This is a genomic window from Acinetobacter faecalis (genome assembly GCF_034187745.1).
GTDB lineage: Bacteria > Pseudomonadota > Gammaproteobacteria > Pseudomonadales > Moraxellaceae > Acinetobacter > Acinetobacter faecalis.
Genome location: NZ_JAXHPF010000011.1, coordinates 1 through 86,314, shown reverse-complemented (window position 1 = coordinate 86,314; position 86,314 = coordinate 1). Strand labels below are relative to the sequence as shown.

The window sequence follows — 86,314 nt, the reverse complement described above, 5'->3', positions numbered from 1 at the left end:
CATAATCCAATACAACCCCCTTTTTAAACAAAAAAATACTGTCTGTCTTTTTTTTAATCAAAATGATGCTTTTTTTATTGTATTTGCTTATTTTGAAAGCATTACGAACATCAAAAATGCTGTTATTATTGTTTTTACTATTTTCTTCATTTGCTTTTTATATAGAAAGCACTGGAATTACTTATGCAAGATAAAAAAATTATTTGGTTAGCCCTGTGCTCAATTGGTTTATTTTCAGGCCTTAGCCATGCATCGGATAGCAATATAAATACAGCTAGTGAAACCCAAGCTATAAATAAAGACGAACTCTCTCCTACATCAAGCTCAATTAAAGATTTAAAAAATATAAAAGCGAAAAATTTTAAAGTTGATGCAAATGCGGCACAACCTGATGAAGTAAAAGATCCTCTTCAACCACTAAACCGTAAAGTATTTGCATTTAATGATGTAATTGATAGAACTATTGTTCGTCCTATTGCTGTTCAATATCAAACTAAAATTCCAAGCGAAGTTCGCGGATCTCACCAACAGTTCCGTTCGAATTTAGGTGAACCTTGGAATGCAGTAAATCAAACTATTCAAGGTCGTCCTTTACGTGCACTAAAAACTTTAGGTCGTTTTACTTTTAATACGATTACCACTTTAGGTCTTGCCGATCCAGCTCGTAGAATAGGATTAGATAACGAGAATGAAAGCTTTGGTACAACCTTAGGTTATTACGGTGTTTCATCTGGTCCTTATGTTGTTTTACCTATTTTTGGTCCAAGCACTATTCGTGATGGTTTTGGCTTAGCTGTCGATGCTTTTGGTCGCCCACAAAACTATTTAGATAAAAACAGCGCTTATTGGGCAGATCAAACATTACGTGCTGTAGATGCTCGTTCACAACTCCTCGATTTAGAAAGTGTTTTACAAGGTGATAAATATTCCGCAATGAGAGATATTTATTTACAGCGAAAGAACTTTGTTATTGCAGAGAAAAAAGGCTTAGATGCTGGTGGTGTTAGCTTTATTGATGATGTTCCAGAAGATGATCATGATGATTCATCAAATAACCAATAACTAAATCAATCATGATGGAGATTATTAACAATCTCTAGTAATTCTCCATCTTATTGTTATAGTACTTTTATCTTTTCAATCATTGGCTAATACGCACTTTATATGTATTTCATTCAACCCACCCGTGACATTCCTCAATTAGATTACGTACTTGAGACGCTTCCGAGTGTGCAAATGATTCGTATAGAAGATATTGATTTGTATGATCCAACGATTATAGCAATTGCAGATGTGCAAGATTATTTAACACATAAATGGTCTTTACCCACCATTGTTTTAGCTTTTGATTCCGAAGGTATTGCATTAGCACAAGCTTGGGAAATGGGTGCTTTAGCAGGATGGTTATGGAATAACTTACCAAGCAATCCACATAAAGCGCTTTCTAAAATTGATGCGCAATATAAACGTAATCAAGATAGCCGCGACCTACCTTCAGCAGCAGAATTACAAAAACGTTTACTGCCAAATCCTATTGAATTAACTAACTATAAAGTTGAAACCTTATTTAAACCTTCAGCTTATTTATCTGGCGATTGGTTTGATTATTGGAAAATCAGTGATAAAGAACTGATGTTTTACTTAGCGGACGTTTCTGGACATGGCGTAACAAGTAGCTTATTAACCTCTTGGATGGCGGCATTTCATGGTCGTTCAAAATCTCCAAGAGAATTAATTAAAAAATTAAATGGCATGCTTGTTCAAGAAAACATTGAAAAGCATATCACCATGATTAGTGGTGTTTTGAATTTAGAAACACATTCCCTTCGCTGGTCTAGTGCAGGACATTATCCACCTGCTATTATTTTTGAACCAAACCAAGCGCCTAAAGTTTTAAATACCAGTAGCTTTCCATTAGGTTTAACAGCAGACCTTGAAGTGGAAGAGTTTGAATGTACATTAAACAAACAAGCTCGATTCATTATTTGTTCAGATGGCGCACTTGAGCCTTTTGATGGTGGACTAAGCGAACAATTCGAACAGTTAGTCCATCATTTAAAAAATCAATCATTTCAAGCACCTGAGCATGTTGCCGACGATATTGCTATTCTGAGTTTAAAGCGAATAAATTAATATTATTTTCAACAACTTATAATTCAACTTTGTTATATACGACTGTTTAATACTTGAGTCTAGAGATTGGCTATGGGATAATTTTCTATCCTTTTCTGCAAATGGCATTTATATGTCAACAGGTCATGTTGAATACGCAAGCTTGAATGGTACGCATATATTTAAGCTTATTGGCGAAGTGCGTGCCCAATCTTGCATCAGTTTAGACAAACTTCTTAGTAAAATTGAACAGCAAAAAAACGTTGTTGGCGCTATCGTAGATATGACGCAAACAACGTTTATAGATAGTACAGTTTTAGGTATTTTGGCAAAATTAGGTTTAAAACTTAAACAAGTTCACCAAATTCAAGCCATCATGCTCTCTACAAATCCTGATATTACAACGCTAGCAAACAGCATGGGCCTAGGTCAGGTTTTTGTTATTTTGAATTATTGCGGTGATCCATCTGTATGCACGCTTGCATTAATGGAAGAACACATTACTCATAGTGCAATGCTCACTACAGTATTAGATGCTCACAAAACTTTAATGGAGCTTAACAAAAGCAACGAAAACATGTTCGAGCCTTTGGTTAAGCAGCTTCAGAAAGAACAAGACAACCTAGAACAAGCGTCAAATCAAAACGTTTAATCTCATTCTTAGGTATCTCCTGCCATGACTTTACTTTCCGTTGTACAAATGAACTCCCAAAACGACATTGAAGCAAACTTCAGTGTTGTTGAATCATTAATTCAACAAAGTAAAGCAGATGGCGCAGAACTCATCGTATTTCCAGAAAACTTTATTTGCTTTGCCGCAGGTAAACAGCGAGATACTGCCGAGCAGTTTTTAAGTATTCAAAAACATCTTGAAGATTTAGCACATCAATATCAAATTTGGATTATTGCAGGCACTCTCCCATGCCCATTTCGTCCAAACGGTAGCATAATTTCAGATGGTCGAGTTAGAACATCTAGCTTATGTATTAGCCCTGAAAAAACTGAAGCTCGTTACGATAAAATTCATTTATTTGATGTTCAAGTTGGCGATACTGTTGGTGGATATCAGGAATCTAAACATTTTGAACCAGGAACAGAAGTTGTTGTGGCAAAAACACCTTTTGGCAATATTGGTTTAATGGTTTGTTATGACCTTAGATTTCCTGAACTTGCTTTAACACTTCGCAATAAAGGTGCAAATATATTAACCGCACCTTCCGCTTTTACTTACACAACAGGCGAAATGCATTGGCAACTATTATTGCAAGCACGTGCGATGGATAGCCAATGTCAAGTTTTAGGCGCAGCTCAACAAGGTTGGCACGGCGAAAAACGTCAAACTTGGGGACATACGGCGGCAACAAACTCACGTGGAAAAGTTCTAGCAAGTATTGAAAATGAAGGTGCTCAGCTTATTACGGTTCCTTTTGACATAGCAGAACAACAACTCATTCGTAATTCTATGCCTTTAATGAACCATCGCGTATTAGTTGAATATTAACTTTTAGAATCCTAGTTAAAACTATATTTACGTTTTAATTCATCCTTACTGTATATATAATAATGATTATCATTTATATGTGTATCTTATATTATGTTTAAAACTACAATCATTAGCTCATTACTTATTTGTATTTCTTCAGCAACATTTGCAGAACTTTCAGTTTCCGAAAAAGTTCGACCGCAAATTTCATCTTTAGTAAATCCAAATATTCAACGATTAGACATTCCACCTACACCAAATAACATGAGCCTTCCTTCTTTTGGACAGGCCGTAATTGGATGGGGAACAGGTCCTGATGGTGCAGAAAAGAGATTAAACAATATTACAAAAGATGATATCGAAAAATTAAAAACTCAAAACGTAACCTTGGAAATGATTCAAACTTGGCAAAAATTTTATGAAAATGAAACTAATCGAAATGCAGGAAACCCTACTGCTCCACTTCGCGCAAAACTGATGAAAAAAATTATTGAATTATGGTAAAACCCCATCAATAAAATAAAGAATCAGTAGCATCGGCTGCTGATTTTTTATGCCTAGAAATCAGTACTTTTAAAAAATTGTGTTATATATTGATATTTACTGATTTGTTATTGTTTAACTTGCGTTTTCTTGCTTCCATAATAATAGTGAAATAATTGAATTTACGTATACTTTAAGAGTTGTAGCAGCAATAAGTTTGTTTGAGCTCTAAAAATGAAAGGGATATTGAATTGTCAGAAAATAATACTTTTTTAAAGTCTAATCTTCACGATATTCATTGGTGGGGAGAAAAAGAATTCGAGCTCAATATTCCTCAAGCATGGCAATTTGGTTCTTTATTATTTCGCATCACACGTGGTATGCAAGAATGGCGTTTGGAATATCATCGTCCGCAAGTTCAATACGATTATGAGCAAACGTGGCATAAAATTGAAGATCCTAACTTTGGATTTCCACTACCTGTTGAAATTGAACGCTACATGTTCAAAAAAACAGAAAGTAAATTACGCCTCTTGCCTCGCCTCGCAAATCGCTCTGTGGTAATTAAACCTGTAGATCCTATTTATATTCCTGCAGGACAGCGTGGAACTTTATATATCAGCACGCCTTTATGGTTATCTGGCTTTATTGAAGGCTATAAAGAACCTATTTTTGATTTACCTATTATTTTACCGAAAGACACTTGGTTTGGTCCCAATCCACGTACAGGTGAAATTTGTTATGCCACTGCAATTGATGGTAGAACAGAATTAAAAAATCTGACACGTCGTGCTTTTCGCGCTGTAACACCTATTGAATTTCACAATACGAGCAATCAACAACTTCGCTTTGACCGTATGAATGTTCCTGTACCCGCTTTACCTTTATTTTATAGCGAAACGACAGGCCGCTTATGGACATCACAAATTAAGGTCTTACATGAAGGCTTAGATAAACCACCACGAATTCGCTTAGAAAATAGAACCCCTCCTCTTGCTGGTGAAGTAACTTATTTACATCCGCCACGTGAGCCAGCAGGTATGTTATTTAATATGTTTGAATCATTTTTCTAGGGGGTAACATGGCTGAATCTCAAATTACAAAAGACGTTACCCAAACAATTACAGGTTTATTTACCAATATTAATACAGACCGCTTAACTGAAATTTTAGTTGCTGTCATATTGTGTTTAATTGGTTTTTTAATCGCACGATTTATTTCAAACACCTTTATTCGTACCATTGGTTCCCGCTTTAACGCACACCAACGCCTAATTTGGCGACGAGGAATTTTCTACTTTATTTTCTTGTTATTCTTTATGACAAGTTTAAAAGAGGCAGGATTTAAACTTAGCGTATTTTTAGGTGCTGCAGGTATTTTAACGGTTGCATTGGGTTTTGCCTCGCAAACATCTGCATCTAACTTAATTAGCGGTATTTTCCTTATTGGTGAAGGTTCATTTGAAATTGGCGATACCATTCAAATTACCCTTATTCGTGGACACACCATTGAAGGTGAAGTGATTTCGATTGATTTACTTTCAGTCAAACTCCTTACTCAAGATAATATTTATGTGCGTTTACCGAATGAACAACTTATTCGAGCCCCCGTACAAAACTTATCGAAGTTCCCCATACGGCGAATTCCAATTACGCTTGCAATTAACTTCCATGAAGACATTATTAAAGTTCGTGAAGTTTTATTGGATGTTGCCAATAAATACCCGCTTGTGCTGACCGATCCAAAACCAGCTGTTACGGTAACGGCATTCCGTGAGTCTTCTATTGAGTTATTGTTTGCCGTTTGGTGCCAACAACAAAACTTCTTAAAAGTTCGTGATGAAATGCAGGAGCGAATTCGAAATGGTTTCCTTGAAAATCAAATTGAAATTCCTGTACCTAAAATGGGTTTTGTTGATCATCCACTTAGACCATTATCACAAGAAGATATCGATCAATACGCAAATGCTAAAGAAATTAAGCGTGAACCTGATCTAAAATAAAAGTACCCCTCTTCGGAGGGATTTTTCATGTCATTTAGCTCAATTCAAATATTTTATCTACCGTAAATATTCGATAATCTAACGTTAAAATCATGTTTCTGCGATAACTTCAAAAATCACGTACAATAACGCTGTTATTTGAATAAGGACTTTATCAATGCCACCATTTGTCTTGGTCGATGGCTCATACTTTTTATTTCGTGCATTTCACGCTGTGCCCCCATTAACCACGTCAACAGGTTTGCAAACCAATGCAGTCCGTGGTGCAATTTCCGCTATTCAAAAATTAATGCGTCGAATTCAGCCTACACATATGGCTGTTATTTTCGATACACCAGAACCAACGTTCAGACATGAACTCTCACCTATTTATAAGGGTGATCGTCCAAGTATGCCTGATGAATTATCTCAACAAATTCCATACTTGCACGCACTTATTCGTGCTTTAGGTATTCCATTGCACACCCTCCCAGGTGCAGAAGCCGATGATGTGATTGGTACTTTAGCAAAACATGCAGAAGCTTTAGGTCATCAAGTTCTTATCTCTACAGGAGATAAAGACATGGCTCAGCTTGTAACAGATAAAGTAACTTTAGAAGATAGCTTTAAAGAACGTCCTTTAGATGTAAATGGCGTATTTGAAAAATTTGGCGTTTGGCCAAATCAAATTATCGACTATTTAACCCTAATGGGCGATGCATCTGACGGTATTATGGGTGTTCCGGGTGTTGGTGCAAAAACTGCAGCTAAACTATTAACTGAATATGGCTCTATTGGTGGCATTTTAGAAAATGTCGATAAAATTAAAGGCAAAGTTGGTCAAAATATTAAAGACAGCGTTGAAGGTATTGCCTTAGACCATCAACTTGCAAGTATTGTGATTGATTTAGACCTAAACTTTGGCTATGAAGATTTAAAACTTCAAGATCCAAATGTCGATGCACTTCGTAATTTATACACAGAGCTAGAGTTCCGTACACAGTTACAGTCGCTGGATCATCCAAACAATCCAAATAATGCAGCATATAAGCAAACAACTAAAGCCATTGAAAAAAATACAACTGAAGAAGTACCCACTCAAAATGAAGATCATGCTTCTACTACAAGTGTGGATGATCAATTGGGCGAAGCGACATATCACACTGTTTTAACTCAAGCAGATTGGGATAAATTATTCCAACGCTTAAGCACAGAAAAACGTTTTGCTTTTGATACTGAAACCACAAGTTTAGATTATCGAATTGCACAAATTGTCGGTTTCTCTGTTGCCTTTGATGCTAAAGATGCATATTACGTTCCGCTTGCACACGATTATGAAGGTGCGCCTGAGCAATTAAACCGTGAAACAATTTTAGCTCAAATTAAGCCCATTCTAGAAAATCCTGAAATTCAAAAAATTGGTCATCATTTAAAATATGATGCACACGTTTTAGAAAATCATGGCATTCATCTACAAGGTTGGTATTTCGATACCATGCTTGCATCTTATGTCTTAAATTCGGTTGCAACACGTCATGGTATGGATGATGTTTCACGTTTATATTTAAGTCACTTAACTACAACTTACGAACAAGTTGCAGGTAAAGGTGTTAAGCAAAAAACATTTAATCAAATTGAAATTGAAATTGCAGCGCATTATGCCGCTGAAGATGCTCATGTGACTTATCGTCTTTATGAAGTTTTAGATGAGAAATTACGCAAGCATCCTGAGCTGTTAAATCTTCTTCATAACATTGAAATGCCTGTTGCTCGTGTTCTTACTATTATGGAAGAAAACGGCATTGAACTAGATTTAAGTTTCTTAGATCAGTTAGGTGTAGATTTTGCCAATACAATTCAAGATTTAGAAAATCAAATTATCGAAATTGCAGGCGAAAGCTTCAATGTCAGCTCACCAAAACAAGTAGGTGAAGTTTTATTTGATAAGCTAGGCTTAAAAGGCGGTAAAAAAACCTCTACAGGGCAATATAGTACAAGTGAAAGTGTTTTAGAAAAAATTGATCACCCTATTACCAGTTTAATTTTGGAATATCGTGGTTTATCAAAACTTAAAAGCACATATACAGATGGTTTGCTAAAACAGGCGAATGATGAATCTCATCGTGTGCACACAAGCTACCATCAAGCTTTAACTGCTACGGGGCGTTTATCTTCTACAGATCCAAACCTACAAAACATTCCTGTACGTGAAACTATTGGACGTCAAATTCGTAAAGCATTTGTTGCACCAAAAGGTCGTATTTTACTTGCAGCCGATTACTCGCAAATTGAATTACGCTTAATGGCACATTTTTCACAAGATGCAGCCCTAGTAGATGCCTTCAATAACGGACAAGACGTTCACCGTCGTACAGCCTCAGAAGTTTTAGGCATTGCACTTGAAGATGTGACCAATGATCAACGTCGTCAAGCCAAAGCAGTAAACTTCGGTTTACTTTATGGCATGTCTGAATTTGGTTTAATTCGTCAGCTTGGTTTTACACGTCAAGAATCGCAAGACTATATTAAGCAGTATTTCCATCGCTACCCAGGCATTTACGAATATATGCAACGTACGCGTCAAGTTGCATTGGAACAAGGTTTTGTCGAAACCATTTTAGGTCGTCGTTTATATACACCAGATATTGATGCTCGAAATATGATGGTACGTAAAGCAGCAGAACGTGCAGCTATTAATGCTCCACTTCAAGGTTCAGCAGCAGATATCATTAAAATGGCAATGATTGAAGTTGAAAAAATGTTGCCAAAAGACCAAGCCAAAATGCTTTTACAAGTACACGATGAATTGGTATTTGAAGTTGATGAAAACATTGCCGATGAGCTTGCACCAAAACTTGCTGAAGTCATGCAATCTGTTTTACAAATCTCAGTACCGCTTATTGTAGAAGTAGGTAAAGGCAAAAACTGGGATGAAGCGCATTAATGTAAAGCTCCTTCCTCCTACAAGGAGGAAGGTTGGGATGGAGGTATTCACCTAAGACCTCTCCCTAACCCTCTCCTAAAAGAGAGGGAATTTCGCTTTAACAAAAAAAGGACGCCTCAGCGTCCTTTTTTATTCGGTCAGATTAAAGACCAGTAAGCAATACAATTGCAACTTGATTCATAATAATTTCAATTACGAACAAAGCCAAGAAAGCAACAATTGGAGATAAATCAATCATTCCCATATTCGGTAAAATACGACGAAATGGTGCAAGTAAAGGTTCAGCCAATTCTTGAATAACTTCAATATAAGGTGAGCGTGACTGTGTAAACATCACCACCCAACTTAAAATAATTGTTGCAAAAATAAGGTAACGACAGAAGCGAATTAAGTCTTGAATCATCGTTACAAATGTCAAAATAACCAAATGAATTGGACTATTTGGCATTGCACCCGACAAATACATTACACCAAAAATTTTCAGTAAATATAGCAGAACAACTAATGCTAGTGCTGCTAAATTTACACGACCATTTGCAACCGTTGGAAAAATACGACTAAAAACATCTACAATTTTAGTCGCTTTAACAGTTGAAAGCACCACTGGGTTGTAAGGACTCACCGCTGCTAATTGCATTAAAAAGCGGAAAAATACGAGCAAAATCGCTACGTTAATGATGATGCCAAAAATTAGCGCAGAATTTGCACCCATATCTAAACTTTCCTAATTAAATCAATCTTATTTAACGCTATCACTTAAATCTTGTGCAAGTACTTGGCTACGTTTTTGTGCAGCAGCCAACGCAGCTTGAATCGTTTGTGAAACTTGACCATGATCAAACACTTCAATTGCAGCTTGTGTTGTACCATTTGGCGAAGTCACATTTTTACGCAATTGAGCGGGCGTATTTGAACTTGTAATTGCCATTTGCGCTGCACCTAATGCAGTTTGCAAAGTAAGTTCTGTTGCTACTTTTTCATCTAAACCTAAATTTTTACCTGCACGAATCATACTTTCCATTAAATAGAAAAAGTATGCAGGACCTGAGCCTGAAACTGCTGTTACAGCATCAATTTGAGCTTCGGTATTTACCCAAATGGTTAAACCTGTCGCTGCCAAAACTTGACTTGCTAAGTTACGATCTTTTTCAGCGACTGCATCTGTTGCATATAAACCATGTGCACCTGTTTGAACCAATGCAGGTGTGTTTGGCATTACACGTACAACTTGGTCTGTGCCAAGTAATTCTGAAATTGTTGAAATTTCTGCGCCAGCAACAATTGAAATAACCAACTTACCAGCAAATAAGCCATTTAAAGGCTTTAAAACTTGCGCCAAAACTTGTGGTTTTACTGCAAATACAACAACGTCTGCTGTTTGAATTGCTGCCACATTATCTTCAGTAACTTGCACATCCTTTTCTTGCAATAACTGACGTACTTGTTCTACTGGATCTGAAACTGTAATACGTGTTGCAGGTAATCCTCTTGCGATCAAGCCACCAATTAAGGCTTGAGCCATGTTACCGCCACCAATAAAACTAATATTACAATCTAAAACTGCCGTCATTTTTTCACGCTCATCTATGAGTTTGATCTTTGTTCATTAACTTTGGTTGCCAACCACCCACTTCACAATACACAGATTGTGCCAACCAAAAACCTTTCGGTGTAAACACACCTAGCATAACATTATCTATGCTTAATATTTGAATTGTATGACGTTGCCACGGAAAAATATGTGCTTCTTGTATTGCTTTCTTTAACGACCAAGAACCAATACGCCCATACAAATGAATTTTCTCGCCACCTTTACGTTGCTCAATGATCAAATTTTTTTTTAATAATGCAGATGATAGTCCAATATTTTCTGATTGAATTTCATAAGCACCAGATAATAAAGAAATTTCACAATTTAGTTGAAATTGGATATCTTCCAAATCACCACTTACTGTTTTTTCAGCTAAATAATCTTCTTTGGCAATTCGATACAATTTTTCTTGATAGCGTACATAGTAAAAGCCATTCCAATGCAATGATGCTTGAGCATCTTTTTTAGAATGAATAACTTCATTTTGAATACGCTCAACCATATCAAATGATGGACGATATTGACCTTCACCTTTCATCCATGAAGATAACAATTGACGTTGTCTTGGAGCATTAAGCTGATCAAAAATTTTAAGATCTAATTCAATGTCATTTCCACACGCAGATAAATCTTGCTGTAAAACTTCATGAAGAATATCTTCAGCATCTTGCATTAAATAGCTTGTGCGACTTAAAGCTTGCTGCATTTTTGGAAAGCGGGATTGCAAAATATGCCACAACTCTTCACGGCACCATGCTCGATCATAATGTGTATCGTTATTTGTTGGGTCTTGAATATTTTGCACATTCAATTGAGTTGCCCATTGGCAAATTTGCTCATGTGAAATATTTAAAAGCGGTCGCCATATGGTTAAATTTTCACGACAATCTATTTCACGCATGGCAGATAAACCATGAATTCCTGCACCAGACAATAAGCGAAGCATGAGCGTTTCTGCTTGATCTTGCTGATGATGTGCAAGCAATAGAATTTCGTTGGGTTGTATATGTTGTGAATAGGCTTGATATCGAGCTGATCTGGCTTGGCTTTCTAAGTTGCCTTCAGCCACATTTACGGCTTGAACGATGCATGGAATATTAAGTTGTTGGCATTGCGCCAAAACAAACTCTCCCCATTGTTCACTTGAAGACTGCAATTGATGATCGACATAAATTGCACGAACTTTTTCAGGGCATAAAAATGACATTAGATGCAGAAGCAACATGGAATCCATGCCACCGCTACATCCAATTAAAAACGAAGAATTTTCTGGAAAATTCTGAAGCTTTTTTAAGAAGTTAGACCTAAATTGTTGCTGCCAAACTTCATTAAACGCTGGTAACGCGCTTCGCATCGTTCATTCGCATCCATTGCTTGCAATTCTTCAAGTGCTTGTTTTAACACAGACTTAAGGCTTTGCATAACTTGTTCTGGATTTAAGTGAGCACCCTCACCTTCATCCACAACATATTCAACAATGCCAATTTTTTTCAATTTTTCAGCTGTAAGTGCTAGTGCTTCACTTGCTTGTTCAGCTTTTTCAGCAGTTTTCCACAAAATAGATGCACAGCCTTCAGGTGAAATCACTGAATAGATACTGTGTGAAAGCATAACCACACGGTCTGCAACACCAATACCTAAAGCACCGCCCGAACCACCTTCACCAAGTACAGTTGCAATAACAGGTACTTTCAAGTTAGACAATTGAGCAAGACTTGTTGCAATTGCTTCAGCTTGACCACGCTCTTCTGCACCAACACCTGGGTATGCGCCCATTGTGTCAATAAAAGTAAGAACAGGAATATTAAAACGCTCTGCCATGTCTAAAAGACGCTGAGATTTACGGTAACCTTCAGGGTTACTCATACCAAAATTATGCTGTAATTTTTCACGTGTGCTACGACCACGATGCTGACCAACAATCATCACTGGTTGACCATCAAAGCGAGCTAAACCACCAACCATTGCACCATCATCACCAAATAAGCGATCACCATGCAAGGCATCAAATTCTGTAAAAATTTCACCAACGTAATCTAAGAATTGCGGACGTTCAGGATGACGTGCAATTTGAACTGTTGCCCATGCCTTAGATGGGGCTGTTTTATTTTTCATAGGTCGACCTTATCCTTAAATTAACCGTACGTTAATGAATGAATTGTTCCGCCTGAATATTCAATTCAATGTCACAATGCTTAAATTGCACTTGCTCATCATGCAAGTCTGCAACAAGTAAAGGCCACTGTTTTGCATCGCCAGAAACACTTAGTTGCCATTGTTGCGCATTATGTACCACCAATTCAATGGCAGGAAGCATCTCATCGCTACGACTGTGATTTAATAAAACAGATAATCGAAGCAATAGACATAAGTGCAGTAATTTGCTACCACCCACCTTCATAATGTCAAATTTAGCATCACTTCGTAGCTTTCGACGATGATGTGCAACTAAATGTGAAAGATGGTTTTGGTCAATTTGCGAAAAGCCCGCTATGTCAGAATGTTGCAATAAATATGCACCATGGCGATGATAACCAGCATGACTAATTGCCAAACCAATTTCATGCAAATACGCAGCACGACGAAGTAAATCACTATCATCACTTGTTAAATTTAATTTTTGAGCGACATTATCAAATAATTGCTGTGCTGTTTGAACCACTCGCTCTGCTTGTTTCGGATCTGAATTGTAGCGCCCCATTAAAGCCTGAACACTTCGATCACGTACATCTTCATGTTGGAAACGACCTAATAGGTCATACATTACGCCTTCACGCAATGCACCATCAGAGTATAAAAGTGAGTCAATTTCTAATACGTCAAATACAGCATATAAAATGGCAATGCCCGCAGGTAAAACCGCTCGACGATCTTCTTTAAGACCATCAAATTCCATATCTGAAACATGCTTATATTTAAATAATTTATCTTTTAATTTATCTAGACCTTCACGAGTAAGACTTTCTTTCTCATCGCTCCAGCCCATATTTACAATAATTTGACGGCACGCTTTAATTGTTCCGCTTGAACCAACAACAGTATCCCAACCTTCATTTTTATATGTATTAGCAATACCTGATAATTCTTTACGCGCAGCCACCAATGCTTTTTCAAAAGCTTTCGGGCTAATTTCACCATCTTGGAAAAATTTTTTGGTGAATGCTACACAACCCATTTGTAAAGATTCTGTATGGATAGGTTCAAATTCTTCGCCAATAATGAGCTCTGTAGAACCACCACCAATATCGACAACTAAACGACGCCCACTATTTTCCATAGTGTGAGATACGCCCAAATAAATAAGACGGGCTTCTTCACGACCTGCAATAATTTCAATAGGTTTTGGTAAAATTTCAGCCGCTTTTTGAATAAATTCATGACCGTTTTTCGCTTGACGCAAAGCATTTGTTGCAACAATACGCAAACGATTTGGTTGAACCGACCCTAAGCGACCAACAAAACGTGCTAAACATGCTAAACCACGCTGCTGAGCTGCTTCTGTTAAGTTTTTATTTTCGTCTAAACCTGCTGCCAATTGTACCTTTTCTGACATTGACGCAACTTTTTTTACTTCTCCGTGATCAACACGAGCAATAGCTAAATGAAAGCTATTTGACCCCATATCAATAGCTGCAAGTAACTCTTCATCAATTAAAAAATCAGACATTCTACAAATTAACCTATCCAGAACTGTGCCTAGAGTAATTCACATACATACAATTTAAAAGCCATTTATAGTGAGTTTTTTGAACATCTTGAAGTTTTTACTGTTTATGACAATTGTGTTACACGATAATCATCATCGTGAGCATCAATTAGACAAAATATGCAGAAAAGTTGAAAATTTACCTATACCCCTACATTGTTAAAGATGGCTATGTAATACTAATAACATTAACACCATCTTTAAAAAGATTATATCGGAGCAAAACCCATGTCTGGCAACATTGTAAACACAACAGATGCAAACTTCACAGCAGACGTATTAGAATCTGATACACCTGTACTTGTTGACTTTTGGGCGGGCTGGTGCGCGCCATGTAAAGCAATTGCACCAGTATTAGAAGTTCTTGCAACTGAATACGAAGGCAAAGTTAAAATTGTTAAAGTTGATGTAACTTCATGCGAACAAACTGCTGTGAACTACAACATTCGCAACATCCCTGCTTTGTTAATGTTCAAAAATGGTGAAGTTGTAGCTCAACAAGTTGGTGCTGCACCAAAATCTAAATTGACTGCTTTTATCGATGAAAATATCTAAATCATTAAATTTAGTTATTTAAATGAAAAAAATACGCTATGAAATATAGCGTATTTTTTTCGACTATAAATTGACAAATGTTCTATTCTCTCTTATATTACATATTCAAGAAATGTAGGGTTTCTCGTCCCTTAGTTCTTACAAGACACAACACATAAGATGCCGCTCGGCAACAGAAATTGTTTTTCACACTTCTTTTTTAATAAAATTTCAGTTCTCTGAATTGTTATTGTGCGAATCAATTACTTTCGTTTTTTGCATGTCTGCGGCCTATTTGTGCTTCCTATCTAACCTGTACCTCAGAATTTCACATTCTATCTGACCACATATGAATTTAACAGAACTCAAGAAAAAACCGATTGGCGAACTCATTAAAATTGCAGAGTTTATGGGTCTCGAAGGAATGGCTCGTAACCGTAAGCAAGACATCATTTTTGCCATCTTAAAGCGTCATGCAATGAATGGCGAAGAGATCTTTGGTGATGGCGTTCTCGAAATTCTAGCAGATGGCTTTGGTTTCTTGCGCACGGCTGCAGGTTCATATTTAGCTGGCCCTGATGACATTTATATCAGCCCATCTCAAATTCGTCGCTTCAACCTTCGCACAGGTGATACTATTAACGGTACTATTCGCCCTCCTAAAGAAGGCGAACGTTATTTTGCTTTATTAAAAGTAAACCAAATTAACTACGACACACCTGAAAATGCGCGCAATAAAATCTTATTTGAAAACTTAACACCTTTATTCCCAACTGAACAATTGGTTATGGAATTAGGTAACGGTACAACGGAAGATTTAACCGCACGTGTTGTCGACTTAGTTGCTCCTATTGGTAAAGGTCAACGTTCAATTATTGTTGCTCCGCCAAAAGCGGGTAAAACAATGTTGCTTCAAAACATTGCGCAATCAATTGTTCGTAACAATCCAGAATGCTTCCTTATTGTTTTACTTATTGACGAACGTCCGGAAGAAGTAACTGAAATGGAGCGTACGGTTCGTGGTGAAGTTATTGCTTCCACCTTCGATGAATCACCTGCTCGTCACGTTCAAGTTGCGGAAATGGTCATTGAAAAAGCCAAACGTCTTGTTGAGCATAAAAAAGATGTTGTTATCCTACTTGACTCTATTACTCGTTTAGCTCGTGCTTACAACACAGTAATTCCTTCATCAGGCAAAGTATTAACAGGTGGTGTAGATGCTCACGCATTAGAACGTCCTAAGCGTTTCTTTGGTGCTGCACGTAATATTGAAGAAGGTGGCTCACTTACAATCATTTCTACTGCATTAATTGAAACAGGCAGTAAAATGGATGAGGTAATTTACGAAGAGTTCAAAGGTACAGGTAACCAAGAAATTACACTTGATCGCCGTATTGCTGAAAAACGCGTATTCCCTGCTATGAATATCAAGAAATCAGGTACTCGTCGTGAAGAGCGATTAATGAGCGAAGATAACCTTCGTAAAGTATGGATTTTACGTAAGCTTCTTCATACTCAGGATGAATTAGCAGCAATGGAATTCTTACTTGATCGTATGAAAGAAACAAAAACAAATGATGATTTCTTCGATCAAATGAAACGTAAAGCTTCAAACTAAGATTCACTTAATTTTTTCCATAAAAAAGCTATCAAAATGATGGCTTTTTTATTTGGTTGACACTATTTACATAAAGAAACATTACTTGTTAATTTAGGTAATTTCATTATCAAGTTAATGATTATTATAATTAATTTAAATAAAACCCCAGTGATTTTAAAAGCTTATCGAGTACTTATCCTATCTATATTTAATTATTAATAGTTATTTTCTGTTAAAAAATCAAAAAAATACTCATTATTTAAGCATTTTTTTTTATTCTCTAGTAGTAATTCACAATACTCAATGATAGGATACCCGCAGACCAGTTAGACTGCTCATGCATTGTTACTGCCTAACAAATTTAGGATAATAAAAGCAAACTACAGGCTAACGCAGGTTATTTTTAATCTAATTCTTTTTAGAGAGTGATGCCATGTTATTCAAAAAAATCGCTATTGCTGCTGCAGTTGCTACTACTTTAGCTTTCGTTGGTTGTGCTAAAAAAACTGAAGAAGCTCCTGCTGCTGCATCTGAAGTTGCTACTTCTGAAGTTGCTGCTGCATCTGACGCTGCTGTTCAAGCTGAAGCTGCTGCTTCTGAAGCTACTGTTGCTGCATCTGAAGCTATCGATGCTGCTTCTGAAGTTGCTGCTTCTGAAGCTAAATAATCTAACGATTATTTACTCAAAAAAAGAGAACCTTACGGTTCTCTTTTTTTATGCCTGTAATTTATAAAACATATAACAAGTCAAACTTATACTACGTGCTCTTTATATACCCTATTAAATTCTAGGCATTAAAAAAGCAGATCAATCGATCTGCTCATTCCCAACGCGTTGGCGGAATTTTTGTCCCGCACGGAAGGTAACTACACGGCGAGCGGAAATCGGAATTTCCTCACCAGTTTTAGGGTTACGACCTGGACGCTGACGCTTGTCACGTAGCTCAAAGTTCCCAAAACCTGAAAGTTTAACTTGTTCCCCAGAGATTAGCGCTTGGCTAATCTCATCGAAGAATAACTCGACCATTTGTTTTGCTTCACGTCGATTTAAACTCGTGAGCTCACTTAAATGATCAGCCATTTCTGCTTTTGTTAGTGCTGTCATGAGGCCCTCAATGTTGCTTGGTAAGTTTGTTCTAAAATTTGAAGTATGTTATCCATACCAGATTTAATTTCAGCATCTTCTAATGTACGTGATGGATGTTGCCATAACAATGCAAATGCCAATGAGCGTTTGCCTTCTTCAACACCTTGACCAGTGTACACATCGAATAACCAAGTAGAGTCTAATAACTCTCCGCCTGTTTTTTCGATAAGCTTCTGAATTTCGCTAACATTTATCTTATCATTAATTAAAAGCGCAATATCACGTCTAACCGATGGAAATCGTGATAATTCTGTAAAATTAGATACATAAGTTTGCAAAACAGCCTTTTGATCGAGTTCAGCAACCCAAGTTGTGCCCAAATCTAGTGCACTTTCTAAAGATGGATGTAAACGACCTAAATAGCCAATTGATTGACCATCTACTAAAATTTCAGCAGATTGACCTGGATGTAACCAAGATTTTTCTGAACGTACATATTCAACGTTCAAACGTCCCGCAGCTAAAACTTCTTCAATTTCACCTTTAAAATCAAAGAAGTCCATAGTTTGTGGTTTACCATGCCAAGATTCAACAGTTTTTGAACCTACAGCAATTAAAGCCAAAGTTGGAATTTGCTTTAAGTCATGAATTGATGCTGCATCTTGATAATCAAAACGCAAACCTAATTCAAAGAAACGTACACGACTTTGCTGACGGTTAATATTATGTTGAACACAAGGAATTAAACTAGAAAGCAATGTAGAACGCATGACTGCTAAATCACTTGAAATTGGGTTCGCCAACGCTAATGGGTTTACAGCAGGGTTCAATTGTTTTTCAAGTTTCAAGTCAGCAAAGCTAAAACTAATTGCTTCTTGGTAGCCAAGTGCAACAACAGTTTGACGTAATTGAGCAAGTTCAAATTGATCTTGATATTTCGCAAGCTTCACATCAATCACAGGCAGGCTAATTTGAATATTGTCGTATCCATGAATACGTGCAACTTCTTCAATTAAGTCTTGGTAAATGACCATATCAAAACGGTGTGATGGCGGAACAACTGTCCACTCACCTTCCGCGTTAACAGTTACAACACAACCTAAACGAGTTAATGCATCTGTAATAAAGTCAGATTCAACTTTATAGCCAAGCAATTGATCTACTTGCGCTTGGTTTAATTCAATTGCATCACGTTTTGGTAAAAATTCAGTTTTTTCTGCAACAGTGATTGGACCAAATTCACCACCAGCAAGTTCCGCAATTAATTGAGACGCACGGTGCATTGCAATCATTGGTAGCTCAAAATCTACACCACGTTCATAACGCTGAGATGCATCTGTGTGTAAACCAAAGCTACGCGCACGACCTGCAATATGAAGTTGATCGAAGAATGCAGATTCTAAGAAAATTTCTGTTGTTGTATCTGAAACAGCTGAAGATAAACCACCCATAATACCTGCAATTGCCAATGCTTTATTATCATCTGCAATAACCATTACCTTTTCTGAAAGCTCAACTTCTTGTTCATTTAACAAAGTTAATTTTTCAGCAGCAGTTGCTTGACGAACATGCACCGCACCTTCAACTTTACCACCATCAAATGCATGTAAAGGCTGACCAAGTTCCATCAACACATAGTTGGTAATATCAACAAGAATACTGTGCTGACGAATACCCGAACGAGCAAGTGCACGCTCCATCCACACAGGTGTTGGTGCTTTAGTATTTACGTTTTTGATCACACGACCTAAATAACGCGGGCAACCATCTGTTTCAATAATTACTTTTTTCTCATCAGTAATTGTTGCAGGAACTTCTTTAACTTCAGGTACTGTTACAGGAAGTTGGTTAATTACACCAATTTCACGCGCAATACCACGAATACTGAAACAGTCACCACGGTTTGGCGTAATGCTGATATCAATAACGTTATCATCAAGATCTAAATATTCGCGAACATTTACACCTACAGGCGCATTAGCAGGAAGCTCTAAAAGACCATCAATTTTGTCTTCTAAGTCAATTTCAGACGCACCGCAAAGCATACCTTGTGATTCAATACCACGAAGTTTACCTTTTTTAATTTTAAAATCGCCTGGTAATACAGCACCAATCGTTGCTACAGGGGCTTTCATACCTACATGTACGTTTGGCGCACCACATACGATTTGTAAAGGCTCACCTGTACCAATATTTACAGTTGTTACACGTAAACGATCTGCATCAGGATGTTGTTCAACAGTTAAAACCTCTCCAACCACAACACCTGTAAATAGTTTTGCCGCAGGAGATAAATCATCAACTTCTAAACCAAGCATAGTAAGCTGGTCTGATAGTGTGTTGCTATCAATTGCAGGGTTTACCCATGTGCGCAACCAATTTTCGCTAATTTTCATTTATAAAAACCTATATATCTAAATTCTTAATCCCTCTCTAACTCCCTCTCAATGAAGATGGAGAACCTCTCTACTTTTAATTTATTTCGAGAAGTTCCTCTCCTTTTATAAAGGAGAGGTTAGGAGAGGATTTACAAAAAATCTGTTTAAGCAAATTGGCGTAAGAAACGCACATCATTTTGGTAGAACATACGCAAATCGTTAATGCCATAACGAAGCATTGCAAAACGCTCTACACCTAAACCAAATGCAAAACCTTTATATTTGTCAGGATCGATACCCGCAGAACGTAATACGTTAGGATGCACCATACCGCAACCTAAAACTTCTAACCATTTACCGCGCTCATCCATAATATCCACTTCAGCACTTGGCTCTGTGAATGGGAAGTACGATGGACGGAAGCGTACTTTCAAATCTTTTTCGAAGAATTCATTAAGCAAATTAACCAACAAGCCTTTTAACTCTGCAAAGCTTGTATTTTCTGCTACGTATAAACCTTCAATTTGATGGAACATTGGTGAATGCGTTTGATCTGAGTCACAACGATATACACGACCCGGGCACACAATACGAATTGGTGGCTGTTGAGTTTCCATCGTACGGATTTGCACACCAGAAGTATGCGTACGTAAAAGATGGTTTACATCAAAATAGAATGTATCGTGCATTGCGCGTGCAGGGTGATGACCTGGGATATTCAATGCTTCAAAGTTGTGATAATCATCTTCAACTTCTGGGCCTGTCGCAACAGTAAAACCTGCTTTAGTAAAGAATTGGCAAATGCGCTCTTGTACTTGAGTAACAGGGTGAATACTACCAATAGCTTGACCGCGACCTGGCAATGTAATATCTACAGTTTCGCTTGCAAGTTTTTGTTCTAGGACTGCTTTTTGCAATTCAGTTTGACGTTCAGTTAATGCGCCTGTAATTGCTTCACGCACAGCATGAATTTGGGCACCAAAAACTTTACGTTCTTCAGGATCCATCTTACCAAGCGACTTCGATTGTTCAGCAAGCTGGCTTTTTTTCCCTGTAAATTGCACTCGTACTTGATCGAGTGTAGCAAGGTCCTCTGCTGCTGCAATCGCAGCAAGCGCTTCAGTGGTCAGGGCTTCCAGTGACATAGTAACTCTCAAAGCAACAATTTAAAAAATATTATAAAACCATACATTCTAACAGTTTTTAGTCACTTTTATGAAGCTATGCTGTAAGTAAAATTTGATTAGCATATAGATTTATAAAAAGTATAAGATAAAGACAATAACTACGAGATCACTCACGATGGCACTAGATCAAATTTGGAAGCGACAACTTGCCTTAGTTACCTACGGAAATGAGTTTTTAAATCAAGATTTAAACTTTAATCGCTGGATTAACCACGCTATTTTCGATCAACATATTTTTCTATTTCGTGATTTAATTTCTCAGCATTTATTGGCTCAACATTTTCATATTTGGCTAGAAGGTCTAAAAAAACAAGGCATTCAACGCTTAAGCTTGCACAACTCAAGTATATTAAGTGATGAAAAAAATCCAAATGTGAATGTAGAACTTCTCGCCTTTCCTCATTTTATTGTGAGTCATGCGAATAATAAAAAAACTGCATGGATTTTTGGTAAAGAACTACCAGAATGGTATTTGTCTGAAGATGAATATCAAGCACCTAAAGCACAAACAAGCACTTTACGTCAGGAAACTTTATGGCGCTATGAACTCAACTCAAAACTTATAAAACAACTTGATGTAGATTTTAAACAACCGAATTGGGATGACATCCAAGCATTTATGACAAGTGAGCTATTTAATCACCCTTATGCTGAAGGTTTTCAAAACTCATTAAACGTAAATATGCCCTACACAGGACTAAATCAATCCAATAAAACTTCTTTTGATGAAATTCAACCATTAATAGAAAATCAACTTTCTTTATTGCCTACAGATTACCAAGCAGATTATGCACACAGCAACCTACACAACATTGAGGCTCTTTCTGAATTTATTCAGCAAAAAATCCAACATCCATATCACCATGATGGCAGTTTAATTACTCCAGATGAGCAATTAAATATCCGCAATTTTGCACAACATATTGATGATTTACATGCCAAATTCATTACTAAAGTTGCCAATCATTATCAAACAGCGCAACTTACACCTGTAGTTATAAAAGAAAATCCTTTAGAAGAACCACCAACAAGCAATATTTTAAATTTCAAAAAAGAAAGTAAACCTAATAAAGAAGAAGCTTCTGGAAAATCAGGAGTTGTTACACTTATTTGCATTACTATTATTATTTGCTTAATTGGCTATTATTTTGGTCTTTAAATAAAGCCGAAAAAATTCATACTTTACCCACTAAATTTTAAGCAATAAAAAAGACCGCTAAAAGCGGTCTTTTTTTAAATCATCTAAGACGATTAAGCAGCTAATGCGCTTTTCGCTTTTTCAGCGATAGCAGCAAATGCAACTGAATCATGCATAGCGATGTCAGCAAGTACGCGACGGTCGATGATGATCTGAGCTTTTTTCAAGCCAGAAATCATACGGCTGTACGACAAACCGTTTTGACGTGCGCCAGCATTGATACGCGCAATCCATAAAGCACGGAATTGACGTTTCTTTTGACGACGGTCACGGTAAGCGTATTGACCAGCTTTGATTACTGCTTGGAACGCTACGCGATATACACGTGAGCGAGCGCCGTAGTAACCTTTAGCACGAGCAAGAATTTTTTTATGACGACGATGCGCCTGAACACCACGTTTTACACGAGCCATTTATAAATCTCCTTAGATGTATGGACACATACGACGAACTGAAGCAACATCACTTACGTGAACCATTACACAGCCGCGCAATTGACGGATACGTTTAGCAGATTTTTTGGTCAAAATGTGGCGTTTGAACGCTTGTTTACGCTTGAAACCGTTTGCAGTTGCTTTAAAGCGTTTAGCTGCACCACGGCGAGTTTTCATCTTAGGCATAACAACCTCTTTTGAACACCTGTTCGGAACGTTTGCACCATTGCAAAAACGACCTGCAGGTAAGGGAGCGCATATTCTAATATATCCCCGCTCAAAACAAAAGCACTTCTTTCTATTCAAGTAAGTTTTACAAATGCCAAATGCTTTCAGCGATACAATTAAAGATGATATAAATTAAGAAATCACACTAAAAATCATTTAATACTTGCGAGTATTTTTAATTCAGGAAATACTTATAAAGTTTAATTCACTATTTTCGACATACAACTCGATTAAGATACTCAAATTATGAAAAATGTCCTATGTGCTACTTTACTGCTTGTATTACCTTTTTCTACAGCATATAGCCAAGAAAATAATACATCTAAAAAATTGAGTACTCAAAAAAGTGCTGCACTTCCCGCACATTTAACGACTCGTATTCAATGGGAACAATTTCCACAACCCAAATATAAAAATGAAGATTTAAAAGAAAAAAATCGTGCAGCTATTTTACGCGTTTATGCAGATGAAACTGGTAATGTCACGAAAGCAAATGTACAAGAAAGTACAGGTTTAAAACATTTAGATGACATTCTAATTCAAGCTGTTCGTGCATCTAAAGTAAAACCACATATCGAACAAGATAATGCAGTTGCAACTATTGGTTTTCAAACATTCAATTTACGTTTTATTGAAGAAGATGAAGTTCAATGTGCCTATGCTTTCAATTCTAAAAATTGGCTTGCACAAAAATCTGAAAATAAAACATCTTTTCAATATCGCACTCAACCACAGATTTCACTTAATGCTTCAGACCTAAAAGGTCATAACCGTAGTGTCACTTTTAGCTTTAAAGTAGACAAACATGGCGATGTGAAAAAAGTTAAAATTAAAAAAGGTTCTGGCGTTTACGACTTAGACCAAAAAGTGATTCAAGCAATTTCCACAGCTCAAGTTGATGTACCGCGTAAATATTGGATTTATAAAAAATCAAATTTAAAAGATGAAATGCAATTTAAACAAGATGGCTGTGTTTAAATTTATAGCCTAGAAGTATATATTTCTAGGCTAATTTAACACTATTAAAAGATACCCATAATGAAAAAACTATTTATTCCTTTTATTCTCCTTAGTCTATGCTCTTTGACATATGCTAACGATACCCACCTAAAATCTAAATCAAACAAAAGCACTCCATCAACACCCCCTAATTTACTCAAGCTTAATAAAAAACCTCATTGGATCCGAGTTCCCAAACCTATTTACCTTGACGGTGATTTAGAGGGTAAAGCTCGAAAAGCAGACATTAGTATTGACGTTGATACAACAGGGAAAATCATTGATGCGAAAGTTATAAGAAGTACAGGTCTGCAAAATTTAGATAATATTCTTCTCCGTGCAATTTATAATGCTCGAATGACAGTCTATACAGAAAATAATGTCGCATATCCTTTTCGTGCAATACTCCCTTTTGAAATAACATCTAATGATTACTCATCAACAAAAAAATCTAAATTAGTTACAGTAAAACCTCCTCAAAAAACATGTAAATTTAATTTAAATACCGAAATTTACAAATTACATAAAAATCAAGAAAAAACACCTTTTTATTATAAAAACCCACCTGTTCTTTATATTTATGAGCATGAAATTAAAAGTGAAAATTCAAGTATTGAGTTTTCTTTTCATCTCTCACGTAACGATATCCTTTCTAATTTAAGAATCACAAAAAGTTCTGGTTCTGATGATATTGATTCAAGATTTCTTTTTGCAATGAGAAATGTAAAGATTCAGGCTCCTAGGAAGCTTTTTCAATTACATACTTTTCAATTTAAAGATGAAATTAAGCTTAACCCTGAAGAACACGAGTGTATTACTACCTATGTAAATTGATACCACATCAAATAAATACATAAATAACGACCAACTTTAGCTATTGTTACAATTACTAAAAATCGGACAAAATTTTCTTTTAAAAGCCCCGCTATTAATGTAATTGGATCGCCAATAATAGGCACCCAACTCAGTAATAAAGACCAAAACCCATATTTTTGATAAATATTTTGCGCTTGACGCATTTTACTTTCAGAAATAGGAAACCATTTTTTATTTTTATATTGTTCTATCTTTAACCCTAAATACCAATTCACACACGAGCCTAAAACATTCCCTAAACTCGCGATAACAATTAACCAAAAAGCAGATTGGCTTCCTTCTGCAAGCAATGCTAGAAGTACGGCTTCGGACTGTAAAGGCAATAAAGTTGCAGCCCCAAAAGCCGATACAAACAACAGAAAGTAAGCCCACATTGGGTTTTATTTTAAGCCTAGTTGTTTTTTCGTTTTAAGATATTCTAAATTTGACCAAATAATCATAATGAAAAGCAAAGCTATTCGCACCCAAAAGTAGATCGTCGCTATAGGATCAATTGTAACTTTCATCAACGCTTGGTCTTTGGTATTTAACGCTGCCAAAATATTTTGTACATGGAATGCTTCCACTACAAATAAAGCTAAACACCCAACAATACCAATAATAATACTCCAATATATTTTAGGGTTTTTTTCTAAAATTCGTGTGAAGTTTAAAATGAAATCTTTCATACAATTTATCCAATAAAAAACCACCGCTTTGGGGTGGTCTTTTATCTTAGCACAAATGAAAAGCTAAACTTGTATTGCCAATGCTCTCTGTACCGCAGGACGAGCTTCTATACGCTGCATATAAGCTTTTACATTTGGGTAATCTTCTAAATTAATTTTTTGCCATTCACAACGTCTAACCCAAGGGTAAATTGCAATATCAGCAATTGAATACGTCCCTGCTACAAATTGCTGTCCAATAAGTTGCTTTTCTAAAACAGAATATAAGCGCTTTGTTTCTTTCATGAAACGCTCAACGGCATAAGGAACGTCTTCAGATGCAAACTTATTAAAGTGATGATTCTGTCCCAGCATTGGACCAAATCCACCTATTTGCCACATTAGCCATTGCTCCACTTCAACACGTGCTTGTTCCTCTTGAGGATAAAATAATCCTGTTTTACGACCTAAATACTGCAAAATTGCACCAGACTCAAAAACAGAAATTGCCTGATGATTTGGACCATCTTGGTCAACAATTGCTGGAATTTTATTATTTGGAGAGATTCTCAAAAAGTCAGGTTGAAACTGATCATCTTCTAAAATATTGATTGGAGTGACTTGATAATCTAAACCCATTTCCTCTAAAGCAATCGAAATTTTCAGGCCATTGGGTGTTCCCCAATAATATAGATCTATCATTTTCTATCCTTTTCATTCTTTCTATATTTTCAACATAAAAAAGTTATAGCACAGTTTATAAGCTTTATTTGTAGCTAAAACTTTAAATTTAACTCGTTAATAAAGATGATTCTTCATCTTTTACCTTTATAAAAAAACATCTAACACAGCAAAATATAAGATATGAATTTCTAATATTTTCTATTTATATAATTAAACCCATACCAACACAATGCATTTTTATGCATAAAAAAAGCACTGCAAGTGCAGTGCTTTTTTATCAAGAGATGCTTACTTTTTCTTTTTAGGACCAAGAAGCATACCCATTTGACGACCTTCCATTTTTGGCGTTTGCTCAACAATACCAACATCAACTACGTCTGCTTCAATTTTTTGTAATTGAGCCAAACCAAGCTGCTGGTGAGCCATCTCACGACCACGGAAACGTAAAGTGATTTTTACCTTGTTACCTTCTTCAAGGAACTTGATAATTGAACGTAATTTTACGTTGTAATCACCTACATCAGTACCAGGGCGTAGCTTGATTTCTTTCACCTGTACTTGATGTTGTTTTTTCTTCGCTTCTTTCTGCTTTTGCTTAAGATCAAACAAATGCTTGTTAAAGTCCATGATTTTGCATACAGGTGGCTCTGCATTTGCAACAATCTCAACAAGGTCTAGTTCGACTGCTTCTGCAGCACGAACTGCTTCTGCAAGACTAACAATACCTTTTTGCTCACCATTTTCGTCTACAAGACGGACTTCTTTTGCACGAATTTCATCATTCAAAGCAGGACGGTTTGATTTTCCGCCCTGTTGATTACGGTCAGGCTGTTTAATCGCTGTTACTCCACAATGTACCGGCCGCGTTCGGCTACGGCTGCTTTTACTAAGTCAACGAAAGCATCGATAGACATAGTACCCAAATTTGTTCCCGAGCGAGTACGGACGTTTACTGTACCTTCCTCTACTTCGCGGTCACCTAGAACCAATAAGTAAGGAATACGCTCTAATGTACGTTCACGAATCTTAAAGCCGATTTTCTCATTTCTCAAGTCTGAAATAGCTCGAATACCGTTTTCTTTAAGTTTTGCGACGACTGACTCACTCGCAACTGCTTGTGAATCTGTAATATTCATCACACACGCTTGAACTGGTGCCAACCATGGTGGCATAAATCCTGCGTAGTGTTCAATTAGTATACCAATAAAACGTTCAAAACTACCAAGAATTGCACGATGCAACATAACTGGTTGATCTCGATCGTTATCTTCAGTCACATAAGATGCATCTAAACGTTCTGGTAAGTTAAAATCACATTGTATTGTACCGCATTGCCAGATACGACCTAAGCAATCTTTTAATGAGAATTCAATTTTCGGACCGTAGAATGCACCTTCACCTGGTTGAAGATCCCATTCAAGACCTGCTGCATCTAAAGCATCTGCTAAAGATTTTTCAGCCATATCCCAAAGTTTGTCATCACCTACACGTTTTTCAGGACGTGTTGAAAGTTTCATTTGTACTTCTTCGAAGCCAAAATCTTTATAGACATCTAAAGTGAGTTTAATAAAGTCTGCAACTTCAGTACCAATTTGTTCTTTAGTACAGAAAATGTGTGCGTCATCTTGTGTGAAACCACGTACACGCATAATACCGTGTAATGAACCTGATGGTTCGTTACGGTGACATGAACCAAATTCTGCTAAACGCACTGGTAAATCACGGTACGATTTTAAACCTTGATTGAACACTTGTACATGACAAGGACAGTTCATTGGTTTAATTGCATAGTTACGGTTTTCAGAATGCGTTGTAAACATGCCATCAGCATAGTTTGCAGCATGCCCCGATTTTTCCCAAAGCGTGAAATCAACAACTTGTGGTGTACGAATTTCTTCATAACCGTTGTCTTGTTGAACTTTACGCATGTACTGTTCTAATACTTGGTAAATTGTCCAACCATTTGGATGCCAGAACACCATACCCGGTGCTTCTTCTTGCATATGGAATAAATCTAAAGCTTTACCAATTCTACGATGATCGCGTTTTTCTGCTTCTTCAATACGTTTTACATAAGCTGCAAGCTGTTTTTTATCTGCCCAAGCTGTACCGTAAATACGTTGTAATTGTTCATTTTTTGCATCACCACGCCAGTATGCACCTGACATTTTAGTAAGCTTGAATGATTTTAAAAATTTTGTATTTGGTACATGCGGACCACGGCACATATCCAAATAATCTTGATGGTAGTACAAGCCCATTTCTGTTTCTTCAGGCATGTCTGCAATCAAGCGTAATTTATAGTCTTCACCACGTTTAGTGAACTCTGCAATGACTTCATCACGCGGTGTCATTTTTTTAACAACATCGTAATCTTGATCGATGAGCTTTTTCATACGCTCTTCGATTGCAGCTAAGTCATCTAAAGTAAATGGTTTTGCACTGAAGATATCGTAGTAGAAACCGTCTTCAATAACAGGGCCAATAACCATTTTAGCTTCTGGGAAAAGTTGCTTAACAGCATGACCTACTAAATGTGCGCAAGAATGGCGAATAATTTCTACACCAGCTTCATCTTTAGGCGTAATAATTTGTAGTGTTGCATCTTCTGTAATTAAGTCGCTTGCATCTACAAGACGGTCATTTACACGGCCAGCAACTGTATTTTTTGCCAAACCGGGACCAATACTTAATGCAACATCCATAACAGAAACAGCATGATCAAATTGTTTTTGATCGCCATTTGGCAAAGTAATAATAGGCATAAAAAATCCTTAAGGAGTGATGCCCCGCACAATGGAGCATATCACCGCGAGATTATGATCGAGGGAAACCCTCAAAATATAAAAACGGTGGATAAATAAAAATCAGCTAGAATTTTACACCTCTTAGCCATTTTAATAAACCGTTAATGCCTTTTTAAGTCAATGAATCCTGTATCAACATAATTTTGACTGACTGTATTTATTCAAGTTTCACTATAAAAATTTATTCGCCTAAATTTTTCCAAGATTGTGCTCGGCAAGCATATTGATCCCAAAGCGCTAAAAACTCATCACTAAGTAGCCATTCATATTCAATACAGCGTGCTGCGTATATCTCATCTGTCCAGTTTCGGTCTATTCGAGCAGAATGGCACATAATCACACTATTATTGGAGGCCTGTTTAAGCCAACCTTCCCATAATGTTTTTAAGCCTGTTAAATCTGTATTAAAACTATAAATTCCTGCAAATGATGGATTATGTGACCACTGCTGTTGAATCAGCTTTTGTCTTAACTTATAACCACCTAAAAAATAAATAATTTTCGCTTTTAAATCTGTTTGATAGGTTTTCGTTCTAATAGGAATTTTATGATCGTAGCGTTGTACTAAGCAATCAAGCAAAGTATCGCGAACTTGTGGAAATTGATGCACATGTTGATGACCATCGATAAAATCGGGCTGTTGTCCTATTTTTTGCTCAAAGCAATCGAGTTGTTGTTGAATAATACTTTGTAATTCATTCGGTTGAAACTTCCCCAAATATACTTTCAACAAAATATCTTTTAAAGCACCAACACCAGATAAACCTGTTAAATCAAAATGCAAACCAATATCTATATGATAGCTTTACAACGCTTTAACTTCGTCTTGATGAATTTCACCTAAGCTCATAAAACTTGTTGCTTGAATTCTTTTCTGCAAGATCAATGATAGCTTGATTTACAGCATGTGAAAAACCTAAATCATCCACATTAATAATGATGTTTTTCATGAATGATCTTTTCCCTTAAATGCCCAAAATTTAGCAAGAAGAAATGTGCAAACCGTGACTAAGAATGTCACAATAATCCAAATAAAAATATAGTAAGGCTTACCAAAAATATAAATTCCTGTCACAAAAATGGCTTGATTTAAGGCAAAACAAAAAACTGAACTCACAAACCATTTTGCAAGCTTGGATTTCTATTCACTTTTTTGCCCATTTGAGTTGAATGTAAAATTGAAATGACCTGTAAACCCAAAAGCAAATGCTATTAAGAATGCAAATAAAACAATTGAAAATACCAAAATTGCGACTGAGTATTTAGTTAACATACGAATGCCCGTCACAAGCCCAAATAACAACCAAGTTGTCCAAGTATTCTTATTCAGCGCCAAATAAAATAGGTAAATGAGCCCAGCCCAAATTGGCATTTGGGCAATATTATGGTTGAAGTCAAGTGATGACCATGTGTAATAAAAAATAGCGAAAATAAAGATTCCCAAATAAAAAGCTTTCTCTTCAGAAACAATATTTTTTCCGATTAAAAAATCCAAAAAATGCCGTAAGCGCAATACAAATTTGACTAAGAAGATAAGGACCAAAGGAACCAAATACAGTATAAAAACCGTACAGCACCCATGACGAAAATGGAGGAAGTTTATAATAACCAAGCTGTAATTCTTTTCCCCAATAAATACCCTCTGGAACATCCAACGGGAAACTTGATGATAATAGCGGTGGAACAATCGCCCAAAATATAAAATACCCCACCAAAATCAAAATGAACTTTTTTTCAACATCATATAATATTGCTACTATTTTTTTAGCGCGTATTACACAAGCTCATGAACACAAAACAGACAAATATAAATAAACTTTACATAATTATCTGATCTTATTTCTTTTTAATCCTATTATTTTATTACTTGTTAAATTTATTGTGTTTAATTTTCATACTCGACCAAAGAATAAAGGACAAAATATCTAAAAATACAGATCTTCAAGAAAAGGAAAAATAAATAAATTACATGGAGTAAAAAATGGTTAGCACATACGATCAATTGCCTCGAACACCTGCAAATTTTGTTGCACTTTCACCTTTACGTTATTTAGAACGCGTTACTTATATTTACCCTAAAATGAATAGGATATAATCAACAAAAATAGACATTTGGCATAACAGAAAATCCTAAAAAATCCTTACCAAAACACCTAAAACTTCGACAGGTAAACTACAAAAATTTGTATTACGTGAGTGGGCAAAAGAACGTTCGGTTGCAGAATTTAATTAAATTAAAACCTTATAGATAACCAATAAAAAAGCGACCCAATCAGGTCGCTTTTTTACATAGAAAACAACTAAATAATTAGTTATCCGAAATAAGCGCTACTTGTTGAATGTAGTTAAATAATTTCAACTTAGATGCAGCAATTTCATCTTCAGACGCTTTTTTTGTAATATCACGATTGATACGTAAAACATGCTGACGAATAGGATGATGTTCCGCCGCATTATGCGCTTTCATAAACTCTTTGATTGCTGGATCGCCCTGAACAACCATACGATCTACCCAACGATTTAACTGTGCAGTTTTTTTAGCACCTTGTTTTGGCGTTAAGTAAGAAAGAATAACTGTTTCATCTTCATTACGTAGTAATTTACCAATACGTAGAAATTGACGACGACGGGCCTCACCAGAAGTAATGAGCTTTACATCTTCCAATGCTTCAATTAAACGTTCTTCCACAGGAAGGTTTTTAATTTGTTTAGCACTTAACTCTGCTAATTGTTCACCTAAAGCAGCCATACGTTGAACTGCTTTCTTTTGTTCGGTTTTACTTGCACGCCCTTCTAAAGAATCAAAATCTTCTTCAGTAAAACGTTGTGTGCGACGTGCCACGATTAATCTGCCTCGTAAAATTTTGCTGCAAATAGTGCCTGAATTTCAGATAAAGCTTTTTCTTCATCTGCTCCTTCAATCACCAAGCGTAGAGTTGTGCCCTTACCTGCACCAAGCATAAGTAAGGACATAATATTTTTTGCGTCTACTAGTTTATCACCTTTTCCTATTTGGATAGATGAACGAAATTTAGTAGTAACTTCGATGAGTTTTCCAGACGCACGCGCATGTAACCCTAGTTTATTAATTACGTCAACAGTTGTGTCAATCATGACCAGTGCTTCATTTCTCTATGTAAAACCTGAATAGACCATTTTGCCTCAAGAGCTTTTTTGAGTCTATCCACAATATAAACTGAACGATGCTGCCCACCCGTACAACCAATTGAAATCGTGATGTAATGACGATGACCTTCGGCAAAAGCAGGCAACCATTTTTCTAAAAATTTATAAACATCTTGAAACATTTCAATCGTTTGACTACTAGCTTCCAAGAAATTTTGGACTGGTTCATCTAGACCCGAATATTTCCGCAACTCTAATTCCCAATGTGGATTGGGCAAATGTCGCATGTCAAAAATATAGTCCGCATCTAGAGGTATACCATGCTTATAACCAAAAGATTGTAAAATTACAATTAAGTTATCAGTTTGCCCAAGTCTAGACAACAGCATATGTTTTAAATCGTGTACGCTTTTATCTGTCGTGTCTATTTGAATAGTTGCACGGAACTGAATAGGAATAAGTAATGTTTTTTCTTGTTCAATACATTCAGTCAAACTATTAAAACGATTCGACAACGGATGCGGACGACGTGAAGAGCTAAATCTTGCAATAAGTTGTTGATCTTGCGTTGTTAAGAAAATGACATCTACTGAGCCATGTTTTTGCAGTTGCTCAAACACCAAATCAAACTCTTGCAAATCTGCACGAGTACTTCGAACATCTACACCTAAAGCAAGCTGTTCTAAATTATTTTCACTATCTAATTTCGCAACAATTTCAGGAAGCAATGCCAGCGGTAAGTTGTCTATACAGTAATAACCTAAATCTTCAAGCACCTGTAATGCAGATGACTTTCCTGAACCCGATTGTCCTGTAACGATCAATATACGCTTCATGGCATGCTGTCCTTTAAAAGCAAGTTATGCGTTATGCTGAACCTGTAAATTATCAATTAAACGTGTTGTACCAATTTTTGCCGCAATAAAAAGCACGATATTTTGATTAAATTCTTCAATTTTCTGAAGTTCTGGCGTACGAGCCTCAACATAATCTACAACAAAACCTGCTTGCATTAATGTAGATGCAATATTTGCCAAAACATCAGCCAGTTTTTTACCTTGTTGTAAATCTTGCTCTGCAATTTTTAAACTTTGATGAATAATTGGTGCAGTTTTACGGTGTTCTTCAGATAAATAACCATTACGTGAACTTAACGCCAAACCATCTTCCGCACGTGCAATTGGCACACCCGTAATTTCAATTGGCATATTTAAATCACGTACAAACTGACGAATAACAGCAAGTTGTTGGAAATCTTTTTCACCAAAGAACGCAATTTCAGGACGTACAATGTTGAATAGTTTCGTTACAACGACAGCTACACCATCGAAATGGCCTGGACGTTGTAAACCGCATAAATCTGCTGTAATTCCGCTTACAGAAATATTGGTTAAACGTGGTTGATTGCCATACATTTGCTCAACAGTTGGGGCGAAAATATAATCACAACCCACTTCTTCCAAAAGTTTACTATCTTGCTCTAAAGTACGTGGATAGCTATCGTAATCTTCGTTTGGTCCAAATTGAATTGGATTCACAAAAATACTAACAACAACGATATCGCATTTTTTACGTGCTTCACGAACAAGATTTAAATGTCCTTGGTGTAAGTTCCCCATTGTAGGAACTAAACCAATTATTTTCTGATTCGTTCGAGCTGTTTTAAGCGATTCAGATAGACCTTGGATAGTGGATTCAATTTTCATATTTACAGCTCTACTTGGAAAGTTTGTTCAGGTGCTGGGAACGAACCATCTTTTACCGCAGCGTGATACGCTTTAAAAGCATCTAAAATGGCAGTTTCACCTGACTGTTCTTTCATAAAATTACGAACAAATTTTGCAACACGACCGAACGTTAAACCCAACATGTCTTGCACAACAAGAACTTGTCCATCGGTTTCATGACCTGCCCCAATTCCAATGACAGGAATTTCTGGGAACAGTTCAGTAATTTCTTTACCTAATTGTGCGGGAACACATTCAAGCAACAGCAATGCAGCACCAGCTTCAACAACAGCACGACAATCTGCAATCAGCTTATCTGCTGCTTCTCGTGTACGTGCTTGTAGCTTATAACCACCAAATACATGAACTGATTGTGGTGTTAAACCTAAATGCACACATACAGGAATACCATTACGTGTAAGCACTTCAACTGTTTCGCTTAACCACGCACCGCCTTCAACTTTTACCATTTGTGCGCCAGCTTGCATCACTGTTTTTGCATTGACTAAGGCATCATTTAAAGTGGCATAAGTCATAAAAGGTAAATCAGTCATAATAAATGAATGATTATTTCCACGACGTACAGCAGCCGTGTGGTATGCCATATCTTCAATTGTCACAGGAAGCGTAGAATCGCGCCCTTGAACAGTCATTCCTAAAGAATCACCAATTAAAATACTATCAATTTCAGCAATTTCCATAGCTTTCGCCATGCTTGCATCGTAACAAGTTAGGCAAGAAAACTTACGTCCTTCGGCTTTAATTTTTTTTAAGTCGCTGAGACTAATCATGAAGATATTCCTCTAAAAAATGCATAGATCATGTGTTAAATGATCAATGTGCCCAGGCTTCATTATCCAAAACTGTAACAGTTGGATGTTCTAAAATAGGCAGACTCTTTAAGACTTGTCCCTTTAGTTGCATTTCTGCATCTAAATCTAACAATGGTATTACCACAAAATCACGCTCAAGTATGCCTATATGAGGCACAGTTAAACGCTCATTTTGAATGCTTTCTTGACCATAAATAAGTAAATCTAAATCGAGTGTACGTTCACCCCAACGGCGTAAACGCACACGACCAGACTCATTTTCAAAGCGTTGCAATTCATCTAATAAAGCCAAAGGCTCCAAATCTGTTTCTAAACGCACTACAGCATTTAAATAATTTGGCTGATCTTGAGGGCCCATTGGTGGACTTTCATACAGCTTAGATGTTTTCACTTGCCCTAAAGTCGCAAGATTTTGCACAGCTTCTGTCAAAATTTGACGAGAATCACCTAAATTGCTACCCAAACCAATATAAGTCACTACACTCATTGAGTTGGTCCAAATACAACTTCTGCTAAATCACGTTTTACACGACGGCGTTTTAAAATTGGATGATCTGCACCAATTTCACCTTTTACTGTAGAAGCAACTGAAGTTCTATTTTCTTGATGCTGTCTAGGCTTACGTGTTCTACGATTGCGTGTCTCAGGCTCATTCACTAAAGGTTCAATTTCAGCTTGAACCTGCGCACGTGTATCAACAACATCATCTTGTGTAACAGCTTTACGACGATTTTTCGCACGTTGACGGTTATATTGACCAATCGCACGTTCTTTTTCATCAGACGTCATGTTTTGGTAGCTATCCCACCACATGCCCATACCTTGAGTATTGGTATCGCCTGATTTTTCACGTAAAAGCAAAAAGTCGAAACCTGCACGGAAACGTGCATGATTAGACAATGCTGCAATTTGCTGTGGTTTTGGATTTAACAACCGTGTTTGCATTTCCCAAACTTCACGAATAAATGTTTCAGCAAAACGCGGAATAATAGTACGTGTACCTTGACGTTTAAGTACATCTAAACCCGCTTGTGCACGCGCCTCAGCAGGCGTTACACCTTTTGCCAAATAACCTTCGCTACGCTTTAAGAATAGTTCCCACAACAACACCGCATAGAAAAATGCAGGGTTGATGGTTTTACCAATAGAAATACGTTGATCTGTATTTTTAGCAGCTCTTTCAATAAACGTGGTTACTTTCGGATTAATTTCCGCAAACAACTGCTGCCAAATTCCAAAATCAATCAACATTGGAAGCACACGATTTAAGTGCCCCATAGTGAATAATTTTTGAGATTCATCATATAAACGATGCGGAGAAACATCACGTAATAAGTTTGTTAACTCAGGCGTGAATACTTCTAAAATTTCATTGGCAATCTTGAAGTTTAATTTGGCTGCAAAACGCAATGTACGTAACATACGTACAGGATCTTCTTCAAATCGAGTTTTCGGATCGCCCAATAAACGTAATGTTTTATTATTTATATCTTCAACTGCATTACAAAAATCGAGAACAATGCCCTTACGTGGCTGATAGTACATTGCATTAATTGAAAAATCTCGACGAGCAAAATCTTCTTCGATGGTTCCCCAATTATTATCACGTAAAATCATGCCTGCCGCAGAAGTGACTTCTTTTTTAGGCGGAGCACGGAAAGTCGCAACTTCGACCAATTCACGACCAGAATACACATGAGCAAGCTCAAAGCGTCGACCAATAATACGGCAACGACGACCAAAAACTTCTTTAACTTGTGCTGGTGTCGCGTTGGTAACGGCATCAAAATCTTTCGGATTTAGCCCCAACATTAAGTCACGTACACCACCACCTACGATATAGGCTTCATAACCTGCTTTTGTTAAAGCATCAATAACATCTAAAATGTAAGCAGGCAATTGAGCGGTTGATAAACCACATTTTGACGCGCGCAAAGTTTGCAAAAGACGCTGTCTCCTACGTCTGAACGTAAAATATATAAGATGTCGCTAATGATATCTCTTACACCATCAAAGGGCAATTTGATTATCAATTTCTTGATATACCATTCAGACATCATTTCATATATTTATATTTGTTTATAAAGCCAATTTAGCTTTGTTTTTATTGAATAATGCAGGACCAATCCCTTTAATTTTCATAAAATCATCTACAGAATTGAACTTACCATTTTTATTACGATACTCAATAATTGCTTCCGCTTTCTTTTTTCCTACGCCATTTAGCTGCATAAGCTGCTCAATATTTGCAGAATTTAACCGAACTTTAGAACTACTATTTGATCCACTTGATGTGGATGAGCTTGCTGTAGATGTACTTGGTCTTGATAAATAATGATTGGAATTCGTATCTGCTCTATTCTTTAAACGCTGATCTTGTTGTGCTTGCTCAGCTTTCCATTGCGAATATTTTTGTTCATAGGCACTTTGTGCAAGTGCCAAATTTGAAACAGAACCAAAAAACAAAACCATACATAACGTTTTAAAAATTTTACTCTTCTTTTTTATTGTCATTTTGAACCTGATGTTTTAAATAAACTTTCGCTTGCTCCCAAAGTTCATCCATTTCTTCTAAAGACATATTTTCTATGTTCTTATTTTGAATAGCAGCTTGATCTTCAATAAAAGCAAAACGAGATCTAAATTTATGAATGGTACTTAGTAGTGCCATTTCACTCGAAACACCAAGTTTACGTCCAACATTGACCAATGAGAACAAGCAATCACCAAATTCATCGAGTATTTCATCGGAATTATTTGCTCGCATCGCTTGTTTAAACTCTTCAAGCTCTTCTTCTAACTTTCCATAAGCATCTTGCACATTTGAAAAATCAAAACCTATTTGTGCCGCATTTTTTTGAATTTCATGTGCTTGTTGTAATGCTGGACCATGTTTCAAATTGTCTAAACGATGCTTAGGTTTATCTTTCTTTTCTTCTTGTTTAATTTGCTTCCACAACTCAGAAACATCTTCAGGACTTAAATTGGCAAATTTCTCTTTTTGAAATACATGAGGATGTCTACGAATTAGCTTTTGACTAATTGCTTCAACAACATCATTAAAATCAAACAATCCTTTCTCGCTGTACATTTGAGATTGAAAAACCACTTGAAGTAGTAAATCACCTAGTTCATCTTTTACATCATTTACCTGACCTGAACGTATAGCAGCTTCAACCTCATAAGCTTCTTCAATCGCATATTTTGTAAGAGTTTCAGGTGTTTGTGCTTGATCCCAAGGGCATTCAGCACGTAACTGTTGCATGATTTTCAATAATTGTTCCATAAAAACACTCTGACTATACGATTTTGCTTATTTTTTGATATGCTCAAGTTAAATGAAAATTCAAATAATTAAAGCAATACAAGGAGAAGTAAATGAACAGTATCTTTATTAGTGGTGCAGCACAAGGAATTGGTGCAGCCGTTGCAACTTTATTCTACAAGCAAGGTTATAAGGTTGGCATCTATGATTTAAACACTGAAAAAGCACAACAACTTGCAAATAATTTAGGTGAACATGCAAAAGCAGGATTACTAGATGTTTCTAATTATGCTCAATGGCAAAGTGCTTTAGCTGAGTTTAATGCTTGGGCAGGTCAAATTAATATTCTTGTGAATAATGCAGGTATTTTGTATTCAGGAACTTTTGAAGATACAGATATTGAAGCTCATCATCGCACGATTAATATTAATGTAAATGGTGTTATTAATGGCTGCCATGCTGCACTTCCCTACCTAAAAAAAGCATCATTTGCTCGTGTTATTAATTTGTCTTCGGCTTCTGCTATTTATGGTCAACCCGATTTAATTTCATATTCTGCAAGTAAATTTGCAGTTCGTGGTATTACCGAAGGTTTAGACATTGAATGGCAAAAATATGGAATTCGCGTTTTAGATGTAATGCCTTTATTTGTACAAACTGCAATGGTTAAAGATATGGATGCAGGCACTATTCAAAATATGGGTGTTCATTTAACAGCGGAAGATGTAGCACAAGAAATTTATAGACGATCGCAAGTTAAAGATTCTATTTTCACCTCTACGCACCAAGGCGTAGGTTTTAAATCTAAACTTTTATTTAAGCTTTCTGGTTTAACACCTCAATTTATTAATCGTCTTTCTAATGCATATTTAGCTAAGCGAAAATAACTATTTAAGCTAAAAAAGCCGACATCATGTCGGCTTTTTTATACGTTTAGCCTGCAGAAATTAACGTTTAAATTTCTTCTCTGCTTTCTTAAACTTCTGAACATAACGACGCTTACGCGCTGCAACACGTTCATCCATAACAGTCTTACGACCTTCAAATGGGTTTTCTGAAGTTTTAAATTCAATACGTACTGGCGTACCTTCAAGCTTGTACACTTTACGGAATACGTTTTCTAAGTAACGACGATAATCCGCAGGTGTTTTATCAACTTTGTTACCATGCACAACAATTGTAGGTGGGTTTTGACCACCAATATGTGCATAACGCATTTTGATACGACGACCTTGAACCATTGGTGGCGCATGAGCTTCTGTCGCATCTTGCAAAATTTGTGTGATTTTTGCAGGTGATACTTTCAAGTGTGATGAATCATATGCACGGTGGATTGAAGGATATAAGTCACCCACACCAGTACCATGTAACGCAGAAATTAAATGAATTTTAGCCCAAGGAATGAAGTCAAAGCGACGATCAACATCTAATTTACATTGCTTACGATCATAATCAGACATGTTGTCCCATTTATTAATCGCAATAACCATGGCACGACCCGCTTCTAAAGCATAGCCAATTAAATGTAAATCTTGCTCAACAATACCGTCACGCGCATCAACAACAACCACAACAACATGAGCGTCTTTCATCGCTTGAAGTGTTTTTACAATTGAGAATTTCTCAATCATTTCATCCACTTTACCTTTACGACGTACGCCTGCTGTGTCAATTAATGTGTATTTACGACCATCACGTTCAAAAGGAATGTAAATCGAGTCACGCGTTGTACCTGGTTGGTCAAATGCAACAACACGTTCTTCACCTAATAAGCGATTTACTAGTGTAGATTTACCTACGTTAGGACGGCCAATAATTGCTAAACGTAGACCTGTATTTTTGTCGTGTTCTTCAACAGACTCATCTTCAGGAACTTCTGCAAGTACATCTTCAAGCATTTGCTGAACACCACGCCCGTGACTTGCTGCCACTTGCATTGGTTCGCCCATGCCTAACTTAAAGAATTCAACTAAAGCAGCTTCGGCATGTACGCCATCTACTTTGTTTGCAACTAAATAAACTTTTTTACCTAAAGTACGAAGTTCACGTGCAATTTGCTCATCAGAAGCAAGTAAACCTGCGCGAGCATCTACAACAAATACAATAATATCGGCTTCATTAATTGCAGTCTTTGACTGTTCTGCCATGTATGAATCAATACCGCCTTCATTCTCGCCAATACCCCCAGTATCAACAACAATGAAAGATTTATTTTGGAACACAGCATCGCCATATTTGCGGTCACGTGTAAGACCTGCAAAGTCTGCAACTAATGCGTCACGACTCTTGGTTATCTGATTAAACAGCGTTGATTTTCCGACGTTCGGACGACCAATGAGCGCAATTACGGGTTTCATAGATTAACCTTTAAAACAAGATCAGCCAGTTTGAGTGGCCTGAACATCAGAAACTTGGAAGAAAAATAGATGAATAATCTAAATAAAAACACGGGGCATTGAATTTTCAATCACCCCGCGTTAAAAAATACGGATATTCGCTTAGTTTAGCATAAGCGAAGAAAAAATTAACGATTCTGCCAAACTGTCAACGCACCCTTTTGAGTAGATGCATAAAGTTGGTTGTCAATTACGCGTAATGAACGTACTTCACCACTTGTTTTTGAGCGACCAATTAACTGTCCAGATTGTGGATCAATGATATGTAAATAACCGTCTAGATCACCTACAACCAATTGAGAACCTAGAATTACAGGATTACTGAGTTTACGATTCAGTAAACTAGCATTCTCCCATAATTTATGACCTGTTGTAATTTCGTAAGCTGTCAATTTACCATCGGTAGATGCAACAAATACGCCATTACCTACAACTTCAGGACGCTTTGTACTACTTGAATCTTCACTCCAAACAACTTGTTGTGAAGCTAAATCTAATACTGTTACTTGACCTTGATAGCTTGTCGTTACAACAAATTGACCTACAACAACAGGATCACCATCAATGTCATTTAATTTTTCAATATCTGAACGACCATCGCTTACAGCAACACGGCGTTGCAAACGTGGTGTACCCGTTAAAACATCTAATGCATAAATATAAGCATTTGAAGATGCAATTAAAACTGTACGTGGATCAATTTCAACTGGAGATGCTGTACCGCGTAAGCTTAACTGCTGGCTTGGTAAGTCATAAGTCCAAAATTGTTGACCATTTTCTACACTATGCGCGTAAACAGTACCATCGTTTGCAACAGTAATCACACGATTAGAAATAACCAAAGATGGCGCTAAAATAGCACTTGAAATATTTACAGCCCACTTTTGCTCGCCAGTTGCCTGATCTAAAGCAAAAAGCTCACCTTTTTCATTACCAACAACAACAATGCCTTCACCAGCTTCAACACCAGCAGTTAAGCCTTGTTTAGTGACTTGTTTTTGCCAAACTTTCTGTTTGCCACGATAAGCAGTTACACTACCCTTAGGATCAACAGCAAAAATAACACCATCAGCTACATCAAGTTGTAAACGTAATGGATCTTTTTCAGAAGTTGCAGAAACGCTTTGCGAAAACACAGGAACAAGACTTGTTGTTTGTGTAATTTTCGGAAGAGGATTTGGTTTTACTTCTTCAACTTTTACTTTATTGCCAGAACATCCAGCCAACGCAAGTGCTAAAACTGTCAGTACTAAAGGTATTTTATTATTTCTGCTCATTAAGTCTCATCCACTTGAGTGTCTAATATTGGGCGTTCTATATCTGCATCTTCTACTAAAACGCCAACGCTTTCGAGTTTAATTTGTAAAATTTGACGATCTTGTTTCTGTTCTAATAACTCATTCCACGCACTTTGATATGATTTTTTCGCATTTTCAATATCTTTTTTAGCAACATATACGTCGCCACGCGCTTCTTCTACAACCGCTTTAAATGTTGGCTCTGTTACCAAATTAAATGTTTTTAAAGCTTCATCATATTTGTTTTGTGCAAGTTGAGCATAACCCAAACGAAGTTTCAAAATTGAAACTAAACCTTCGTCTTTTACTTTTGAATTTTCAACTTTCTTTAATGCTTTTTCAGCACCTGCATAATCAGACTTGTCATATGCAAGTTTAGCCATAAGCAATTGAACTTGAATTGCTTGAGCTGAATCTGGTGCATCTTTTACAATTTTGTCAGCCGTAGCAACTAAATCATTAAATGCATTTGGATTAGATTCTGCATTTGCAGCATCATCCATTAATTGTTGAACTTTGGCTGTATTCATTTGATTTTCAGCCAAAGTCTTTTTTTGCCACCATTGCCAACCGAAAAAGGCAATCAACGCAATTAAAACCCCACTAATCATGGCAGAACCATATTTCTTAGTAAAAGATTTTAAACTATCAAGTTGTTCTTCTTCACTTAATGCGCTCATGTGATTACCTTATTCCTCGTATTTTTTGGCTTATTTTGAAGAAAGTTTTTCAATAATGAAAGGGACGATTTCATTAATTGCAACTTCAGTCTGTTCTGCTGTTGCTAACTCTTTAACATTAACGATCTGAGCATCCCATTCACGTTCACCTAAAATTAACGCGAAAATAGCACCAGACTGATCGGCTTTTTTCATTTGGCTCTTCATAGAACCTTGTGAACCCACCTTGAAACGAATAGGACTTGCTAAGCTTTCCAATTGGTTGCGAATGCTTTCTGCAAGTACAAGTGCTTTACCTTGATATGCAGGATCTGCCAATAAGAATACTTCACAATCACGTACAGGTGTATTGTCTTCTATTTGCTCAAGAAGAAGCAATAAACGCTCCATACCCATCGCAAAACCAACTGCAGGTACAGTTTGATCCGCTTTACCTTTGAGTTGACCAACTAAACCATCATAACGACCACCAGCACATACAGTTCCTTGTGAACCTAAATGTGTTGTTGTCCATTCAAATACAGTTTTGTTGTAATAGTCTAAACCACGTACCAATTTTTGATTGATAACAAAGCTTACGCCAGCTTCTGTCAAATATTGTTGTAATTGGTTGAAATGAGCCAAAGTTTCTTCACCCATAAAGTCGTGAAGTTTTGGTGCATTTTCTAAAATTGCTTGTGTTTTTGCATCCTTAGAATCAAGAATACGTAACGGGTTTGTAAGCAAGCGACGTTGTGAATCTTCATCTAAATCTGTTTTATGAGATTCTAAGAATTCAACCAATGCTGCACGATATGCAGCACGTTCGTCAGACTCACCTAACGTATTCAGTTCAAGTTGAACCTTATCTGCCACGCCCATTCGTTTCCACAAACGTGCAGTCATTAAAATAAGTTCAGCATCTTGATCTGGTGTTGCAACACCAAAAGTTTCCACACCAAATTGATGGAACTGACGATAACGACCTTTTTGTGGTTTTTCGTAACGGAACATCGGTCCGACATACCAAACACGCGGTGTAGCACCACGAAGTAAGTTATGTTCAAGCATTGCACGTACACAACCTGCTGTACCTTCAGGACGTAAAGTCAAAGACTCAGGTGGATTGCCTTTATCAAAAAAGGTGTACATTTCTTTTTCTACGATATCAGTCGCATCACCAATTGAGCGCTTGAACAAATTTGTTTGCTCAACAATAGGCAAACGGATTTGTTGATAACCGTAAGCATCCATCAAAGCTGACAAATGTTGCTCTAGACGTCTCCAAGCAGGTGTTTGCGTTGGCAGAATATCATTAAAACCTTTAATTGCTACAATTGAACTCATGATCTACTCAGAAAAACTTGTGCGAATAATCTCTTTAGATTTTGCTTCTTCAAGCTCGACAACACGTTGACGAACCATACTTTCGATTTCATCAACCAATTGGTTGGTATCGATTAAATGACTCTTTTCACCATTACGATAAACCAAAGAACGAGGTGCTGCACCTACAATACCAATATCGGCTTCTTTAGCTTCGCCTGGGCCATTCACTTTACATCCAATGACCGAAACATCCATTGGTGTACGAATATCTTCTAAACGCTCTTCAAGCGATTGCATCACTTTAATAACATTAAATTCTTGGCGCGAACAACTTGGACAAGCAATAAAGTTAATCCCGTTTGAACGAAGCCCTAAAGATTTTAAAATATCAAAACCAATTTTAATTTCTTCTTCAGGTTCAGCAGCCAAGGAAATACGCATCGTATCGCCTATACCGTCCATCAACAAACCACCTAAGGCAATTGCCGACTTCACTGAACCCGTACGATAAATCCCTGCCTCAGTTACACCTAAGTGCATAGGATTATCAATTTGAGCTGACAATAAACGGTAAGCATCCATGGTTAAAAACACATTCGATGCTTTTACTGATACTTTAAATTCGTGAAAATCTAAACGATCTAAAATATCAATATGACGCATTGCAGATTCAAGCAACGCTTCACCTGTTGGCTCGCCATATTTCTTTTGAATATCTTTTTCGAGTGAACCAGCATTCACACCAATACGCATAGAAATATCGTTATGACGTGCAGCAGCAACCACTTCACGAATTTTGGCTTCAGAACCAATATTCCCTGGGTTAATACGTAAGCAATCTGCGCCATAATCGGCTACAGCAAGTGCAATTTTATAATCGAAATGAATATCCGCAACCAAAGGTACAGTTACACGTTTGCGAATTTCACCAAATGCTGCCGCTGCTTCCATAGATGGAACAGATACGCGCATAATATCTGCACCAACATCAACACAACGTTGAATTTGTGCAACTGTTGCATCTACATCACATGTTTCTGTATTGGTCATACTTTGGATGCTAATTGGTGCATCACCACCAACATACACAGAACCCACTCTAATTTTACGAGTTGGACGGCGTTTAATTGGGTTTACAATCATTATTTCGCTCTACTCTCAATCCATTAACGTGATAAACGGAATTCTGCTTTGCCGTTTACGGTATATGGAGACAATGAAATATCTTCATTATTAAGACTTAAAGATACTGCCGATGCATCATCCAAGCGAATTTGGAATGGTGTTTCACCATGAAGTGTAAGTTCTGATGATTGACGACCTGTCGCAAGTACTTTGTTCGTTGAATCAACAATATGTACCGATGTAGGACGGCTAAATTTTAATACCAGTTGATCACCTGAAATAACAGCAGAATCATTCATTGTTAAAACTTGAACATCTGACTGTTGCGATGAACTTAATTCTGCTTTTTCTGAATCATTAGATTTTGTGAAATTCTGAATTGTTGCTATTAAACCCCAAATAACAACAACAATCACAACAAGCAATGCAAAACGTTTTAACCATTTACGATTGCGTTCGCTATTAGAACCAGGCAATTTACCCATAAATTTAATAGGTGAATTATTTAAAGCGTGGTTTGGAAGTAAGCCCGTATCATTGGTATAAATTTCATCAAAACGTTGAATAACTGCGGTTGCATCAACATTCAAAAATTTTGCATACGTACGGTAATAGCCTTTAATAAACGTCGCTTCAGGTAAAGACGTATATTCATCTTTTTCTAAAGCCGTTAAAGTTTTTACTGAGATCTTTAGTTCAGCCGCAACATCTGAAAGTTCTTTTTTTTGATTCAGACGAATTTGACGTAGGTACTCACCTGGACGCTGTACATTTCCTAATGCATTTGTTGTGGCAGTTGAACCTGTCGGTTGCTGTGAATTAGGATTTACTTCCATACGACCTCAGTACTGTACTGTAATTGCAAATAGCGTTGGTATTCTGGACTATCCGGATACAAAGCACGTAATTGATTCACAAGAACCTGTGTTTGCATAGGATTACCATTTGCGCGTGCAAGTCGAATACCCACCCACAAAGCACGTGCATTTTGATTATTTTGTCCAGCTAAACTGACAGAATTTTCATAAAGTCTAGTCGCAGCAGGAATATCTTGTCTTAAATAATATATCTCAGCCAATTCGACCATTGAGATATATGAGTTACGGCTAATTTTTAAAGCTTGATTAAAGCTATTTTCAGCCTTATTAACATCATTTAGCTTTAAATAAATACGTCCCGCACTTTCAAATGCAGTATAACGCTGATCATAACCTAATGTTGCACCTGCAATCTCTAAGTGCGTTAATGCTTCATTATAACGACCAGCTTGATACAAATAAGTACCATAGTTGTTACGAGCTTGTGCATTTTTAGGATCTGCTGAAATGGCTGCTTTAAAGTAGCGATCAGCTTTTTCCATATTGAGCTGACTACCTTCCCGTTGCAACAACACACCCATCATCATATTTACAAGTGCATTACGTGGATTAACCTGCATGGCTTGGTCTAATTCACGTTTTGCTGCATCAAAGTCGCCAGTTCGAATATATTCAGCAGCCAACTGCGTTCTTGCTTGAACTGCTTTTTCAGGATCAACCTTGCGATCAGATACTGTCTGACAACCCACAACTAAAAAAGTAGCACCCACAATAAATGATGAGATGAATATTTTCAGATTAGGTTTACGCAATTGTTTTCCCCTGTTTCGTTATCCTTGCGAGCGTATAATTTCGTTTTGCGCTGCAACTTTCTTTTTCCACTGTTCTGCACGGCGTGTTCGGTCTGCAACTTGCCCAACCAATTGACCACATGCCGCATCAATGTCATCACCACGTGTCTGACGAATCGTACACACAAATCCTGCATCAGACAAAGCTTTTTGGAAAGAAATAATTTTATTTCTGCTTGAACGGCCATAAGGCGCATGCGGGAATGGATTAAATGGAATTAAGTTAATTTTACTTGGTAAGTTTTTCAATAACTTAATCATTTCTTGCGCGTGCGTCAAACTATCATTCACGCCATCTAACATAACATATTCAATCGTAACGTGCTTACGTGAACTTTCATTGCCATCTTTAGCAATATAACGCTGACATGCAGCAATAAGTTGCTCTAATGGATATTTTTTATTAATTGGTACAAGTTCGTTACGTAATTCGTCATTTGGAGCATGAAGTGAAATTGCGAGCGCAACATCAATATCTTTCACCATTTGATCAATTTTTGGCACCACACCCGAAGTAGACAAAGTCACGCGACGCTTAGACATGCCGTATGCAAAATCATCAAGCATAATACGCATTGAATTTAGTACAGCATCGTAGTTAAGGAGTGGTTCGCCCATGCCCATCATTACGACATTTGTCACAGAACGTTCACGCTCAAGAACTGGCACATCTTCCATATAAGAATAGTTTGCCATCCAAAGCTGACCAATAATTTCTGCTTGGTTTAAGTCACGCTGAAAACCTTGTTTGCCTGTAGAACAGAATGAACAATCTAGCGCACATCCCACTTGAGATGAAATACACAATGTTTTACGTGCACCTGTTTTATCATCTGCAGGAATAAGCACGGTTTCAACTAAAGAACCTTCGCCATCACCTACACGAAAAACCCATTTACGCGTGCCATCTTTAGAATAGTTTTTATGAACAACTTCTGGCGCTTCAATCACACAAATTTTTTCCAATTTCTCACGCAATTTTCCAGAAATATTGGTCATTTCTGCAAAATCTGTAACAAAAAATTGGTGAATCCACTTCATCACCTGTCCTGCACGGAATTTCTTTTCTCCAATTTCTTCGAAGAATTTTTCCATTTGCGGACGTGATAAGCCTAGTAAATTCACTTTCTCCACAGACTTCTGTGTTGGAGCGGATGGAGATTGTGGCTGTGCATCAGAAATTGCTGATGTAGCGACTACTTCAGTACTCATGTGTTTTACCTAAGCTATATCTAAAGATGAAAGGAGAAGCTCAATATGCGAGCAAATTGTTTTCTTAAAGGAATAAAAAAACCAGATAAGTATAATAACACTTATCTGGTTTGAATACTGCGAATTAACGAGTACGTGGAGCAATCTCAGTTTGAGCGAAGAAGTAGTTAACTTCACGATCAGCAGATGCTACAGAGTCAGAACCGTGAGCAGCATTTTCGTCGATGCTTACAGCGAAGTCTGCACGGATAGTACCAGCAGCAGCTTCTTTAGGGTTAGTCGCGCCAAGGATGTCACGGTGAGCAAGAACAGCGTTTTCGCCTTCAAGAACTGAAACAACAACTGGACCAGAAGTCATGAAAGCAACTAAGTCAGCAAAGAAACCACGTTCTTTGTGCTCAGCGTAGAAGCCTTCAGCTTCAGCTTGAGTCAAATGTTTCATTTTAGTTGCAACGATTTGAAGACCAGCTTTCTCGAAACGAGCAAAGATGTCACCAATGTGGTTTTTAGCAACTGCATCTGGTTTAACGATAGATAATGTACGTTCAATAGCCATGATAGGCTCCTTAGGTCAATGTAGACACGAAATTTTGCGCATTATACCGAATAATGCGCTTTTTTCCGCTTTTGATATGTAAATAATTTGATTTTTAATGTGAAAATCAGCTCGCTTCGTCAATCCAAGCCATTTGAATAGCTTCTAACAAACCTTCTGTAGATTTTGTCGGGTCATCACTAAATTCTGGTAATGCACATACCCAAGCATGTAAATCTGTAAAACGTATCCATTGTGGATCGACATCTGGATGCGCTTCGTAAAGCTCAATAGCGATGTCTATGGTATCTGTCCAACGTAAACCCATGGGTTTTCCTAATGCGCAAAATATTCTTTATTTTATCAAAAAAACTAAATATCAGTAGATGCTTTCATCACTTTATTCTTCTTTAGCAACATTTTTACCCTTTATATTGAAGATAAATAATCTTTACCAATATATTATTTATTAAATTATTAATCCTACAAATGGTGCCAATGAAATAATTACACTTGCAACCGTAGCACCTATTAATGCTCCAACCGCAACATCACTCGGATAATGCAAACCTAAAACCATTCTTGAAAGTGCAACCAAAACTGTAAATGGCAACATCAGCATAAGTAAAACAGGTTGAATATATCCAAAAATTGTGGTTGCCATAACTGCATGTAAGGTATGACCCGATGGAAAACTAAAATGATCGAGCGGTCTTTCACCTAAACGAATCACCTGATGAACTTGATACGGTCTAGGACGCACTGTTTTACTTTTTAGAACTTTATAAATACCTGTTCCAACAGATCCACCAAGCATCAAATACAACATTTGAACACTGTATTGAATACCTTGCAAAATCCATACAGCAAAAAGCATGACATACCAAAAAACACCATCGCCAAGTTTGCTAATTATTTTAAAAAAATATGCGATATTTTGTTCATGGGAAAATTGATTAAGATACAAACAACCTTTTAAATCTAAATCTAACATTCTAATTTTTACGTTTTTAAAATTCATTTTATTTCTCCATTAAGCTTGTGCTTAAAAGTTTAGGACGTCATTTGCGTCTCCTTAACTACTGCATACAAAGCCTGCTCAAACTGTTGAACAGGATGATTCCAACCAATATTTTTCACATTATTTCTTGCACATTTCCCCATTTCTTCTAGCTCTTTTCTAGAAGGAAGGTCTTGTAGGTATTTAAAGAAGTCGACCGATTTTCCTAGTGTAGGCAACCAACCCATTGATCCATGTGTAACGTGTAAATGTGCACAAGCATAATCGTATGCAACTACAGGTAAACCACTTGCAAGCGCCTCAAGCACAACATTTCCAAAGGTTTCCATTTGGCTTGGAAAAACAAATACATCTGCACTTGCATAAGCTTCTGAAAGTCGTCTTCCGCTTAAACTCCCCATGAAAATCACATCATTACAATTACAAAGAGTTTCGAGCCTTAATCTATCTGGTCCATCGCCTACAATCACCAATTTAGATGGATATTTCTCGGTCTTTTTCATGCTTTGAAATGCATGAATAGCAACTTCAGTTTCTTTTTCAGGAGATAAACGTCCCACACAAAGTAATACTCGTGTTTTATTATCTGCGCCCCATTTTGCACGAAGCACTTCCGATCTAAACTCAGGTGAGAATCGAATGGTATCTACGCCACGCCCTACAATAACCAAAGGGCATTTCACACCAAATTCTCTTAAGGCTTTTTCCGTGTCTAAACTTGGTACACACGTGACATTAGTATTGTTATGAAACCAACGTAAATAATGCTGAATTGGTTTGAGTAAAAATGCTAAATCAAAAAATCGACTGAAGTCTTGAAATGATGAATGAAAGCCGCTTGAAATAGGAAGCTTCTTGGCTTTTGCTACGCGTAATGCACTAAAACCCAAAGGACCTTCCGTCACAATATGCACCACGTTTGGCGCAAAACTATCTATTGCTTGAGACACTTTATTGAGTTGCGGCCAACCAAATTGCAAATGTGGATATTTAGGAATACTTTGTGCTTTTACCAAGCATTCTTTATTTGGTTGAAAGTCTTCGCATGATTTTTTTTGTTCAGGTCTAATGAGTAGTATTTTATGGCCTTGCTTTTGTAAGCCTTTACACAGTTGTAAAAGTGACAGCGCTACACCGTTTATTTCTGGTGGCCATGTTTCTGTGACAATTGCGATTCTTAAGCGTGGACGAACCAAGTCTTCCAAAAATGAATGCGTAATAGAAATGTGTTCTTTCTTTTTAAACTGGAAGTGATTTTTTTCAAAATTTATGGATTGTTTTAATAAGGCTGCATCTATTGTTGTCATTGCCTCACCTATCTATGCTTTATGTCGTTTTTATGAGCATAGATAAAATGTGTGACAGTTTGATGATGGCTTAAAGTTCAAAGCCTAATTTCCACTTAAATCAATTTGCTTACTTTTTAGTGACCAACTTTCTAAATCAACGCTGACCACATTTAGTGGAATATTTCTACCAGAGCAAATCTCTTTCAATTTTTCAAAATTATCAACCTGATGGTTCACAACTATTCCATTTAGCTCCTGCTTCCTTTTTTGATCAATATATGCATTCTTACCAACATATACTTCTACAAATGACTCTTTTGGCAGTTCCAATGTATAAATTGGGCGAGTAGGTAACTGTACCCTTTTCCAAGATTGATTATCGATTACTGCATCAGTAATCCTTGAAAAGTGATAACCAAAAGGAGCTACACTTATATTTTTTACTATGCGAACTTCCTCTTCATATGACCAACATAATGATTTATACAAGAAAGCATGTTTTAAAAATTCCTCAAAATTATTCCAATTAAATATCGAGTAATCCCCAATAGACATCAAAGTTTCTGCATCGATACTATGCGACTGCCTAGGAGGCGTATTAAGATAAATAACCTCCCCTCTACTTGATGGAATTACAAAGTTTTTAGAATCATCTAAGCCTGCTAATTTTGTATCTATACCAATGACAATTCCCTTATAGCTATCAGCGTAATGAGACCACATGAGTGGATTTAAAGGTGCACGAGTTAAAGATAAAACAGCATATTTTCTCGACAACCTATTTCTGATAGCTCCTGTTTGTACAGAAATAGGAATATTATCTTCAACTAAAGCCAAAGCTGTTGCTTCAAAAGGATCATTAAAGTCTTCTAAATGCGAAAAACCTAAAGTATTTGTTTTTAATATTTTTAATCCTGCTTCAAAACCTACGTATTTATACAAAACCATAATTCTTATCCATAAAAAAACCCCGCTTACGCAGGGCTTTTTATAGCATAAAAATCAGCTAAATAAAGAACTTAGTTCTTTTCTTTATCAACAATTTTGTTTGCTTGAATCCAAGGCATCATCGCACGTAACTTGTTACCAGTTACTTCAATACCGTGAGCAGCATTTTGACGACGACGAGCAGTCATAGAAGGATAGTTTAAAGCACCTTCGTTAATGAACATTTTCGCGTATTCGCCAGATTGAATACGTTTAAGCGCATTGCGCATAGCTTCACGAGATTGTTCGTTAATTACTTCAGTACCAGTTACATATTCGCCATATTCAGCGTTGTTAGAAACTGAGTAGTTCATGTCCGCAATACCGCCTTCGAACATTAAGTCAACAATCAATTTAAGCTCATGTAAGCATTCGAAGTAAGCCATTTCTGGTGCATAACCAGCTTCAACAAGAGTTTCGAAGCCCATTTTAACCAATTCAACAGCACCACCACAAAGAACCGCTTGCTCACCAAAAAGGTCAGTTTCAGTTTCTTCACGGAAAGAAGTTTCGATGATACCAGTACGACCACCACCAACACCTGAAGCGTAAGAAAGTGCAACGTTACGTGCATTACCAGAAGCATCTTGGTGAATCGCGATTAAGTCAGGAACACCTGAACCACGTTGGTATTCTGAACGTACTGTGTGACCTGGTGCTTTTGGAGCAACCATGATTACGTCAAGGTCTTTACGTGGAACAACTTGGTTGTAAAGAACAGAGAAACCGTGAGCAAATGCTAAAGTAGCACCTTGCTTGATGTTTGGCTCAATTTCGTCACGATAAAGTGAAGATTGGAATTCATCTGGAGTTAAAATCATAACTACGTCAGCTTGCGCTACAGCAGCAGCAACTTCAGCAACTTTAAGACCTGAATTTTCAGCTTTTTTCCAAGAAGTAGAGTTCGCACGTAGACCAACAGTTACGTCAACGCCAGAATCTTTAAGGTTAAGCGCGTGAGCGTGACCTTGTGAACCGTAACCAATGATCGCTACTTTTTTAGATTGGATAATAGATAAATCACAGTCTTTATCGTAAAAAATTTGCATTGCTGTCTCCGCTAAAATGCTTGTGTTTCCTTTAACTAAACCTTGCGATTTTTTGTATTCACTGGGTTTAGTTCTCTCCCTTTCAGGAGAGAGAATTTGTTAAATAAAATATTAAATGCTTAAAACTTTTTCGCCGCGCGCAATACCAGACACGCCCGAACGTACAACTTCTAAAATGGTGTTTTCCGCAAGTGCATCAATAAATGCATCTACCTTTTCAGTTGTACCTACAACTTGAATGGTATAAGTCGTTGGTGTTACATCAACAACTTGTGCACGGAAAATATCTGCTGTGCGTTTAATTTCGTCACGTGCTGCTCCTAAAGCTTTCACTTTAATAAGCATAAGTTCACGCTCAATATGTGCACCTTCAGATAAATCTACAACTTTTACAACTTCAACTAATTTGTTGAGCTGCTTGGTAATTTGTTCGATCTTGTGATCATCACCATAAGTTGTTAGCGTTAAACGTGAAAGTGTTGGATCTTCCGTTGGTGCTACGTTTAAAGTCTCAATGTTGTATCCACGTTGAGAAAATAAACCAACCAAACGAGAAAGCGCACCAGATTCGTTTTCAACGAGTACTGAAATTATATGTCTCATTTCGTACGCTCCCCTTTACCTAACCACATATCTTCTAAAGACTGACCTGCAATTAACATTGGATATACGTGCTCTGTACGGTTAACCATTACGTTAATGAATACGCACTTATCGTTAATTGCCATTGCTTCAGCAAGTTTAGATTCAAGTTCATCTGCATGGTCAATTTGAATACCAACATGACCATAAGCTTCCATTAATTTAGGGAAGTCAGGTAAAGATTCAACATACGAACTTGAGTGACGACCTTCGTAGTTCATATCTTGCCATTGTTTAACCATACCTAATGCACGGTTATTCAAGCATAGAATTTTCACATTTAAGCCATATTGCTTACATGTAGAAAGTTCTTGAATACACATCTGAATAGATGCTTCACCTGTAATACAAACCACTTGTTGATCTGGGAATGCAAGTTTCGCAGCCATTGCATACGGCAAGCCCACACCCATTGTGCCCAAACCACCAGAGTTGATCCATTGACGTGGACGCTTATAACGGTAGTAAAGTGCACCAAACATTTGGTGTTGACCAACATCCGAAGTAATAATTGCTTCGCCATTGGTAATTTTATCTAATGCAGCTACAACTTGTTGCGGACGCATTTCACCATTTGGAAGATCTGTATATCTTAAACCGTGAACTTTACGCCATTCATCAATTCTTGCCCACCAAGCCGCAATATCTTCTGGATTTGGTTTTGAAACATTAAGTTGTTTCAATTGAGCCAACATTTCTGTAAGAACAGGCTCTACCGCACCCACAATTGGAATGTGCGCCATAATGGTTTTTGAAATCGCTGCAGGGTCGATATCAATATGAATGATTTTTGCATTTGGGCAGAATTTAGCAGGATTATTGGTTACACGGTCATCAAAACGCGCACCAATTGCTAAAATTACATCTGCATTATGCATGGTCATGTTTGCTTCATATGTACCATGCATACCCAACATGCCCACAAACTGTGGATCATCGCCAGGGAATGCACCCAAGCCCATTAAGGTATTAGTTACAGGGAAGCCAAGAACATGAGCAAGCTCTGTTAATTGTGCAGATGCATTACCTTGTACAACACCGCCACCAGAGTAAATCACTGGGCGCTTAGCGTGTAAAAGCTCATCAATTGCTTTACGAATTTGACCTGAATGACCACGATACGGCGGTTGATACGAACGCATCTTCACTTTTTCAGGGTATTCGTAAGCGAATTTTTCAGCAGGATTCGTCACGTCTTTAGGAATGTCTACAACAACTGGACCTGGACGACCTGAAGATGCGATATAAAATGCTTTTTTAATAATCGCAGGAATTTCACTTGCATGACGCACTTGGAAACTATGTTTTACGATTGGGCGTGAAATACCAACCATATCTGTTTCTTGGAATGCATCTTCGCCAATAAGATGTGATGCAACTTGACCAGACAAAATCACCATTGGGATTGAGTCCATGTAAGCAGTTGCAATTGGGGTTACAGTATTTGTTGCGCCGGGGCCTGAAGTCACAAGAACCACACCAGTTTTACCTGTAACACGCGAGTATGCATCTGCCATATGGCCAGCAGCTTGCTCGTGGCGTACTAAGTAATGGTTAATTTTTTCTTGCTGAAAGAACGCGTCATAAATATGTAAAACCGCGCCGCCTGGGTATCCAAATACATGCTCAACGCCTTCGTCCGCTAATGCGCGAACAAGCATTTCACCACCAGATAAAAGTTCCAACGTATTCACCCTAATCTTTTTTCATTGCACAATGGAAGGCATTTGCAATGTTTAATTCATTGATTGTCTGCACTGTTATAGCACACATATTTCACAGTTTTCATAGCAATAGGAAAAATTTATGGTCTGTTTACTGTTTGAGTAATATGAGACCTAAAATATGTTGGGATAAACACATTTTATTCATTTTGTTCAGCTTCTCGGCTAGAGAAGTTGTCCATTGCATGACATGACACTTATTCGAAGGGTGATCGATTTAAGGCATATAAAACTAGACTGCATTTTTGTTGTTTCAAGCACCCTTGTCAAGTTTAAAAATTGGCTTTTTATTGAATATTCCTAAAGAATCTATTTTTTTGACATCAGAAACTCAATCTCACTTGCACACATATAAATATTATCAATCTAAACATCTGATATTGAAATAGTTTACTTTTACTACTTATAATTTTTTCGCATTTAAAACATAAAAATAAAGAATGAATAAATTTAATTAAAAGAAAGATTTTTATGTAATTTGTGTAAAAATAAATCAATAATTCCTTTTGAAAGACATTTATCACAGTTAATTTCCAAAACATTTAGAACATTAATCTGAATAAAAAACACCCTAAAATATTTCAATTTTTTTCAGCTTTGTTAGAATATAAAAAGATATTATTTTTTATCTTTGGGGAACACGTTGTGAAAAAAAATACGATTCATATTTGCTTATTAAGTTCAGTACTTTGTCTTAGTTTAAGTTCAACGTCTGCAATGGCACGTGAATATTACAAATGGGTAGATGCTAACGGCTCTACACATTATTCAAAAACTCCTCCGCCTAAAAATGCTAAAAAACAAGGCCGTGTGGAAACTTTTGGTACAAAATCATCAACTGTAGCAACAACTCAAACACCTCAAAACGAACCAACGCCTGCTGCAAACAATCAGGCACCAACAACACAAAACTCACAGGTTGAATCTCCAACGCCTGCAGCGAATTCACAGCAACAACCACAATAAAATGCGAAGTAATAAAAGAATCTGATTAGATTTTTTTACATTCTGTCATTTATAAGTAAATTTTTCCTCAAGAATCACATAGCCAAAATTCACTTTTAGGTGTGTTTTGCGCTATGCTGTGCAACAAACTTTTTAACCGTTGTTTTTATAGTATACGTTTATGACTACTCACATTGACCCAGAATATCAAGCCAGTGCGATTGAACCTACTGTCCAACAGGACTGGGAAACTCGCAAAGCCTTTAAAGTTGCCGACACAGTAGAAGGTCCACGTCGTTATATCCTCTCGATGTTCCCTTACCCAAGTGGCAAACTGCACATGGGTCACGTGCGTAACTATACCATTGGCGATGTAATTAGCCGTTTCCACCGCCTTAAAGGTGAAACTGTACTTCAACCTATGGGTTGGGATGCTTTTGGTTTACCTGCGGAAAATGCTGCAATTGCACATCAAGTTGCGCCTGCAAAATGGACATTTGAAAACATTGCCTACATGCGTGACCAACTTAAAAAATTAGGTCTTGCTGTAGATTGGGATCGTGAATTTGCAACGTGCACACCAGAATACTATCGCTGGGAACAATGGTTATTTGTTCAACTTTATAAAAAAGGTCTGATCTACCGTAAACTTTCAACAGTAAACTGGGATCCTGTAGACCAAACAGTTTTAGCAAACGAACAAGTTGAAAATGGTCGTGGTTGGCGTTCAGGTGCATTGGTAGAAAAACGTGATATTCCAATGTATTACTTCCGCATTACAGACTATGCACAAGAATTATTAGACGATTTAGACACGCTTAAAGATGGTTGGCCTCAACAAGTTCTGACCATGCAACGCAACTGGATTGGTCGCTCACAAGGGATGGAGATCACCTTCCCTTCAGCGAATCCAGACGTTTATGCAGATGGTTTAACTGTATTTACAACGCGTGCTGATACCTTAATGGGTGTGACTTATGTTGCGGTTGCAGCAGAACATCCAATGGCGCTGAAAGCGGCTGAAAGCAATCCTGAATTAGCTGCATTCATTGAAGAATGCCGTATGGGTTCTGTTGCTGAAGCTGACCTTGCAACTGCCGAGAAAAAAGGCATGGCAACAGGTTTGTCTGTTAAACATCCTGTAACTGGCGAAGAATTACCAGTTTGGATTGCAAACTACGTATTGATGTCTTACGGCTCTGGCGCTGTAATGGCTGTTCCTGCTCATGACGAACGTGACTTCGAATTTGCAAATAAATTCGACTTAACCATCAAACAAGTCATTGATGCTAAAGGCGCAGATGATGCAGACTTTGATGCGACAGAGTGGCAAGAATGGTACGGCTCGAAAGATGGTAAGTTAGTCAATTCAGGCGAATTTGATGGTTTAGATTTACAAGGTGCATACGATGCTTTCCTTGCGAAATTAGAACCAAGAGAACTAGCGAACACTAAAGTTCAATTCCGTTTACGTGATTGGGGTGTTTCTCGTCAGCGTTATTGGGGTTGCCCAATTCCAATGATTAACTGCCCAACGTGTGGTCAAGTGCCAGTACCAGAAGATCAACTTCCTGTTGTACTTCCAACTGATGTTGTACCAGATGGTTCAGGTAACCCACTCAACAAAATGCCTGAATTCTACGAAACATCTTGCCCAAGCTGTGGTGGCGATGCACGTCGTGAAACAGATACATTAGATACTTTTGTAGAGTCTTCTTGGTATTACGCGCGTTATGCATCACCGGAATTTACAGGCGGAATGGTTGATCCTGTTGCAGGTCAAACTTGGTTACCTGTAAACCAATATATTGGTGGTGTTGAACACGCAATTCTACATTTACTTTATGCACGCTTCTTCCACAAATTAATGCGTGATGAAGGCGTAGTACAAGGCAATGAGCCATTCACTAACTTGTTAACTCAAGGCATGGTGCTTGCAGATACATTCTACCGCGAAGCAGATTCAGGTAAGAAAACTTGGTTTAACCCTGCCGACATCGAACTTGAAAAAGACGAAAAAGGTCGTGTTCTTTCTGCTAAATACAAAGAAGATGGTCAAGAAGTTGTGGTTGGCGGTCAAGAAAAAATGTCGAAATCTAAAAATAACGGTATCGACCCGCAATCTATTATTGACCAATACGGCGCAGATACTGCACGTGTATTCATGATGTTTGCCGCACCACCAGATCAATCTTTAGAATGGTCTGATGCTGGTGTTGAAGGCTCTAACCGTTTCTTAAAACGTGTATGGCGTTTGGCAACAGGTTTCCTTGAAAAAGGCAACAATGCATCAAATATCGACAAAGCTACACTTTCAACTACTGCACAAGATTTACGTCGTAAAACACATGAAACCATCCAAAAAGTGGGTGATGACATTGAACGTCGTCATGCATTTAACACTGCAATTGCAGCAATGATGGAATTATTAAATGCGAATAACAAGTTTGAAGCGCAAGATGACAATGACATTGCTGTTGCACGCGAATCTATCATCACACTTTTAACTTTACTTGCACCTTTTGCACCGCATTTAAGCCAAACTTTATTGGCTGAATTTGGTCTCGAGTTAACAACTACTTTATTCCCTCAAGTGGATGAGTCTGCGTTAACACGTAATACGCAAACAATTGTAGTTCAAGTAAACGGTAAGCTTCGTGGTAAGTTAGAAGTATCGGTTGATGCATCTAAAGATGACATTCTTGCACAAGCAAAAGCATTGCCTGAAGTTCAACAGTTCTTAACTGGCCCAACCAAAAAAGAAATTGTTGTTCCGAATAAATTAGTGAACTTGGTGGTTTAATATCTCCATATGAAGCCTCCCTTTATCAAAGGGAGGTTTGGAGGGATTTAATCTCCCCTACTCCCTCTTTGAAAAAGAGGGGGACATAAGGATTTCACAATTCACAAACAAAGCCCGTTGCCAGCCAACGGGCTTTGACTTTACAATCAATAACGCTTAAAAAAATTCTTCCTTAAATGGAATATAAATGAGAGGACATCGCATGTATTTAGGACAACGTGTTGCAGCAATTGTATTAACTTTGGGTCTAAGTGCAGGCTTAGTTGGTTGTGGCTTTCATTTAAAAGGTACAAACCCATCAAGTGTTCCTGTGGCATATTCAAAAATGAATATCGTTTTACCTGCAAATACAGATACTTTAGAAGAAAAATTATCGCTTTACTTAACATCTGCAGGTGTAAAACTAAGTAATGAAAGCGATGCATATACATTACATGTACTAGACTACTCTCCGCGTAAATTAGAGCTTTCAGGCAAACTACGTGAAAACATTATTCGTTTAAATATCACATTCCGTATTGATGATGCTCAAGGCAATCCACTAACTGAACCTCGTACTATTACGGCTACTCGCAGCTATCAATATAATGAAGAAACGGTAAATACAGAGGATCAAGAATTCAATTATTTATCTGAAGTTCTTGTTGATGATGTTGCACAACAAATTGTTCGCCAAATTTCATCTAACCGCTTAAAACCGCTTACTCCTGCACAATAAAAACTAGGCTAAAGTAATGAAACTTGACTATCTTCAAGCACTAAAACGTATCGATGAAGCTCGTGGCGCTTGGGTGTTACATGGTCAAGAACCTTTACTTGAGCAAAACTTAATAGATGCATTTCGTAGCAGTTGGCAAAAGCAAGAAATTGAACGTCAACGCTACGACATTACAAGTGTGAGCGATTGGAAAACCGTCTTTAATGCTTTAAATAGCTTATCTTTATTTTCTAATCAGCTTGCCATTGAAGTTCATGGCAACATTAAGCCCGATGCGAGCGGTCTTAAAGAACTCAAAAACTATTTGCAACACAATGAGCAAAACCTACTTTTAGTGGTAATGCCAAAACAAGATAGTAGTAGTCTCAAAACAAGCTTTTTCCAAGTGATTGATGCCAATGGTGTAAACGTTGCATTAACTGCAAACTATCCAAAAGATCGTCAGCAAATATTAGCAGTTGAAGCTCAAAAGCTAGGAATTCAACTCGCAAATGATGCTTGGCAATGGCTAGAACAACATCATGAACATAACTTGCTTGCTGCAAAAAATAGTTTAATGCGTGTTCGAGATACTTTTGCAGATGCTGAAGTTATTCAAATTGATCATTTATATGCATGTTTGCAAGATCAATCTCGTTATAGCACGTTCGATTTAAGCGATGCCCTACTGGCTGGAAATTTAGCTCAATCTATAAAAATATTTCAATATTTAATTGCTTCAGGCGAACCATCTAGCCTTATTTTATGGAGCATTAGCAAAGAAATGCGTTTGCTTATGCAGCTTTTTGAACAGCCTCATAATGCATTACAGTTAGGTATTTGGAAAACTAAGGTTAGTGCTTATCAGCAAGCACTACGCAGACTCAATCCACAAGCATTTTTGAACTGGCCAACGTTATTATTAAGAATTGATTCCTCTATTAAAGGTTCAGGATCCGAAAATCCTGAACATCTTATATTGCAAGCCATTTCAAGTATGTGTGGTAAAGAGCTATTTCAACCCTTTTCAGCTTAACTGAAAAAACGAGCGAACCAGCCTTTTCCCTTCTTCTCTTCTTGTGTACGTAAATAACGCAACATATTGTCACGAACAGCATCAACATAATCTTGATCATCGTGACGAATATGGTTAATCAACCACTTCGACAACAAGCGATGTAAATCACCTTCAACTGAAATCCCCATATCAAATTTTTGACGATAACCAATTAATTTTTTTACAAATAATTCATGTATACCACGGTGCGATGGCAAAAACTGATAATTCACTTGCTCTAAAAGGTTTTCCTCGAAAGTAAAATGTGACTGTGTATAATCAATTAAATCGTCTAAAACTTCTTTAATTTTAGACTTGTCTCCAGTCACTCGAATTTGCTCTAAAATATTAATATAGTCCAATATTTGACGATGTTGTTGATCAATCACGTCAATCCCTATATTAAATGTATCATTCCATTCCATTTGTTATCCCCAATTCACGTATTCCAATACGCTAATTTTTATATGAACCATTCAAAAAAATGCCATAAGTCTAAATTGGCAATTAGATCATATAAATACAATTGATTATTTCCTATACAAAATGTTACTTTATTACGATATTTTTCATTATACTTTTGGAGTATAAATATATGAAAATGTTAACTTATTATTAATATATTCCAACTTTTTTTCAAAAAAATACCGTTACTTATCAAGTTATACTTAAATATATTATAAATTTCAAATAATTCTTATTTGCATGAATATACAAATATAAATTCACGATTTATCCGCAATTAACTTTTATACTTAGAACATTATATTTAATGCTCCTCATGACCATGCCAAAAATAAAACCGACTAAAATCTTTATTATCGCTGTTTGTGCATTAGCAATTGCTCTTACTGCTTGGTATTTTTTAAAACCAAAACAAGAAACGCCTCAATTTATTACAGCCGAAGTTAGCCGTGGTGATATTGAAAACGCTGTTTTAGCAACTGGCGTACTTGAAGCAACCAAAATGGTAAGCGTTGGCGCTCAGGTTTCAGGTCAAGTTAAAAAAATGTATGTGGAATTGGGCGATCAAGTAAAACAAGGTCAACTTATTGCTCAAATTGATTCTGTACGCCAAGAAAATGATTTAAAAACGGCAGAAGCAAGCATTAAAAATCAACAAGCTCAACTTGCAGTTAGACAAGCAAATTTGGCAAAAGTAGAATCTGAATATAATCGCCAAAAAGCAATGTATGCACAAGATGCAACCTCTCGTGCAGAATTAGAAAGTGCTTTGGCAAGCTATAAAACAGCACAAGCAGATATCACTGCTATTAGTGCTCAAATTGAGCAATCTCGCTTAACACTTGCAACCGCTAAAGAAGATTTAGGCTATACACAAATTCTTGCACCTATGGATGGCACTATTGTTGCGATTGTGACTGAAGAAGGCCAAACGGTGAATGCAAACCAAAGCGCACCAACCATTGTGAAATTAGCAAAACTAGACACAATGACCATTAAAGCTGAAATTTCTGAAGCAGATGTTATGAAAGTTGAGGAAGGTCAATCTGTTTATTTCACAACTTTAGGGAATAGCGAAAAGAAAATTTACGCAAAACTTCGTCAAGTAGAACCTGCACCAAAATCTATTAATTCAGACAGCAATACATCTTCATCATCTACAAGTACTGCTGTTTATTACAACGCATTATTTGACGTGCCAAATGAAGATGGCAAATTGCGTATTGATATGACAGCGCAGGTTTATATTATTTTAGATGAAGCAAAAAATGCGCTCACTGTTCCTGCTGCTGCTATTCAGGCATCAAATCGTCCACAACGCAGAGCACCAAATAATACCAATAACACTCAAACTGAACGACCTACTAGTAAGGGCGAAAATCCAGATCGTCCAAAACGCTTAGAATTAACAGAAGCAGAAAAACAATTGGTACAAAATGGTAAAGCCACTGTAAGCATGGTTCGTGTTGTTCAAGCTGATGGTACTGCAAAACCACAACCTGTATTAATTGGTTTAAATAACCGTGTTACAGCACAAGTTTTACGTGGCTTAAAGCAAGGTGACAAAGTTGTTATTGCTGATGGCTCGGATACATCAAATAATGCTGCTAAACGCAGTGGTGGTCCAGGGATGAGAATGTAATTATGAGTCAAAATTTAACGCCTCTACTCGAGGTCAAGAATCTGACTCGTGAATTTCCCGCAGGTGAAACAACCGTTCAGATTCTGAAAGGGGTAAATTTAGAAATTTACCCTGGCGAACTTGTTGCCATTGTAGGTCAGTCAGGTTCTGGTAAATCTACACTCATGAATATTCTTGGGTGTTTAGATCAGCCAACCGAAGGTAGCTACAAAGTTAGTGGACGTGAAACACGCGAACTAGAACCCGATGAACTTGCACAATTACGTCGTGAATATTTTGGCTTTATTTTTCAGCGCTATCACCTACTTGGCGATTTGAATGCAACAGGAAATGTGGAAGTTCCTGCAATTTACGCAGGTGCAGATGCACACGAACGCCAAGAACGTGCAAAACAATTATTATCAGATTTAGGTTTAGCCGATAAAACTCAAAATAGACCTAGCCAACTTTCAGGTGGTCAGCAACAACGTGTTTCTATTGCCCGTGCACTAATGAACGGTGGCGATGTTATTCTTGCAGATGAACCAACAGGTGCACTCGATAAGAATAGTGGTATTGAAGTGATGCGTATTTTACGTGAACTTAATGCCAAAGGTCACACCATCATTTTAGTTACACATGACCACAATGTTGCTAAAAATGCCACACGTATTATTGAAATTAGTGACGGAAATATTATTTCCGATCAAGCTAATACACCTGAAATTTCTGAAGATGAGGTACTAGAGAAACAAACTTTAGTTCGCGCACCACAAAAGAAAATTCCTGCATGGCGTTCTGTTGTAGATCGTTTGGGTGAAGCATTCCGTATGGCACTTTTAGCCATGAATGCACATCGCATGCGAACGTTCCTGACTATGCTCGGAATTATTATTGGTATTGCATCGGTGGTGTCTGTTGTTGCTTTAGGCAACGGCTCACAAAAGCAAATTTTACAAAACATTAGTAGCTTAGGTACCAACACCATCACCATTTATCAAGGTCGTGGTTTTGGTGATAACTCACGAGCCTCACAGGTTAAAACGCTTATTCCTGCAGATGGTGATGCGCTTTCAGAACAACCTTATGTAGATGGTGTGAGTCCATCTGTAAACTCGAGTGTAACAGCTCGCTTTAAAGATATTGAAGCTGCAACAACTGTAAATGGAGTAAGCGAAGACTTCTTTTATGTAAAAGGTTTAAGCTTTAAATCGGGTCAGGCTTTCGATAAAAACAGTGTTATTCAACAAGCACAAGATGTTGTAATTGATACCAATACTCAAAACAAGTTTTTTAGCGATGGTACCAATCCTGTCGGACAAGTTGTACTTTTAGGTAGCGTACCAAGCCGTATTATTGGTGTGGTAGATGCTCAAACAGGCATGATGGGAAATGCTGACAGCCTTAATGTATATCTTCCCTATTCAACTGTAATGAGTCGAATGTTAGGTCAATCTAACGTACGAAGCATTATTGTCCGAATTAAAGATGAATACCCAAGTCATGTCGCAGAAAATGCTATTTTAAGCTTACTTGAGCAACGTCACGGTGCTCAGGATGTATTTACGCAAAACTCTGACAGTATTCGTGAAACTATTCAGCAAACTACACAAACAATGACTTTGCTCATTTCAGCAATTGCGGTTATTTCGCTTATTGTTGGTGGTATTGGCGTAATGAATATTATGCTTGTTTCCGTAACAGAACGTACCCAAGAAATTGGGGTACGCATGGCTGTTGGCGCACGCCAAAGCGACATTTTGCAGCAATTCCTTATTGAAGCCATTTTGGTCTGTATTTTAGGCGGTATTTTAGGTGTTCTTTTATCTTTAGGGATTGGTCAACTTATTACGCATTTTGCAGGCGGATCATTCCAAATGGCATATTCAACAACGTCAATTGTTGCAGCCTTTGTATGCTCAAGCTTAATTGGTATTGTGTTTGGCTTTATTCCTGCACGCAACGCTGCTCAACTTAACCCTGTCGATGCACTCTCAAGAGAATAAGGAAATAATCATGCAAACACATTTAACTAAGCTTGCAAGTGCTTTAATTCTGAGTAGTTCATTGGTAGGTTGTGCTGCTTTGGTGAAATCACCTTATGAGCAACCGAATATTGCTACGCCATCTAGCTTTCAAAACTCAAAAAATGTAAGCAAACAAATTCATGCCGATACCTATGCAGATCAATGGTGGACTTTATTTAATGATGTTCAGCTAAACCAGTTGGTTGATAAAGTTCTTGCTGCAAATACTGATTTAGCGGTTGCAGGAATTAACTTACAACAAGCGCGAATTCAAGCAAAACAATCTCAAAGCCAACAAGGTATTCGCGTTGGTAATGCAGGCGCAAATATTGGACATCGCTTTAGTCTAGATGGTGATGGCGATTCTTCAAATGGTATTTCGCTGAGCTATCCTGGCTTAAGTTATGAGTTAGATTTATTTGGAAAACTTGCCAATCAAACTCAAGCTTCACGTTGGGAAGCTTTGGCTTCTGAACAAGACTTACAAGCGACAGCGCAAAGTTTAATTGCAACAACAGCTCAACTTTATTGGCAATTGGGCTATTTAAATGAGCGTCTTTCTGTTGCTAATCAAAACCTAGCAAGTACGCAAAAAACCTATGAATTGGTTCAAACCCAATACCGCGCAGGTGCAGTTTCAGGTTTAGATTTAACTTCCGCTGAACAAGCTGTTCAAAGTCAAAAAGCAAGTTTAAGCCAAATTGAACAGCAAAAAGTAGAAGCACGTACCGCTTTAGCTGTGCTTTTAAATATACCTGTTCAACAATTAAATATTAATGAACCTGCAAAATTACCTCAGTCTAAATTACCTGAAATTTCTTCCGGCTTGCCTGCTGAACTTTTATCACGTCGCCCTGACTTAAAAGCAACAGAATTACGTTTACGTAAAGCTTTAGCCAATAAAGATGCCAATAAAGCAAAATATTATCCATCTATTAGCTTAACAGGTAGCTTTTCAACTGGCGGCACAACCAATACATCACTTGCCCAAATTCTTTCAAATCCTACTGCTCTTTTAGGTGCAGGATTATCGCTTCCATTTTTACAATGGAATGATATGAAACGTGATTTAAAAGTAAATGAACTTGAATATGAAAAGTCGATTATTCAATATCGTCAAACAATGTATAAAGCATTTGCTGATGTTGAAAATGCTTTATCTGCACGTAATGAGTTAGATAAACAGGTTTCTTTGCAAGAACGTAATGTTCAACTTGCAGAAAAAACAGAACGTCTAACGCAAGTTCGTTATAACAACGGTGCAATTGCGTTGAAAAATTTATTGGATGCTCAAAAGACTGCACGTGAAGCACGATTGAATTTAGTTTCGACTAAGCAGAGCCAATACAATGCATATGTAACGTTAATGCAAGCTTTAGGTGGTAGCCCAATTAAGCAATTACCATAAAATTAAAGCCATAAAAAACGGTGCTTATGCACCGTTTTTTATACGTCATTTATAGTGAAATAGACTTATTCGCTATCCATCATTAACGATGCGCTCATACCTACAGTATTGTAGCCAGCATCTACGTATAAAATTTCGCCTGTAATACCATTTGCCCAAGGTGAACATAAGAATAATGCAGCATTACCAACATCTTCAATGGTTACGTTACGTTTAAGCGGTGCAACTTTTTCGTTAACATCTAACATTTTACGGAAAGATTTAATACCTGAAGCCGCAAGTGTACGAATAGGACCCGCAGAAATCGCGTTTACACGAATACCTTCTTCACCCAAGCTAGAAGCTAAATAACGTACGCCAGCTTCTAAAGATGCTTTTGCCATACCCATTACGTTGTAGTTAGGCATAACACGCTCAGAACCTTGGTAAGTAAGCGTTAATAAGCAACCTTGACGAGCAGCCAATAAAGGCTTAGCAGCACGCGCCATCGCAATGAAGCTATATGCACTAATGTCATGCGCAACTTTAAAACCGTCACGGTCAGTTACGTCTGTAAAGTCGCCATCTAAAGTATGTGCAGGTGCAAAACCAATTGAATGCACAAGACCATCTAAACCGTCCCAATGTTTTGCAAGTTCTGCAAAAGCACTGTCAATTTCAGCGTCAACGCCTACATCACAAGGAAATACTAAAGTTGAACCAAAGTGTGCAGCAAAATCATCTACACGTTTTTTTAGTTTTTCATTTGGGTAAGTAAAAGCTAACTCTGCGCCTTCACGATGAAGCGCTTCTGCAATACCAAATGCAATTGATAATTTGCTTGCAATACCTGCGATGAGGAAGCGTTTACCTGCTAATAATCCTTGTGCCATGAGACTCTCACTTAATATAATCTGTTCACATAATGCCTAAAATTTAGAAATTACTAAATTGCATAATGCATCTTTTTTCATTTCCCTTCATTTAAATATAAAAAACGCCCCTAATGTGGAGCGTTTTGTTTCTAATTTTTAAATTAGTCGTCGCTATTGAGCATGCCCAACAAGCGTAAGAATGAATAATACATCCAAACCAATGTTGCCAATAACGCAATTGCAGACAACCATTCCATTGCTTTAGGTGCACCTTGTGCTGCACCATTTTCAATTAAATCGAAATCTAAAATTAAATTTAAAGATGCAATTACTGCAACAAATGCAGCAAAACCAATACCTAATGGGCTAGTTTCGAATAAGAATGGAATACTTGAACCAAAAGCCATACGCATAACAAATTGCACAACAAATACAATGGCAATAGCAATTGATGCAGACATTACAACTGACTTGAATTTTTCAGTCGCACGCACAATTCGATATTTATACAAGCCAAACATAACAAAAGTGGTTACGAATGTTGCCAATAACGCTTGCAAAGGAACACCTGGATATTTCAATTGAAAAACAACCGAAATACCGCCTAAAAATGCACCTTCAAATAACGCATATGGAATAGCTAAAGTACGTGCTGTATTGGGTTTAAATGTTGCAATTAAGGCAAGAATTAAACCACCAATTGCACCAACCATTGCACCTGTATATGCAAGTGACAAATTAGCCGTCATAAAAACATAAAAGAAAAATGACACACCAACCACTGCCGAAATTACAGTAAGAAGTGTTGCTTTTTGAATAGCGCCTTGAATAGTCATCGGCTGAGAATAATCGTGTTGGATTTCAACACGCGTTAAAATAGGGTTATTACTTTGCATAAGAAAGCTCGTTTTTATAATTCATTATTCAATTTTATACCTAATCATCTTCATCAAAATGAACGACGTAAATATTTTTTGTAACATGTATAAATTATATCCATTTTTTAAACATCAGCCAATAAAAAAGAGGCCTTCGCCCCTTCCCTATTAAATCGATCAACAAATTAGTCTTTATTCATAATAAAGAAATATTGACGGTAGTATTTAAGCTCTGCAATTGAATCACGAATATCATCCATTGCTAAGTGTGATGCATTCTTTTTCAAACCACCCATAATTTCTGGGCGCCAGCGTTTTGCTAGTTCTTTCACAGAAGATACATCTAAATTACGATAATGGAAAAATTGTTCCAATTCAGGCATTAAACGGTGCATAAAACGACGGTCTTGGCAAATCGAGTTACCGCACATTGGAGATGTTTTTGGATCTACCCATTTCTTTAAGAATTCAAGCGTTTGTAGCTCTGCATCTCGTGCAGTCAGTTTACTACGACGCACACGCTCAATGAGACCAGATTGCCCATGTTGACGCGTATTCCATTCATCCATTGCATTCAGCTTAATTGGAGACTGATGAATAGCAAGCACAGGACCTTCTGCCAAAATATTTAAATTATCGTCTGTCACAATCGTCGCAATTTCAATAATTTCGTCGTTATCTGTATCTAGACCTGTCATTTCTAGGTCAATCCAAATGAGGCGTGTATCAGGCGTGCTGCTCATAAATGTGCAATCTTATTAGGCTTAAAAACAATATAGTAGCAAATTTCTCGAATGATAGCTGTAATTGCCCCCCTTCTTCGTGGTATTTTTGCCATATTAGATTCATGGTTTTTTAGGATATGAATGGCTTTAATTCGTAAACGACGCTTAACCGAGCAACAGCAACGTCGTATAGATAAACAACACAAAACACGTCAAGAAGATTTAGATACTTCAAATGATTTAGAAGGTCTAGTTGTTCAACATTATGGTCGACAACTTGAAGTACAAACGCTTTCGACTCCTGACGTACATCCTGAAAAACCAATTGTAAAAGATGGCGAACCTGAACCTTTTTGGAAAGCTATTGAGTTAGGTAGTGTTTGGCGTTGTCATACACGTACCAATTTAGAATTATTGGTAACTGGCGACCGCGTAAAATGGCAAGCCGACCCAATTACAGGTTTAGGCATTATTACTGCCATCCATCCTCGTCAATCTTTACTGACACGACCAGATCGTTACCATAAAGTGAAGCCTGTCGCGGCAAACATTAGTTTAATTGTGATTGTTTTTGCACCACTTCCTGAACCTGCTCCGGGTTTAATCGATCGTTATTTAGTAGCCTGTGCAGATGCCAAAATTCCTGCATTATTGGTACTTAATAAAACCGATTTACTCAAAGAAAATGATCCTATTCTAGACTTGGTAAAAGAATATCAAGATTTAGGCTATGAAATCATGCTCACTCAGTCTATGGACAATGTGTCTAAACTTGCAGAAAGATTAGCAGGTGAAACAGTTGCCTTTGTTGGTCAATCGGGTGTGGGTAAAAGCTCAATTATTAACACCATTGTTCCCGATGCAACGCAAAAGACCAATATCATTTCTGAAAACTCGGCACTTGGTCAGCACACAACAACATCTACCCGCCTCATTGGCTTTGGTGATGGTGCTGCGCTCATTGACTCACCGGGAATTCGTGAATTTGGTTTATGGCATTTAAATGCAGATAAAGTTCAAGAAGGCTTCCCTGAAATTGACAAACTTTTGGGTTATTGCCAATTCAGAAATTGCACACATAAACATGAAAAACAATGTGCGCTTCGTTTAGCTGTACAAAATGGTGAAATTCTGCCGCGTCGTTTAGACAGTTTTTTACGCTTAATTGATGAAATTGCTGAGGCTCAGCAAAAAAATTAATTTTAATTCAACAATAGCCCTTGAAGATGCGATTTTGATCGCCATATTTATAGGCTATACTCTTTGACAATATTAAATTGTAATTAGGTGATTTGTGGAACGTTGGTTCGAGTTTATGGGGAATCATCCCCTCTTATTTGGAACACTTGCTGTACTTGTAGTGTTGTTCTTTATTTTAGAAGGCCAACGTAATGGTCGTAAGATCTCTCCTCAATCTTTAGGCATTTTAGTTAAAGCTAAAAATGCAATGCTTGTAGATTTACGTGACGCTAAAGATTTCCGTGAAGGTCATATTAGTGGCAGCCGTAATATTCCTTACAGCAAAATTACAAGTCATGTTGAAGAGCTAAAAACAGCTGAACGCCCTATCGTGTTTATCTGTAATTTAGGTCAAGTTGCTGGTACTGCATTACAACAAGTAGGTCATGCAGATGCTTACCGTTTAGATGGCGGTATTAGCAATTGGAAAGCTCAAGGCTTACCACTGATTAAAGCAAAATAATTTACGACTCAGGAGCAAAATAGAATGGCTAAAGTGACTATTTATTCAACAAATTCATGTCCTTATTGCGTTCGTGCAAAACAACTTCTTGAGCGTAAAGGCATCGAATACAAAGAAATTAATTTATCACAAGAACCTGCTGAAGCACGTATTGAGTTGATGCAACGCACCAACCACCGCACTGTTCCACAGATTTTTATTGAAGATCAATTTATTGGTGGCTTTGACCAACTTTATGCTTTAGATCGTGAAGCGAAGTTAGACCACTTAGTCGCATAATTTTTTATAATTAACTTTGAAATATCAAGGATCCAATAATGAGTGAACAAGAAACTCAACCACAATTAGCATTAGAACGTATTTACACTAAAGATATTTCTTTTGAAGTACCTGGCGCTCATGTTTTCACAAAAGCATGGGAACCTGAATTAAGCATCAACCTTTCATCTTCTGCTGAAAAAATTGATGACACACATTTTGAAGTTGGTTTAAAAGTAATTGTTCAAGCAACAAATGCTGGCGAAACAGCTTTTATTGTTGATGTGACTCAATCTGGTATTTTCTTAGTAGATTCGGTTGAAGAAGAACGTCTTCCATATATTCTTGGTGCATACTGCCCGAACATTTTGTTCCCATTCTTACGCGAAGCTGTAAATGACATGGTAACAAAGGGTAGCTTCCCTCAATTACTTCTTACTCCAATCAACTTTGATGCAGAGTTTGAAGAAAATATGAAACGTGCTCAAGCTGCTGCTGCCGAAGGCAATGCATAAGCTTAAAGCTAAAAAAGACCGCTAAATGCGGTCTTTTTTTTGAAATAATGAAATGTTAAAACCGATACGCCTTATGTCCTTGTTTCTTAATTTCATCAAATTTTCTTGAAACCTGTTTCGCTTCATCTAATTTATTTTCTTGTACAAGCTTTTGTGCATGCTGAATTTCATTGAGTAAAAGATTAAATTGCGCTTCATAAGCAATAATCTTCGTATCTGTTTCTGCCAATTTTTTTAATTTTTTAGGCTTATTTTGCTTTGCCAATTGCGTTGCTTTTACCATTTCATCTAATGCTGTTTGTGCAAGCTCAACTGTTTGTGCTTTTTCAAATGCTTTTGAGTTTTTTGCTAAAGATTTCATTGCATCTTCAAGTGGTACAGCGTGTGCCACACCTATGAATAAAAATGTAGCACTAAATAATCCTACTTTTAAAAATTTGTTCATTCCTTTTCCTTTTGAGTTTGCACAAAAAATGCAGCCTAGGCTGCATTTAATATGGAATAAAATTTTAGAACTGTAATTTAAATACTAAAGATTAAAAATCTTCTTCTGTTTCAGGTTCACGATTTAAAGCATCATGAATTGCATCAACCAATTGCTGTGAAATTTCCTGTTTAGAGGCTTTTTCTAAATCACGTTTTTGCATTTGATAATGTTCTGCAAAAAATACGGTCATTGCATTTTCATCCGATGCAAAACCAATATCTACACGTGAAACATCATTGCATGCAATCATATCGAGTTTTTTAGCAACCAATTTTCCTGCTGCATATTCCTCAACATTACGTGTTTCAGCTGCAAAGCCGACCATAAATGGACGCTTTTCTTGCTGTGCAATGGTTGCCACAATATCAGGGTTTTTAATGAGTGAAATGTTCAGCTCATCGCCTGATTTTTTAATTTTATGTTCTGCAACTTCAGCCACACGGTAATCTGCAACGGCTGCTGTCGCAATAAAGATATCGCAACCTTCATCAAGCAACTGCATACTTGTATCTAACATTTTTACCGCAGATTGCACATTAATACGGCGCACGCCATTTGGTGTATCTAAACTCACAGGCCCTGCAATAAGCGTGACTTTTGCACCTGCCGCATAACATGCAGCAGCCAAAGAAAAGCCCATTTTCCCTGTACTATGATTTGAAATATAGCGAACAGGATCTATTGATTCTCGTGTAGGCCCTGCGGTAATCACCACATGCTTACCTGCCAACTGTCCGAATTTTTCAGCAATGGTGCGCTGTGCTTGATGAAAGTACTTAATCACTTGATAAGCAAGATCTTCAGGTTCAGGCATACGACCTAAACCAACATCACCACAAGCTTGAGCACCTGCATCAGGTATAATTACGTGTACGCCATCTTCAACAAGTGTGTTCAAATTTCTTTGTGTCGCTTTTGCAGCCCACATTTGCTGATTCATTGCAGGAGCAACCCAAACAGGCGCTTTAGTTGCTAAATATAATGTGGAAAGTAAATCATCTGCTAAACCTGCGGCAAATTTTGCTAAAGTGTCACAAGATGCAGGCGCAACAAGAATTAAATCTGCCCAACGTGCAAGTTCAATATGCCCCATTCCCGCTTCTGCTTCAGGGTTTAATAATTCGGTATGAACAGAATTACCTGACAAAGCTTGAAATGTGAGTGGCGTAACAAAAGCTTGTGCACCTTTGGTCATAACAACGCGAATATTAAAGCCCGCATCTTTTAAACGACGAACTAAAATTGCGCTTTTATACGCTGCAATACCGCCTGTTACAGCGACAATAATATTTTTATTTGGAATTACACTGAGGTCAAAACTCACGAACAGTTTACCTTTCTGTTGCAGTGGCGCTCACAATATCATTAAATATTAGCTTTCCCAAGTATGTGACTTGGAAAAATTACACACATTTATAATAAATAAGACTTAAAACAATGAATTTTTCTATTAAAAATTGGCCTGAACAAGAGCGCCCTCGTGAACGTTTAATCCAACAAGGTGCAGCAAGCTTATCTGATGCAGAATTACTCGCTATTTTTTTACGTTCAGGCTCACAGCAACACTCTGCGGTTGAATTGGCAAGAATATTAATTCAACATTTTGGTGATATTACGTCGTTATTAGATGCAACTTTGGAAGATGTTAAACATTTTCATGGAATAGGAAATACCAAATACGCACAGTTAATGGCAGTTAAAGAATTAGGTCGTCGTTATATTTCACAACACTTAAAACAAGAAAAATTAGAGCTCAGTAATTCTAAATTATTACTCGATTTTTTAAAATTTGAGCTTTTAGGCGAGGTTCAAGAAGTTTTTGCTGTTTTATGTTTAGATGCAAACCTACGTAAAATTGCATTTAAAAAGTTATTTTATGGATCGATTAATTCCTGTGAAATATCAATTAATCAGTTACTACGTTTCGCAATTAGCCATCACACCACATCTATAGTCATTGCACATAATCATCCATTTGGTTTAGCTCAACCATCAAATGCAGATTTATCACTTACACAACAAATAAGAAAAGCCTGTGAAATGGTCGAAATACAACTTATTGATCATTGTATTATTTCACCTAATGGTACATTTTCATTTGCAGAGCAAAAGCTTTTAACATTTGATTAAGCTTTTGTTAATAAGATTGACAATTCACTCTTTAACTACGAATATCAACTCAAAATAGTGATGATTCTAATAAATGATTGTTCGAGAACAAACGAGTATATTTAAGCTTTTATTTTCATGGAAAGGTACAATTTTACCTAAAGTTTTGCCACCTTTAGGCTTCGTAGTTTTACTTTCTACCATTATTGGTGGTCTATCTTATATTGGCTTTTTGAACTTTCCAGAATTACCACTTGTTGGTTTTACCTTAATTGGTGTTGTTCTTTCTATTTTCTTAGGCTTTAAAAACTCCGCATGTTATGACCGTTGGTGGGAAGCACGCAAACTTTGGGGCTTACTCATTGCAAATGCGCGCCACTTTGACCGAGATTGTCGTATGCTCAGCCAAGGTCGTCGTGAACGTGTTATTCATCATGTAATTGTCTTTGCAAATGTACTGCGCGATCGACTGCGCCATCAAACAGCCAACCCAACTGAACTTGTGGAAACGAGTGGTATGAGTCAGCAGGCTTTAACGCAACTCTATCAACAGGTGAATGCACCGCAATACACGTTAAGCCTGATTCAATGGGAGCTTATGCAAGCCCTAAAAGAAGGTGAAATTTCCGATATTATTTACACACAAATGAATGCGCATGTAACGGAACTCAGCTTAGTTCAAACAGGTTGTGACCGTATTGCAACCACGCCTTTACCTTTTGCTTATTCTGTTTTGTTAAACCGTACCGTTTATTTTTTCTGCTTTATGTTGCCATTTAGCTTGGGTTCAACATTAGGTTTAGCAACGCCACTTTTGGTGGGTATTTTGGCATATACATTTTTAGGTTTAGATGCTTTAAGTTCAGAAATTGAAGAACCTTTTGGCACACAAAGCAATGACTTACCTTTAGATGCAATGGTGAGAACTATTGAAATTGAACTTTTAGGAACCTTAGGTAAACCAACACCACCACCTATTCAGGCTCAAGATCACAATTTACTCTAAGTTGTTGATACTCCCCCTTATGAAACAATGTTTCTTATTTCCTATAAGAAGAAGATGTGCCTTCTCTTGCGCTATATATAGCTCAGGGAGAAGGTTGGGATGAGGGAAAGATAAATTAAGAAAAACTTTCCCAAATACCAACTTGCCCTTCTTTTAGACGAGGAATATTGCCTAATCTAATCCATGGCATATTGTCACCATGAAAGTCACTTCCTACAGAAACTTTCAAATTATATTCAGCAATCATTCTATCTACCATTTGGCGTGTTGATGCATGCTCAACTGCAGGCGGAAGCTCCACAGCATCACCACCAAATTTAGAAAATATTTCAATTAAATAACGAATATTCGTTGCAGATAAATCGTAACGTGTAGGATGTGCAAGTACAGCAAATCCACCACTTTGATGAATGACTTCAATGGTTTCTTGCAAGCCTAAACCATCAAATTTTACGTAGGCTTTTTTGCCTTCTTTAATATATTTATCGAACGCTTGTTGCGGACGGCTAACGTAACCTTTTTCAACTAATGTTTTTGCAATGTGAGTTCTTGTAATGCGGTCTGGGATGCTATCGACTTTTGCAATCACATCTAAATAAATATCTTCACCAATTAAAGGCGTAAGCAAATCGCAAATTTGTTTTGCTCGTTCTGCACGAATTATTTTTTGTTGTTCAAGTAGTTTATTTAAAGGTGCTGGATTTTGCATATTTAATGCAACCACATGAACACCATAAGATTTTTTAGTTGAAGGACGAGACCATTGGCTTGAAATTTCTACACCAGAAATAATTTTAAGTGCATTATTTTCTGCGGCTTTTTGTGCAAGAACCAAACCATCCATTGTATCGTGATCTGTTAAAGCCAATGTATGTATGCCTTTTTCTATGGCAGCATGCACAAGTTGCTCTGGAGACAAAGTTCCATCAGAAATATTACTATGTGTATGTAAATCTATGCCTTCCATCACTTATACTATGTCAATTATTTAATCAGATTCAGATACTTTAACATGAAAGCACTTTTAGACTTTGTGCCACTCATTATTTTCTTTTATTTATATAAAACTGTAGATCCTAAGAATACTGAGCATCCTCTTTTACAATTTATTGGATCTGCGGGTGGTGTAGATAACAATAATATTTTGGTTGCAACAACGGGTCTAATTATTTCAATGCTTGTTGTATACGGCGCTTTATTTGTTGCTCAAAAATTCCGTTTAGATAAACAACAATGGCTTGTTTTATTTATGACGGTTATTTTTGGTGGTATTACCTTAATACTTTCAGATGACTTTTATATTAAATTAAAAGCAGCATTACTTAATTTAGTATTCGCTGGTGTTTTCTTGCTTTCTCCATTTTTTACAAAAGACAAGAAACCACTTATCCAACGTTTATTTGGTTCTGTCTTAAATTTGAATGAAAAAGGCTGGAAAAATTTAAACTACGCTTGGACTGCAATGTTTGCAGTAATGTCATTTTTGCATGTATTTTTTGCTTTTATTTTCGCAAATGGAAAATATTGGGGTGAATTCACTGCATTTGGTGACATGATTGTGATGTTTTCCTTTATCATTATTCAGTTTATTGTATTAAGAAAATACTTTAAGACATCTGAGTAAGAATTTTATAAAAAAATTGGATTAAAAATATGCCATTATTCGTCCTAAGCTGTACAGATAACGAAGGTACAGTAGAAAAGCGTATAGCTACTCGTCCTGCGCATGTAGCGCGATTAGAACAATTAAATGATGAAGGTCGCTTAATTGTTGCAGGTGCATTACCTAAAGATCCAAACAATCCTCAAGCAGGTTTTTACGGCAGCACAATTATTGTCGATTTCGAAAGCCGTGAAGCAGTTGAAGCATGGGTGGCTGAAGAACCATTCTTAAAAGAAGGTATTTATAGTCATATTGACATTAAATCTTTCAATAAAGCATTTCCTAAAGGATAAGGTATATGCGTATCGTTGTTTCTAGTGCATTAAGTTTCACACTATTGTGTTCAACTGCTTGGGCGGTGGAACCAACTACCGAAGCAGCTCCATCTCAAAATGCTGCTGTTGTAGTCGCACAAAATCCTTTGCAGCCAATTCCTGCAAATAAACCAACGACTACGCGTAATCCTATTTCAGCAAATTCTCCGCAAGATATCGAAAATAGAAAGCTTACTGCTGAACAAATTGCAAAAAACAAAATGCTTCAAGAAGCGAAAGTAAAAGCTTTAGTGCATGATCAAACAACACGTTTACAGCAACTTGAAAAAGCCAATTTAGATGCTTTAACCCAAAACCAAGAATTACAGTTAAAAAATGATAATTTAGGTGTTCAGGTTCAAGTTCTACAAAGTGAACGCAGCGCACAAATGTTTTTATATGGCGCTACAACACTTGCAGTTGGTGTATTACTTGGCTTCTTAATTGCCAGCTATGTATATGCTAAACGTCGTCGTCAGTGGTAATTTAACTTTTAATATTCGATAAAAGGTTGTGTGGTTTTGTCTAACGCAATTCAAACTGCTGATCTCGATTGGCAACTTGTAGATGGAATTAATGTTCCTGTATCTAAACAATTTGGCGATATTTACTTCTCAAAAGATAATGGTCTTTTAGAAACTCGCCATGTGTTTTTAAACGGTAATGATTTACCAACACGCTTAGAAAATTTAAAAGATTTTGAATATTTTTGCGTAGGTGAAACAGGTTTTGGTACAGGTTTAAATATTCTTGCTTTATGGCAATTGTGGCAACAAGTCCGACCTAACAATCATAGTCATCTTCATGTTATTTCTGTAGAAAAATTCCCTCTAAAAAAAGAAGATTTAATTCAAGCTTTAAATGTTTGGCCCGAATTAAGAGATCTATCTTCTCAACTCATTGAGCAATATCCACTACCTATTGCAGGTTGTCATAGACTTTCATTTGCTAAAGAGCGTTTTTCTATAGATTTATGGCTAGGTGATGCATACGATATTTTTCCTATTATAGAAAAAACTTGTTCTGTAAATGCCTGGTTTTTAGATGGATTTGCACCCTCTTGCAACCCAGATATTTGGGAGCAACAAATTTTAAATAATATTGTTCGTCTTTCAGATGTTGGAACAACTTTTTCATCTTTCAGTGTTGCTGGTGTTCTTAAACGCGGTTTAAAACAAAATGGCATTAGTATTTCGCGCCCTCGTGGTTTTAAACATAAACGTGAAATGTTAAAAGGCATTTGGGAAGCGCCTGAAACTACAAATGAATTAGAAGAAGTAAGTGAACAAATAGCGAATTTACCGTCCAATTTAGATGTAACAGATTCAAAGAACAAGAAATCTCAATTTAAACAACGCCAAATTGCGATTATTGGCGCAGGAATAGCGGGTTTAAGTTCTGCTTGGGTATTTGCTAATCGTGGTCATAAAGTCACCATATACGACCAATCAGCGCCGCTTTCGGGTGGTTCGGGTAATCCTCTTGCGTTATTAAACCCAAAACTGTGCCCAATTGAACAAAGTTCAGAACATTTAATGACTTTGGCTTGGCAACACGCCATACGTCATTATCAATTTTTTAAAGCTTTTCGCCCAATTCAGGTTAATCAAATTGCGTTAAAAAATGCAGATGAGTTATTAGATTTAGCCAATCAATATCCACAAAATGTATTGATGGCTCAAATTAAAAATGAAGAATTAACAACTGAATATTCAAGCGTAAATTTATTACAAGCAGGTGCAGTTTCACCGCATCAATTACGTGATCAAATATTAGATCATGCTTTAATTCATTTTGAACAAGCTAAAATTACACGAATCAATCAAACAGAAAATGGCGTTGCTGTTTGGTCAAATGATGAATTATTAAATCGCTATGATCATGTGATTGTTTGTAGTGCGCGTAACAATGCAGATTTCTTTGAAAATCACCCTGTTTTAAAACCTATTCGTGGGCAAGTAAGTTGGGTAAATAACGAAAATCAGCCGTTACATATGCATCAAGCACAAAGTTATGGCGGTTATTGCATGCAACTCGATGCTCAACATTTAGTTTTGGGTGCATCTTTTTATCCAAATAGAGATGATAGCGACGTTTTATTGGAAGATCATGTTCATAACTATGATCTTATCCACAGTGTATTTCCTGAATATGCAGAAAATTTAGCGGATGTTTCGACTTGGCAAGGGCGCGCTTCTGTTCGTGCGCAAAGTCAGGACTACTTCCCTGTTCTTGGAAAGCTAAAATCTGAAGATGAAATTTATAGCTTTGCAGGTTTAGGTTCTAAAGGTTTTCTTTTTGCTCCTCTTTGTAGTGATATATTAGCAGCACAAATTTTAAGTGAAGCTTGCCCTGTTCCATCAGACTTAGTTAAAAAATTAAGTGCAACGCGCTTTCAAAAGAAATTGAAAATAAAAAAGCCTTACTTTAAGCCTCAGCCTTAAATTCATCTTTAAGAATAGTCTTTTAACATTCTTAGAATTTTAAAAATTTTCGTGACAAAAAAAGCGCCTTTCGGCGCTTTTTTATTTTTTAGCTTTTATACACCTTGTTCTAAAGGCAAGCCTGCATCACGAGCAGCACGTGTGCCACCCATTAATACAACATATTCACGCTGACTATCAAAGCCTTCTAATAATTCAGCAGCACGGGGTGCTTTACTACCACCACCACATAAAATGTAAATGGGTTGATCCGTTGCCACTTGAGTTAAACTATCTGCTGATAAGCTAGTAATGGGCTGATTAACAGCACCTTTAACGTGCGCTTCAGCAAACGCATTTGTATCTCGTACATCCCAGATAATTGAATTTTCTGGAAACTCAAATGTAGTAATATCTTGTTTACGGATCATTACGCACTCCTTTGATGTAAACAGCACTTGGCAAATGAAGAAAACATCCCTAGCATCTCAGATATTCTTTCCACTTGTAAAGGTCTAAAATATGCCATCTTTCGATATTGTTTCAGAATTAGAGATTTTTGAAGTAAATCATGCAGTTCAGAACACTGAAAAAGAAATTGCAACACGTTTCGATTTCCGTGGACAAGACGTAAAAATTGAATTGAGTGAAAAAAATAAAGAAATCAAAATTTCAACTGAAAGTGATTTCCAATGTGAACAAGTTTATAGCATGCTTGAAAATCACTTCTTTAAACGTAAAGTAGATATTCAAGCGCTTGATCCACAAAAAATGACTGCATCTGGTAAAAATGTCATTCAAATCATCAAACTTAAAGATGGTCTTGACTCAGATACTGCAAAAAAAATTAATAAAGCCATTAAAGAAAGTGGCATTAAAGCGCAATCTTCTATTCAAGGTGACAAAATTCGCGTGACAGATAAAAAACGCGATACTTTGCAACAAATTATGGCTTTCTTAAAAGAGCAACAATTTGGCGTACCTTTACAGTTCAATAACTTTAAAGATTAAGGCAGGATTGCCTAAAGAGGATACTCATGACTCAGACCAATCGCTTATCTAAACTTGTTAAAACGACCTCTAAATTTCCCAAAAGAGTTCGTAATGCTTTGTGGAGTCGAGCTTTTGGTCGAGTCGTGCCTATGGTAGGTACAGCAAAAGTTCAATATTTGGAAATGTTGCCTAATAAAGTTGTGGTTCAACTTGCGAATCACAAAGCTATGCAAAACCATATTGGACAAATTCATGCATGTGCAATGGCACTTATTGCGGAAACGGCAACAGGATTTGTAACAGCAATGAATGTTCCAGATACTGCAATTGTGCTCATTAAAAGCTTTAAGGTCGATTTTAAACGGCCAACTAAAGGTGCTATGACTGCTGTAGCTACTTTAACTGCCGAACAACAGCAGTTAATGCAAAGCACAGATAAAGGCGAAACTTTAGTGGCTGTATCTGTAACAGATGAAAGCAACGAAGAGCCTATTCAATGTGAAATGCTGTGGGCTTGGGTATCTAAAGATCAATTGAAAAAGAATTGATCTTTAAAATAAAAATCCCAGATTTATATCTGGGATTTTTTATGAATTACTTTTGATCTTCAGCAAATTTCTGCTTAACTTCTTCAGGAATTTGGCGTTTATTGCCTTTAACATCTACAGCAACAAAAGTAAAAACACCTTCAGTTACACGTTTTGCTTCACGTGAACTATCGTGACTATCCCAAACTTCAATTTGCATTTGAATTGATGTATTACCAACTTTTAGAATTTTGGTATAACAACTAATCACATCCCCTACTTTTACAGGGACAAGGAATGTCATTTGATTAATTGAAATTGTTGCACAGCGTCCTTTACTAAAACGCTCTGCATGAATTGCTCCAGCCAAATCCATTTGCGACACAATCCAACCACCAAATACATCACCACTCCAGTTTGTATCGGCTGGCATTGCAATTGTTTGAAGGGATAGAGTACCTTCAGGCTTTACGTAAGAATCTGACACGTTCTCTCCAATGTGTTTATTTGTTGGCATTTAGCTGTTGATCTAGCCATTCTTTTAGCTCGGTAGATCTTAATGCTCCGCTTATTCTAGCAATTTCGTTGGTTTTATTCATCAAAACCAAAGTCGGAATACTTCGAATATTAAATGCAGCACTTAATTTAGGGTTTGCTTCGGTATCAATTTTAGCAAAAACTACATTTGGATATAGCTTTGCAACTTGAGCAAAATGTGGCGCCATCATTTTACAAGGTCCACACCATTCTGCCCACAAATCAATCAAAATAGGTAAATCACTATGACTAATAAAATTACTAAAATTTTGTTCATTCAATTCTATTGGCATTAATGTAATTAATGCTTCGTGACACTGTCCACATGATGGATTTTGGAAAAAGTTTTCCTCAGGTACACGGTTCTTTGCTCCACATTCAGGGCATACAATAATCATTTAACGGACTCCTAAATGCTGTTGTAAAAATTCTAATTGAGTTGAAATTGCTTTTTCAAACCATTTACCATGAAAAATATCATAATGCTTCATATCCCACTCATGATATTCCACATATGGCGCAATATTTGTGACTGTTTCACGACTTGCCTCAATAGGAACAACACTATCTTCTAAAGCGGCTATAAATAAAACAGGAACCTTAATTTGTCGTACCACTTGTATTGGTCTATAGCGCATTAAACTAAAAAATGCTCTTGCAGGAATTTCACCACTCCAAAAATAATCTGTATTTAGAATAGATAAAAATCCTTCATAACTATCTTTAGATGGCATAAAACATAATTCGGATGTATCTACTACAGGAAGTGTTTTGGGCAACATTCCAACTTTAGCACCCATATAATCTTGAGTAGATATTTTTAGTGCTATTGATAATTGTTGTAGCGGATAACGTTTTACGCTTGCAGTTCCATCCACATAAGGAACTTGAGTAATGACTGCCTTAATATTTGCTAAAGTTGCCGCTAAAGATAAAACATAACCACCGCTTAAACCTGTACCCCATAAAATCATTCGCTCTGCATCTATAGATTGACGCTCGCTTAAATGAGAAATCATTGTTCGCCAATCTTCGAGCTGTGCTTTTAAAAATACTAATTCACGTGGTCGTCCTGTACTTCCGCCCCAATATCGATAATCAAATAAAACAACAGCATATCCAGTACGAGCAAATCGTTTCGCAAATTGAACCAACTTAAATTGTCTTAACGCTGCCAAACCGTGCGCCATAATAATAACAGGTGGTTTTTCTATATTTTTAGGATGATAAAAATCTGCTGCAATGACATCTTGCCCACTTTTTACATATAAGGGCTCTACGGTATAAGCGAACATATGCACTCCATTGCAATTTTTTAATTATCTATATGCATAAAAACTTAGCTTAAAATTAAAGAACAATGCGTTCCCTTTTCATCATAATGCTATCATAAAGCATAAATGTATTGATGAACTTATGGAGTAATGAAATGAGTGAAAATGTAGGTTTTGCAGGTCAAATTGCACCAGAACATATTTCTCAAGTGGTTGAAAAAGGTTTTAAATCTATTATTAATAACCGTCCAGATATGGAAGGTGGTCCTAGCCAACCAACAAGTGCTCTCATTGAAGAATCAGCTCGCTCTGCTGGCTTAGATTATGTTTATCAGCCTGTTGTTGCAGGTCAAATTACAGAATTAGATGTACGTGCTTTTGCTAATCATTATAACGAGTTACCTAAACCTGTTTTAATGTTCTGCCGTACGGGTAATCGCTCAAATAATTTATTTCAACTTGCAAAACAAATGGATTTATTGGATGACTAATCACGTCTTTAATAGACTTATTTGTTGTTTGATTTTTTGTTTTTCAACGGCAACTTTTGCCGAAAACGGTTTAAGTAAAGCCCTAACTAATAACGTTAGTGTTACAGGGCAAATGTCTTCGGAAAAGTTTAGTCAACTTATGCAACAAGGTTTTAAATCTGTTGTTGTGAATAGACCAGATGAAGAAGATGGCAATAAAGTTAAAGTAAGTGAATTAAGAGAAATTGCAGAACGTCAACATGTTAGTGTAATTTACCAACCTGTCATGAGCGGTAAAATTACTCAAACAGACATTCACGAATTTGCCAAATATTATAATGAGCTACCAAAACCTATTTTAATGGTTTGCCGAAGCGGAACTCGCTCTAGCGCATTATTCAATCAAGCAAAATCACAAGGCTTACTCCATGAATAAACTTCTTATCGTCCTACTTTGTTCTGCATCACTTTTTGGATGTAGCTCTATGGAACTTAAACCTACTGTTGGCATTAGTATGGGCACAACAATATAGTCTCTTTAAAACGGCAATTAATTGCCGTTTTTTTATTTACAAATAAGCATAATTACAACCGTTAAATATGGTATGAATACTATAAATTCTTTCAAATAATTTTATTTATTATGTATGACATCATTATTATTGGCGCTGGTACAGCAGGCATTGCGGCTTATAAAGAAGCCATTAAACACACACAAAACATTCTAATTATTAATGATGGCCCTTGGGATACAACCTGTGCCCGAGTAGGTTGCATGCCAAGCAAAGTCCTTATTTCTACGGCAAACCGTATGTATGATATTCAACATGCAGAAGAAGTTTCACTCAATGTAGAAAGTAAAATAGATACTTCAAATGTAATGTCGCATGTTCGACAATTACGAGATCGTTTTACAGCAGCGACCATTAGAGATGTGAATAGTTGGCCAAGTGAAAATAAAATTTCAGGCAAAGCATCATTTAAAAATGCCAATACAATTCTAGTGAATAATACAGAATATCAAGCAAAGTCCTTTATTCTTGCAGTTGGTTCTACGCCTACATTTGATCAGAAATGGAAAGATGAATTAGGTGAACATTTAATTACTTCAGATCAAGTTTTTGAATTAGAAACACTTCCTAAATCTATTGCGGTCATTGGTAGTGGCGTAATTGCGATTGAACTTGCACAAGCTATGCATCGCTTAGGTGTGCATACAACAGTATTCGCTAGAAGTAGAAAAGTAGGTGCTTTAACAAGTCCAAACTTACAAGAGCTTGCACAACAAACTCTTAGCAAAGAACTTAATATCAAGTTTGAAGTTCTACCAGATTCAGTCAATAAAACTGAGAATGGTGTGAATATTCAATTTACAGAAAATAATGAATCTAAAAATATAAATGTTGAATTTCTACTTGTTGCTACAGGTCGAAAAAGTTACTTAAACACTTTAAATTTAAGCAGTATTTCAAAAGATTTTAAAGATATTAGAAGCCTACCTGTTCACAGTGAAACCAAACAACTCGCAGATTTCCCAATATTTATTACAGGGGATGCACTCACAACCACCCCACTTCAACATGAAGCTGCCAACGAAGGCAGAGGTTCTGTTCATAACTGTTTAAATTATCCACAAGTGAAAAATATTAAGACACTAACTTCTTTAGGAATTGTGTTCAGCTCTCCTGAAATGGCAACAGCAGGACAAAGCTTTAAACAGTTAAAACAACAAAACATCGATTTTATTACAGGTTTTGTTTCTTACGAAAAACAAGGGCGTGCAATTGTTTTAGGTAAAAATAAAGGAGCCATTGAAGTTTATATTGATAAAAAATCAAGAAAGCTTTTAGGTGCAGAACTTTTTGTAGATTCAGCAGAACATATTGCACACTTACTTTCTTGGATGATTCATCAAGATATAACTTTAGATGAAGTACTTAATCAAGCTTATTACCATCCAACATTAGAAGAAGGCTTAAGAACTGCGTTTAAACATGCTCGACGTCAGCTAAATGCGGCTCATTAACTTTAGTTTGTGTTGATATAACATTCACAAAGCGTTGGTGATGTGCAATAAAACGCACTAGCCAACGCTGAGCAGCGAGTAACTCAATAGTTTGTGATGCACTAAGATGATTAGAAGCTGCATATTCATGTATAGTTTCACGAATTTGATCTCGATGCTCTTCATTCCATTTTTTTAAATGAAGTAGTTCAGACAATAGACTTTTATTTTTTGAACTATCACTTAAATTTAAAGCATGATGAATATCTTCGCCCAAAATATCTAAATAATCTAAAGCAATTTGAAACAATGCAGGTTGAGTTCTAAGTTGTTTAACATATGCCATCTGCTCAATATCGCTTCTAAAAACTTTCAAATACACCATTATTCTAAGTAACTGAAACAAATCATATTGATCTTTACTTTTTTCAACAACAATAATTTTAGATAAGTATTCTTCTAGTCTTTCGATTAATACATCTTGTTGCTTAATTTGTTGTGCTGATGGTATATGCCCCTCTTTTAATCCTGAGGCAATCCAATTAAGTTGTAATGATATTGATTGAAAAATCACATTTTTAGCATTTGCAATCGCAACACTTGGAAATGACAAACTAGAATCATCTAAATAAGTCAAAAGTGCATCTTCATCACTTGGAATTAGTTTATAGATTAAGGCTTTAACCTGTTCTAAAAACGGCATAAATAATAATGCTCCACACAGACTAAATACTGTATGGAATGCAGCAACAATAATAACCTGCTCAAAACTACTAATGAATTTTATATTGCCATATTCCCATAAAATCATGGGTACCAGAATAAAAAATGCAAAAATTGCAGCAATAACATTAAAAAGCAAATGTGATAAAGCCGTACGTTTTGCATTCGCAGTTGTACTTAATGATGCTAAAATTGCCGTTGCAACCGTACCTATATTTTGTCCAATAATTAAAAATAGTGCCTGTTCAAGCTGGATCATCTGACTTGCTAAAGCGGCAATAGTTGTTGTAATTGCAGCACTTGAAGACTGCAAGATAATCGTCATGATTAATCCGACAAGAACTAGCAACAATTTAGCAAAAAATGTAGAAGTCGTAAAAATTGATAAATCTATCTGTTTAGATAGATCGGCCATCGCAATCTGTAATAGCTCAATTCCATAAAAAATCAAACCAAAACCAGCAAGAACCAAGCCCAATAAAGACCAACGTGCACCACCTAGAACTTTTAATAAAGCTCCCAATGCAATAAAAGGTAAAGCAAATTGACCTATTGAGAATTTAACACCCAGTAAAGCAACCATCCACCCTGTACTTGTTGTTCCTATGTTTGCACCAACAATAACGCCAATGGATTGTGAAAAGGTTAATACGCCTGCACTTACAAAACCAATTGTTGCCAGTGTAGTCGCTGTAGATGATTGAACGATCAATGTGAAGATTATGCCGGAATTTATGGCTTTAATTGGTGAACCTGTAAATTTGGATAACCATTGACGTAAAGATGTTCCCGCAATTTCTTTTAGGCTATCGGTCATTAATGTCATGCCAAGAAGGAATAAACCAATTCCTCCTAAAAGTTGTAACACCCCATCAAACACAGATCAGCCTTTATAATATTTATAAATATTAATTATTTAATCACACTTTGATCAGTTTCAAAAGCAATCAAATTAGTTATTAGCACGATGATTCACTATTATC

At 36.9% G+C, this 86,314-nt stretch carries 91 protein-coding genes and 1 pseudogene; 38 read left to right on the top strand and 54 right to left on the bottom strand.

The window, feature by feature from the left end:
- The first annotated feature begins 183 nt into the window (after window positions 1-183).
- The 8 genes from SKM54_RS11540 (at window position 184) to polA (ending at window position 9,003) form a co-directional block, all read left to right on the top strand.
- Entirely contained in the window at window positions 184-1,062 is an 879-nt protein-coding gene (locus tag SKM54_RS11540; protein ID WP_321095397.1) for an MlaA family lipoprotein, read from the top strand.
- Window positions 1,063-1,164: 102 nt separating this feature from the next.
- Window positions 1,165-2,133 carry an RsbU family protein phosphatase GigA gene (gigA, locus tag SKM54_RS11535; RefSeq protein WP_321090068.1) on the top strand — a complete coding sequence of 323 codons (969 nt, stop codon included), beginning with the start codon at window positions 1,165-1,167 and terminating at the stop codon, window positions 2,131-2,133.
- Between the two features lie 112 nt (window positions 2,134-2,245).
- Entirely contained in the window at window positions 2,246-2,764 is a 519-nt protein-coding gene (gene gigB / locus SKM54_RS11530; RefSeq protein WP_321095396.1) for an anti-anti-sigma factor GigB, read from the top strand.
- Window positions 2,765-2,788: 24 nt separating this feature from the next.
- A complete protein-coding gene (locus SKM54_RS11525) occupies window positions 2,789-3,613 on the top strand; it encodes a carbon-nitrogen hydrolase family protein (protein WP_321095395.1) in 825 nt (274 codons plus the stop codon).
- 93 nt (window positions 3,614-3,706) lie between these two features.
- Window positions 3,707-4,099 carry a DUF4951 domain-containing protein gene (locus SKM54_RS11520; RefSeq protein ID WP_321095394.1) on the top strand — a complete coding sequence of 131 codons (393 nt, stop codon included), beginning with the start codon at window positions 3,707-3,709 and terminating at the stop codon, window positions 4,097-4,099.
- A 230-nt stretch (window positions 4,100-4,329) separates the two neighbouring features.
- A complete protein-coding gene (locus SKM54_RS11515; RefSeq protein WP_321090072.1) occupies window positions 4,330-5,151 on the top strand; it encodes a hypothetical protein in 822 nt (273 codons plus the stop codon).
- Between the two features lie 8 nt (window positions 5,152-5,159).
- Complete coding sequence (locus tag SKM54_RS11510; RefSeq protein ID WP_154772136.1) at window positions 5,160-6,080, top strand: mechanosensitive ion channel family protein; 921 nt, start codon at window positions 5,160-5,162, stop codon at window positions 6,078-6,080.
- Window positions 6,081-6,237: 157 nt separating this feature from the next.
- Complete coding sequence (gene polA, locus SKM54_RS11505) at window positions 6,238-9,003, top strand: DNA polymerase I (protein ID WP_321095393.1); 2,766 nt, start codon at window positions 6,238-6,240, stop codon at window positions 9,001-9,003.
- A gap of 142 nt (window positions 9,004-9,145) precedes the next feature.
- Here the strand turns inward: polA and SKM54_RS11500 are convergent, their stop codons facing one another.
- From SKM54_RS11500 to ppx, 5 genes are read right to left on the bottom strand one after another with little or no spacing between them, the layout of a single operon-like run.
- Window positions 9,146-9,715, bottom strand: coding sequence for a YggT family protein (locus SKM54_RS11500; protein WP_154772134.1), 570 nt, complete (start codon window positions 9,713-9,715; stop codon window positions 9,146-9,148).
- A 27-nt stretch (window positions 9,716-9,742) separates the two neighbouring features.
- Window positions 9,743-10,573 carry a pyrroline-5-carboxylate reductase gene (gene proC, locus SKM54_RS11495; RefSeq protein WP_154772133.1) on the bottom strand — a complete coding sequence of 277 codons (831 nt, stop codon included), beginning with the start codon at window positions 10,571-10,573 and terminating at the stop codon, window positions 9,743-9,745.
- A 10-nt stretch (window positions 10,574-10,583) separates the two neighbouring features.
- Complete coding sequence (gene tilS / locus SKM54_RS11490) at window positions 10,584-11,948, bottom strand: tRNA lysidine(34) synthetase TilS (RefSeq protein WP_321095392.1); 1,365 nt, start codon at window positions 11,946-11,948, stop codon at window positions 10,584-10,586.
- Window positions 11,885-12,709 carry an acetyl-CoA carboxylase carboxyltransferase subunit alpha gene (locus tag SKM54_RS11485; RefSeq protein ID WP_154772131.1) on the bottom strand — a complete coding sequence of 275 codons (825 nt, stop codon included), beginning with the start codon at window positions 12,707-12,709 and terminating at the stop codon, window positions 11,885-11,887. Before SKM54_RS11485 ends, tilS begins: the two co-directional genes overlap by 64 nt.
- A 31-nt stretch (window positions 12,710-12,740) precedes the next feature.
- Window positions 12,741-14,261: an exopolyphosphatase gene (ppx, locus tag SKM54_RS11480; protein ID WP_154772130.1), complete on the bottom strand. Its 1,521-nt coding sequence runs from the start codon at window positions 14,259-14,261 to the stop codon at window positions 12,741-12,743.
- 267 nt (window positions 14,262-14,528) lie between these two features.
- Here ppx and trxA point away from each other — a divergent pair, with 267 nt between their 5' ends.
- The 3 genes from trxA (at window position 14,529) to SKM54_RS11465 (ending at window position 17,101) form a co-directional block, all read left to right on the top strand.
- Window positions 14,529-14,855 carry a thioredoxin gene (gene trxA, locus SKM54_RS11475; protein WP_154772129.1) on the top strand — a complete coding sequence of 109 codons (327 nt, stop codon included), beginning with the start codon at window positions 14,529-14,531 and terminating at the stop codon, window positions 14,853-14,855.
- Window positions 14,856-15,183: 328 nt separating this feature from the next.
- The gene (gene rho, locus SKM54_RS11470; RefSeq protein WP_154772128.1) at window positions 15,184-16,452 is read left to right on the top strand and encodes a transcription termination factor Rho; all 1,269 of its coding nucleotides are present in this window, start codon (window positions 15,184-15,186) and stop codon (window positions 16,450-16,452) included.
- Between the two features lie 415 nt (window positions 16,453-16,867).
- On the top strand, window positions 16,868-17,101 hold the full coding sequence (locus SKM54_RS11465; protein WP_152874828.1) for a hypothetical protein: 234 nt from the start codon (window positions 16,868-16,870) through the stop codon (window positions 17,099-17,101).
- Window positions 17,102-17,242: 141 nt separating this feature from the next.
- Here the strand turns inward: SKM54_RS11465 and SKM54_RS11460 are convergent, their stop codons facing one another.
- The 3 genes from SKM54_RS11460 to pheS all read right to left on the bottom strand — a co-directional run bounded on the left by SKM54_RS11460 (window position 17,243) and on the right by pheS (window position 21,044).
- Window positions 17,243-17,539, bottom strand: a complete 297-nt coding sequence (locus SKM54_RS11460) for an integration host factor subunit alpha (RefSeq protein ID WP_004649746.1) — start codon at window positions 17,537-17,539, stop codon at window positions 17,243-17,245.
- Window positions 17,536-19,917, bottom strand: coding sequence for a phenylalanine--tRNA ligase subunit beta (gene pheT / locus SKM54_RS11455; protein ID WP_321095391.1), 2,382 nt, complete (start codon window positions 19,915-19,917; stop codon window positions 17,536-17,538). Before pheT ends, SKM54_RS11460 begins: the two co-directional genes overlap by 4 nt.
- 146 nt (window positions 19,918-20,063) lie before the next feature.
- On the bottom strand, window positions 20,064-21,044 hold the full coding sequence (pheS, locus tag SKM54_RS11450; RefSeq protein ID WP_321095390.1) for a phenylalanine--tRNA ligase subunit alpha: 981 nt from the start codon (window positions 21,042-21,044) through the stop codon (window positions 20,064-20,066).
- 157 nt (window positions 21,045-21,201) lie between these two features.
- On the opposite strand from pheS, the gene SKM54_RS11445 reads away from it, so the two are divergent.
- Window positions 21,202-22,245: a hypothetical protein gene (locus SKM54_RS11445; RefSeq protein ID WP_321095389.1), complete on the top strand. Its 1,044-nt coding sequence runs from the start codon at window positions 21,202-21,204 to the stop codon at window positions 22,243-22,245.
- 92 nt (window positions 22,246-22,337) lie between these two features.
- On the opposite strand, the gene rplT is transcribed toward SKM54_RS11445, so the two are convergent.
- Together rplT and rpmI are read right to left on the bottom strand one after the other, a co-directional pair.
- Window positions 22,338-22,697 (bottom strand): 50S ribosomal protein L20, encoded by a 360-nt coding sequence (rplT, locus tag SKM54_RS11440; protein ID WP_152874823.1) that lies wholly within the window; start codon window positions 22,695-22,697, stop codon window positions 22,338-22,340.
- Window positions 22,698-22,709: 12 nt separating this feature from the next.
- Window positions 22,710-22,904: a 50S ribosomal protein L35 gene (gene rpmI, locus SKM54_RS11435; protein ID WP_004278281.1), complete on the bottom strand. Its 195-nt coding sequence runs from the start codon at window positions 22,902-22,904 to the stop codon at window positions 22,710-22,712.
- Between the two features lie 288 nt (window positions 22,905-23,192).
- On the opposite strand from rpmI, the gene SKM54_RS11430 reads away from it, so the two are divergent.
- Window positions 23,193-23,924: an energy transducer TonB gene (locus tag SKM54_RS11430; RefSeq protein ID WP_321095388.1), complete on the top strand. Its 732-nt coding sequence runs from the start codon at window positions 23,193-23,195 to the stop codon at window positions 23,922-23,924.
- A gap of 60 nt (window positions 23,925-23,984) precedes the next feature.
- Window positions 23,985-24,779, top strand: coding sequence for an energy transducer TonB (locus SKM54_RS11425; RefSeq protein ID WP_321095387.1), 795 nt, complete (start codon window positions 23,985-23,987; stop codon window positions 24,777-24,779).
- Here the strand turns inward: SKM54_RS11425 and SKM54_RS11420 are convergent.
- From SKM54_RS11420 to SKM54_RS11390, 7 genes are all read right to left on the bottom strand, one after another.
- Window positions 24,767-25,195 carry a YqaA family protein gene (locus SKM54_RS11420; RefSeq protein WP_321095386.1) on the bottom strand — a complete coding sequence of 143 codons (429 nt, stop codon included), beginning with the start codon at window positions 25,193-25,195 and terminating at the stop codon, window positions 24,767-24,769. The genes SKM54_RS11425 and SKM54_RS11420 overlap by 13 nt on opposite strands.
- A gap of 6 nt (window positions 25,196-25,201) precedes the next feature.
- Window positions 25,202-25,489: a hypothetical protein gene (locus tag SKM54_RS11415; RefSeq protein ID WP_321090082.1), complete on the bottom strand. Its 288-nt coding sequence runs from the start codon at window positions 25,487-25,489 to the stop codon at window positions 25,202-25,204.
- Window positions 25,490-25,552: 63 nt separating this feature from the next.
- Complete coding sequence (locus tag SKM54_RS11410) at window positions 25,553-26,170, bottom strand: glutathione S-transferase family protein (RefSeq protein ID WP_321095385.1); 618 nt, start codon at window positions 26,168-26,170, stop codon at window positions 25,553-25,555.
- A 270-nt stretch (window positions 26,171-26,440) separates the two neighbouring features.
- Window positions 26,441-26,989, bottom strand: a complete 549-nt coding sequence (gene infC, locus SKM54_RS11405; RefSeq protein ID WP_171501212.1) for a translation initiation factor IF-3 — start codon at window positions 26,987-26,989, stop codon at window positions 26,441-26,443.
- Between the two features lie 5 nt (window positions 26,990-26,994).
- Entirely contained in the window at window positions 26,995-28,917 is a 1,923-nt protein-coding gene (thrS, locus tag SKM54_RS11400; protein ID WP_311917852.1) for a threonine--tRNA ligase, read from the bottom strand.
- A gap of 223 nt (window positions 28,918-29,140) precedes the next feature.
- Entirely contained in the window at window positions 29,141-29,743 is a 603-nt protein-coding gene (locus tag SKM54_RS11395; RefSeq protein ID WP_321095384.1) for a ChbG/HpnK family deacetylase, read from the bottom strand.
- A gap of 357 nt (window positions 29,744-30,100) precedes the next feature.
- Complete coding sequence (locus SKM54_RS11390) at window positions 30,101-30,454, bottom strand: glycosyltransferase family 39 protein (RefSeq protein WP_321095383.1); 354 nt, start codon at window positions 30,452-30,454, stop codon at window positions 30,101-30,103.
- Between the two features lie 486 nt (window positions 30,455-30,940).
- Between SKM54_RS11390 and SKM54_RS11385 the strand changes: the two are divergent.
- Window positions 30,941-31,036: pseudogene (locus SKM54_RS11385) on the top strand (hypothetical protein); the annotation flags it as partial.
- A 231-nt stretch (window positions 31,037-31,267) separates the two neighbouring features.
- Here SKM54_RS11385 and yjgA read toward each other — a convergent pair.
- The 9 genes from yjgA to mazG form a co-directional block, all read right to left on the bottom strand.
- A complete protein-coding gene (yjgA, locus tag SKM54_RS11380) occupies window positions 31,268-31,801 on the bottom strand; it encodes a ribosome biogenesis factor YjgA (RefSeq protein ID WP_171501209.1) in 534 nt (177 codons plus the stop codon).
- 2 nt (window positions 31,802-31,803) lie between these two features.
- Window positions 31,804-32,073: an HPr family phosphocarrier protein gene (locus tag SKM54_RS11375; RefSeq protein WP_154772117.1), complete on the bottom strand. Its 270-nt coding sequence runs from the start codon at window positions 32,071-32,073 to the stop codon at window positions 31,804-31,806.
- Entirely contained in the window at window positions 32,070-32,921 is an 852-nt protein-coding gene (gene rapZ, locus SKM54_RS11370; RefSeq protein WP_321095382.1) for an RNase adapter RapZ, read from the bottom strand. The genes SKM54_RS11375 and rapZ overlap by 4 nt, the downstream gene beginning before the upstream one ends.
- A 24-nt stretch (window positions 32,922-32,945) precedes the next feature.
- Window positions 32,946-33,791, bottom strand: a complete 846-nt coding sequence (gene panC, locus SKM54_RS11365) for a pantoate--beta-alanine ligase (protein WP_321095381.1) — start codon at window positions 33,789-33,791, stop codon at window positions 32,946-32,948.
- Between the two features lie 2 nt (window positions 33,792-33,793).
- The gene (gene panB / locus SKM54_RS11360; RefSeq protein WP_154772114.1) at window positions 33,794-34,603 is read right to left on the bottom strand and encodes a 3-methyl-2-oxobutanoate hydroxymethyltransferase; all 810 of its coding nucleotides are present in this window, start codon (window positions 34,601-34,603) and stop codon (window positions 33,794-33,796) included.
- A gap of 43 nt (window positions 34,604-34,646) precedes the next feature.
- Window positions 34,647-35,132, bottom strand: a complete 486-nt coding sequence (gene folK, locus SKM54_RS11355; RefSeq protein ID WP_321095380.1) for a 2-amino-4-hydroxy-6-hydroxymethyldihydropteridine diphosphokinase — start codon at window positions 35,130-35,132, stop codon at window positions 34,647-34,649.
- Entirely contained in the window at window positions 35,129-36,589 is a 1,461-nt protein-coding gene (gene pcnB / locus SKM54_RS11350) for a polynucleotide adenylyltransferase PcnB (RefSeq protein WP_321095379.1), read from the bottom strand. The genes folK and pcnB overlap by 4 nt, the downstream gene beginning before the upstream one ends.
- 135 nt (window positions 36,590-36,724) lie before the next feature.
- The gene (locus tag SKM54_RS11345) at window positions 36,725-37,117 is read right to left on the bottom strand and encodes a ComEA family DNA-binding protein (RefSeq protein WP_321095378.1); all 393 of its coding nucleotides are present in this window, start codon (window positions 37,115-37,117) and stop codon (window positions 36,725-36,727) included.
- 19 nt (window positions 37,118-37,136) lie between these two features.
- Window positions 37,137-37,931 carry a nucleoside triphosphate pyrophosphohydrolase gene (gene mazG / locus SKM54_RS11340; RefSeq protein WP_321095377.1) on the bottom strand — a complete coding sequence of 265 codons (795 nt, stop codon included), beginning with the start codon at window positions 37,929-37,931 and terminating at the stop codon, window positions 37,137-37,139.
- A 92-nt stretch (window positions 37,932-38,023) separates the two neighbouring features.
- Here mazG and SKM54_RS11335 point away from each other — a divergent pair, with 92 nt between their 5' ends.
- The gene (locus SKM54_RS11335; protein WP_321090088.1) at window positions 38,024-38,797 is read left to right on the top strand and encodes an SDR family oxidoreductase; all 774 of its coding nucleotides are present in this window, start codon (window positions 38,024-38,026) and stop codon (window positions 38,795-38,797) included.
- A 60-nt stretch (window positions 38,798-38,857) separates the two neighbouring features.
- On the opposite strand, the gene der is transcribed toward SKM54_RS11335, so the two are convergent.
- The 16 genes from der to SKM54_RS11255 form a co-directional block, all read right to left on the bottom strand.
- Entirely contained in the window at window positions 38,858-40,267 is a 1,410-nt protein-coding gene (der, locus tag SKM54_RS11330) for a ribosome biogenesis GTPase Der (RefSeq protein ID WP_248101559.1), read from the bottom strand.
- A 167-nt stretch (window positions 40,268-40,434) separates the two neighbouring features.
- Complete coding sequence (gene bamB, locus SKM54_RS11325; protein ID WP_311917860.1) at window positions 40,435-41,583, bottom strand: outer membrane protein assembly factor BamB; 1,149 nt, start codon at window positions 41,581-41,583, stop codon at window positions 40,435-40,437.
- Window positions 41,583-42,284, bottom strand: coding sequence for a YfgM family protein (locus tag SKM54_RS11320; RefSeq protein WP_321088460.1), 702 nt, complete (start codon window positions 42,282-42,284; stop codon window positions 41,583-41,585). Before SKM54_RS11320 ends, bamB begins: the two co-directional genes overlap by 1 nt.
- Window positions 42,285-42,314: 30 nt before the next feature.
- A complete protein-coding gene (gene hisS, locus SKM54_RS11315) occupies window positions 42,315-43,610 on the bottom strand; it encodes a histidine--tRNA ligase (protein ID WP_321095376.1) in 1,296 nt (431 codons plus the stop codon).
- A gap of 3 nt (window positions 43,611-43,613) precedes the next feature.
- A complete protein-coding gene (gene ispG, locus SKM54_RS11310; RefSeq protein WP_321088458.1) occupies window positions 43,614-44,735 on the bottom strand; it encodes a flavodoxin-dependent (E)-4-hydroxy-3-methylbut-2-enyl-diphosphate synthase in 1,122 nt (373 codons plus the stop codon).
- Window positions 44,736-44,758: 23 nt separating this feature from the next.
- Window positions 44,759-45,553, bottom strand: coding sequence for a helix-turn-helix domain-containing protein (locus SKM54_RS11305; RefSeq protein ID WP_154772103.1), 795 nt, complete (start codon window positions 45,551-45,553; stop codon window positions 44,759-44,761).
- On the bottom strand, window positions 45,544-46,347 hold the full coding sequence (gene pilW / locus SKM54_RS11300; protein WP_407061070.1) for a type IV pilus biogenesis/stability protein PilW: 804 nt from the start codon (window positions 46,345-46,347) through the stop codon (window positions 45,544-45,546). Before pilW ends, SKM54_RS11305 begins: the two co-directional genes overlap by 10 nt.
- 18 nt (window positions 46,348-46,365) lie before the next feature.
- Window positions 46,366-47,598, bottom strand: a complete 1,233-nt coding sequence (rlmN, locus tag SKM54_RS11295; RefSeq protein ID WP_154772102.1) for a 23S rRNA (adenine(2503)-C(2))-methyltransferase RlmN — start codon at window positions 47,596-47,598, stop codon at window positions 46,366-46,368.
- A gap of 124 nt (window positions 47,599-47,722) precedes the next feature.
- Entirely contained in the window at window positions 47,723-48,154 is a 432-nt protein-coding gene (gene ndk, locus SKM54_RS11290; protein ID WP_120401584.1) for a nucleoside-diphosphate kinase, read from the bottom strand.
- A 106-nt stretch (window positions 48,155-48,260) separates the two neighbouring features.
- On the bottom strand, window positions 48,261-48,461 hold the full coding sequence (gene iscX, locus SKM54_RS11285; RefSeq protein ID WP_321088457.1) for a Fe-S cluster assembly protein IscX: 201 nt from the start codon (window positions 48,459-48,461) through the stop codon (window positions 48,261-48,263).
- A 141-nt stretch (window positions 48,462-48,602) separates the two neighbouring features.
- Window positions 48,603-49,154, bottom strand: coding sequence for a phosphatase PAP2 family protein (locus tag SKM54_RS11280; RefSeq protein WP_154772100.1), 552 nt, complete (start codon window positions 49,152-49,154; stop codon window positions 48,603-48,605).
- 32 nt (window positions 49,155-49,186) lie between these two features.
- On the bottom strand, window positions 49,187-50,461 hold the full coding sequence (locus SKM54_RS11275) for a glycosyltransferase family 4 protein (protein ID WP_321095375.1): 1,275 nt from the start codon (window positions 50,459-50,461) through the stop codon (window positions 49,187-49,189).
- Between the two features lie 84 nt (window positions 50,462-50,545).
- Complete coding sequence (locus SKM54_RS11270) at window positions 50,546-51,391, bottom strand: DUF2971 domain-containing protein (protein WP_321095374.1); 846 nt, start codon at window positions 51,389-51,391, stop codon at window positions 50,546-50,548.
- Between the two features lie 71 nt (window positions 51,392-51,462).
- Complete coding sequence (gene ilvC / locus SKM54_RS11265; RefSeq protein WP_154772098.1) at window positions 51,463-52,479, bottom strand: ketol-acid reductoisomerase; 1,017 nt, start codon at window positions 52,477-52,479, stop codon at window positions 51,463-51,465.
- Between the two features lie 111 nt (window positions 52,480-52,590).
- Complete coding sequence (gene ilvN, locus SKM54_RS11260) at window positions 52,591-53,082, bottom strand: acetolactate synthase small subunit (RefSeq protein WP_154772097.1); 492 nt, start codon at window positions 53,080-53,082, stop codon at window positions 52,591-52,593.
- Entirely contained in the window at window positions 53,079-54,806 is a 1,728-nt protein-coding gene (locus SKM54_RS11255) for an acetolactate synthase 3 large subunit (protein WP_321088705.1), read from the bottom strand. Before SKM54_RS11255 ends, ilvN begins: the two co-directional genes overlap by 4 nt.
- A gap of 684 nt (window positions 54,807-55,490) precedes the next feature.
- Here SKM54_RS11255 and SKM54_RS11250 point away from each other — a divergent pair.
- The 4 genes from SKM54_RS11250 (at window position 55,491) to holA (ending at window position 60,326) form a co-directional block, all read left to right on the top strand.
- Window positions 55,491-55,811: a DUF4124 domain-containing protein gene (locus tag SKM54_RS11250; protein WP_321090099.1), complete on the top strand. Its 321-nt coding sequence runs from the start codon at window positions 55,491-55,493 to the stop codon at window positions 55,809-55,811.
- A gap of 160 nt (window positions 55,812-55,971) precedes the next feature.
- Window positions 55,972-58,593 carry a leucine--tRNA ligase gene (gene leuS, locus SKM54_RS11245; protein WP_321095373.1) on the top strand — a complete coding sequence of 874 codons (2,622 nt, stop codon included), beginning with the start codon at window positions 55,972-55,974 and terminating at the stop codon, window positions 58,591-58,593.
- Between the two features lie 202 nt (window positions 58,594-58,795).
- Entirely contained in the window at window positions 58,796-59,311 is a 516-nt protein-coding gene (locus SKM54_RS11240; RefSeq protein WP_154772094.1) for an LPS-assembly lipoprotein LptE, read from the top strand.
- 16 nt (window positions 59,312-59,327) lie between these two features.
- Window positions 59,328-60,326 (top strand): DNA polymerase III subunit delta, encoded by a 999-nt coding sequence (gene holA / locus SKM54_RS11235; RefSeq protein ID WP_154772093.1) that lies wholly within the window; start codon window positions 59,328-59,330, stop codon window positions 60,324-60,326.
- On the opposite strand, the gene SKM54_RS11230 is transcribed toward holA, so the two are convergent.
- A complete protein-coding gene (locus SKM54_RS11230) occupies window positions 60,323-60,772 on the bottom strand; it encodes a bacteriohemerythrin (protein WP_154772092.1) in 450 nt (149 codons plus the stop codon). The genes holA and SKM54_RS11230 overlap by 4 nt on opposite strands.
- Window positions 60,773-61,134: 362 nt before the next feature.
- Here SKM54_RS11230 and SKM54_RS11225 point away from each other — a divergent pair, with 362 nt between their 5' ends.
- Genes SKM54_RS11225 through SKM54_RS11215 form a run of 3 tightly spaced genes read left to right on the top strand, consistent with a single transcriptional unit; the run spans window position 61,135 to window position 65,868 of the window.
- Complete coding sequence (locus SKM54_RS11225) at window positions 61,135-62,454, top strand: MacA family efflux pump subunit (protein WP_321090116.1); 1,320 nt, start codon at window positions 61,135-61,137, stop codon at window positions 62,452-62,454.
- A 2-nt stretch (window positions 62,455-62,456) separates the two neighbouring features.
- Window positions 62,457-64,439 (top strand): MacB family efflux pump subunit, encoded by a 1,983-nt coding sequence (locus SKM54_RS11220; RefSeq protein WP_321095372.1) that lies wholly within the window; start codon window positions 62,457-62,459, stop codon window positions 64,437-64,439.
- Window positions 64,440-64,449: 10 nt separating this feature from the next.
- Window positions 64,450-65,868, top strand: a complete 1,419-nt coding sequence (locus tag SKM54_RS11215; protein ID WP_321095371.1) for an efflux transporter outer membrane subunit — start codon at window positions 64,450-64,452, stop codon at window positions 65,866-65,868.
- Between the two features lie 65 nt (window positions 65,869-65,933).
- Here the strand turns inward: SKM54_RS11215 and SKM54_RS11210 are convergent, their stop codons facing one another.
- From SKM54_RS11210 to orn, 3 genes are all read right to left on the bottom strand, one after another.
- Window positions 65,934-66,740 carry an enoyl-ACP reductase FabI gene (locus SKM54_RS11210; protein ID WP_154772089.1) on the bottom strand — a complete coding sequence of 269 codons (807 nt, stop codon included), beginning with the start codon at window positions 66,738-66,740 and terminating at the stop codon, window positions 65,934-65,936.
- A gap of 143 nt (window positions 66,741-66,883) precedes the next feature.
- Window positions 66,884-67,618: a Bax inhibitor-1/YccA family protein gene (locus SKM54_RS11205; RefSeq protein ID WP_321088712.1), complete on the bottom strand. Its 735-nt coding sequence runs from the start codon at window positions 67,616-67,618 to the stop codon at window positions 66,884-66,886.
- 167 nt (window positions 67,619-67,785) lie between these two features.
- Window positions 67,786-68,343, bottom strand: coding sequence for an oligoribonuclease (orn, locus tag SKM54_RS11200; RefSeq protein WP_154772087.1), 558 nt, complete (start codon window positions 68,341-68,343; stop codon window positions 67,786-67,788).
- A 123-nt stretch (window positions 68,344-68,466) separates the two neighbouring features.
- Between orn and rsgA the strand changes: the two genes are divergently transcribed.
- The 4 genes from rsgA to secB all read left to right on the top strand — a co-directional run bounded on the left by rsgA (window position 68,467) and on the right by secB (window position 70,800).
- Complete coding sequence (gene rsgA, locus SKM54_RS11195; RefSeq protein WP_321095370.1) at window positions 68,467-69,525, top strand: ribosome small subunit-dependent GTPase A; 1,059 nt, start codon at window positions 68,467-68,469, stop codon at window positions 69,523-69,525.
- A 94-nt stretch (window positions 69,526-69,619) separates the two neighbouring features.
- Entirely contained in the window at window positions 69,620-70,027 is a 408-nt protein-coding gene (locus SKM54_RS11190) for a rhodanese-like domain-containing protein (protein WP_171501208.1), read from the top strand.
- 24 nt (window positions 70,028-70,051) lie between these two features.
- Complete coding sequence (grxC, locus tag SKM54_RS11185) at window positions 70,052-70,306, top strand: glutaredoxin 3 (protein ID WP_154772085.1); 255 nt, start codon at window positions 70,052-70,054, stop codon at window positions 70,304-70,306.
- A 38-nt stretch (window positions 70,307-70,344) separates the two neighbouring features.
- Entirely contained in the window at window positions 70,345-70,800 is a 456-nt protein-coding gene (gene secB, locus SKM54_RS11180) for a protein-export chaperone SecB (protein WP_154772084.1), read from the top strand.
- A 55-nt stretch (window positions 70,801-70,855) separates the two neighbouring features.
- Here the strand turns inward: secB and SKM54_RS11175 are convergent, their stop codons facing one another.
- Window positions 70,856-71,245 carry a cytochrome b562 gene (locus SKM54_RS11175; protein ID WP_321095369.1) on the bottom strand — a complete coding sequence of 130 codons (390 nt, stop codon included), beginning with the start codon at window positions 71,243-71,245 and terminating at the stop codon, window positions 70,856-70,858.
- A 91-nt stretch (window positions 71,246-71,336) separates the two neighbouring features.
- Window positions 71,337-72,611: a bifunctional phosphopantothenoylcysteine decarboxylase/phosphopantothenate--cysteine ligase CoaBC gene (gene coaBC / locus SKM54_RS11170; protein ID WP_321095368.1), complete on the bottom strand. Its 1,275-nt coding sequence runs from the start codon at window positions 72,609-72,611 to the stop codon at window positions 71,337-71,339.
- Window positions 72,612-72,724: 113 nt separating this feature from the next.
- On the opposite strand from coaBC, the gene radC reads away from it, so the two are divergent.
- Together radC and SKM54_RS11160 are read left to right on the top strand one after the other, a co-directional pair.
- A complete protein-coding gene (gene radC, locus SKM54_RS11165) occupies window positions 72,725-73,417 on the top strand; it encodes a RadC family protein (protein WP_154772081.1) in 693 nt (230 codons plus the stop codon).
- Between the two features lie 73 nt (window positions 73,418-73,490).
- On the top strand, window positions 73,491-74,402 hold the full coding sequence (locus SKM54_RS11160; protein ID WP_154772080.1) for a bestrophin family protein: 912 nt from the start codon (window positions 73,491-73,493) through the stop codon (window positions 74,400-74,402).
- 115 nt (window positions 74,403-74,517) lie between these two features.
- On the opposite strand, the gene SKM54_RS11155 is transcribed toward SKM54_RS11160, so the two are convergent.
- Window positions 74,518-75,369 (bottom strand): PHP domain-containing protein, encoded by an 852-nt coding sequence (locus SKM54_RS11155; RefSeq protein WP_321095367.1) that lies wholly within the window; start codon window positions 75,367-75,369, stop codon window positions 74,518-74,520.
- A gap of 45 nt (window positions 75,370-75,414) precedes the next feature.
- Here SKM54_RS11155 and SKM54_RS11150 point away from each other — a divergent pair, with 45 nt between their 5' ends.
- The 4 genes from SKM54_RS11150 to mnmC are packed head-to-tail and all read left to right on the top strand — an operon-like array spanning window position 75,415 to window position 78,823.
- Window positions 75,415-76,026: a septation protein IspZ gene (locus SKM54_RS11150; RefSeq protein ID WP_154772079.1), complete on the top strand. Its 612-nt coding sequence runs from the start codon at window positions 75,415-75,417 to the stop codon at window positions 76,024-76,026.
- 29 nt (window positions 76,027-76,055) lie between these two features.
- A complete protein-coding gene (locus SKM54_RS11145; RefSeq protein WP_248101582.1) occupies window positions 76,056-76,358 on the top strand; it encodes a YciI family protein in 303 nt (100 codons plus the stop codon).
- A gap of 5 nt (window positions 76,359-76,363) precedes the next feature.
- Window positions 76,364-76,864, top strand: coding sequence for a hypothetical protein (locus SKM54_RS11140; RefSeq protein WP_321088716.1), 501 nt, complete (start codon window positions 76,364-76,366; stop codon window positions 76,862-76,864).
- Between the two features lie 36 nt (window positions 76,865-76,900).
- Window positions 76,901-78,823 (top strand): FAD-dependent 5-carboxymethylaminomethyl-2-thiouridine(34) oxidoreductase MnmC, encoded by a 1,923-nt coding sequence (gene mnmC, locus SKM54_RS11135; RefSeq protein WP_321095366.1) that lies wholly within the window; start codon window positions 76,901-76,903, stop codon window positions 78,821-78,823.
- Between the two features lie 95 nt (window positions 78,824-78,918).
- On the opposite strand, the gene SKM54_RS11130 is transcribed toward mnmC, so the two are convergent.
- Window positions 78,919-79,233 carry a rhodanese-like domain-containing protein gene (locus SKM54_RS11130; RefSeq protein ID WP_321095365.1) on the bottom strand — a complete coding sequence of 105 codons (315 nt, stop codon included), beginning with the start codon at window positions 79,231-79,233 and terminating at the stop codon, window positions 78,919-78,921.
- 91 nt (window positions 79,234-79,324) lie between these two features.
- Here SKM54_RS11130 and SKM54_RS11125 point away from each other — a divergent pair, with 91 nt between their 5' ends.
- Together SKM54_RS11125 and SKM54_RS11120 are read left to right on the top strand one after the other, a co-directional pair.
- A complete protein-coding gene (locus tag SKM54_RS11125; RefSeq protein WP_154772074.1) occupies window positions 79,325-79,813 on the top strand; it encodes a YajQ family cyclic di-GMP-binding protein in 489 nt (162 codons plus the stop codon).
- A 26-nt stretch (window positions 79,814-79,839) separates the two neighbouring features.
- Window positions 79,840-80,343, top strand: coding sequence for a DUF4442 domain-containing protein (locus SKM54_RS11120; RefSeq protein WP_154772073.1), 504 nt, complete (start codon window positions 79,840-79,842; stop codon window positions 80,341-80,343).
- Window positions 80,344-80,389: 46 nt separating this feature from the next.
- On the opposite strand, the gene SKM54_RS11115 is transcribed toward SKM54_RS11120, so the two are convergent.
- The 3 genes from SKM54_RS11115 to SKM54_RS11105 are packed head-to-tail and all read right to left on the bottom strand — an operon-like array spanning window position 80,390 to window position 82,154.
- Window positions 80,390-80,809 (bottom strand): acyl-CoA thioesterase, encoded by a 420-nt coding sequence (locus SKM54_RS11115; protein WP_171501206.1) that lies wholly within the window; start codon window positions 80,807-80,809, stop codon window positions 80,390-80,392.
- Window positions 80,810-80,825: 16 nt separating this feature from the next.
- Window positions 80,826-81,257 carry a thioredoxin TrxC gene (gene trxC / locus SKM54_RS11110; RefSeq protein ID WP_321095364.1) on the bottom strand — a complete coding sequence of 144 codons (432 nt, stop codon included), beginning with the start codon at window positions 81,255-81,257 and terminating at the stop codon, window positions 80,826-80,828.
- On the bottom strand, window positions 81,258-82,154 hold the full coding sequence (locus tag SKM54_RS11105) for an alpha/beta hydrolase (RefSeq protein WP_321095363.1): 897 nt from the start codon (window positions 82,152-82,154) through the stop codon (window positions 81,258-81,260).
- Window positions 82,155-82,288: 134 nt separating this feature from the next.
- Between SKM54_RS11105 and SKM54_RS11100 the strand changes: the two genes are divergently transcribed.
- The 3 genes from SKM54_RS11100 (at window position 82,289) to SKM54_RS11090 (ending at window position 84,629) form a co-directional block, all read left to right on the top strand.
- Window positions 82,289-82,624 carry a TIGR01244 family sulfur transferase gene (locus tag SKM54_RS11100; protein ID WP_248101596.1) on the top strand — a complete coding sequence of 112 codons (336 nt, stop codon included), beginning with the start codon at window positions 82,289-82,291 and terminating at the stop codon, window positions 82,622-82,624.
- A complete protein-coding gene (locus tag SKM54_RS11095) occupies window positions 82,617-83,039 on the top strand; it encodes a beta-lactamase hydrolase domain-containing protein (protein ID WP_154772069.1) in 423 nt (140 codons plus the stop codon). Before SKM54_RS11100 ends, SKM54_RS11095 begins: the two co-directional genes overlap by 8 nt.
- 207 nt (window positions 83,040-83,246) lie before the next feature.
- On the top strand, window positions 83,247-84,629 hold the full coding sequence (locus SKM54_RS11090) for a dihydrolipoyl dehydrogenase (RefSeq protein WP_321095362.1): 1,383 nt from the start codon (window positions 83,247-83,249) through the stop codon (window positions 84,627-84,629).
- Here SKM54_RS11090 and SKM54_RS11085 read toward each other — a convergent pair.
- Entirely contained in the window at window positions 84,592-86,211 is a 1,620-nt protein-coding gene (locus tag SKM54_RS11085) for a Na/Pi cotransporter family protein (RefSeq protein ID WP_321095361.1), read from the bottom strand. The genes SKM54_RS11090 and SKM54_RS11085 overlap by 38 nt on opposite strands.
- Between the last annotated feature and the right edge of the window lie 103 nt (window positions 86,212-86,314).

What these genes read in the sequence shown, in the direction of transcription:
- SKM54_RS11540 (WP_321095397.1), top strand. Translation starts at nt 184, where the DNA reads ATGCAAGATAAAAAAATTATTTGGTTAGCCCTGTGCTCAATTGGTTTA.
- thrS (WP_311917852.1), bottom strand. Translation starts at nt 28,917, where the DNA reads ATGCCTATTATTACTTTGCCAAATGGCGATCAAAAACAATTTGATCAT.
- tilS (WP_321095392.1), bottom strand. Translation starts at nt 11,948, where the DNA reads ATGCGAAGCGCGTTACCAGCGTTTAATGAAGTTTGGCAGCAACAATTT.
- SKM54_RS11525 (WP_321095395.1), top strand. Translation starts at nt 2,789, where the DNA reads ATGACTTTACTTTCCGTTGTACAAATGAACTCCCAAAACGACATTGAA.
- SKM54_RS11230 (WP_154772092.1), bottom strand. Translation starts at nt 60,772, where the DNA reads ATGGAATGGAATGATACATTTAATATAGGGATTGACGTGATTGATCAA.
- SKM54_RS11210 (WP_154772089.1), bottom strand. Translation starts at nt 66,740, where the DNA reads ATGGCACAAGGATTATTAGCAGGTAAACGCTTCCTCATCGCAGGTATT.
- leuS (WP_321095373.1), top strand. Translation starts at nt 55,972, where the DNA reads ATGACTACTCACATTGACCCAGAATATCAAGCCAGTGCGATTGAACCT.
- SKM54_RS11420 (WP_321095386.1), bottom strand. Translation starts at nt 25,195, where the DNA reads ATGTGGGCTTACTTTCTGTTGTTTGTATCGGCTTTTGGGGCTGCAACT.
- holA (WP_154772093.1), top strand. Translation starts at nt 59,328, where the DNA reads ATGAAACTTGACTATCTTCAAGCACTAAAACGTATCGATGAAGCTCGT.
- der (WP_248101559.1), bottom strand. Translation starts at nt 40,267, where the DNA reads ATGAAACCCGTAATTGCGCTCATTGGTCGTCCGAACGTCGGAAAATCA.
- ndk (WP_120401584.1), bottom strand. Translation starts at nt 48,154, where the DNA reads ATGGCTATTGAACGTACATTATCTATCGTTAAACCAGATGCAGTTGCT.
- radC (WP_154772081.1), top strand. Translation starts at nt 72,725, where the DNA reads ATGAATTTTTCTATTAAAAATTGGCCTGAACAAGAGCGCCCTCGTGAA.
- rsgA (WP_321095370.1), top strand. Translation starts at nt 68,467, where the DNA reads ATGGCTTTAATTCGTAAACGACGCTTAACCGAGCAACAGCAACGTCGT.
- SKM54_RS11345 (WP_321095378.1), bottom strand. Translation starts at nt 37,117, where the DNA reads ATGGTTTTGTTTTTTGGTTCTGTTTCAAATTTGGCACTTGCACAAAGT.
- SKM54_RS11280 (WP_154772100.1), bottom strand. Translation starts at nt 49,154, where the DNA reads ATGAATTTTAAAAACGTAAAAATTAGAATGTTAGATTTAGATTTAAAA.
- SKM54_RS11220 (WP_321095372.1), top strand. Translation starts at nt 62,457, where the DNA reads ATGAGTCAAAATTTAACGCCTCTACTCGAGGTCAAGAATCTGACTCGT.
- pheT (WP_321095391.1), bottom strand. Translation starts at nt 19,917, where the DNA reads ATGAAAATTAGCGAAAATTGGTTGCGCACATGGGTAAACCCTGCAATT.
- SKM54_RS11240 (WP_154772094.1), top strand. Translation starts at nt 58,796, where the DNA reads ATGTATTTAGGACAACGTGTTGCAGCAATTGTATTAACTTTGGGTCTA.
- SKM54_RS11415 (WP_321090082.1), bottom strand. Translation starts at nt 25,489, where the DNA reads ATGAAAGATTTCATTTTAAACTTCACACGAATTTTAGAAAAAAACCCT.
- ppx (WP_154772130.1), bottom strand. Translation starts at nt 14,261, where the DNA reads ATGTCTGATTTTTTAATTGATGAAGAGTTACTTGCAGCTATTGATATG.
- folK (WP_321095380.1), bottom strand. Translation starts at nt 35,132, where the DNA reads ATGAGTGTAGTGACTTATATTGGTTTGGGTAGCAATTTAGGTGATTCT.
- SKM54_RS11320 (WP_321088460.1), bottom strand. Translation starts at nt 42,284, where the DNA reads ATGAGCGCATTAAGTGAAGAAGAACAACTTGATAGTTTAAAATCTTTT.
- SKM54_RS11520 (WP_321095394.1), top strand. Translation starts at nt 3,707, where the DNA reads ATGTTTAAAACTACAATCATTAGCTCATTACTTATTTGTATTTCTTCA.
- SKM54_RS11510 (WP_154772136.1), top strand. Translation starts at nt 5,160, where the DNA reads ATGGCTGAATCTCAAATTACAAAAGACGTTACCCAAACAATTACAGGT.
- ispG (WP_321088458.1), bottom strand. Translation starts at nt 44,735, where the DNA reads ATGATTGTAAACCCAATTAAACGCCGTCCAACTCGTAAAATTAGAGTG.
- ilvC (WP_154772098.1), bottom strand. Translation starts at nt 52,479, where the DNA reads ATGCAAATTTTTTACGATAAAGACTGTGATTTATCTATTATCCAATCT.
- gigA (WP_321090068.1), top strand. Translation starts at nt 1,165, where the DNA reads ATGTATTTCATTCAACCCACCCGTGACATTCCTCAATTAGATTACGTA.
- SKM54_RS11205 (WP_321088712.1), bottom strand. Translation starts at nt 67,618, where the DNA reads ATGCAAAGTAATAACCCTATTTTAACGCGTGTTGAAATCCAACACGAT.
- SKM54_RS11160 (WP_154772080.1), top strand. Translation starts at nt 73,491, where the DNA reads ATGATTGTTCGAGAACAAACGAGTATATTTAAGCTTTTATTTTCATGG.
- SKM54_RS11215 (WP_321095371.1), top strand. Translation starts at nt 64,450, where the DNA reads ATGCAAACACATTTAACTAAGCTTGCAAGTGCTTTAATTCTGAGTAGT.
- SKM54_RS11125 (WP_154772074.1), top strand. Translation starts at nt 79,325, where the DNA reads ATGCCATCTTTCGATATTGTTTCAGAATTAGAGATTTTTGAAGTAAAT.
- SKM54_RS11130 (WP_321095365.1), bottom strand. Translation starts at nt 79,233, where the DNA reads ATGATCCGTAAACAAGATATTACTACATTTGAGTTTCCAGAAAATTCA.
- SKM54_RS11430 (WP_321095388.1), top strand. Translation starts at nt 23,193, where the DNA reads ATGAAAAATGTCCTATGTGCTACTTTACTGCTTGTATTACCTTTTTCT.
- gigB (WP_321095396.1), top strand. Translation starts at nt 2,246, where the DNA reads ATGTCAACAGGTCATGTTGAATACGCAAGCTTGAATGGTACGCATATA.
- mazG (WP_321095377.1), bottom strand. Translation starts at nt 37,931, where the DNA reads ATGGAACAATTATTGAAAATCATGCAACAGTTACGTGCTGAATGCCCT.
- rlmN (WP_154772102.1), bottom strand. Translation starts at nt 47,598, where the DNA reads ATGAGTACTGAAGTAGTCGCTACATCAGCAATTTCTGATGCACAGCCA.
- orn (WP_154772087.1), bottom strand. Translation starts at nt 68,343, where the DNA reads ATGAGCAGCACGCCTGATACACGCCTCATTTGGATTGACCTAGAAATG.
- SKM54_RS11225 (WP_321090116.1), top strand. Translation starts at nt 61,135, where the DNA reads ATGCCAAAAATAAAACCGACTAAAATCTTTATTATCGCTGTTTGTGCA.
- ilvN (WP_154772097.1), bottom strand. Translation starts at nt 53,082, where the DNA reads ATGAGACATATAATTTCAGTACTCGTTGAAAACGAATCTGGTGCGCTT.
- rho (WP_154772128.1), top strand. Translation starts at nt 15,184, where the DNA reads ATGAATTTAACAGAACTCAAGAAAAAACCGATTGGCGAACTCATTAAA.
- SKM54_RS11150 (WP_154772079.1), top strand. Translation starts at nt 75,415, where the DNA reads ATGAAAGCACTTTTAGACTTTGTGCCACTCATTATTTTCTTTTATTTA.
- trxA (WP_154772129.1), top strand. Translation starts at nt 14,529, where the DNA reads ATGTCTGGCAACATTGTAAACACAACAGATGCAAACTTCACAGCAGAC.
- grxC (WP_154772085.1), top strand. Translation starts at nt 70,052, where the DNA reads ATGGCTAAAGTGACTATTTATTCAACAAATTCATGTCCTTATTGCGTT.
- SKM54_RS11145 (WP_248101582.1), top strand. Translation starts at nt 76,056, where the DNA reads ATGCCATTATTCGTCCTAAGCTGTACAGATAACGAAGGTACAGTAGAA.
- SKM54_RS11275 (WP_321095375.1), bottom strand. Translation starts at nt 50,461, where the DNA reads ATGACAACAATAGATGCAGCCTTATTAAAACAATCCATAAATTTTGAA.
- SKM54_RS11465 (WP_152874828.1), top strand. Translation starts at nt 16,868, where the DNA reads ATGTTATTCAAAAAAATCGCTATTGCTGCTGCAGTTGCTACTACTTTA.
- polA (WP_321095393.1), top strand. Translation starts at nt 6,238, where the DNA reads ATGCCACCATTTGTCTTGGTCGATGGCTCATACTTTTTATTTCGTGCA.
- SKM54_RS11140 (WP_321088716.1), top strand. Translation starts at nt 76,364, where the DNA reads ATGCGTATCGTTGTTTCTAGTGCATTAAGTTTCACACTATTGTGTTCA.
- hisS (WP_321095376.1), bottom strand. Translation starts at nt 43,610, where the DNA reads ATGAGTTCAATTGTAGCAATTAAAGGTTTTAATGATATTCTGCCAACG.
- bamB (WP_311917860.1), bottom strand. Translation starts at nt 41,583, where the DNA reads ATGAGCAGAAATAATAAAATACCTTTAGTACTGACAGTTTTAGCACTT.
- rapZ (WP_321095382.1), bottom strand. Translation starts at nt 32,921, where the DNA reads ATGAAGCGTATATTGATCGTTACAGGACAATCGGGTTCAGGAAAGTCA.
- proC (WP_154772133.1), bottom strand. Translation starts at nt 10,573, where the DNA reads ATGACGGCAGTTTTAGATTGTAATATTAGTTTTATTGGTGGCGGTAAC.
- SKM54_RS11500 (WP_154772134.1), bottom strand. Translation starts at nt 9,715, where the DNA reads ATGGGTGCAAATTCTGCGCTAATTTTTGGCATCATCATTAACGTAGCG.
- SKM54_RS11270 (WP_321095374.1), bottom strand. Translation starts at nt 51,391, where the DNA reads ATGGTTTTGTATAAATACGTAGGTTTTGAAGCAGGATTAAAAATATTA.
- panB (WP_154772114.1), bottom strand. Translation starts at nt 34,603, where the DNA reads ATGATTAGTCTCAGCGACTTAAAAAAAATTAAAGCCGAAGGACGTAAG.
- SKM54_RS11445 (WP_321095389.1), top strand. Translation starts at nt 21,202, where the DNA reads ATGGCACTAGATCAAATTTGGAAGCGACAACTTGCCTTAGTTACCTAC.
- rpmI (WP_004278281.1), bottom strand. Translation starts at nt 22,904, where the DNA reads ATGCCTAAGATGAAAACTCGCCGTGGTGCAGCTAAACGCTTTAAAGCA.
- iscX (WP_321088457.1), bottom strand. Translation starts at nt 48,461, where the DNA reads ATGGGTTTACGTTGGACAGATACCATAGACATCGCTATTGAGCTTTAC.
- SKM54_RS11175 (WP_321095369.1), bottom strand. Translation starts at nt 71,245, where the DNA reads ATGAACAAATTTTTAAAAGTAGGATTATTTAGTGCTACATTTTTATTC.
- trxC (WP_321095364.1), bottom strand. Translation starts at nt 81,257, where the DNA reads ATGATTATTGTATGCCCTGAATGTGGAGCAAAGAACCGTGTACCTGAG.
- SKM54_RS11155 (WP_321095367.1), bottom strand. Translation starts at nt 75,369, where the DNA reads ATGGAAGGCATAGATTTACATACACATAGTAATATTTCTGATGGAACT.
- SKM54_RS11100 (WP_248101596.1), top strand. Translation starts at nt 82,289, where the DNA reads ATGAGTGAAAATGTAGGTTTTGCAGGTCAAATTGCACCAGAACATATT.
- SKM54_RS11485 (WP_154772131.1), bottom strand. Translation starts at nt 12,709, where the DNA reads ATGAAAAATAAAACAGCCCCATCTAAGGCATGGGCAACAGTTCAAATT.
- SKM54_RS11305 (WP_154772103.1), bottom strand. Translation starts at nt 45,553, where the DNA reads ATGGAAGTAAATCCTAATTCACAGCAACCGACAGGTTCAACTGCCACA.
- SKM54_RS11460 (WP_004649746.1), bottom strand. Translation starts at nt 17,539, where the DNA reads ATGACAGCACTAACAAAAGCAGAAATGGCTGATCATTTAAGTGAGCTC.
- SKM54_RS11335 (WP_321090088.1), top strand. Translation starts at nt 38,024, where the DNA reads ATGAACAGTATCTTTATTAGTGGTGCAGCACAAGGAATTGGTGCAGCC.
- secB (WP_154772084.1), top strand. Translation starts at nt 70,345, where the DNA reads ATGAGTGAACAAGAAACTCAACCACAATTAGCATTAGAACGTATTTAC.
- SKM54_RS11425 (WP_321095387.1), top strand. Translation starts at nt 23,985, where the DNA reads ATGAAAAAACTATTTATTCCTTTTATTCTCCTTAGTCTATGCTCTTTG.
- SKM54_RS11375 (WP_154772117.1), bottom strand. Translation starts at nt 32,073, where the DNA reads ATGATTGACACAACTGTTGACGTAATTAATAAACTAGGGTTACATGCG.
- panC (WP_321095381.1), bottom strand. Translation starts at nt 33,791, where the DNA reads ATGAAAATTGAATCCACTATCCAAGGTCTATCTGAATCGCTTAAAACA.
- SKM54_RS11105 (WP_321095363.1), bottom strand. Translation starts at nt 82,154, where the DNA reads ATGTTCGCTTATACCGTAGAGCCCTTATATGTAAAAAGTGGGCAAGAT.
- SKM54_RS11120 (WP_154772073.1), top strand. Translation starts at nt 79,840, where the DNA reads ATGACTCAGACCAATCGCTTATCTAAACTTGTTAAAACGACCTCTAAA.
- SKM54_RS11090 (WP_321095362.1), top strand. Translation starts at nt 83,247, where the DNA reads ATGTATGACATCATTATTATTGGCGCTGGTACAGCAGGCATTGCGGCT.
- pheS (WP_321095390.1), bottom strand. Translation starts at nt 21,044, where the DNA reads ATGTCACTGGAAGCCCTGACCACTGAAGCGCTTGCTGCGATTGCAGCA.
- SKM54_RS11095 (WP_154772069.1), top strand. Translation starts at nt 82,617, where the DNA reads ATGACTAATCACGTCTTTAATAGACTTATTTGTTGTTTGATTTTTTGT.
- SKM54_RS11410 (WP_321095385.1), bottom strand. Translation starts at nt 26,170, where the DNA reads ATGATAGATCTATATTATTGGGGAACACCCAATGGCCTGAAAATTTCG.
- rplT (WP_152874823.1), bottom strand. Translation starts at nt 22,697, where the DNA reads ATGGCTCGTGTAAAACGTGGTGTTCAGGCGCATCGTCGTCATAAAAAA.